The 102060-nt window shown below is 73.2% G+C and carries 80 protein-coding genes and 1 riboswitch; of the genes, 45 read left to right on the top strand and 35 right to left on the bottom strand.

The annotated features are described in order from the left end of the window. Positions 1–191: 191 nt before the first annotated feature. Positions 192–401: a DUF397 domain-containing protein gene (locus tag FH609_RS28395; RefSeq protein WP_139674494.1), complete on the bottom strand. Its 210-nt coding sequence runs from the start codon at positions 399–401 to the stop codon at positions 192–194. 104 nt (positions 402–505) lie between these two features. Here FH609_RS28395 and FH609_RS28400 point away from each other — a divergent pair, with 104 nt between their 5' ends. Next, entirely contained in the window at positions 506–1063 is a 558-nt protein-coding gene (locus FH609_RS28400) for a GNAT family N-acetyltransferase (protein ID WP_139674497.1), read from the top strand. Here the strand turns inward: FH609_RS28400 and FH609_RS28405 are convergent. The 3 genes from FH609_RS28405 to FH609_RS28415 are packed head-to-tail and all read right to left on the bottom strand — an operon-like array spanning position 1028 to position 2085. Then, entirely contained in the window at positions 1028–1468 is a 441-nt protein-coding gene (locus FH609_RS28405; protein ID WP_139674500.1) for an NUDIX hydrolase, read from the bottom strand. The two genes, FH609_RS28400 and FH609_RS28405, sit on opposite strands and share 36 nt — an antisense overlap. A 48-nt stretch (positions 1469–1516) precedes the next feature. Next, entirely contained in the window at positions 1517–1864 is a 348-nt protein-coding gene (locus tag FH609_RS28410; protein ID WP_139674503.1) for a hypothetical protein, read from the bottom strand. Then, positions 1861–2085 carry a hypothetical protein gene (locus FH609_RS28415; protein ID WP_139674506.1) on the bottom strand — a complete coding sequence of 75 codons (225 nt, stop codon included), beginning with the start codon at positions 2083–2085 and terminating at the stop codon, positions 1861–1863. The genes FH609_RS28410 and FH609_RS28415 overlap by 4 nt, the downstream gene beginning before the upstream one ends. Before the next feature lie 110 nt (positions 2086–2195). Between FH609_RS28415 and FH609_RS28420 the strand changes: the two genes are divergently transcribed. Further along, positions 2196–2987 carry a DUF5753 domain-containing protein gene (locus FH609_RS28420; RefSeq protein ID WP_139674509.1) on the top strand — a complete coding sequence of 264 codons (792 nt, stop codon included), beginning with the start codon at positions 2196–2198 and terminating at the stop codon, positions 2985–2987. A gap of 9 nt (positions 2988–2996) precedes the next feature. After that, complete coding sequence (locus FH609_RS28425; protein ID WP_139674512.1) at positions 2997–3200, top strand: DUF397 domain-containing protein; 204 nt, start codon at positions 2997–2999, stop codon at positions 3198–3200. A 750-nt stretch (positions 3201–3950) separates the two neighbouring features. Here the strand turns inward: FH609_RS28425 and FH609_RS28435 are convergent. After that, positions 3951–4547: a TetR/AcrR family transcriptional regulator gene (locus FH609_RS28435; protein WP_139674519.1), complete on the bottom strand. Its 597-nt coding sequence runs from the start codon at positions 4545–4547 to the stop codon at positions 3951–3953. Between the two features lie 104 nt (positions 4548–4651). Here FH609_RS28435 and FH609_RS28440 point away from each other — a divergent pair, with 104 nt between their 5' ends. Further along, positions 4652–5242: a dihydrofolate reductase family protein gene (locus FH609_RS28440; RefSeq protein ID WP_139674521.1), complete on the top strand. Its 591-nt coding sequence runs from the start codon at positions 4652–4654 to the stop codon at positions 5240–5242. Here the strand turns inward: FH609_RS28440 and FH609_RS28445 are convergent. After that, positions 5220–7250, bottom strand: coding sequence for an ABC transporter ATP-binding protein (locus tag FH609_RS28445; protein ID WP_139674524.1), 2031 nt, complete (start codon positions 7248–7250; stop codon positions 5220–5222). The two genes, FH609_RS28440 and FH609_RS28445, sit on opposite strands and share 23 nt — an antisense overlap. Positions 7251–7319: 69 nt before the next feature. Continuing rightward, positions 7320–9569, bottom strand: a complete 2250-nt coding sequence (locus tag FH609_RS28450; protein WP_139674527.1) for an MMPL family transporter — start codon at positions 9567–9569, stop codon at positions 7320–7322. A 318-nt stretch (positions 9570–9887) separates the two neighbouring features. Between FH609_RS28450 and FH609_RS28455 the strand changes: the two genes are divergently transcribed. The 3 genes from FH609_RS28455 (at position 9888) to FH609_RS28465 (ending at position 13360) form a co-directional block, all read left to right on the top strand. After that, positions 9888–10685, top strand: coding sequence for an SGNH/GDSL hydrolase family protein (locus FH609_RS28455; RefSeq protein WP_139674530.1), 798 nt, complete (start codon positions 9888–9890; stop codon positions 10683–10685). 177 nt (positions 10686–10862) lie between these two features. Beyond that, positions 10863–11834 carry an aldo/keto reductase gene (locus FH609_RS28460; protein WP_139674533.1) on the top strand — a complete coding sequence of 324 codons (972 nt, stop codon included), beginning with the start codon at positions 10863–10865 and terminating at the stop codon, positions 11832–11834. Positions 11835–12034: 200 nt separating this feature from the next. Continuing rightward, positions 12035–13360 carry an alginate lyase family protein gene (locus FH609_RS28465; RefSeq protein ID WP_139674536.1) on the top strand — a complete coding sequence of 442 codons (1326 nt, stop codon included), beginning with the start codon at positions 12035–12037 and terminating at the stop codon, positions 13358–13360. Between the two features lie 70 nt (positions 13361–13430). Here the strand turns inward: FH609_RS28465 and FH609_RS28470 are convergent, their stop codons facing one another. Further along, the gene (locus FH609_RS28470; protein WP_139674539.1) at positions 13431–13685 is read right to left on the bottom strand and encodes a hypothetical protein; all 255 of its coding nucleotides are present in this window, start codon (positions 13683–13685) and stop codon (positions 13431–13433) included. A gap of 283 nt (positions 13686–13968) precedes the next feature. On the opposite strand from FH609_RS28470, the gene FH609_RS28475 reads away from it, so the two are divergent. The 6 genes from FH609_RS28475 to mnhG are packed head-to-tail and all read left to right on the top strand — an operon-like array spanning position 13969 to position 20067. After that, positions 13969–16830: a Na+/H+ antiporter subunit A gene (locus tag FH609_RS28475; protein ID WP_139674542.1), complete on the top strand. Its 2862-nt coding sequence runs from the start codon at positions 13969–13971 to the stop codon at positions 16828–16830. After that, a complete protein-coding gene (locus FH609_RS28480) occupies positions 16827–17258 on the top strand; it encodes a Na(+)/H(+) antiporter subunit C (protein WP_139674544.1) in 432 nt (143 codons plus the stop codon). The genes FH609_RS28475 and FH609_RS28480 overlap by 4 nt, the downstream gene beginning before the upstream one ends. After that, positions 17255–18754 (top strand): Na+/H+ antiporter subunit D, encoded by a 1500-nt coding sequence (locus FH609_RS28485; RefSeq protein ID WP_139674547.1) that lies wholly within the window; start codon positions 17255–17257, stop codon positions 18752–18754. Before FH609_RS28480 ends, FH609_RS28485 begins: the two co-directional genes overlap by 4 nt. Then, positions 18751–19344: a Na+/H+ antiporter subunit E gene (locus FH609_RS28490; protein WP_139674550.1), complete on the top strand. Its 594-nt coding sequence runs from the start codon at positions 18751–18753 to the stop codon at positions 19342–19344. The genes FH609_RS28485 and FH609_RS28490 overlap by 4 nt, the downstream gene beginning before the upstream one ends. Beyond that, positions 19341–19607 carry a monovalent cation/H+ antiporter complex subunit F gene (locus FH609_RS28495; protein ID WP_139674553.1) on the top strand — a complete coding sequence of 89 codons (267 nt, stop codon included), beginning with the start codon at positions 19341–19343 and terminating at the stop codon, positions 19605–19607. The genes FH609_RS28490 and FH609_RS28495 overlap by 4 nt, the downstream gene beginning before the upstream one ends. Before the next feature lie 34 nt (positions 19608–19641). Continuing rightward, positions 19642–20067, top strand: coding sequence for a monovalent cation/H(+) antiporter subunit G (gene mnhG / locus FH609_RS28500; RefSeq protein ID WP_139674556.1), 426 nt, complete (start codon positions 19642–19644; stop codon positions 20065–20067). 9 nt (positions 20068–20076) lie between these two features. Here the strand turns inward: mnhG and FH609_RS28505 are convergent, their stop codons facing one another. Then, complete coding sequence (locus tag FH609_RS28505) at positions 20077–20283, bottom strand: hypothetical protein (protein WP_122183468.1); 207 nt, start codon at positions 20281–20283, stop codon at positions 20077–20079. A gap of 228 nt (positions 20284–20511) precedes the next feature. On the opposite strand from FH609_RS28505, the gene FH609_RS28510 reads away from it, so the two are divergent. After that, positions 20512–20982 (top strand): MerR family transcriptional regulator, encoded by a 471-nt coding sequence (locus FH609_RS28510; RefSeq protein ID WP_139674560.1) that lies wholly within the window; start codon positions 20512–20514, stop codon positions 20980–20982. Between the two features lie 55 nt (positions 20983–21037). Here the strand turns inward: FH609_RS28510 and FH609_RS28515 are convergent, their stop codons facing one another. Further along, positions 21038–22036: an alcohol dehydrogenase catalytic domain-containing protein gene (locus FH609_RS28515; RefSeq protein ID WP_139674562.1), complete on the bottom strand. Its 999-nt coding sequence runs from the start codon at positions 22034–22036 to the stop codon at positions 21038–21040. A gap of 144 nt (positions 22037–22180) precedes the next feature. On the opposite strand from FH609_RS28515, the gene fdh reads away from it, so the two are divergent. From fdh to FH609_RS28535, 4 genes are all read left to right on the top strand, one after another. After that, the gene (gene fdh / locus FH609_RS28520; RefSeq protein ID WP_139674565.1) at positions 22181–25423 is read left to right on the top strand and encodes a formate dehydrogenase; all 3243 of its coding nucleotides are present in this window, start codon (positions 22181–22183) and stop codon (positions 25421–25423) included. A 3-nt stretch (positions 25424–25426) separates the two neighbouring features. Then, positions 25427–26419 (top strand): 4Fe-4S dicluster domain-containing protein, encoded by a 993-nt coding sequence (locus FH609_RS28525; protein ID WP_139674568.1) that lies wholly within the window; start codon positions 25427–25429, stop codon positions 26417–26419. Beyond that, positions 26416–27519 (top strand): NrfD/PsrC family molybdoenzyme membrane anchor subunit, encoded by a 1104-nt coding sequence (gene nrfD / locus FH609_RS28530; RefSeq protein WP_139674572.1) that lies wholly within the window; start codon positions 26416–26418, stop codon positions 27517–27519. Before FH609_RS28525 ends, nrfD begins: the two co-directional genes overlap by 4 nt. Before the next feature lie 238 nt (positions 27520–27757). After that, complete coding sequence (locus tag FH609_RS28535; protein ID WP_139674575.1) at positions 27758–28681, top strand: ornithine cyclodeaminase family protein; 924 nt, start codon at positions 27758–27760, stop codon at positions 28679–28681. Between the two features lie 39 nt (positions 28682–28720). Here the strand turns inward: FH609_RS28535 and FH609_RS28540 are convergent, their stop codons facing one another. After that, entirely contained in the window at positions 28721–30412 is a 1692-nt protein-coding gene (locus FH609_RS28540; protein ID WP_139674577.1) for a glycosyl hydrolase family 28-related protein, read from the bottom strand. Between the two features lie 195 nt (positions 30413–30607). Further along, a complete protein-coding gene (locus FH609_RS28545) occupies positions 30608–32524 on the bottom strand; it encodes a right-handed parallel beta-helix repeat-containing protein (protein ID WP_139674580.1) in 1917 nt (638 codons plus the stop codon). Between the two features lie 393 nt (positions 32525–32917). Between FH609_RS28545 and FH609_RS28550 the strand changes: the two genes are divergently transcribed. The 6 genes from FH609_RS28550 (at position 32918) to FH609_RS28575 (ending at position 39771) form a co-directional block, all read left to right on the top strand. Further along, positions 32918–33904 carry an aldo/keto reductase gene (locus tag FH609_RS28550; RefSeq protein WP_139674584.1) on the top strand — a complete coding sequence of 329 codons (987 nt, stop codon included), beginning with the start codon at positions 32918–32920 and terminating at the stop codon, positions 33902–33904. 211 nt (positions 33905–34115) lie between these two features. Next, positions 34116–34976 carry a hypothetical protein gene (locus tag FH609_RS28555; protein WP_139674586.1) on the top strand — a complete coding sequence of 287 codons (861 nt, stop codon included), beginning with the start codon at positions 34116–34118 and terminating at the stop codon, positions 34974–34976. Between the two features lie 120 nt (positions 34977–35096). Continuing rightward, positions 35097–36845: an SPFH domain-containing protein gene (locus FH609_RS28560; RefSeq protein ID WP_405379148.1), complete on the top strand. Its 1749-nt coding sequence runs from the start codon at positions 35097–35099 to the stop codon at positions 36843–36845. Further along, positions 36842–38140, top strand: a complete 1299-nt coding sequence (locus FH609_RS28565; RefSeq protein ID WP_139674592.1) for an SPFH domain-containing protein — start codon at positions 36842–36844, stop codon at positions 38138–38140. The genes FH609_RS28560 and FH609_RS28565 overlap by 4 nt, the downstream gene beginning before the upstream one ends. 249 nt (positions 38141–38389) lie before the next feature. After that, positions 38390–38908, top strand: coding sequence for a mycothiol transferase (locus tag FH609_RS28570; protein WP_139674595.1), 519 nt, complete (start codon positions 38390–38392; stop codon positions 38906–38908). Positions 38909–39072: 164 nt separating this feature from the next. Next, on the top strand, positions 39073–39771 hold the full coding sequence (locus FH609_RS28575; protein ID WP_139674598.1) for a hypothetical protein: 699 nt from the start codon (positions 39073–39075) through the stop codon (positions 39769–39771). Between the two features lie 28 nt (positions 39772–39799). Here the strand turns inward: FH609_RS28575 and FH609_RS28580 are convergent, their stop codons facing one another. Together FH609_RS28580 and FH609_RS28585 are read right to left on the bottom strand one after the other, a co-directional pair. Then, positions 39800–40003 (bottom strand): hypothetical protein, encoded by a 204-nt coding sequence (locus FH609_RS28580; RefSeq protein WP_139674602.1) that lies wholly within the window; start codon positions 40001–40003, stop codon positions 39800–39802. A gap of 207 nt (positions 40004–40210) precedes the next feature. After that, positions 40211–43330 carry a tetratricopeptide repeat protein gene (locus FH609_RS28585; RefSeq protein WP_139674605.1) on the bottom strand — a complete coding sequence of 1040 codons (3120 nt, stop codon included), beginning with the start codon at positions 43328–43330 and terminating at the stop codon, positions 40211–40213. Positions 43331–43643: 313 nt separating this feature from the next. Between FH609_RS28585 and FH609_RS28590 the strand changes: the two genes are divergently transcribed. Continuing rightward, a complete protein-coding gene (locus FH609_RS28590) occupies positions 43644–45959 on the top strand; it encodes an ATP-binding protein (RefSeq protein ID WP_193318108.1) in 2316 nt (771 codons plus the stop codon). 20 nt (positions 45960–45979) lie between these two features. Here the strand turns inward: FH609_RS28590 and FH609_RS28595 are convergent, their stop codons facing one another. From FH609_RS28595 to FH609_RS28625, 7 genes are all read right to left on the bottom strand, one after another. Further along, positions 45980–46384, bottom strand: coding sequence for a hypothetical protein (locus tag FH609_RS28595; RefSeq protein ID WP_139674611.1), 405 nt, complete (start codon positions 46382–46384; stop codon positions 45980–45982). Next, positions 46381–47622 (bottom strand): hypothetical protein, encoded by a 1242-nt coding sequence (locus tag FH609_RS28600; protein WP_139674614.1) that lies wholly within the window; start codon positions 47620–47622, stop codon positions 46381–46383. Before FH609_RS28600 ends, FH609_RS28595 begins: the two co-directional genes overlap by 4 nt. Before the next feature lie 297 nt (positions 47623–47919). Next, positions 47920–48171, bottom strand: a complete 252-nt coding sequence (locus FH609_RS28605; RefSeq protein ID WP_139674617.1) for a hypothetical protein — start codon at positions 48169–48171, stop codon at positions 47920–47922. Between the two features lie 33 nt (positions 48172–48204). After that, positions 48205–48690: a hypothetical protein gene (locus FH609_RS31295; protein ID WP_193318109.1), complete on the bottom strand. Its 486-nt coding sequence runs from the start codon at positions 48688–48690 to the stop codon at positions 48205–48207. Further along, on the bottom strand, positions 48683–49624 hold the full coding sequence (locus FH609_RS28615) for an SRPBCC family protein (protein WP_139674620.1): 942 nt from the start codon (positions 49622–49624) through the stop codon (positions 48683–48685). Before FH609_RS28615 ends, FH609_RS31295 begins: the two co-directional genes overlap by 8 nt. Then, complete coding sequence (locus FH609_RS28620) at positions 49624–50334, bottom strand: hypothetical protein (protein ID WP_139674623.1); 711 nt, start codon at positions 50332–50334, stop codon at positions 49624–49626. The genes FH609_RS28615 and FH609_RS28620 overlap by 1 nt, the downstream gene beginning before the upstream one ends. A gap of 369 nt (positions 50335–50703) precedes the next feature. After that, complete coding sequence (locus tag FH609_RS28625; RefSeq protein ID WP_139674626.1) at positions 50704–51747, bottom strand: GAF domain-containing protein; 1044 nt, start codon at positions 51745–51747, stop codon at positions 50704–50706. A 1156-nt stretch (positions 51748–52903) separates the two neighbouring features. Here FH609_RS28625 and FH609_RS28630 point away from each other — a divergent pair. The 7 genes from FH609_RS28630 (at position 52904) to FH609_RS28660 (ending at position 62502) form a co-directional block, all read left to right on the top strand. Beyond that, complete coding sequence (locus tag FH609_RS28630; RefSeq protein ID WP_226962019.1) at positions 52904–54898, top strand: type I polyketide synthase; 1995 nt, start codon at positions 52904–52906, stop codon at positions 54896–54898. Beyond that, positions 54895–56448, top strand: coding sequence for an amino acid adenylation domain-containing protein (locus FH609_RS28635; RefSeq protein ID WP_139674632.1), 1554 nt, complete (start codon positions 54895–54897; stop codon positions 56446–56448). The genes FH609_RS28630 and FH609_RS28635 overlap by 4 nt, the downstream gene beginning before the upstream one ends. A gap of 103 nt (positions 56449–56551) precedes the next feature. After that, positions 56552–57760, top strand: a complete 1209-nt coding sequence (locus tag FH609_RS28640) for an NAD(P)/FAD-dependent oxidoreductase (protein ID WP_139674635.1) — start codon at positions 56552–56554, stop codon at positions 57758–57760. Between the two features lie 331 nt (positions 57761–58091). Continuing rightward, positions 58092–61115 carry a nitrate- and nitrite sensing domain-containing protein gene (locus FH609_RS28645; protein ID WP_139674639.1) on the top strand — a complete coding sequence of 1008 codons (3024 nt, stop codon included), beginning with the start codon at positions 58092–58094 and terminating at the stop codon, positions 61113–61115. Continuing rightward, entirely contained in the window at positions 61112–61540 is a 429-nt protein-coding gene (locus FH609_RS28650) for a roadblock/LC7 domain-containing protein (RefSeq protein ID WP_139674642.1), read from the top strand. The genes FH609_RS28645 and FH609_RS28650 overlap by 4 nt, the downstream gene beginning before the upstream one ends. 4 nt (positions 61541–61544) lie before the next feature. Beyond that, entirely contained in the window at positions 61545–61931 is a 387-nt protein-coding gene (locus tag FH609_RS28655) for a DUF742 domain-containing protein (RefSeq protein WP_226962020.1), read from the top strand. After that, positions 61912–62502: a GTP-binding protein gene (locus FH609_RS28660; protein WP_139674645.1), complete on the top strand. Its 591-nt coding sequence runs from the start codon at positions 61912–61914 to the stop codon at positions 62500–62502. The genes FH609_RS28655 and FH609_RS28660 overlap by 20 nt, the downstream gene beginning before the upstream one ends. 150 nt (positions 62503–62652) lie before the next feature. Here the strand turns inward: FH609_RS28660 and FH609_RS28665 are convergent, their stop codons facing one another. The 3 genes from FH609_RS28665 to FH609_RS28675 form a co-directional block, all read right to left on the bottom strand. Continuing rightward, a complete protein-coding gene (locus tag FH609_RS28665; RefSeq protein WP_139674648.1) occupies positions 62653–63468 on the bottom strand; it encodes an SAM-dependent methyltransferase in 816 nt (271 codons plus the stop codon). After that, positions 63461–64330: a DUF5753 domain-containing protein gene (locus FH609_RS28670; RefSeq protein WP_139674651.1), complete on the bottom strand. Its 870-nt coding sequence runs from the start codon at positions 64328–64330 to the stop codon at positions 63461–63463. Before FH609_RS28670 ends, FH609_RS28665 begins: the two co-directional genes overlap by 8 nt. Before the next feature lie 234 nt (positions 64331–64564). Continuing rightward, the gene (locus FH609_RS28675; protein ID WP_139674654.1) at positions 64565–66529 is read right to left on the bottom strand and encodes an APC family permease; all 1965 of its coding nucleotides are present in this window, start codon (positions 66527–66529) and stop codon (positions 64565–64567) included. A 228-nt stretch (positions 66530–66757) separates the two neighbouring features. On the opposite strand from FH609_RS28675, the gene FH609_RS28680 reads away from it, so the two are divergent. The 6 genes from FH609_RS28680 to FH609_RS31985 all read left to right on the top strand — a co-directional run bounded on the left by FH609_RS28680 (position 66758) and on the right by FH609_RS31985 (position 75351). Further along, positions 66758–67264, top strand: a complete 507-nt coding sequence (locus tag FH609_RS28680) for a GNAT family N-acetyltransferase (protein WP_139674657.1) — start codon at positions 66758–66760, stop codon at positions 67262–67264. Positions 67265–67584: 320 nt separating this feature from the next. Further along, positions 67585–67830: riboswitch (cobalamin riboswitch) on the top strand. Between the two features lie 159 nt (positions 67831–67989). Next, positions 67990–70302 (top strand): 5-methyltetrahydropteroyltriglutamate--homocysteine S-methyltransferase, encoded by a 2313-nt coding sequence (gene metE, locus FH609_RS28685; protein WP_139674659.1) that lies wholly within the window; start codon positions 67990–67992, stop codon positions 70300–70302. Positions 70303–70522: 220 nt separating this feature from the next. Beyond that, positions 70523–70927, top strand: coding sequence for a hypothetical protein (locus tag FH609_RS28690; protein ID WP_139674662.1), 405 nt, complete (start codon positions 70523–70525; stop codon positions 70925–70927). A gap of 144 nt (positions 70928–71071) precedes the next feature. Then, positions 71072–71359: a hypothetical protein gene (locus FH609_RS28695; protein ID WP_405379151.1), complete on the top strand. Its 288-nt coding sequence runs from the start codon at positions 71072–71074 to the stop codon at positions 71357–71359. Between the two features lie 281 nt (positions 71360–71640). After that, positions 71641–73617, top strand: a complete 1977-nt coding sequence (locus tag FH609_RS28700; RefSeq protein WP_139674668.1) for a hypothetical protein — start codon at positions 71641–71643, stop codon at positions 73615–73617. Positions 73618–73815: 198 nt separating this feature from the next. Further along, positions 73816–75351 carry a hypothetical protein gene (locus FH609_RS31985; RefSeq protein ID WP_226962021.1) on the top strand — a complete coding sequence of 512 codons (1536 nt, stop codon included), beginning with the start codon at positions 73816–73818 and terminating at the stop codon, positions 75349–75351. A 20-nt stretch (positions 75352–75371) separates the two neighbouring features. On the opposite strand, the gene FH609_RS28710 is transcribed toward FH609_RS31985, so the two are convergent. The 3 genes from FH609_RS28710 to FH609_RS28720 all read right to left on the bottom strand — a co-directional run bounded on the left by FH609_RS28710 (position 75372) and on the right by FH609_RS28720 (position 78182). Continuing rightward, complete coding sequence (locus tag FH609_RS28710; RefSeq protein ID WP_139674671.1) at positions 75372–75875, bottom strand: cupin domain-containing protein; 504 nt, start codon at positions 75873–75875, stop codon at positions 75372–75374. A 132-nt stretch (positions 75876–76007) separates the two neighbouring features. After that, a complete protein-coding gene (locus FH609_RS28715) occupies positions 76008–77369 on the bottom strand; it encodes an alkaline phosphatase family protein (RefSeq protein WP_139674674.1) in 1362 nt (453 codons plus the stop codon). Positions 77370–77555: 186 nt separating this feature from the next. Beyond that, positions 77556–78182 (bottom strand): NADAR family protein, encoded by a 627-nt coding sequence (locus tag FH609_RS28720; RefSeq protein ID WP_139674677.1) that lies wholly within the window; start codon positions 78180–78182, stop codon positions 77556–77558. Positions 78183–78398: 216 nt separating this feature from the next. Here FH609_RS28720 and FH609_RS28725 point away from each other — a divergent pair, with 216 nt between their 5' ends. Next, on the top strand, positions 78399–78629 hold the full coding sequence (locus FH609_RS28725) for a hypothetical protein (protein WP_139674680.1): 231 nt from the start codon (positions 78399–78401) through the stop codon (positions 78627–78629). A gap of 68 nt (positions 78630–78697) precedes the next feature. Here the strand turns inward: FH609_RS28725 and FH609_RS28730 are convergent, their stop codons facing one another. Beyond that, on the bottom strand, positions 78698–79465 hold the full coding sequence (locus FH609_RS28730) for a S1 family peptidase (protein ID WP_139674683.1): 768 nt from the start codon (positions 79463–79465) through the stop codon (positions 78698–78700). A gap of 261 nt (positions 79466–79726) precedes the next feature. On the opposite strand from FH609_RS28730, the gene FH609_RS28735 reads away from it, so the two are divergent. From FH609_RS28735 to FH609_RS28750, 4 genes are all read left to right on the top strand, one after another. Next, entirely contained in the window at positions 79727–80629 is a 903-nt protein-coding gene (locus FH609_RS28735; protein ID WP_139674685.1) for a hypothetical protein, read from the top strand. Between the two features lie 88 nt (positions 80630–80717). Further along, positions 80718–82847, top strand: coding sequence for a bifunctional serine/threonine-protein kinase/ABC transporter substrate-binding protein (locus FH609_RS28740; RefSeq protein WP_139674688.1), 2130 nt, complete (start codon positions 80718–80720; stop codon positions 82845–82847). A gap of 85 nt (positions 82848–82932) precedes the next feature. Further along, complete coding sequence (locus FH609_RS28745) at positions 82933–84024, top strand: PQQ-binding-like beta-propeller repeat protein (protein WP_139674691.1); 1092 nt, start codon at positions 82933–82935, stop codon at positions 84022–84024. Between the two features lie 104 nt (positions 84025–84128). Beyond that, positions 84129–84689 (top strand): dihydrofolate reductase family protein, encoded by a 561-nt coding sequence (locus FH609_RS28750; RefSeq protein WP_139674694.1) that lies wholly within the window; start codon positions 84129–84131, stop codon positions 84687–84689. Positions 84690–84722: 33 nt separating this feature from the next. On the opposite strand, the gene FH609_RS28755 is transcribed toward FH609_RS28750, so the two are convergent. Next, positions 84723–84959, bottom strand: a complete 237-nt coding sequence (locus FH609_RS28755; RefSeq protein WP_139674697.1) for an acyl carrier protein — start codon at positions 84957–84959, stop codon at positions 84723–84725. Continuing rightward, the gene (locus FH609_RS28760) at positions 84956–86914 is read right to left on the bottom strand and encodes an HAD-IIIC family phosphatase (protein WP_226962022.1); all 1959 of its coding nucleotides are present in this window, start codon (positions 86912–86914) and stop codon (positions 84956–84958) included. The genes FH609_RS28755 and FH609_RS28760 overlap by 4 nt, the downstream gene beginning before the upstream one ends. 262 nt (positions 86915–87176) lie before the next feature. On the opposite strand from FH609_RS28760, the gene FH609_RS28765 reads away from it, so the two are divergent. Continuing rightward, a complete protein-coding gene (locus FH609_RS28765; protein WP_139674699.1) occupies positions 87177–88223 on the top strand; it encodes an LLM class flavin-dependent oxidoreductase in 1047 nt (348 codons plus the stop codon). Between the two features lie 102 nt (positions 88224–88325). On the opposite strand, the gene FH609_RS32335 is transcribed toward FH609_RS28765, so the two are convergent. The 3 genes from FH609_RS32335 to FH609_RS28780 all read right to left on the bottom strand — a co-directional run bounded on the left by FH609_RS32335 (position 88326) and on the right by FH609_RS28780 (position 94960). Continuing rightward, a complete protein-coding gene (locus FH609_RS32335; RefSeq protein ID WP_139674702.1) occupies positions 88326–92987 on the bottom strand; it encodes a type I polyketide synthase in 4662 nt (1553 codons plus the stop codon). Between the two features lie 81 nt (positions 92988–93068). Then, positions 93069–93848, bottom strand: coding sequence for a thioesterase II family protein (locus FH609_RS28775; protein ID WP_193318110.1), 780 nt, complete (start codon positions 93846–93848; stop codon positions 93069–93071). Positions 93849–93922: 74 nt separating this feature from the next. Further along, positions 93923–94960, bottom strand: a complete 1038-nt coding sequence (locus tag FH609_RS28780; RefSeq protein WP_139674708.1) for a 3-oxoacyl-ACP synthase III family protein — start codon at positions 94958–94960, stop codon at positions 93923–93925. A 330-nt stretch (positions 94961–95290) separates the two neighbouring features. Between FH609_RS28780 and FH609_RS28785 the strand changes: the two genes are divergently transcribed. After that, the gene (locus FH609_RS28785; protein WP_139674710.1) at positions 95291–96061 is read left to right on the top strand and encodes an AfsR/SARP family transcriptional regulator; all 771 of its coding nucleotides are present in this window, start codon (positions 95291–95293) and stop codon (positions 96059–96061) included. Between the two features lie 68 nt (positions 96062–96129). Here the strand turns inward: FH609_RS28785 and FH609_RS28790 are convergent, their stop codons facing one another. Together FH609_RS28790 and FH609_RS28795 are read right to left on the bottom strand one after the other, a co-directional pair. Continuing rightward, a complete protein-coding gene (locus tag FH609_RS28790) occupies positions 96130–99132 on the bottom strand; it encodes a helix-turn-helix transcriptional regulator (RefSeq protein WP_139674713.1) in 3003 nt (1000 codons plus the stop codon). A 299-nt stretch (positions 99133–99431) separates the two neighbouring features. Further along, the coding region (locus FH609_RS28795) for a type I polyketide synthase (protein WP_139674716.1) at positions 99432–102060 on the bottom strand (2629 nt) is incomplete at its 5' end.

Here is a 102060-nt window from a genome sequence, read left to right on the forward strand (position 1 = left end):
CGGTGGCCGGACCTCTGATCAGCGTCTCCGACGAACACCCCCGGGTCCCGGCGACACCACCCCCCAGGTCATGCCTTCGACAGGGGGCAACAGTCATACCGGGCCCAGAGGCCAGCGGCCCCATTGCGGAGCCGCGAAAAACATAACGGGGACTCTTTTTGTAGGTGCCCGTCTCGAGTTGAACAGTTCGTTCAATGCCGAACGGGCTCGTCCTTCAGGTGGTTGACGAACGAGGTCCAGGCGGCGGGAGCGAAGACGAACGCGCCGCGCGCGCGGTCCTTGCTGTCGCCCACCGCGATGTCTCCCGCGTCAACGGTCTGGATCTCGACGCACTGGCCCCCGTTGTCAGCACTGTACGACGAGCTGCGCCACAGGTCTTCGGGGAGGTGGTACCGGATCATGTCGAACTTCCTGTCCTTGTTCCGATGGGCCCATCAGGCATTGAACGCCCCGGACTTCGCCGCTCGATCCTTCCTGTCATCCCTTCCCGCCACCAGGAGGCAGCATGTTTGCCATGCGCCCGGCCACAGCCGATGACATCCCCGCCGTTGAGAGGGTGATCCTGGCCCGCTCCGGCTGGCTGGAGGGGCACGGGCTCCCGAGCTGGCGGGAGAACGCGGCCGAACTCGCGCGTCAGGCGCAGAACTCCGAGGGCGACGTGTGGGTCCTCGCCGGGGATGACGGGCGCGTCATCGGTTGCACCACCGTCCAGGAACAGACTCCCCCGTGGGGCTGGACGGAAGAGGAACTCAACGAGCCGGCTCACTATCTCTACTCGACCGTCACCGACCCCGCCTATCGCGAGATGAAGCCGGGAACGGCGATGGCACTCTGGGCCGTGGACCGGGCGGCGCTGCGCGGGCGCACCTGGGTTCGCCGTGGCTGCCACTTTCCTGGACTGGTGAAGTACTACGAAACCCAAGGGTTCGAGCTGATGCACGAAGTACAGCGCACGCGCACCAAGGTCTATCTCATGGGCCGCCGGGCCGAGCGCGTCACGGACCTGGAAGAACGGTTCCGAGCGCTGTCAGAACCCGGGTCGAAACCCCGCACAAGCACCTGATCCCCCCAGCCGCTGGTCAGCGAGAACCCGACGGAGGCCGCCGGTCGGGGCCCGGTTGGGCGGGCCCCGGCGGCGTGCCGGTTCGGCTGGTTGGTCAGCTGAAGGCGGCTTCAGCACTCCGCCGTCCAGGACGTAGGAGAAGCCGTCGAGCGTGCCGTCCTCGTCGGTCGTCGGGGTCATGGCGAGGACTTCGGCGAGGGAGCGGTCGCATCCGGTCTGCTTCATCAGCACCTCCCGGGCGGCCAGGATCACGCAGCGGCCCTGGGGCACGGTGCCGTGCGGCAGTACCCACCCGTCGTCCATCCCCTCCCGCTTCCCCCGCACCATCAACACGTGGTTGGACTGTGTGGTCGCCAACACGTGGAAGGTGAACGGAACGGTGGAGCGGACAATCGTCGTACGCATGAAGAACCCTTGTCTCGTGTAGATGAGTTGACTTGCTTGGTTGGTTGGTCAGTTGGTGAGGGCCGGCAGCAGGCCGGACAGCGCCGTCAGCAGGCACATCAGCCCGACGAACGCCGGCCCCAACACCCCGCCGGTGTCCGGGCGTTGGGCCGGGGCCGGGTCGTGTGGGCGGGGCACGACCCGCCAGTGCCGCTCGGTCCGCGCCAGGAACAACGTGTGCTCCGGGAACTCGGCCGTGTGCTGGAGCGACCACACCGCCACCGGCAGCTCATCGTCGTCGAACAGCGGCGAACGCGCCTCGCAGCTCATGCACTCCGCCCCGTAGATGCCCTCCGGCACCCCCGGCCCCCGCTCCTTGACCAGCACCCACTCCGCGCCCCGAACAATCTCGGTCATCCCCCGCCGCTCCCCTTCGTCTCCGTTGGTTGATACGCGTCGGCCAACCGCCGCAGCCGCCGCCCGAACACCGTCCGCGCCCGCCGGTAGCGCGCCTTCCACCCCGACTCCGCGAAGTCCCAGACCATCGCGTGCAGTTGATCCAGACACCCCCCGCAGGCGTACAGCGGGGCGTGCGCCCCCACGGTGGAGACCGCCCCGATCCACACCACCGCCGTCACCTGATGACCACAGAAGAACCAACACGGCCCCACCACCCACGCGTTGGCCCCCCACCGCCCCGGCAGCGGAAGCATGAACTCCCACCCGGAATCGGCCGCCGTCACCCGCCCTGACCCTCGAGGACGCGGCCGAGCGCATCGACGGCGACAAGCCGAAGATCAGCCGCATCGAGAACGGCCGCATGTCGATCCGTCGACTCGAACTCGAAGCGCTGCTGGAGCTGTACGGCGTCAAGGACGAGCGAACGGTCACCGCGCTGACGGCGATGCTCCGGCAGTCACGCAAGAAGGGCTGGTGGCACCAGTACAGCCAGGACCTCGACCCGGACTTCGAGGAGCGCCTGGACCTGGAGGACGACGCCGTTCGCATCCATGTCTTCCAACCGCTGCTGGTGCACGGCCTGTTGCAGACGGCGGAGTACGCCGAGGCCGTGATCCGCGCGGCCGAGCGTTCCGCCACCGAGGAACAGATCGCGACCTGGTTGCAGATGCGGATGGTCCGCCAGGAGATCCTTCGGCGCGAGGCCCCGCCCCAGTTCGTCTGCGTGCTCGACGAGGCGGTGTTGCATCGCCAGATCAGCAGCCCGGCCATCCAGGCCGCTCAGCTGAGGCGGCTGCGCGAGATCAACTCCCCGCCAGAGGTGTCGATCCAGGTCGTCCCCCTCGGTCAGGGCTGGCACGCCGGCCTGGACGGCGGCTTCACCATCTACTCCTACCCGGACCCGCTCCAGCTGGACGTGGTGAGCGTTGACTACCTGGACGGGGCGCTCTACCTGGAGGAGGATGCCCCTGTTGAGCGGTATCGAAGGGCCTTTCACCAGGTGAGAGCATCCGCTCTATCGTCACGGCAATCCATGACCCTGATCTCGCGGTTGGCGCGGGACCTGGAGAAACAACTGTGAGGCACCCCCATGCTCCGGCACCACCTCCCCGAAGACCTGTGGCGCAGCTCGTCGTACAGCGCTGACAACGGGGGCCAGTGCGTCGAGATCCAGACCGTTGACGCCGGGGACATCGCGGTGGGCGACAGCAAGGACCGCGCGCGTGGCGCGTTTGTCTTCGCCCCCACCGCCTGGACCTCGTTCGTCAACCACCTGAAGCGGGACGCCGACTGACCCCCGGCGCCCCACAACAGACAACCCAACACCGCGCGGCCCCACCAACGGGTGGGGCCGCGTTGGTCGTTCAACAACTCGACGGCCCTCACGCGTTGAACGATCCGTTCAACTCTCGACGGGCACCTAGAAAAAAGGTCCCCCACCCCCCGCGCGCCCGCCTTCGGGAGTCGACGGCCCGTGGACTACCAAGACAGCAGGCGATGTTCGCGCGGCAGCGTGGTCGTTGACCCAACCCCACCACCCACCGCCCGCCCACCCGAACAACCGGCACCGTCCCCGCGAGACGCCCGATGATCGGTCACGTCCGAGACGGGCGACATGCCGGGGCAGGCCGGCGAAGCCGGTGCGCGCTACGCACGCCCCCAGCCGCCAACCGGCCCCCGAACAAGCCGCAGTCCCTGCGCCCGGAGGGCACGCACCGCACTCCCGATCACCCCGGCGGCAACGAACTCCACCTCCCGGAAGCCGCGCCCCCCTTCCCAGCCAGCCTCCTGCCGGCATTCGTTACGCCCGCACCCGGCCGGTCGTGTGCCACGTAGGCCCGGCTTCGTAGCCCGCGCCAGAACCCCAACCACACACAACAAGCCTCGTCGACGAACAAACGACCAGACGGGCTGCCCCGCACCGGCCACCGGCCCGCAGACGAACCCCGCCCCCAACACACCACCCGCACCCACCCCTACTCCACCCCCTTCGCCGAACCCGCCCCGTTCGCCGAACCCGCCCCGTTCGCCGAACCCGCCCCGTTCACCCTGCCTCACCCACCAGACGCGGCACCGCCGCGCGGATGAGTTCGGCGCGCTCCGCCTCGTCGAACACCTCGGGCAGCGTGAGCTGTTCGAGGATCAGCCAGTTGTACGCGCAGATCAGCAGCTTGACGGAGATGGCGTCGCCGGGCAGGCCCGAGGCCGCCTGGTGGGCGACGTTGTGCGCGATGTCGGCGCGTACCCGCTCCGTGAGCAGCCGGCGCAGCTCCGGCCTGCGAACGGCTTCGAGCCGCAGCTCCAGCAGCGCGAGATAGCCGCTGCGGAAGCCGCCGACCTTGGCCACCAGGTCGACCATCAGCTCGACGAACCGCTCGGTGTCCTGTGGGCCCGAGGGCTCCTCCGCCGCCCCGCCCTCGCTCGCCCCTTCCTCGCCCGGGTCGAGGCGTTCGTAGACCCGGGTGCCGGCCTGGATGAGCAGTTGGTCGCGGTTGGCGAAGTAGTTGGACGTCGTGCCGTTGGGAACGCCCGCCTCGGCGTCCACGGCGCGGAACGTCAGCCCCCGTGCGCCCCCCTCCGCCAGCACCTCGATCGCGGCGTCGAGCAGCGCCGCCCGCCGTTCGTCGTTTCTGCGCACCATTGACACCACTCCAGATGTAGTACTACGTTGAAACCACTGCAACCACAGTACTCCAACTGCGGTACTTCAGTACTTCAGTTCTTCAGCACGTCACAAGGAGCCTCATGCGCAAGCTTGTCTACTACGTCGGCGTCTCCCTCGACGGCCGGATCGCCGGCCCCGGCGGCGAGTTCGACTTCTACCCCTTCGGCGACGAGAAGCAGACCGCCGAGTACCACACCTGGATGACGAAGGCGCTGCCGGACACCATCCCGGCCGCCGCCCGCGAGCCCTTCGGGCTGGCCGACACCCCCCTCCAGCGGTTCGACACCGTGCTGATGGGTCGGGGCAGCTACGAACCCGGACTGGCCGAGGGCTGGGTGGACCCCTATGCCCACCTGCGGCAGTACGTCGTCTCCACCACCGTGCCGGAGAACCCGGACGCCCAGGTCACCCTGGTCCGCCGCGACCCGGTGGGCCTGGTCCGCGCCCTCAAGCGCGAGGACGCGGACAAGGACATCTGGCTCTGCGGCGGCGGCAACCTCGCCGGGCAACTGCTCCCGGAGATCGACGAGTTGATCATCAAGAGCTACCCGGTGGTCGCCGGCGCCGGAGTCTCCGCGTTCGAGGGGGCGTTCGACCCCACGGTCTTCGCGGTCACCGACCGGAAGACCTTCGACAACGGGGTGGTCGTCAGCTGGCTGGCCCGGCGGTGACGTCCACGGCACGCCCGTTGGCCGACGAGCCGTTGCCCGAAGGCCCGTTGCCCGACGGCCCGTCGGGCAGGGCGCCGCCCGGCCCGCCCGGCGCGGCCTCGCCCGCCACGGGGCCGCCGGCCCCGTCGTCGGCCCGCTCCGTGAGGAACTGCGTGGCGGCCAACTCCGCGTACAGCGGGTTGCTCGCCACCAGCTCCCGGTGCGTGCCGACCGCCCGCACCCGGCCGGCGTCCATCACCACGATCCGGTCGGCCGAGGTCACCGTCGAGAGCCGGTGCGCCACCACCAGCACCGTGGTGCGGCGCGCCACCTCGGCGACGGTGTCCCGCAGCGCCGCCTCGTTGACCGCGTCCAACTGCGAGGTCGCCTCGTCGAGCAGCAGCAGCCGGGGCCGGCGCAGCAACGCCCGGGCGATCGCGACCCGTTGACGTTCCCCGCCGGACAGCTTGGTGCCCCGGTGGCCCACCAGCGTGTCCAGCCCGTCCGGCAGCCGCGCCACCAGCGTGTCGAGCCGCGCCGTGCGCAGCGTCTCGGCCAGCGCGTCCTCGGCGGTGTCGGGCGCGCCGAAGAGCAGGTTGTCGCGGAGCGTCCCGGAGAGCACGGGGGCGTCCTGCTCCACATAGCCGATGGAAGCGCGGAGTTCGGCCAGGTCCCACTCCCGCACGTCCCGGCCGTCCAGCAGCACCCGGCCCTCGGTGGCGTCGTAGAACCGCTCGATCAACGAGAAGACCGTCGTCTTGCCGGCGCCCGAAGGGCCGACGAACGCCGTCATCCCGCGCGCCGGCACGCTGAAGTCCACGCCGTGGTGGACCAGGGGCGCGTCCGGCGCGTAACGGAAGCGCACGCCATCGAACGCGACCGCCGCCGGCTCCCCGCCCCCGGCGGCCAGGGCCGGCCGGTCGCCGGAGGCCGTCGGCTCCACCGGCAGCGCCCACACCTCGCGGATGCGGCTGATCGCCGCCGAACCCACCTGATACTGAGTGATCGCGCTCACCACCTCCTGGAGCGGCGAGATCAGATAGAAGACGTAGAGCAGGAACGCCACCAGCGTCCCGATCTCGATCGAGCCGGTCGCCACCCGCGCCCCGCCCACCGCCAGCACCGTGAGGAACACGCCCTGGATCGCGAGGAACATGGTGTTCCCCGCGACCGCCGTCCACTTCGCCGAGGTGACGCTGGCCCGCCAGGAACGTTCGGCCGCCTCGTGCACCGTGCGCTCCTCGCGCTCCTCGGCGCCCGCCGCCTTCACCGTGCGCAGCGCGCCCAGCACCCGCTCCAGGCTGGCGCCCATCTCGCCGACGGACTCCTGCGCGCGCTTGCTCGCCCGCTGGATCATCGGCGCGATGATGCCGATGACCACGCCCGCCGCCGCGACCACGCCGAGCGTGACCCCGAGCAGCACCACGTCCACCAGGCCCATCATCAGCAGCGTGGCCACCAGCGTCAGCCCGCCGGTGCCGAGGCCGATCAGCGACTGGGTGGTCATCGCCCGCAGCAGCGTGGTGTCCGAGGTGGCGCGCGAGAGCAGGTCGCCCGGCTCGCTGGCGTCCACGGCCGAGATCCGCAGCCGCAGCAGATAGGAGGTCAACGAGCGCCGCGCGGTCAACACCACCGACTCGGCGGTGCGTTGCAGGATGTAGTAGCCGAGCGCGCCGAGCCCGGCGTTGGCGAACACCAGCAGCGTCAGCCACAGCAGCTGGCTGGCGATGCCGCCGTCCCCGCCCAGGTTCTCGATCAGGGAACGGGCCACCAGCGGCAACGCCAGCCCGGCCGCGCCGGTGACCAGCGAGAGCAGCGCGCCCAGGAGCAGCGTCCAGCGGTAGGGCCGGACATAGCCCAACAGCACCCGCCAGGCCGGCGGCTCGTTCCCCGCCGGGGCGTCCGCCGACTCCTTCGCCGGTCCGTTCCCGGCCGGGGCGTCCGCCGGTCCGTTCCCGGCCGGGGCGTCCGCCGACGCTCTCGCCGCCTCCTCGGCCGCCCCGGCCTCCGCCGCTCGCTGCTCCGCCATCGCGTTCCCCCTCGGGCCGGGCCCGTTCCCGGATCTTCGTTCCCGGTCTTCGTTCCCGGATCTTCGTTCCTAAGGAGCAGAACGCACGGGGTCCCCGGGAAGTTGCTCCGCCGGGCCGCCGGTTGGCTCGGGCGCGGCCGACTCCCGCAGCCCGAACCGGTCGTGCACCCGGCGCAGCGGGGCCGGCGACCACCACAGCGCCCGGCCGCCCAGCTTCATCGCGGCCGGCAGCAGCGCGCCCCTGATCAGCGTCGCGTCCACCAGCACCGCCAGCGGCAGGCCCACACCCAGCGCCTGCACAAAGGTGATCTCCGAGATCAGGAACGCCAGGAACACCACCGAGAGCGCCACGGCCGCCGCCGTCACGATCCGGCCGACCCGCTCCAGCCCGACCGCCACCGCCGAGGCCGGGTCGCCGCTCGCCTCGTACTCCTCGCGGATGCGGGAGAGGAGGAAGACCTGGTAGTCCATGCCCAGGCCGAACGCGCAGGCGAAGAGCAGCACGGGAACGGTGGACACCACCTCGCCGGTGACCGTGAAGCCCAACAGGCCGGAGAGATGGCCGTCCTGGAAGCCCCACACCAGCACCCCGAACGCGGCCGTCAGGCCCAGCGCGCTCAGCAGCATCGCCACGAAGGGCAGCAGCACGCTGCCGGTCAGCAGGAACAGCAGCACCACCATCGCGGCCAGCAGCGTCAGCCCGGCCACCGGCAGCCGGTCCATGATGCTGGCGTTGGAGTCGACGGCCACCGCCACCCGGCCGCCCACCAGCGTCTCGCCCGGCGCGTCCACCGCGCGGGTCGCGTCGACCAGGTCCTCCAGCGCGCGGTTGCCCACCGGCTCGGGCACCACCGTCAGGGCCGTTCCCCCGCCGTCGGCGGCCACCAGGCCCTCGTGCGCCGGGCCGGGCGGCGCGACCAGCGCGCCGCCGGCGAAGCTGCCGGTCGGCGCGTCCACCCGCGCCACGTCGTTCAGCGCGGACAACGCGGCGGCGTAGGCGTCGAGTTGGTCGCCGTTGCCGTCCGGCGGCAGCGCGGGCAGCACCACGGAGACCGCGTCGGACTCGCCCGCGTCGAAGTTGGCCCGCAGCTCCTCCGCGACCTGCCGCCCCGCCGAGGACTCCGGCAGGGCCCGCTCGTCGGCGCTGCCCAGCCGGATGTTCAGGAACGGGGCGCCGAGGACCAGCAACAGCAGCGTGCCCAGGGTGGCCACCGGCACCGCCCTGCGCATCACCACGGAGGCCAGCCGGTGCCAGAAGCCGTGTTCCACCGGGGTGTTGGCGCGGTTGCGCAGCATCCGGCCGGCGTTGGCGCGGCGGCCCAGCACGGCCAGCAGCACCGGCAGCACGGTCAGCGTCACCGCCGCCGCCAGCAGCGAGACGGCGATCCCGGCGTACGCCATCGACCGCAGCGCCAGCGCGGGGAACCACGCCAGGCTGGCCAGCGTGACCGCGACCGTCACCGCCGAGAAGATCACCGTCCGCCCGGCCGAGAGCATCATCAGCCGGATCGCCTCGGCCGGCTCCCGGCCGTGGGCCAGCTCCTCGCGGTACCGGTTGACCATCAACAGGCTGTAGTCGACGGCCAGTCCGAGGCCCAGCACGGTGACCACGTTCACTGCCAGTACCGACAGGTCCGTCACTCCGGCCAGGACCCACAGCAGGCCCAGCGTCAGCAGGATCGTCACCAGGCCGACGACCAGCGGCAGCGCGGCGGCCAGCAGGCTGCCGAAGACCGCGACCAGCACCAGCAGCAGCAGCGGGAACGCCAGCATCTCGCCGCGCACGGCGTCGCGTTCGCTGAGTTCGCTCAGCTCCTGGTTGATCACGGCGGAGCCGCCGAACTCGATGTCCAGTGCCCCGTCGGCCACCTCGCCCTCGTAGGTGGGCTCCAGCTCGGCCAGCCGCTCCCCGGCCTCCGTCTCGTCGCCCTCGATCGCGGCCAGCACCAGCGCCGCGCGGCCGTCCTCGGAGCGCAGGTTAGGGGCGTTGCCAGCCTCCCAGTAGGAGAGCACTTCGGTCACGCCGTCCTCGGCGGCCAGCCGCCGGCCGAGCGCCGCGCCCGCCTCGGCCGCCGCCGGGTCGTCCACTCCGCGCTCGGCGTGCACCAGCAGCACCAGGTTGAGGTCGTCGCGGCCGAAGCGTTCCGCCAACGCCTCGGCCGCCAGGGTCGACTCGGCGCCCGGGTCGTCGAACCCGCCACCCTTCAACCGGTCGAACAGGCCCCCGCCCGTGCCCGCCCCCGCGAGCGCCAGCACCACCGCCACCAGCAGCACGGCCCGCCGCCGCCTCAGCAGCGTCGCGCCCAGTCGTCCCAACATCTCAGCTCCGCTCCGCCGTGGTCGTTTCCCTCACGACAGGGCGCGTGGCGCGGCTGTGACACCGAACGACCGCCCGCGCGGCGAATGAGACGCGGATCACGTTCCGGGCGCGCCGGGGGCCGCGCCCTGGCCGGGCGTCGACCGGCGTCGGCCGCCGCGCGTCAACCGGGGTCAACGAGCTGCCCGTTTCGCCCCGTTGAGGCGGCGCGGGCCCGGCGGGACAATGAACGACGGCCACCGGAGGGGGCTGAGCGCGGCGTCACGGGACGACGCACCGCGCGCCGGCGGTTCCTCAGCCCTACCCTGGAGCAGCCCCCCATGGACAGACACGTCCGCTTCCCCCGGCCCGCCGTGGCCGCCGCCGCCCTTCTCGCCCTGGTCGGCGCCCTGTTGCTGACCCTGGTCGCCAGCCCGGCCCGCGCCGCCGAGGCGCCGGCCGAGCCGGCCGCCGTGGAACCGGCCGCCGAGCCGCAGGCCGCCGAGCCCACCCGGATCATGGCGCTCGGCGACTCCATCACCGGCTCACCCGGCTGTTGGCGCGCCCTGCTCTGGCAGGACATGCAGGCCGCCGGTTACACCGACGTCGACTTCGTCGGCTCCCGCACCCCCGACGGCTGCGGCTTCCCCTACGACGGCGAACACGAGGGCCACGGCGGCATCCTGGCCACCGGCATCGTCCGCGACAACCTGCTGCCCGGCTGGATGGCCAACGCCAACCCCGACGTGGTGATGATGACGCTGGGCACCAACGACGTCTGGAGCGGCCTGCCGACGGCGACCATCCTCGACGCCTACACCACCATGATCGGCCAGATGCGCGCCCACAACCCGGACGTCCAGGTGCTGGTCGCGCAGATCCTCCCGATGACCCCGAGCGGGTGCGGCGACTGCTGGAACCGGGTCGTCGAACTGAACGCCGCCATCCCCGGCTGGGCGGCGGGCCTGACCACCGCCGAGTCGCCGCTGACCGTGGTCGACCTGTGGACCGGCTTCGACACCGCCACCGACACCTCGGACGGCGTCCACCCCAACGACGCCGGCATCCGCAAGATGGCCGACACCTGGTTCTCGGCCCTGACCGGCCTCCTCGACGCCCTGCCGGAGGCGTCGGCCTGACCCGGGCGACGGCCTGAACCGTCGCACCGTCCGGGGCCGGCACCCGCCGGCCCCGGACGGCACGGCGCCCGTCCCGTTCCCCTCCGCGCGGACGCGCCTCGCTTCGCGTCGTCGTCACGATCGGCGCATACCATCGGCGGGTTCGAGGGGGACGGCACGAGTGACGGAGGTAGGGACATGCGGTACACGCGACTCGGGGCGACCGGGCTTGAGGTGTCGGTGGTCTGTCTGGGCTGCATGAGCTTCGGGGTGCCCGAACGCGGCGCGCACCCGTGGTCGTTGGACGAGGAGACCAGCCGGCCGCTGATCCGGCAGGCGGTCGAGGCCGGGATCACGTTCTTCGACACGGCCAACGTGTACTCCGACGGCACCAGCGAGGAGATCACCGGCCGCGCCCTGGCCGACTTCGCCCGCCGGGACGAGGTGGTCATCGCGACCAAGGTGAACGGGCGGATGCGGCCGGGGCCGAACGGCGCCGGCCTGTCCCGGAAGGCGATCCTCGCCGAGATCGACCACAGCCTGCGCCGCCTCGGCACCGACTACGTGGACCTCTACCAGATCCACCGCTTCGACCCGAACACCCCGGTCGAGGAGACGATGGAGGCGCTGCACGATGTGGTGAAGGCCGGCAAGGCCCGTTATATCGGTGCTTCCTCCATGTGGGCCTGGCAGTTCGCCAAGGCGCAGCAGGTCGCGGAGCGGAACGGCTGGACGCGGTTCGTGTCGATGCAGAACCACTACAACCTGATCTACCGCGAGGAGGAGCGGGAGATGCTGCCGCTCTGCGCCGACCAGGGCGTGGGCGTCATCCCCTGGTCCCCGCTCGCGCGCGGCCGGCTGACCCGACCCTGGGACGAGGCCACCGCCCGGTCGGCGACGGACGAGTTCGGCGCGACGCTCTACCAGCCGGGCGACCGGCAGATCGTGGAGCGGGTGCTGGAGATCGGTGAGCGGCGCGAAGTGCCGCCCGCGCGCGTCGCGTTGGCCTGGCTGCTGGCCAACCCGACCGTCACCGCGCCGATCGTCGGCGCCACCTCGGCCCGCCACATCGAGGACGCGGTGGCGGCGACGGAGGTGACGCTCACCGAGGAGGAGATCGCGCGGCTGGAGGAGCCGTACACGCCGCACGCGGTGGCCGGGTTCAAGTAGGCGCGGGGGGCGGGGAGTTCCGGAACCGGGAGGGGTGGGTTGACACCCCAATGGTCCAGACCTACGTTCGGCGCACCGACCCAATGTTCAAGTGACCGCCTTGAGTTCACAGTTATGAACCACCGGGGCGGCAAGAACACCTCAGGTATCGCTGAACTCGCGCGTCCGGTCCGTTGCCACTCCTCAGGGAGGCCCCCCACATGTCCGACGAACCCGCGTCCAACAGACCCCCACGCACCCCACGCACCCCCCGCGCCCGCCGGGGCTCGTTCCCCAAGGTCATCGGGCTCCTCGCCCTGGTGGGCGCGGTGCTGTTCGGCCTGCTCCCGGCCGGCACCACCACCGCCGCCGCCGAGCCGGCGGCCCAGCCGGCGGCCGAAAGCGCCGAACGCGCCGAAAGCGCCGAACGCGCCGCGTCCGACGAGGTCCGCCCGCTGGCCCCGGCCAGCTTCACCCACCCCGGGGTGCTGGTCAGCCAGTCCCAACTGGACTTCGTCCGAGCCCGCGTTCAGGCGGGTGAACAGCCCTGGGCCGCCGCCTTCGACCAGATGATGGCCTCGCCGTTCGCCGACCAGAACCGCCAGCCACGGCCCCGCGCGGTCGTCGAGTGCGGCTCCTACTCCAACCCCAACCACGGCTGCACCGACGAGCGCGAGGACGCCATCGCCGCGTACACCAACGCGCTGGCCTGGTACCTCACCCAGGACGCGCGGTACGCCGAGAAGGCCATCCAGCTGATGGACGCCTGGTCGGCCGTGATCACCGACCACACCAACAGCAACGCCCCGCTCCAGACCGGCTGGGCCGGCGCCTCCTGGGCCAGGGCCGCCGAGCTGGTCAAGCACACCTACGGCGACTGGCCCGGCGCCGGCGCCTTCGCCGACATGCTGCGGAACGTCTATCTGCCGGAGGTCATCGGCGGCTCCCACAGCAACGGCAACTGGGAGCTGACCATGATGGAGGCCGCCGTCGGCATCGCCGTCTTCCTCGACGACGCGGGCGCCTACGACCAGGCGATGAGCCGCTTCCTCAACCGGGTGCCGGCGTTCATCTACCTGGAGTCGGACGGCGCGCTGCCGCGCACCGTGCCCGGCAGCGGCCTGGACACCCCGCAGGAGATCGTCAACTACTGGCACGGTCAGAGCACCTTCGTCAACGGCGTCACCCAGGAGACCTGCCGGGACTTCACCCACACCGGCTACGGCCTGGCCTCCATCGCCAACGTCGCCGAGACCAGCCGCATCCAGGGCGAGGACCTCTACACCGGCCACGTCGGCGAGCGGCTGCGGCACGGCCTCGGGCTCCAGACCCGCTACGAGCGGGAGGCGCCGCCGAGCTGGCTGTGCGGCGGCGACATCACGCGCGGCCTGGGCCCGGTGACCGAGGTCGGCTTCAACGCGATGGGCAACCGGCTCGGCCACGCCATGACCAACACCCAGGCGTACACCGAGTCGACCCGCCCGCAGGGCAGCAACTGGCTCTTCGTCGCCTGGGGCACCCTCACCCACGCCAACCAGCTCAACTAGCCCAACCAGTCAACCGGCCCACGCCCGAACCCAGTTGACGCGCCCCCGTGCCCCGCCGTTCCGCCCCGTCTCACATCGGCGGCGGCGGGGGCGGGGGCGCCGGCTGTGGGTCGGGGTGCGGCTTGGGGCGGTCGGGGCCCGGGGGCGCCGGCGGCTCCGGGTCGGGCGGCGGCACCGGGACCGGTCCCGGCTGCGGGCCCGGGCGCGGCCCGCCGGGCCCGGGCTTCGGGTCGGGCGGCGGCGTCGGCCTGGGCGGGATCGGATCGGGCTCGGGCCCCGGCGGCGGCAACGGGTCCGGCTCGGGCCCCGGCTTGGGCGTGCTCATCGTGCGCCCTCCCTCGACGACAACGGCGGATGGCCACGGCCACCCCGGGTGGCGCGCGGCCGGCATCTGCGAGCCCTCCGGGTGCCCGGCGCGCCCCGCCGGCAAACCGCGACCGGCGACCGGAGCGCGTCCGCGACACGCGACCGGAGCGCGCTGTGCGCGGTTGAACGGGTCGGGCCCGCGATGATCGAAACCGTGCCGTTCCGCCCACAAGCTCATCAAACGGGCTCATCCGGCGGTCGGGGAACGGCGTTCCGCGCGGGAGAACGAAGGAGGGCGAACGGTGCTGGCACTCTTCGCCCTGCACGCGGCCGTCGCCGCGTTCCTCCCGTGGCTCGCGGCCCGGGCGCCGCGCGGCGTCTGGTACGTCGCCGCCCTGGTGCCGCTGGCGGCCGTCGGCTGGGCGGCCTGGCACACCGGCGCCGTCCTCGACGGCGGCACGCTGAACGAGACGCTCTCCTGGGCGCCCGCCCTCAACCTCACCGTGGAGCTGCGGCTCGACCCGCTCTCCCTGCTGATGGTCTACGTGGTCAGCGGCGTCGGCGCCCTGGTGCTGCTGTACTGCGCCCGCTACCTGCCGGGCCACGGCCGGGAGGCGGCGCTGCTGCTGCTCTTCGCCGGCGTGATGTTCGGTCTGGTCACCGCCGACCAGCTGATCGCCCTCTATATCTTCTGGGAGCTGACCTCCGTCATCTCCTTCCTGCTGATCGCCGGCCGGGGCGAGGGCGCCGACCACCGCAGGGCCGCCGAGCAGGCGCTGCTCACCACGGCCGCCGGCGGGCTCGCGATGCTCTTCGGCTTCATCCTGCTGGGCATCGAGGCCGACACCTACCGGATCTCCGAACTCCTCACCGACCCGCCCAGCGGCGGGCTGACCTGGCTGGCGGCGACGCTGATCCTGGTCGGCGCGTTCGCCAAGTCGGCGCAGGTCCCGTTCTCCGCCTGGCTGCCGGCCGCGATGGTCGCGCCAACCCCGGTCTCGGCGTATCTGCACGCGGCGGCCATGGTCAAGGCAGGCGTCTATCTGGTGGGCCGGCTGACCCCGGCCCTGGAGGGCGTCGGGCCCTGGCGGCCCGCGGTGCTGGCGTTCGGGCTGACCACGATGGTGGTCGCCGCCTGGCGGGCGCTGCGGCAGAACGACCTCAAGCTGCTGATCGCCTATGGCACGGTCAGCGAACTCGGCATGTTGATCGCCCTGTTGGGCGCCGGCACCCGCACCTCCGCGCTCGCCGGCGAGGAGATGCTGCTGGCGCACGCGGCGTTCAAGTCCTCGCTGTTCCTGACCGTCGGCGTGGTGGAGAAGACCACCGGTACCAGGGACCTGACCCGGCTGTCCGGGCTCGCCCGCCGGCTGCCGCTGCTGGCGGCGGCCGCCACCGTCTCCGCCGCCTCGATGGCGGGCCTGCCGCCGCTGATCGGCTACCTCGGCAAGGAGGCCGCCTACGACGGGCTGTGGCACGCGCCGTTCGCCGGCGGCGGCTGGGCGGTCGCCGGGCTGGCGCTCGGCTCGCTGCTGACGGTGGCCTACTCGGCGCGGTTCCTGTGGGGCGCGTTCGCCCGCAAGCCGGGCGTCCCCGACGCGGAGCCCGCACCTGCCGCGCCCGGGCTGGTCTGGCCGATCTGCCTGCTGGCGGCGGCCGCGCCCGTGTTGGGCCTGTGGTACGAGGGCACCGCCCGCCTCGTCGAGCCCTATGCCGCGACCCGGGGGCTGCTCATCGAGCCGGGCCCCGGCTACGCCGTGTCGCTCTGGCACGGCATCACCGCGCCGCTGCTCGTCTCCGCCAGCATGATCGCGCTGGGCCTGGTCATGCACGGGGCGAGGCGCCCGGTGGCCCGCTTCGGCCGCCGGCTGCCCCGGCTGCCGGACAGCCAGCGCGGCTACGACCGGACCGTGCGCGGCGTCGACCACGCCGCGACCTGGCTGACCCGGCACACCCAGGTCGGCTCGCTGCCGTTCTATCTGACGGTGCTGCTGCTGACCGTCATCGTGGTCCCCGGCGGCACCCTGCTGTCCCACCCGCCGGACTGGCCGCAGGTCGTCGGCTGGCACTCGGTGGTGCAGATCCCGCTGTCCTGCGTGGTGTTGACCGCCCTCGGCGGCCTGGTGGTGGCCCGGCACCGGCTGACGGCGGTGCTGCTGGTGGGCGCGGTCGGCTACGGGGTGGCCGCGCTGTTCCTGGTGCAGGGCGCGCCGGACCTGGCGCTGACGCAGTTCCTGGTGGAGACCCTCACCGTGGTGGTCTTCGTGCTGGTGCTGCGGCGGCTGCCGTCCAGCTTCACGCCCGAGCGGCCCAGCCCCAAGGGCCGGCTGCTGCGGGCCGCCGTGGCGCTGGCGGCCGGCGGCTGCGTCGCCTACTTCGCGGTCTCGGCGACGGCGGTCCGGCAGTCCCTGGAACTCTCCGACACCATCCTCGAACGGGCCCCGGAGACCGGCGCCAACAACGCGGTCAACGCCCTGCTCGTCGACTTCCGCGCGCTGGACACGCTGGGCGAGATCAGCGTGCTGCTGGTGACCGTGATCGGCGCCGGCGCGCTGCTCGGCTACCGCTCCTCGCGCCGCCAGTGGCCGACCGGGCCCTCCGCCGGCAGCCGGGCGGCGCGCGCGTTCCGGGGCATCCACTGGGACGTGCCGCGCGAGCCGTGGCTGCCGGAGGCCGACGAACTGCCGCGCCGCGACCGCTCGTTGCTGCTGGAGGTGGTGGTCAGGGCGCTGTTCCCTGCCGTGCTGGTGCTCTCCGTCTATCTGCTGTTCGCCGGCCACTACCGGCCGGGCGGCGGCTTCGCCGGCGGGCTGGTCGCCGGGCAGGCGTTCACCCTGCGGTATCTGGTGGGGCGGCGGGCCGAGGCCGCGTTCCCGCTGCCGATCACCCCGCGCGCGGTGGCCGGCGGCGGCCTGGCGCTGGCCGCGCTGGTGGCGCTGGCGCCGCTGGCGTTCGGCGAACCGCCGCTCTACAGCGCGACGTTCACGCTGGGCCTGCCGCCGCTGGGCGACGTCAAGATCGTCACCAACATCTTCTTCGACCTGGGCGTCTACCTGCTGGTGCTGGGCGTCTGCCTCAAGCTGCTGTTCGCCCTCGCGCAGGCCAGGGACGCCGGCGACACCCTGGTGCCCTACCACGACCGGCCCCGGAGGGTGCCGCGATGACCACCCTGGACCTGGTGATGGCCCTGGTCGTCGGCGGGCTCTTCGCCGCCGGCTTCTATCTGCTGCTGGACCGTTCGCTGATGCGCATCCTGCTCGGCGTGATCGTGCTGGGCCACGCCGCCAACCTGCTGCTGCTCCTGACCGGAGGACCGCCCGGCGTGCCGCCGGTGCTGCCGGGCGCCGGCCCGGGGGAGCGGTACGCGGACCCGCTGCCGCAGGCCATGGCGCTGACCGCGATCGTGATTACCTTCGGCATCACCACGCTGCTGCTGGCGCTGGTGCACCGCGCCTGGCAGCTCGACGGGCACGACGAGGTGCGGGACGACGTGGAGGACCGGCGGATCGGCACCGTGCAGGACCGGGAGGAGAGCGGCCCGCCGCTGCCGACCGACCGGGACCACGAGCCGGGCGGGGGGTTGGGCCGGTGACCGCCTGGCTGCTGGTCGCGCCCATGCTGCTGCCCGTGCTGGCGGCCGGCGTCTCGTTCACCCTCTCCGGCAGCCGCGTCGCCCAACAGCTGCTGGGCGTCGGCGTGTTGACGCTGGTGCTGGCCGACTCGGTGATGCTGCTGGTGATGGCGGAACGGGACGGGCCCCGGGCCGCGACGCTCGGCGGCTGGCCCGCGCCCCTGGGCATCACGCTGCTCGCCGACCGGCTGTCCGCGCTGCTGCTGATGGTGTCGGTCGCGGTGGCGCTGGCCGTGCTGGTCTTCTCCATCGGGCAGGGCTTCGCCGACTCGGGCCGCTCCTCGCCCTACGCGTTCCACCCGGCGTATCTGCTGCTGACCGGCGGGATCTGCCTGGCCTATCTCGCGGGCGACCTGTTCAACCTGTTCGTCGCCTTCGAGATGATGCTGACCTCGTCCTATGTGCTGATCACCCTGGGCGCGGGCGCCGACCGCATCCGCGCCGGGATGACGTACACCATCACCAGCCTCGCCTCCTCGCTGCTCTTCCTCACCTCCATCGCGCTGTGCTACGCCGCCGTCGGCACCGTCAACCTCGCCGACCTCAGCCGCCGGATGGACGCGGTGCCCGACGGGATGGTGGCCGCGCTGAGCGTGCTGCTGCTGGTGGTCTTCGGCATCAAGGCGGCGGCCGTTCCGCTGCACTTCTGGCTGCCCGACAGCTATCCGACGGCGCCGGCGCCGATCACCGCCGTCTTCGCCGCGCTGCTGACCAAGGTCGGCGTCTACGCGATGGTCCGCACCCAGACGCTGCTCTTCCCGCGCGACGGGACGTGGACGCTGCTGGCGATCGCCGCCATCGTGACGCTGCTGGTCGGGGTGCTGGGCGCGGTCGCGCAGGACGACATCAACCGTCTGCTGTCGTTCGTGCTGGTCAGCCACATCGGCTTCATGCTCTTCGGCCTGGCGCTCTTCGACGTGCCCGGGCTGACCGGGACCGTGCTCTACACCGTGCACCACATCGCGGTCCAGGCCGGGCTGTTCCTGGTCGCCGGGATCGTGGTGCGGCTGGCCGGCACCGCCTCGCTGACCCGGCTGGCACGGGCCGCGCCGCCGCCGCCGGTGGTCGCCGGGCTGTTCCTGGTGCCGGCGCTCAGCCTGGCCGGCATCCCGCCGACCTCGGGCTTCGTCGCCAAGTTCGTGCTGCTCCAGGCCGGCGGCGAACACGGCGGCGCGGTCCCGGTGCTGGTCGGCGCCGCGCTGGTGACCAGCCTGCTGACGCTGTACGCGATGGCCAGGCTGTGGCGCGCGGTGTTCTCCGCCGGGCCGGAACGCCCGCCGCCCGGCCGCTACCCGGGCAACGTGCTGATCCTGGGCGCGGCCGCCGGCATCGTGCTGACCGGCGTCGGGATCGCGGTCGGCGCCGGGGAGTTGGGCCGGATCAGCGAGCGCGCCGCGCACGACCTGCTGGAACGCGACGGCTACCGCGAGGCGGTGCTGGGAGAGGAGGCCGGGTGACGCCGCGAGTCCTGCCGGAGCGCCTGCTGGAGCGGGTGCGCCGACGGGCGCCCACCGTGCTGTGGCTGTGGGTGCTGTGGCTGCTGCTGTGGGGCGGGGTGCGTCCCGTTCCGCTGGTCGGCGGGCTGCTGGTGACGGTCGGGGTGGTGGCCCTCTTCGGCCTGCCGACGGTGCGCCGGCCCGGGCTGCGCCGGCCGCTGCGGCTGCTGGGCCTGATCGGCAACCTGCTGACGGAGCTGGTGACCACCTCGGTGCTGGTGGCCTGGGAGGCGCTGGCCCGGGGGCCGAAGGTCTCCACCGGCATCGTGGAGGTCCCGCTGCGCACGGACAGCGAGCTGCTGATGGCCTCGACGGCGCTGCTGAGCCTGATGGTGCCGGGCTCGCTGGTGCTGGAGATGGACCGCGAGCGGCGGCTGCTCTACATCCACGCGCTGCCGCTGCGCAGCCCGGCCGACGTGGAGCGCCGCCGGGGCGAGGTCGCGGGCGTCGAACGCCGGCTGGGCCGGGTCTTCGCGGAACGCCCGCCGGCGCCGGCCGCCGGCACAACCGGCTCAACGGGAGCCGGTGGAACGGAAGGTGGTGGCGCGTGATCACCGTGGCCAACATCGCGCTGGCGCTGGTCAGCCTCGCCGCGCTGCTGGTGGTGGGGCGGCTGGCGGCCGGGCCAGGGGCGCTGGACCGGGTGGTGGCGCTGGACGCGCTGGTCACCCTGATCGTGGTCGGCGCGGTGCTGGGCACGTTGGCCCGCTCCGACACCACCACCGGCTATGTGCTGGTGGTCCTCGCGCTGCTGGGCTTCGTCGGGTCGATCGCCTCGTCCCGGCTGATCGAGCGCCGCGAGGACATGCGGTGACCGGGCGGCGTTCGGCGGGAGGAGGTGGCCGGCGGTGGAGCTGATCGGCGATGTGGTCTCCGGCGTGCTGCTGCTGACCGGGGCGGGGTTCTGCCTGGTGAGCGGCATCGGGCTGGTGCGGTTCCCGGACACGGTCTCGCGGCTGCACGCCGCGTCCAAGGCACAGACGTTGGGCCTGCTGCTGGTGGTGCTCGGCGCGGTGTTCCAGACCCCGCTGGGCAAGACGCCGGCGCTGCTGCTGGTGGGCGCGTTCTCCCTGCTCACCGCGCCGGTGACCGGGCATATCGTGGCCCGGATCGCCTACCGGACCGACGCCGTGGAACGCCGCCAGGTCGTCCTCGACGAACTGGCGGCGCGGCTGATCGACGAGCGCGGGCCCGACGAGCGCGGGCCCGACGGGCGGAAAGGCGACGGGCGGGGGCCCGAGGACCGCGAGCCGCCGCCGACCGGCGGAACGTGAACGCCGTGATCAGAGCCGGGCCGTCACAAACTGCTCGAAGCCCTGGACGCAGGCGCCGCAGTGGCTCTCGTGCACCACGCCCTCGCACAGCTCGGGCCGGGTGCCGCCGTCCGGACGCGCCATGTGCTTGCCACACAGCGCGACGAAACTGGCCTTCGGGGTGACATGCCAGTTCCGGTGACCCTGCGCGTTCACTTCGGCTCGCATCTCATGCATCGCGGAGCATCCTCTCGGCGGTTCCTCGGGTTCTTCGACTGATGTGCCCCTGCTCCTGCGGGCCGGCCGGCGGTGGGACCACCGCTTCGCCTCGCCCAGGTGGCAACGTCTCTTAAACCGTGACATAGGTGACCAATGATCGCCTGTTGGGAGGAGTCGCCCGGCGGCGGTCCGGGCGTGGCGCGGGAGGATGGAGGTCTTCCGGCGGAACGAGGAAACGGGGTGGCCATGGGGCGTGCGGACCATGAACAACGCTGGTGGATCGGCGAGTTGGCGGACCGCTTCGGGCTGGCGCCGCATGTGCTGCGGCACTGGGAGGAACGCGGTCTGCTCAGCCCTGCGGAACGGGTCGCCGGCCGCCGGCGCTACGGGCCGGCGCAGGTCGCGACCGTCGCCACCATCGTGCGGGGCCGCGCCGCCGGGCTCGGCCTCGACCAGCTGCGCGAGCTGCTGCACGCGCCGGACGGCGCGGCGCGGCGCGTGGTGCTCGCCGAGCACCACGCGGAACTGGAGCGGCGCCGCCGCGCCATCGAGGCCACCCAGGCGCTGCTGGCGCATGTGCTGGAGTGCGAGGCCGAGGACTTCCTCACCTGCCCCACCTACCGCCACCTGGCCGCCGAGCCCGCCGGCGCGGGGCCCGCCGGCGCCCGGGGCGCCGCCGGGCAACTTCCCCCGGGCGCCGGCCCGGTGGCGGGCTGATCCGCCCTCCGCCCCGGCCACGCCCGGGGCGGAGGATCGACCGGAGTAGCCCCCCTCACCCCCGCACCGGGTGGAGGGCCGCGCTGGTGCGGAGCGCCACGCGGCGGCCGTGGGCCGTGCCGTCCTCCACGCGGCGGTGTTCGTCGACGATCGCCGACAGCGGCCGGACCGTCGCCCGGCGGGAGGACAGCCTGCCGAGGGCCAGCAGCCGGTTGACGCCGGCCGCCGCCTCGGCCAGCTCGTCCACCGTCGCGTTGGAGATCACGAAGCCGCGCACCGTCAGGTCGTTTCGGTAGAACGCCCCGACCGGCAGCGTCGGCCGGGTGCCCGCCCCGGCCAGCAGCACCAACCGGCCGCGCCGCGCCAGCAGTTCGACCGCCCAGGCCAGGTCGTTGCGCCCGGCCGCGTCCACCACCAGGCCCACGCCGTCCGGCGCCGCCCTGGCCAGCGCCCCGGTCAACGCCGGGTCCCGGTAGTCGAGCACTTCGGCCGCGCCCAGCGCCCGGCAGTGGTCGGCGTCCGCCGCGCGGGCCAGCGCCAGCACCCGCGCGCCCGCCTCGGCGGCGAAGGTGACGACGGCGCCGCCCACGTTCCCCGCAGCGCCGACCACCACCACCGTCTCGCCCGGGCGCAGCCGCCCGTGGCGGAAGAGCGCCAGCCAGGCCGTCGCGCCCGGGTGCAGCACGGTCACCGCCGTCGTCGGGTCGACGCCGGCCGGCAGCCGGTAGAGCCGGTCGGCCGGCACCACCGCGTACTGCGCGGCCGCGCCCTGCCGGCCGTCGTGCCCGAGGCTGTTGGTCCACACCGGCTCGCCGGCGGTGAATCCGGCGCCCTCGCCGGCCTCGGCGACCGTGCCCACCGCGTCCCTGCCCAGCACCAGCGGCAGCGGCACCGGGGTGACGAAGGCACCCGAACGCACCAGCGCGTCCACCGGGTTGACGGTGGTCAGCTCCACCCGCACCAGCACGTCCGTCGGCCCCGGGGCGGGCCGGGGCAGCAGGCCGAGCCGGATCTCGCCCGGGGGCCCGAGCCGTTCCACAAACGCCGCTTCCATGGACCCGATGCTGCCAGCCCGGGCGGCTCCCGACTCGCGCCAGGGGGGCAACCAGGTGAGGATCTTCCCATTCCGCGCTTTTCGCCCCCCGAGGAACGAAGGGCGCGGCAACGGGCAGCGGACGCGAGGGAAGGAACACCGTCCATGGGCGTGCGGACCTGGATTCAGGACTGGCCGGTCTACCGACAGCTGGCCGGGCAGGACCCGCGCGGGGCCGCCGCCCGTTCCCCCGGCACCGAGGCGCTGCGCGCCCGCACCGAGACAGCCGACCGGGTGGTCGACTCCATCTGCCCGTACTGCGCGGTCGGTTGCGGCCAGCGGATCTTCGTGAAGGACGAGAAGATCACCCAGATCGAGGGCGACCCCGCCTCCCCGGTCAGCCGGGGCCGGCTCTGCCCCAAGGGCGCCGCCACCCGCCAGCTGGTCACCTCGGCCACCCGCGAGGACCAGGTGCTCTACCGGCCGCCCCACGCCACCGAGTGGCAGCCGTTGGACCTGGACACCGCGATGGACATGATCGCCGACCGGGTGATCGCCACCCGCCGCGCCACCTGGTGCTGGGAGAGGGACGGCCAGCGCGTCGCGCACACCCTGGGCATCGCCAGCCTGGGCGGCGCCGTGCTGGACAACGAGGAGAACTACCTCCTCAAGAAGCTCTTCACCGGCCTCGGCATCGTCTCCGTCGAGAACCAGGCCAGGCTCTGCCACTCCTCGACCGTCGCGGGCCTGGGCACCTCCTTCGGCCGGGGCGGCGCCACCACCTTCATGCAGGACCTCCAGAACTCCGACTGCGTGGTGATCCAGGGCTCCAACTTCGCCGAGGCGCACCCCGTCGGCTTCCAGTGGGTGATGGAGGCCAAGGCGCGCGGCGCCACGATCGTCCACGTCGACCCGCGGTTCACCCGCACCAGCGCGCTGGCCGACCTGCACGTGCCCATCCGCGCCGGCAGCGACATCGCGTTCCTCGGCGGCCTGATCCGCCATGTCCTGTTCGAGGAGCGGGACTTCAGGGAGTATGTGCTGGCCTACACCAACGCGGCCACCCTGGTCGGCGAGGAGTTCCGCGACACCGAGGACCTCGACGGGCTGTTCTCCGGGCTCGACCCCGAGCAGGGCGTCTACGACCCGGCGAGCTGGGCCTACCAGGGCACCACCGTGCGCGCCCCCACCGGCAGCCCCAGCGCCCAGCCGCACGACGGGATCGCCGTCGAACACCGCGCCGCCGGCTCCGAGTCGCACGGCTCCGGCGGCCAGGACGTGCCGCCCGACCCCGAGCGCGACGAGACGCTGCGCCACCCCCGCTGCGTCTACCAGATCCTCCGCCGCCACTACGCCCGCTACACCCCCGAGATGGTGGAACGGGTCACCGGCGTGCCCCGCGCGACGTTCCTCCAGGTCGCCGAAGCGCTCACCGCCAACTCCGGGCCCGACCGCACCAGCGCCTTCGTCTACGCCGTCGGCTGGACCCAACACACCGTCGGCGCCCAGTACATCCGCGCCGCCAGCGTGCTCCAGCTGCTCCTCGGCAACATCGGCCGGCCCGGCGGCGGCATCCAGGCGCTGCGCGGCCACGCCAGCATCCAGGGATCGAGCGACATCCCCACCCTGTTCAACCTCCTGCCCGGCTACCTGCCGATGCCGCGCGCCACCACCCACCCCGACCTGGACTCCTTCGTGGAGACCGTCCGCACCCACAAGGGCTACTGGGCCGAGACCCGCGCCTACCTGGTGAGCCTGCTCAAGGCGTACTACGGGGACGCGGCAACGCCAGAGAACGACTTCTGCTTCGACCACCTGCCGCGTATCACCGGCTCCCACAGCACCTACGACACGGTGCTCGCCCAGCTCGACGGCGACTGCAAGGGCTACTTCCTGCTCGGCGAGAACCCGGCCGTCGGCTCGGCCAACGCCCACCTGCAACGCCTCGGCATGGCCAACCTCGACTGGCTGGTGGTCCGCGACTTCCAACTGATCGAGTCCGCGACCTGGTGGCGCGACGGGCCCGAGGTCGCCACCGGCGAGCTGTCCCCCGAGACCTGCGCCACCGAGGTCTTCTTCCTGCCGGCCGCCGCGCACACCGAGAAGTCCGGCTCGTTCACCAACACCAACCGCTGGCTCCAGTGGCACCACGCCGCCGTCGAGCCGCCCGGCGACGCGCGCAGCGACCTGTGGTTCGCCTACCACCTCGGCGCCCGCATCCGCGCCAAGCTCGCCGACTCCACCGACCCGGCCGACCGGCTCTTCCTCGACCTGGCCTGGGACTACCCGCTGGAGGGCGAACTCGCCGAGCCCGTCGCCGCCTCGGTGCTCGCCGAGATCAACGGGCGCGGCCCCGACGGCGCCCCGCTCTCCGCCTCCACCCAGCTGCGCGACGACGGCTCCACCTCCTGCGGCTGCTGGATCTACTGCGGCGTCTACGCCGACGGCGTCAACCAGGCCGCCCGCCGCCGCCCGCACACCGAACAGGACTGGATGGCCGCCGAGTGGGCCTGGTCCTGGCCGGCCAACCGCCGCATCCTCTACAACCGCGCATCGGCCGCGCCCGACGGCCGGCCCTGGAGCGAGTCCAAGGCCCTCGTCTGGTGGGACGAGACCGCCGGCCGCTGGACCGGCCACGACGTGCCCGACTTCGTGCCGGGGCTGCGGCCCGACCATGTGCCGGAGCCCGGCGCCGAGGGCGTCGCCGCGCTGCGCGGCGACGACGCGTTCGTGATGCAGGGCGACGGCAAGGGCTGGCTCTACGCCCCGGCCGGGCTGACCGACGGGCCCCTGCCCACCCACTACGAGCCGCAGGACTCCCCGTTCCGCAACGCCCTGCACGGCGAACACCCGCGCTCCCCGGTCCGGTTGACCTATCCGCGCCCCGGCAACCTCTACCACCCCTCGGGCGACGAGCCGGGCGCGGCGGTCTTCCCGTTCGTGGTGACCACCTACCGGCTGACCGAGCACTTCACCGCCGGCGGGATGACCCGCTGGTCGCCGTATCTGGCGGAACTCCAGCCGGAGTTCTTCTGCGAGGTCTCGCCCGAACTGGCCGCCGAACGCGGCCTCGAACACCGAGGTTGGGCCACCGTGGTCACCGCGCGCGGCGCGGTCGAGGCGCGGGTGATGGTGACCGCGCGGATGGCGCCGCTGCGCGCCGAGGGCCGCACCGTGCACCAGATCGGGCTGCCCTACCACTGGGGCCCCAACGGCTACGCCACCGGCGACGCGGCCAACGAGCTGTCCGCGATCGCCCTCGACCCCAACGTGCACATCCAGGAGGTCAAGGCGCTCTCCGCCGATATCCGCCCCGGCCGCCGCCCCCGGGGCCCGGCCCTGCTCGACCTGCTCGACGACTACCGCCGCAGGGCGGGCGTCACCACCGCGACCGGCACGGAGGTCTGACCGTTGACCACGTTCCCCACCGAGTCCCCCGCCGACCGACAGCCCCCCAGGGTGGGCTTCTTCACCGACACCTCCGTCTGCATCGGCTGCAAGGCGTGCGAGGTGGCGTGCAAGGAGTGGAACCTGGTGCCCGAGGACGGCCTCACGCTCACCGGGATGAGCTACGACAACACCGGCGAGCTGGGCGCCTCCACCTGGCGCCATGTCGCGTTCATCGAGCAGACCAAGCCGCTCGGCGGGCAGCAGGCGCACCAACCGCACGAGGACCTGGACGTGTTGGCGCTCGCCGCCCGTGGCTCGGCCACGCCGGTCGACGAGGCCGCGATGACGCCGACCACGCCCGGGCCGCCCACCGCCGACGGGCGCACCGAGCTGCGCTGGCTGATGTCATCCGACGTGTGCAAGCACTGCACCGAGGCGGCCTGCCTCGACGTCTGCCCCACCGGCGCGCTGTTCCGCACCGAGTTCGGCACCGTCGTCGTCCAGCAGGACGTCTGCAACGGCTGCGGCTACTGCGTGCCGGCCTGCCCGTTCGGCGTGATCGAGCAACGCCCGGGCGACGGGCGGGCGTTCAAGTGCACCCTCTGCTACGACCGGCTGGGCGCCGGCCTCGAACCGGCCTGCGCCAAGGCGTGCCCCACCGAGTCCATCCAGTTCGGGCCGCTGGACGAGCTGCGGGAACGGGCCGAGCGCCGGGTCGCCCAACTCCACGAGGGCGGCGTGCCGGACGCCCGGCTCTACGGGCACGACCCGGACGACGGGGTGGGCGGCGCCGCCGCGTTCTTCCTGCTGCTGGACGAGCCGGAGGTCTACGGGCTGCCGCCCGACCCGAAGGTCACCACCCGCGACCTGCCCACCATGTGGCGGCACGCCGCGCTGGCCGCCCTCGCCCTGTTCGGCGGGCTGGCCGCCGCCCACCGGATGTCTCGGATGTCCCGGCTGTCCCGGGCGTCCCGCGTCACCAGCGTCACCAGCGCCACGAGGAGGAAGCGATGAGCGAGGCACGTGTCACCCGCGAGGGGCTGGAGGGCGTCCACCCCGGGCGCGAGGCCCGGTTCGGCAACGGTCTCGACAACGGTCTCGACGGCGAGGCGGCGCTGGCCGGCCGCCGGCAGCGGGAGCGGCGGATGGTTCCGCAGGCCGAGTTCACCTCCTACTACGGGCGGCCGGTGCTCAAGGTGCCGGCCTGGGAGGCCCGCGACATCGCCGGCTACATGTTCCTCGGCGGGCTCGCCGGCGCCGGCTCCACGCTGGCCGCCGCAGCGCAGCTCACCGGACGGCCGGGCACCGCGCGGGCGTTGAAGCTCAGCTCGCTGGGCGCGATCTCGCTCTCCACCGTCGCGCTGGTCCACGACCTGGGGCGGCCGGCGCGGTTCCTCAACATGCTGCGGGTCGCCAAGCCGACCTCGCCGATGAGCGTCGGGTCCTGGCTGCTGGCCGGCTACGGCCCGGCGGCCGGGCTGGCGGCGGCCAGCGCGGCGACCGGGCTGCTGCCGCGCCTGGGCACGACGGCGACGCTGGCGGCCGGCGGCCTCGGGCCCGCCATCGCGACCTACACCGGGGTGCTGCTCGCGGACACCGCCGTGCCCGCGTGGCACGAGGGGCACCGCGAACTCCCGTATGTCTTCGCCGCGTCGGCGGCGACGGCGGCCGCCGGCATGGCGCTGCTGGCCGGGCCGCGCGGCGAGAACGGGCCGGCGCGGCGGGTCGCCGCGCTGGCCACGGGCGCGGAGCTGCTGGCGCTGCGGTCGATGGTGATCAGCGCGGGGCACGCCGGGGAGCCGTACCGGACCGGGCGGCCTGGGCGGCTGCTCACCACGGCGCGGCGGCTGGCCGTGCTCGGCACGGCGGGCGCGGCGCTGTTCGGGGGCCGGAGCCGTGCGGCGGCCGCGCTGAGCGGTGCGGCGCTGGTGGCGGCGTCGGCGGCGACCCGCTTCGCGATCTTCCACGCGGGGATCGCGTCGGCGCGGGACCCGAAGTACACGGTGCTGCCGCAGCGGTTGCGGCTGCGGGCGACGAGTGTGCGGCCGGGCGGGGATGGTGCGGGAGCGGACGGCGGTGCGGGGCCGGTGCCCGGGCCGGAGGCTGCGGGGTAGTGGCGCGGGCCTCGCTGTCGCCCCCCGCGACGTCCCCGGCGTCAACCGTCCGGAACGCGACGCGGTTGGTTCCGCCGTCCGCGCTGTAGGACGAGCTGCGCCGGTGGCTCCGCGTGGCGGGGAGGTCGGGCGGGGAGGTCGGGCGGGGCGTTGGCCCGTGGACCGATCGGTCCGGCATGGGCGTGGGCATGATGCGGCGCGCACGGCCAGGACGGCGTGGCTCTGGGAGGCTGGGGCCATGGAGTTGACCGAGTTGACGCTGGTGGACGGGCCGGAGCTGCGGCGGCGGGTGCCGATGGCGCGGGCCGTCGCGGCGCTGGCCGAGGCGCTGCGCGGGGGGCTCGACCCGGAGCGGGACGTGCCCCGGGCGGCCGTCGAAGTCCCGGCGGGGCAACTGCTGTTGATGCCGTCCGCCGGCGCCCGGCATGTCGGCGTGAAGGTCGCCGGGGTGGCGCCGGGCAACCCGGCGCGCGGCCTGCCCCGGATCGTCGCGTCCTATCTGCTGCTGGACGCCGCCACGTTGCGCCCGGTGGCGCTGCTCGACGGCTCGGCGCTGACCGCGCTCCGCACGCCGGCCGTCTCGGCCGTGGCCGTGGACCGGCTCGCCGAGCCCGGGGCCGGGCGGCTGGTTGTCTTCGGCACGGGGCCGCAGGCGTGGGGGCACATCGAGGCACTGCGGGTGGTGCGCCCGCTGACCTGGGTCGGGGTGGTGGGCCGAACTCCGGAACGGGCGGCGGAGTTGGTGCGGCGCTGCCGGGAGGTGGGGCTGGCCGCCGAGGCCGTCCCGGCGGGGGCGGTCGCGGACGCCGACCTGGTGGCCTGCTGCACGTCGGCGCGGGAGCCGCTGTTCGACGGGCGGGCCGTGCCGGCGCACGCGACCGTGGTGGCGATGGGCTCCCACGAGCCGACCGCCCGCGAGGTGGACACGGCGCTGGTGCGCCGGGCGACCGTGGTGGTCGAGGCCCGCGCGGCCGCGCTGCGGGAGGCGGGGGACCTGTGCGTCCCGCTGGCTGCGGGCGAGGTGACGGAGGCGGTCATCGCCGGCAACCTCGCCGAACTCGTACGCGGCGAGGTCCCGTTGGCCCCGGACCGGCCCCGCCTCTTCAAGGGCGTCGGCATGTCCTGGCAGGACCTGACGGTGGCCACCGAGGCGGTGGGGTGAGGAGGCCCCCGAACCCCTCGGGGGCCGGGCCGGCCGTCGTCAGGCAGGGGGGTCCAACTCCCGCTGGGCCTCAAACAGGTTGACCGGGTCGGCGGCCGAGGGGGTGCCGTAGGACTCCAGGCGGGTGTGGAGTTCGCCGGGGAAGTCGGGCTCGTCGATCTGCCCGAACTCCTCGACCTCGCTGATGGCCACCGTGGCGCTGTACGGCGCCAGTTCGTCGATCCTGATCATGCCGGCGCGGCCGTTGGTCACCGTGACGTTCCAGTGGGTGAAGCGGGCGCCGAAGAGGGGGCCGGCCGTGGCGTCGCCGCCGTGGGCGCCGTTGTTGTTGACGACGATCTCCGTGCGGACGTTGGCGAAGGGTGAGCCCCGGTGGGAGTCGAAGGTGCCCATCTCCATCGTGCCGCGCGACCAGACGTTGTGGCTGGACAGCCCCTCGACGTTGATCCCGTGCAGCGAGGCGTTGGGCGATCCCGAGGTGGCCGCGCGGATCGTGAAGTCCTCGACGAGGTTGTCGTGAGAGCCCTCGCGGCAGGCGTACGGGTGGTGGCTGTCCCGCCCGGAGACGGTGGTGCGGCGCAGGGTGCAGCCCTTCGCGGCGACCAGCAGGAAGCCGTTGTCGGCGTGGGTGACCTCGACGTCGTCCACCCAGCAGTCCCAGGCGCACTGGAGCGCCACCCCGTTGAAGCCGGGGTTCAACAGGTGCTGGGAGATCGGCACCTCGGGGCAGCGCAGGGTGAGCCCCTCCACGCCGGCGCCGAGCAACGGCCGGACCAGCGTGGTGAGTTGAGGCTCCCACTCGGGCCTGGCGTCCAGCGGCAGCGGCCGGTCCAGGGTGACGGTGCCGGCGTCGTGGTCGACGGCGGCCAGTCGGCAGGGCCACTCGTGGGGAACGTAGCTGGTCAGCTTGGTGCACGACGCCCAGTCGTAGTCGGCGGTGCCCGGCACCTCGCCCGACAGGTGGGCGAGCAGGGTGTGGTCCGCGTCGTCGGACAGCCGCAGCAGCACCCGGTCGCCCTCGGCAAGACCAGAGGTGTCGGCGACGGGCACGGTCCAGTCGCCGCGCGTCGCCGGGCCGAGCGCGGTCAACGGCTCGAACGCGTCGCGGACGTTGCCGGTCCAGCCCTCGAACGGCCAGTCGCGGGCGCGGATGGCGTCGGTCAGCGACTGCCAACGGTCCTTCGGGCACAGCCAGATGAGGCCGCCGCCCCAGGACCAGCTGGACTTGTCGCCGCCGTAGCGGCTGCCGTAGGGCCCGACGAGGTCGGTGAGGTGGCGGGTCGCCTCGATGACGGTGGCGCCGCTGCCCTCGCCGCGCAGCACCACGCCGTCGGCGCCGATGTGCAGCAGCCCGTCGATCCGGTAGTGCCCGGCCGGCAGCAGCACCGCGCCGCCGCCCGCCTCGGCCGCCGCGTCGAGCGCGGCCTGGATGGCGGGGGTGGCGTCGGCGGCGCCCTCGGGGTCGGCGCCGAAGTCCAGTGCGCTGGCGACGACTTCGGGCCGGGGCAGCTCGCGGGCGCCGCCGAAGGCGCCGGCCCGTCCCACATACGGAATCTGCGGGTGGCGGTACGGGTCGGCGGCGTACTCCGCCCAGAGCGCGGCGGCGTCGGCGGTGCCGACGGAACTCGCACCAAGGGCCCTGGCCGGTGCGCTGGTCACGGCGCCGACACCCACGGCGGCGGTGAGGGAAGCGGCTCCGCCGAGCAGGGTGCGGCGGCTGATGCCCGGCATCTCATCCTCCATGTATGTGAACGCATTTCAGGTATGTGTTCGTGATTCCCGTGAGGATGACACGCCCGGCCGGACGACGGAAGACGGGCGGCCTCCCGGAACTCTCCGGAAGGCCGCCCGTTCCCAGAAACGGAGGCCCGGGGGAGGCAGAGCGCGGCCTCCCCCGGCCCCTGGGTCACCGTTCCCGACCGGCCGTCACTCCTCGCCGCCGGGGCCGCCGTTGATCACGAACTGGGAGCCCGGCTCGACCACCACGTCGCCGTCGGCCATGTTGCTGATGGTGACGTCGCTGAGGTTGGCGCTGCCGCGCGCCCCGCCCATGGCCAGGATGCCGGCGCCGTTGAGCGAGCCGTCGATGGTCACGTTGGAGATGTCGACCTCGGGCACCGCGCCGCCACCCGACTTGAACTGGATGCCGTCATAGGTGGAGTCGTAGATCTCGGTGTCCCGGATGGTGACACCCGTGATGTCCTTGCCCGCCGCGAAGAGGGTGATCGCGCCGAACTCCTGCGCCTCGCCCCAGAACGCGCCGCCGGTGCGGTGCAGCGTGTTGCCCGAGATCAGGGTCTCGCCGGAGAACGGCAGCGGGTCGTGGTCGGTGGCCAGCATGATCCCGGGGTAGTTCATGGTGTCCGAGATCTCGTTGCCCTCGACGACGTTGCCGTAACCGCCGTAGATCGCCACGCCGTTGGCCCGCCAGGGCAGCTGGATGGTGTTGTTGGCGAACGTGTTGCTGTGGGTGACGTCGACGTTGGGGTCCTGCACCCTCGGGTTGGCCCAGATCGCCAGCGAGTCGTCGCCGGTGTTCCGGAACGAGGAGTTGGTCACCGAGGAGTTGCGGGTGCCGTTGGTGAAGTTGATGCCGTCCGCGTAGGTGTTGCGGATGCGGACGTCGTTGAACTCCAGGCCGTCGGCCGGGCCCCACAGCTCGGGGATGTTGTCCAGGTCGCGGCCGACCCAGACGCCGACGTTGGCGTGCTCGATCCACACCCGGTTGATCGAGGTGCCCTCGCCGAACCGGCCGTTGAGGCCGACGCCGCCCTCCTGGTCGGCGTTGTTGCCCCTGATGGTGCCGGAGCCGAAGATCGCGATGTCCGAGATCTGGGTGTTGGAGTCGATGTCGAAGCCGAAGTTGCCCTCGTGCGGGTGGTTGATCCCGCCCGCCTCGTGCGGCGGGATCAGCGAGTAGAGCTGGGAGTGCCACATGCCGGCGCCCCTGACGTCCACGTCCCGGATGCCGACCTGGTTGTACTGGCCGCGGTCCTCCGGGTCGTCGGTCAGGATCTTCTGCTCCTGCCGCCACTGGCCCTCGGGAATCCAGACGCACTCGATCTCGCCGTTCTGGTCGGCGGTGACGGCGGCCTGGAGCGCCTCGGTGTCGTCCTCGCCGTCGTCGGGCACCGCGCCGTACTCGGTGATCGAGGTGCACTCGGCCGGCTGCTCGGCGGGCGGCGCGACCTCCTCCAGGTCGATCAGGTCGACGATGTAGAACTCGGCGGCGTCGTCCGCGTCGCGCTGGAGCCGGAACGTGGAGCCGGCCGGGTAGGTCTCGTCGAGCAGCAGGTGCGACTCGTCGAAGAGGCGGCGGGCGTCGCCGCCGGGCGTGTTGGTCAGGCCCTCGGGGTCGTCGGTGGTGCCGTAGAGCCAGCTGTGCTTGGAGGAGAGGGTCAGCTTCTCGACGAAGGTGTCGTTGACGTAGAGGCTCAGGGTCTCCTCGATGCCGCCGCCGCCCGGCGCGTCCGGGATGGAGTTGCGGACCACGATGGAGTTCGAGGCGTTGGTCGAGGTGAACTCGACATAGTCGCCGGTCGCGTCGAGCTGCACGGACTGGCGGCCCGAGGACTCGGTGCCGAAGTTGGTGTGGCCGAAGGTGCGTTCGGGATCGGCCTCCAGCAGGGTCCCCTGGTAGTCGGCGTCCTCCGCCTCGTACTCGACATACGGGAGCGTGGCGCCGCTCGCCTCGGCTGCCGGGCTGACCTCGGTGGCGTCACCCGCCGACTCGGGCGGGGCGTCCTCGGAGGCGTTGGCGGTGAGCGGGACCAGCCCCACCGCTACCAGGCCGGCCAGGGACACGCCGCTGACCAGCCGCCAGCTGCGTTGCTTCCTTTTCATTGGGTGTCCTCTGTTCTGTGGGGGACGACAGAGAGTGCGCCCGGGTCGGTGTGGGCCCCGGGGCCGTCGAGGCGAGGCGAGAGGGGACCCCGCCATGAGACTGCCGCGAACTTGCAGATCCAACGCAAGTAATTGAGTTGTGTTCGTCGATCTCTTGCGCTCTGGGGTCAGAGTTTTCGCGCATGTCATGGGTTTGTCAACGGTTCGCGCACGGACCCGTGGTGGGGCGGCACCCGGCGCGGGCGGCGCGACGGGGCGTGTGGGGACATGGCGGGGGCCTGGCGCGGGCGCCGGCGATTGCCTTGAGTGCGCTCCAACCCTCTAGCCTGGGCGCCCTCAACGCCGGGAACGATCAAGCGAGTCGATCGGGCGAGTCGATCACGGGAGGGTGCTGTGCGGTACACGCGACTGGGCGCGACGGGCCTGGAGGTCTCCGAGATCTGCCTGGGCTGCATGAGCTTCGGGGTGCCCGAACGCGGCCCACACCCCTGGTCGTTGGACGAGGAGACCAGCCGGCCACTGATCCGGCAGGCCATCGAGGCCGGGATCACGTTCTTCGACACGGCCAACGTCTACTCCGACGGCACCAGCGAGGAGATCACCGGCCGCGCCCTGGCCGACTTCGCCCGCCGCGACGAGGTCGTCATCGCCACCAAGGTCTTCGGCCGGATGCGCCCCGGGCCCAACGGCGCCGGCCTGTCCCGGAAGGCGATCCTCGCCGAGATCGACCACAGCCTGCGCCGCCTGGGCACCGACTATGTCGACCTCTACCAGATCCACCGCTTCGACCCCGACACCCCCATCGACGAGACGATGGAGGCGCTGCACGACGTGGTGAAGGCCGGCAAGGCCCGCTACCTCGGCGCCTCCTCCATGCCCGCCTGGCAGTTCGCCAAGGCCCAGTTCACCGCCGAGCGCCACGGCTGGACCCGCTTCGTCTCCATGCAGAACCACTACAACCTGATCTACCGCGAGGAGGAGCGGGAGATGCTGCCGCTCTGCGCCGACCAGGGCGTGGGCGTCATCCCCTGGTCCCCGCTCGCGCGCGGCCGGCTGACCCGTCCCTGGGACGAGGCGGCCACCGCCCGTTCCGCCACCGACGTGATGACCGGCGTCCTCTACCAGCCGGGCGACCGGCAGATCGTGGAACGGGTGCTGGAGATCGCGGAACGGCGCGAAGTGCCGCCCGCCCGCGTCGCGTTGGCCTGGGTCCAGGCCAACCCGACCGTCACCGCGCCGATCGTCGGCGCCACCGCCGCCCGCCACATCGAGGACGCCGTCGCCGCCACCGAGCTGACCCTCACCGAGAAGGAGATCGCGCGGCTCAACGAGCCCTACACCCCGCACGCCGTGGCCGGCGTCGAGGTCCCGCTGCGCTGAGCGGGCGGCGCCCCGGGGCGGCCATGCCGCGCGACGCGCGCCGGCTGTCGCCGCCCCCCGCCGCCACCCCGCCGCCGGGTGCGAACCGTCGTTGACGGCCCCGGGTCGGGTGGCCGGATCTCGATCTTTGACGGGGTCCTGACAACGCGTAGCATCGCGAGCCCCTTCGCGAGCCCGAGCCCACCCGACCCCCGAAAGGAACCCCATGGCCATGAGCGGTGGAAAGCCCAGCAGGAGAAGGGTCCTCGCCCTCGGCGGGGCCGGTGCCATCTCAGCCGCCGGCCTCCTCGGCGCCGCCGGCGAGGCGAGCGCCGTCGGCGAGGCGAGCGCCGCGACCGCCTGGAAGCGCCTGGTCGTCGTCACCGCCAACGTCGGGCGCGCGAACCTCGGACAGCGGGAGCGCGCCATCCGCGACGTCCGCGACGCGGTGACGATCGACGGCGCACGCACCACGCCGCTCGTCGGCTGGCAGGAGATCGGCGAGGGCGACGGCGACGGCCGGGAACCCGGCTGGATCGAGCGGCACTTCGCGGCCGGCTACCGCAACCTCTACCTGCGCCACAGCGTGGCGGAGCGGGTGCCGATCTCGGTTCCCCCCGCCTACCGGGTCCTCCAGCAGCGGGTCACCCGCGTGCACGGCGGGAAGGCCGGCGTCTCGCCCCACCGCGTGATCACCGAGGCCGTGCTGGAGCGGGTGGACACCCCGGGCCTGCGCTTCGTCCTCGCCAACACCCACTATGTCGCCGGCGCCTGGAACGGGCGGGAGGACCCCCACGAGGGCTGGCGCGACGACATGTGGGGGCGGCACTTCCGAGCGCACCGCGACGACGTGCTGGGCCACTGGCGGTCGTTGGGCTACCCGGTGATCTGGACCGGCGACGTGAACCGCACCCCGATGCCGCTGCTGCTGCCGAACCACGAGAAGCGGGCGTTCGGCGGCGGCATCGACCAGATCGGCTGGGTGCCCGGCACCAACGGCACCCAACTGCGGCTGCGGTGGACGAAGGTCGTCCCGATGCACGTGGACGGCCATGACGCGCGGGTCGCCGTCCTCCAGGTCCGGAAGGTCTGACCCGCGCCGCCGGCCCACGACGTCGCGCTATAACCCTGTAACGATCACCGCCCCCGTCTTTCGTCGTTCCCGCTCGTGGTGTCCAATGACCGGCGCACGCACGACAGATGAAAACGAACGATGGGGGGATTCGTGGCGCGAACTCAGAGCGTGAGAAGAATCGCGCGGGCGGTGACCGACGGGACCGATCCCAGGGCCGCGGTTCAGGAGGAACTACAGAGCCGGCTGGCCGGCGGGGAATCCCGGACGACGACGCGGGGCGAGACCTCCGCCGGCCGGGACGACGGAATGGACCCCGCCGACTTTCCGGCGGCGAAGGACCAGGGCGGCGCCGGAACCGACACCGTCATGGAACAGAAGACCGTTCCCCTGGACGACGCGGGCGAGGCGCTCAACCGGAGCGAACAGCGCCGGGACGGCATGAGCAAGGTCCATGTCATCTGCCCGATGGTCATTCCGCGCGGCCGTTCGCTGCTCAGCATGTTTCCGGTGCTGCTGCTGATGGTCGTGGTCGCCGTCGGCACGGTGGTCGTCGGCGCCACCAGCGACAACGTGGTCACCAACCCGCTCTTCGGGGTGCACTCCTGGGTGATGGTGGTGCTGGCGTTCGGCTTCGTGTGGTGGCGCCAGGGCATGGTGATGGTGCCGGACGGCTGCGCCGCGCTCATCACCCGTTTCGGAAAGCTGGAACAGGTCGTCGGCCCCGGCCGGATCATTCTGCTCAATCCGTGGAAGCGGGTTTCGTACATCATCAACACGACGCGGGAGTACCCGTTCAACGCGCCGGTCCGCGAGGCCCCGACGCGCAGCGGGGTCAAGGCGTCGATCGACCTCTTCATTCAGTTCCGGATCAGCGACCCGGTGGAATTCGTCTACACGCTCGGCGCGGTGCGCGGTTTCCAGGAGAAGTTGAACAACGCGGTGAGCGAGACCATCCGCAGCCTCATCTACGAGCAGGAGGCCGCCGGCATCTACAACATGGTCGGCGAGGACACCGGCCGGCTGCTGGAGCAGCTGAACCAGCAGTTCCTGCCGGCCGTCGCGCTCACCAACGCCAACATCACCCACGCCGAGCCCAGCGACCGTGGCTACCGCATGGACCTGGCGGCGCCCGAGATGGTGCGGGTGGCCAAGGAGGCCTACACGCACGAGTACGCGCTCCAGCTCCGCAAGGAGCAGGACGAGGGCGACCTGACCAAGGAGTTGGCGACCCGCCAGGAGGAACTCTCCGCGATCCAGGCCGACATCGCGCAGTACCAGGCGCAGATGGACACGGCCGTGGAGCGGGAGACCAACCGGGCCGAGGCGCTGGCGCGCGAGCGCTACGTCATGGCCGAGTCCGAGGCGCGGGCCAACGCGGCGCTGCTGGAGGCCCAGGCGCTGGACATCCGCGCGGTGACGGCGGCCGAGGCGCCGGAGATCCTGGAGTACCGCTACCAGCAGCAGGTGTTGGACACCCTGGAGCAGGTGGCGGACCACCTGCCCCGGCTGGTGCGGATCGGCGCGGAGCGGGACGGCGACGGCACGACCGGCGTCGACTTCCTGGCGTTGGCGCGGCAGTTGGTGGGCGAGCGCGGCGCCGAGCTGTTCACGCCCGAGGACATGGCGGCGGTGCGGGCCAGGCTGCCCGAGGTCGCCGAGCGGATCGCTGGCCGGCAGGCCGAGATCGAGGCGCTGCGGGAGGCCGACCGGCCGACCGTCCCGGCGCCGGTCGGGAACGGTGACGACGTCGGTTCGACCAACTCCCTCGCGGGACCGGCCGTTGGGGAGCCGGCCGGGCCCGCGTCGGACGGCCTCGCCGACGACCCGCGCACACCGAGGGACCTCGGACGGTTCGAGGACGGACACTTCGAGGAGGACCAGTCGTGAGCACACCGCGCGCGAACCGTTCGGTCATCGCCGAGGCGGTGGCCCCCTGGAGCGACGTGGCGCAGCTGCTGCGCGGCGGCGAGGCCGGGACGTTGACCCCGGTCATCATCCCGCGCCACCGGCGCCGGCTCGGCTGGATGGCGCCGCTGTGGGTGGGCCTTTTCTCGATGCTCGTCGGGCTGATGCTGGCCGCCCAGGACAGCTCGGGCGCCGGCGACCTCGCCTATGACACGCTGGCCGTCCTCGCCTACGCCTTCGGCGTGTTCCTGCTGCTGGTCGGCGGGCTGTGGTGGTGGCGTTCCTCGATCGTCGAGATCGAGCAGGGCACCAACGGCATCCTCACCCGCTACGGCGCGGTGGTCCGCACCCTCAACCCGGGCCGCCACTACCTGTGGCACCCGTGGTCGCGGGTGGAGTTCGTGGTGGACACCTCCACCGAGATCCCGTACTCGGCGCCGGTGATGGCCTGCCCGACGCGGGAGAACGTGCCGCTGCGCTCGATCGAGTTCTTCCTGAAGTTCCGCATCACGGACGCGGTGCTGTTCGTCCGGATCATCGGGGCGGGCAACTTCGACCTGGTGCTCTCCAGCGCGGTGCAGGACGCCATCCGGCAGCGCGCCCGGCAGATCTCCACCGAGCGCGCCTACGACCTGCGCGGCTCGGACGTGGCCGACATGCAGGAGCTGCTCAACCGGCAGCTCTCCCGCTACGGGGTGCGGATCACCGGCTGCAACATCCCGGATGTGCAGCTGCCCGCGCAGTACCAGCAGCACCTGGCCACCCGGGAGCGGGTCGCCAAGGAGCGGGTGGCCTACGACCAGGAGTGGGGCCTCACCCGGAAGCGGCGGATCGACGCGCTGGGCATGGACATCGAGCGGGCCAAGAAGGTGCGCGACGCCCGGATCGTCGAGGTCAAGGCGGCGCTCAACAACGCACGCGAGCAGGTCGCCCAGCTGTTGGAGAAGCAGGAGACCAACGCGCAGCGGGTCAGGTTCGAGATCGAGACCCGGGGCCGCAGCGGGCTGATCGCGGCGGAGAACGAGGCGAGGGCGCAGCGTCGGCTGGCGCAGGCGTACCGGGACAACCGGGCGGTGCTCCAGTACGAGTTGGCCCGGCGGCGGCTGGACGTCGGCGCCGAGCTGGCCGGGAAGGCGCCGCAGCCGGTGGTGGTCCGCACGGACGCGGGCGCCGGCGGGGACTCCTCGGCGCTCGCCACCCTGCTGACGGCGCAGCTGCTGCCCCAGCTGGGCGCGGTCGAACGGGCGGACCGGCCCGCCGACCGGCGCGGGGACTGACCTCGAACCGGCCGCTCGCTCCGCTGGTCCGGCGCGCCTCCCGTGGGAACGCGGGGGGCGCGCCGTCGTGTGCGGGGGCGGGCGGGGGCGCGCGGTGCCATAGTCGCTGTGCGGCCGCCGTGCGGTCGCCGCGCCCGAGACGCCGCCGCCCGGGACGGGCCCGCGTGACGCCGTGACGCCGAGACGCCGAGACGCCGAAACGCCGAGACGCCGAAACGCCGAGACGCCGAGACGCCGAGAGGAGCAGTCGTGAACGCGAGCACCGAGCTGCTGGTGGACGCCTTCGACCGGATCAGGGAGGAGGTGGAGGCGACCGTCACCGGGCTCACCCCCGAGGAGATCGGCGCCCGCGTCGGGCCCAGGGCCAACCCGATCGGCTGGCTGGTGTGGCACCTCACCCGGGTGCAGGACGACCACGTCGCGGAGCTGACCGGGCGTGCCCAGGTATGGACGAAGGACCGGTGGGCCGAACGGTTCGCGTTGCCCTTCCCACCGGAGGCGACGGGCTTCGGGCACAGCTCCGAGGACGTTGCGGCCCTGGGGACGCCGGACGCCGACCTGCTGGTCGGCTACCACCAGGCCGTCCACGAGCGGACCGTCTCCTACCTCAACCGGGTGAAGGTCGGCGACCTCGCCGAGGTGGTCGACGACCGCTGGAACCCGCCGGTGACGCTGGGCGTTCGCCTGGTCAGCGTGGTCGCCGAGGATCTGCAACACGTGGGCCAGGCGGCCTATGTGCGGGGCCTGTTGCGCGCCGACGACTCCTGAGCCGCCGGCCGGCACGGGCGTTCCTGTCACAACTTCGAAACCCCTTCTCGACAAGGCCATCGCAGCGGCGCCGGGCACCGCCTCCCGCGCGCCGACGGGTCCTACGCTCGGACGAGGTCGTCCGCGTGACGGCTCACGCCACCTCCCGAAGGACCCGCCCCCCGATGCCCCAGCACGCGCACCCCCTGCCCACCCGAGCCTGGCCGCCACCCGTCCCGGCACCGCCCGTTCACCCGACCGCCGCCGGTGCCGCCGGTGCCGGCGCCGCCGCCGCCGAGCGGCCGGCGGGCACGCTGCTCGGCGAGACCCTGTGGCGGGTGCTGATCGTCGTCTGCGCCGTGCTCGGCTACCGGGCCACCCACGGCGGCACGCTGCTCGGCCTCAGCCAACTGGCGAGCGTGGCCGCCGCCGTGGGCTACTCGGCGGTGGTGGTGCTGACCCTCACGGCGGCGGCGCTCGGGCGGCCCGAGCCGCCGACCTCCTGGCTGCGGGGGCTGCTCGTGGCGAGCCTGCTGCTGGTGATGATCACCTGGTTCACGGCGATGGGCGGCGGCGTGGACGAGACCTGGTCCCTCTTCGAGCACCTCCTCACGCCGCTGGCCGCGCTGGTCGAGTGGCTCTTCGTCGGCCGCCGGCAGCGCGCCTCCCGCTGGTGGTACCCGCTGACCTGGGCCGGGGCGCTGCTGCTCTACCTGGTGGTCTATCTGCGGGCCGACGCCTCGATCTACCCGTTCCTCGAACCGGCCGACCCGATCTTCCTGCCGGCCCTGGCCGGCCTCACCGCCACCACCCTCGCCGTCGGCTACGCCCTGGTCGCCACGGCCCGAGCCCGCCGGCCGAGCTGGGACGCGGGGGCGGCGTAACGTTTTCCCGGGGGCGGGTCGTCGAGCGTCAGGCGATGACCGGCTCCACCACGCCACGGAACTCGCCGTCGGCGGGCGGGGCGAATTGGTCGCGGTAGACCATGATGATTTCGGCAACCGTTATCTCGTCGTCGCCGTAAAGCGACCTATTCGCGTCCAGGGGCGCCGCGCCTATGGCGAGCGAACCGAGGAAGGCGAGGATGGCGAAGGGGCTGCCGACGGGAAATGGCACAGGTGCTCCGAGGGGCGAAAAGGGGCATGGTTGCGCCGGGGACCCGAATGGTCAGCGCCGACCGCGCGAAGATGTTAACTGAATTATCGCGGTGCGCCGAATTCCCTGTGCCCGCTCGGTAGTTGAGCAGTCAAGGCAATTCCTCAAGCAGCCTCGATGTTCATTTTCTGAACATCGAGGTTTAGTGAATTGGCTCTGATTCTCGACCTAGGATGTCTCCGCACCGAGTTGGCGCATGAGGGCCCGGGTGCCCGCTCGGAGGTGGGCCGCTCGGTCGGCCTCGCCGCGCGACTCGTGCAGTTCGGCGAGCACCTCCCGCGTCTCCACCTCGACAAAGCCCAACTTCAGCTCGCGCGCCACCTTCAGAGACTGGTGGAGGTGGCCGGCGGCCTCCTCGTGCCGCCCGGCCAGCGCCTCGGCGTGGCCGAGTTCCCTGAGGGCCCGCGCCTCCTCGACGCCGGCGTCCAGGCTCCGCGCCAGGTCAAGGGCCGCGTGGTGGTGCGGAATGGCCTCCACCGGGCGTCCGAGTGCGGTGAGCGCACGGCCGATGCCGATCAAAGCGGCCGACTCCTTGTGCTGCTCCTCAAGCGAGCGGAAGACCGGCAGCGCCTCCTGATAAAGGGAAAGCGCGGAAGAAGCGTCTCCCGCTTTCTGCAAGGCATCGGCGAGATTGACCTTGAGAACCATTCGCTCGTCGAGTCTTCCACCGTTCTCCGATATCTCCAGTGCCTGCCGGAGTGAGGCGATGGCCTCGTCGTGGGAATTCCTCTTGCGCTGAATGAGGCTGATATTGCTGAGGGCCATGTACTGACCCCTTGCGTCGCCGGCGGAACGAGCCCCGTTGAATGCTTCGCGAAAGGTCGTCAGAGCCGCCCCCAGTTCTCCGGCGTTCAGCTGGATGGCCCCGAGAAGATTGATGGCCCGCGTGCGCTGACGAAGATCGGAGTGGCGCTGTCTCAGCGGGATCAGGCGCCGCATCAGGGGCAGGGCCTCCTGGTGGCGGCCCGTTTCGTGGTGGGTGATCGCCATGCGCTGGAGGGCCTCCAACAGAGCGTCGCGATCGGCGTGTTGCTCGGCGAGTCGCAGGGCGCGGCGGGCGGTGGTGAGGCTCTCGGCGTAGTGGCCGGTGCGCGCGGTGGCGGAGCTGAGGTCCAACAGGGCCCGGGCCTGCGCCCGGGGCGCGTTCTGCTCGCTCCAGTAGGCGGCCGCCGCGCGCAGCTGGGCCGCGCCCGATTGCGAGTGGCGCCCGTCGGCATCGAGGAAGCCGGCGAGCACATGGCTGAGCAGGGCCGAACGGTGCCTGTCCCCGGTGTCGTCGAGATGTCTGAGCAGGGCGAGGAGGTTCTCGATCTCCGCGCGGAACCACCGTTCCGGCTCCGACGGGTCCAGCCAGCCGGTGAGTTCGACCGGCGGGGCGGCGTCCACCTCGATGCGGACCCGGTGCGGGTAGGCGAGCCGGTCCGCCTGGTCGGCGGCCGTCACATAGGCGTCGGCGAGCCGGTCGAACGCCGCCCGGGAGACCTCGGGGGGCAGCTCGGAACGGGCGAGGACCTGGGCGAACTCCCTGAGGAGATCGTGCAGCGCGAACCGGCCGGACGGGCTCTCTCCGGTGAGGTGCGCATAGTAGAGGGAGTCGAGTTCGCTCTCGACATCGCCGAGTGTGTATCCGGTGAGCGCCGCCACCGCATGTGGCCCGAACTCGCGTCCGACGAGTAACCCCAGGTGTCGGAAGATGTGTTGACCGGATTCCGAAAGCGCCTGATAGGAGAGTTCGAACGCGGCGGCCACCGCCCGCGTTCCGTCACGAATCTCGTGCAGGATGTCGCGTCCGTGTGAGAGACGTGATGTGAGTTCCTCGATCGACCAACTGGGGCGGGTGAGAAAACGCGCCGCCACGATGTCGAGGGCGAGCGGCAGACAGCCGGTCAGGCGCGCGATCCTCGCAATCTCACTCGGGTCGGCGGCCCGCCCCCGAATGCGGTCCTGGAACAGCGCGACGGCCTCTCCTTCGGAAAGCGCGTCGAGGGAGTGCGCGTGAAGTCCGGGAATTGTCGCGAGGCGGTGTCGACTCGTCACGATCACCAGGGAGTTGGTGGCGCCGGGCAGCAGGGGGAGCACCTGCTCGGGCCCGGCGGCGTTGTCGAGGAGCAGCAGCACGCGACGTCGGGCGAGCACCGTGCGCCAGACGGTGACGAGCTGGTCCTCGTCCTTGGGTACCTTGCCGAGCCTGCGCAGCAGCTCGGTCAGGACGTGCGCGGTGCTCAGTGGCGCCTGTGTCCGGTCGTGGCCGCGCAGGTCGATCATCAGGCGGCCGTCGGGGTAGTGCTCCTTGAGACGGTGGGCGATATGGACGGCCAGGACGGTCTTGCCGGCCCCCGCCATGCCGTCGATGCCCACCATGGCGGGCCCCTGGACGTCGCCGCTCCTTCGCCGGTCGAGTTCTGCGAGGATGGCGCGCACCTCGCCTTGGCGGCCCAGGTAGTCGATGTCGGCCGGCAGGTCGTCGGGGCCCGGCGGCCGGCGCACGACCGCAGGGCCGGCGGCGGGGGTGTAGCCCAGGGCGACCAGCAACTCCTCGGGGAGCGTCCGGTTGGCGATCGCCTGTCGCACGAGGCGCAGGCGGGGCCCGAGGTCGACGCCCTGCTCGTTGCGTAACCTCCGTCGCACGCGCTCCACCTCGTCGCCGGCGTCGGAGACGCGGCCAGCGCTGTAGAGCCCGAGGGCCAGGTGCTCCACGAGGTGCTCATCGGTGGGGTGTTGGTTCGAGAGCGTCCACAGTTCGGCTATCGCGTCGCCGTGGTGGCGCAGTTGGAGCGCGATGCCCGCGCGGGTCAGCGCCACATAGAGCCGCCGCTGGCCGAGCGTCTCCCGAACATCGTTGGCCCACGAACTGGTGAGCCCGGTGAGCGGTTCGCCCCGCCAGAGCGCTGCGGCCTCCTCGAGGCGGGCCTCGGCCTCGCGCGGTTGGCCCTGGTCGGCGTGGGCGCGGGCCCGGGCTGTGAGGTCGAGGTAGTGGTGAACGTCGACGGAGTGGGGCGGGGCGTCCAGGGTGTAGGCGTGCGAACGGGTGTGAATGCTCGGTGCGGTGGGGCCGGGGCACTGGCGAAATGCCTTGCGAATGCGCGCAATATGAACGTGGAGGTTGTTGCGGGCACGTTCCGGCGGAAAGTCCCAGACCCTTTCGATCAGCGTTTCAATGCTGACCATACGGCCGACATCCCAGGCGAGCGCCGCGAGGACCAGAGAGTCCTGGGGTGAGGGCAGCGCACTCGGCCGGTCGTCGAGCAGAAGTTCGACGGGGCCGAGCAGCCGTATGCGGAACTCCACCAGCGCCTCCCGCCGGTCGAACCCTTTGTTGCGAGCATGGCATGTCGCGAACTCCGTGAGCTAGCCCACACGGAAATGACGGCGCGAATTCTTCACCCGGGTGTTCGTCGAACGGGTGAGCGTTTGTGTGATGCGTAACGCGTTCTACCAGGGGGTAGAAAGAGGTCGGTTCGGTCGCGGCGCGGCCTGCGTCGACCAACTGCCGTCCCGCGAGGGGGGTGTGACGGGCGTGATGCGCGAGCAGGACTGGTCCGACGCGTTGGAATCGGCCATTTCCCGAGCCGTGCGGGGAGACGACCGGGACGCACCGGGCTTGGGCGAGTGGAGCGCGTCCGTGCGGGTGCGGCTCGCGGGGCACCCGGAGGTACTGGCCCTCTGGGAACGGGTGTTGACCGGGCGCGACGCGACGGAGAAGGAGCGGCTGGCGCGCCGGTTGGCCGGGCTCGCCGTGCGTGATGAGGGGGTGCGTCGGGCGCTGGCCGGCTGGCTGGGCCTGTCGCATGACGCCAGCATGGACCCCGTGCACCACACCAATGCGCTGAGTGACTCGGCCCAGGTTCTGGGCCCCAGTGTTCAGGCTCGGGACATCCACGGCGGGATACACCTTCACGGACTGCCCGCACGGCTCGGGGACCGGCCACCCGTCCCGCGCCAACTGCCGCTCTACTCGGCCAACTTCGTCGGCCGCGAGGCCGAGCTTCGCGCGCTGGAGGAGTGCAGGGCCTCGGCGCCGGGGGGCTCGCCCCGCCTGCTGGTGGTGAGCGGCCCGCCGGGCATCGGCAAGACCACGCTGGTCACCAGGTGGTTGGCGCAGGTCGCCGACGAGTTCGTGGACGGCCAGCTGTTCGCCGACCTGGGCGCCTACGGACCCGCCGGACCCGTCTCGCCGGCCGAGGTGCTGGAGCACTTCCTCCGGGCGATGGGCGCGACCTCGGTCCCGGAGGGCCTGGCCGAGCGCTCGGCCCTGTGGCGGTCGATGACCACCGACTGCCGGTTGGCGGTGCTCCTCGACGACGGGCTGTCGGCAGCTCAGGTCAGACCCCTGCTCCCGGCCTCCGGCAACTGTCTGGTGGTCACGACGAGTCGGCGGCAGCTGACCGGGCTGCTCATGGACGGAGCCGTCATCCACCAGTTGGAGGCGCTGGACCCGGACGCCGCGCTGGAGCTGCTGGCACGCGGGGGAGGCGGCGCGCGCGTCCGGGAGAACGCCGTGGCGGCGAGGGACGTCGTGCGGCTCTGCGCCTATCTGCCGCTCGCGGTCAGCCTGGCGGCGGCCCACCTGGCGGTGCGCCCACGGCAGCCGCTGTCCGCGATGGCCGAGCAACTGGCGGACGACCAGGCCCTGTTCGACGCCCTCACCGTCGACGGCGAGGACGCGATCCGGGCCGCGCTCGACGCCTCCTACCGGCTGTTGTCCGACGAGGCGCGGGCGTTGTACCGGGCGGCCGGGCTGCTGCCGGTCGCCCGGCTCGACCTTCCCATGGTCGCCTCGGCGGTCGGCGGCACCGTGGCACACACCGGCCCCGCCCTGGACCGGCTGGTGGAGTCGAACCTCCTGCACCATCTGGGCGGCGACGTCTACCGCTTCCATGACCTGGTGCGCTCCCACGCCAGGGAACGCGCGCTGGCCGAGGAGGACCAGCCCGAACGGGAGTTGCTCCTCCGGCGCTTCGCCGAGTGGTGCCTGGCGATGACGGCGACGGCCCAGCGGGTGCTGACGCCCCACCACGTCGACCCCGAGCGCGAACATCTCCACCCACCCACCGCGCTCGTGCCGTTCACCACCAGGGAGGCCGCGCTGGCCTGGCTCGGCGCGGAGCGCGGCACGCTCATGGGCGTGGTGCGGAGCAGCTTCGAAGCCGGCTGGTTCGACCTCTGCTGGCAACTGGTGGACGCCATGCTGCCGTTCTTCTACCGGTTCCGCCCCACACAGGAGTGGATCGAGGCACACGAGCTGGGCGCCGAAGCCGCCCGGCGCATCGGGCACCGGCAGGGCCTCAGCCGCATGTTGATCACCGGTGGGGGAGGGCTGCGCAACGCCGGCCGGTACGAGGAGTCGGCGCGCTGGTACAAGGAGGCCGCCGAGGTCGCGCGGGCGAACGGGGACCGGTTGCAGCGGGCCAGGGCGCTCCACGGCCTGGGCAACACCTGGATCTGGCTGGAGCGGCTGCCGGAGGCCAGGGAGATGCTGCGCGGCGCGCTGGAGGAACGGGCGGCGGTCGGGTACCGGCGTGGGGTGGCGCTGAGCCGGGTCTCGTTGGGCGAGATCGCGATCCGGCTCGGCGAGTACGGCGAGGCGATGCGTGAACTGGCCGAGGCGCGGGCGTCGTTGGAGGAGATGCGGGAGACGTACGACGCGGCCAGGGCGCTGGCGCTCCTTGGCCTGGCGACCGGGCTCCACGGCGACCGGGACGCGGGGGAGGCGCGACTGCGGGAAGCCATGGGCGAGTTCGAACGCGCGGGTTCGCGACACTGGCAGGCGCGGGCCTGGGAGATGCTCGGCGAGGTCGCGCAGACCGACGGCGACCGAGCGGAGGCCGGGCGCCGCTACCGACACTCCCTCTCGCTCTACACCCCGCTGAGCGGGCGGGACGCCGACCGGCTGGAGGAGCGGCTGGCGAAGCTGTGAGCCCCGCCAGCCGCCCCCGTTCAGCCGCGCCGGAGGGCGCTGAGTTCCACGCTGACCGGCCCGGCGGCGGTCTCCACGTTGAGCACGGTGACCTCCACCATCGGCCGCCCCGATGTCACCCGGGCGTGGAGGTAGGCGAGCACCGCCGGTCGCCAGTCGGCCTCGGCCGGCGCCCGCCCGGGGCGGGCGAGCAAGGCCCCACCGGAGCGGCAGCCGAGCACCCACGCGCGGTTCCCCGTCACCGGCACCGCGACCACCGCGCAGCCGGGGAAGTGCGCCAACAGCCGGTCGGCCGCGGCCAGCGCCTCGGCGGGCGGCCGCGCCAGCACCGTGGCCAGCGTGTCGGCGGCCTCGGTCCAGGAGTTGGCGCCGGCCTCGTCCCACTCCACATGGACGAGTTCACCCCGGCCGCTCGGTGGCCTCATGCCGCCTCCCCCCGCCGCGTCCGCTGCCACCCGGCGAGCCGGGCCGGCAGCCCGGCCGGGCGCACCACCGGGCGATGGGCGGGTTCGGCCAGGTCGAGCAGCCGGTAGAGCAACGTGCGCATCCGGCGGTGGAACGTGCCGGGCCGGGAGGTGAGCCGGGCGGCCACCCTGCGGTGGCCGTCCGCGTCGTAGGTCTCCTCCGCGTAGGCGAGTTGCTCGGCGAGCGGGCGCGCCGGCGACAGTGCCGGCGCGGTGCGGGCCAGCAGCGCGGCCGACGAGTCGGGCGCCACCTCCTCGACCGGGAAACGGCTCAGCAGGATCGGCCGGCCGGTCAGCGTCGCGTAGGAGGTGACCGAGCCGGCGTCCCCGAGCACCCAGTCGCAGGCCACCAGGGACGGCATCCAGTCCTCCGAGGTGGGCGCGAGCCGCACCCGGTTCTCCTGGCCGCCCAGCCACTGGTGCAGCTGCCAACTGCCGTAGGTGGCGTGCAGGTTCGGGTGCAGGAAGAGCGCCGTTCTGACGTTGGGAGGCAGCTCCCGCAGCAGCCGGGGCAGCAGCGCGTCGAAACGGCCGAACGCCGAGGACTCGCCCCAGGTCGAGGTCACGACCAACAGCCGCTCCCCGGGGCGTAGGCCGAGCGCCGCCCGGTACTCGGCGCGCCGTGCAAGGCTGACCAGCAGCCGGTCGTAGTACGGGTCACCGACCACCTCGGTCACCGGCAGCGCCTCCGGGCAGGATCTGGCCAGCGTCTCCCGGTCCCGCTCGTGCGCGAGGACGAGCGCGGCGGGAACGACCCGCCCCTCGTGGAGCAGGTACTGCCGGCTGAGCATGTTGGCCACGCGAAGCTCCTGCTCCGTGGCGCCCTCGGCCGCCCGGAGCAGCTTGATCTGGCCGCCCCCGTGCGGCAGTCGCACCACCGGCGCCCGCAGCAGGTGTATCCCCCGCGAACCCGCAGCGAGCGCCAGGTCGAACCGCGTCCGCACCGCCTGTTCCCACGGGATCACCGTGACGCCCTGCTCCTCGAGCGACCGGGCGAGCCCGGCGCCGAAGGCGTGCGGTGCCACCGTGTAGACCACCTGGACGCGGAAGTCGGACTCGACCAGCTCCACCACCCGCCGGAGGCGCTCCGCGTAGACCAGGGTGTGCACCACGGCGAGGACCGACTTCTGGTCGGGGACAGTGATCCACTGGCCCCGCTGGACTAAGGCGGGCTCGACGCAGGTGCTGTTGTCTGTCATGACATCCCCCATGAACTGAGTTGGTTTCGTGCACCGAAACGGGGATGCCCACGGGGCACGGCGAAGTGCCTGCGGCTTCCTTGCAGAAGTCTTGCAGTGGGGGAAGTCGCGCGAAACCGGGCGAAGATGAGCGAAGGGCCTCGGCCGGGCGCCGGCTCAGTGGGCTCGTGACGCTGCCACTCTCCCACGCGCACCAGGGAGTTGGGCACCCCTCGAAGTGCCCGGCCCGCCCGGCCCAGCCCGCGCGGGACATGTCGCGCGGCCCGGCCCCCGAGGTGTTCGGGGGCCGGCCTCCGGTCAGTCGCCCTCGTGGGAGCGGAGGGTCGGTTCGCCGTCGGGGGCGGCGATCGAGGTGGCGAGGGCGTAGCGGATCAACACGTCCCGGTAGGGGGTCTCGGCGGAGACCTGGTCGGGGAGGTTGTGGCGTTCGCTCGCCGAGAGGGACGCGTGCCCCGGCGCGCCGTGGAACGTCACCCCGGCCTCGGGGGCGGTGGGGAAGAAGACCTCGTCCGCGTGGACGAGGGCGGCGAACGAGAGGTCGGGCTCCACGGTGGGCGTCTCGCCGCGCTCGGCCTGTTCTCTTCAAGTGGACCCGGAGCGGGAGGCCGCCTTCTTCGCCAGGTCCTTGGCGACATCCGTGACCTTGCCCGCCACCGAGAGCCCGTCGCCGTCGCTGGTGATCTGCTCGCCGGTCTTCTCCACGGCGCCGCCCGCCCGGTCGACCGTGCCGCCGGCGGTCGCGGACGCCTCCTGCACCACCTGCTCGATGATGCGCGGGTTCTGGTCGATGGTGGCCAGGACCTGCTTGATGATGGACGCCACCTGGTCGAGCCTGACCTTGAGCAGCGCCTGGGCGTCCACGCCCTTGAGGTCCAACTCCAGCTTGCCGAGCGTCACATCGGCGCCCACGTTCAGCTTGAGCAGGCTCAGCACCTCGGCGTTCAGCGAGATGTGCGCGCGGAGGTCCTCCGCCTCGATCTTCAGCTCCTCCAGCTTGAGGACCGGGACGTCGAGCAGCACATCGGCCTCGTCCGGATCGTATCCCTGCTGGGTGTCGACATCACTCATCGTCCTGGCCTTCCCGTTCGCCCTGGTCCCTGCCGTTGGCTTCCTCCCCGTCCCCGTCCCCGTCTCCCTTGTCCCCGCCCTCGGCGCCCACCGCCTCCTCGTGGGTGCGCACCACCTCCCCGTCCCTGATCTCCCCGCGCCAGCCCTCGATCTCCTCGTCGGGCGCCAACGTCACATAGCGCTGGAAGTGCTTGAGGTCCAGCCGCACCCGCCGGCCCACCGCCCGCCAGAGGTTGCCGGTCTTCTCGAAGAAGCCCGACGGCTGGTACTCGACGACCGCGATGATCCGGGTCAGCGTCGGCGTCAACTCGTGGAAGCTGACCGCGCCCCGCGTGGTGCCCTTCGAGCCCTCCGAACGCCAGACGATCCGGTCGTCCGGCAGCTGCTCCTCGATGGTGGCCTCGAAGCTCCGCTCGGAGAACGCGATCTTGGTCTTCCACTCGGTGGTGGTGTCGTCGGTGGTGGAGACGTTGCTGACGCCCTTGGTGAAGACCCCGAACTTCTCGAACTGGGTCCAGTGGTCGTAACAGGTGCGCAGCGGAACGCCGATGTCGATCACCTCGACGATGTTGGTGACCTTGGTGTCCCCGGCCTCCTGCTCCCCGCCGCTCTGCGCGCCGCCCTCGCCCTCCTCCTCGTCGCCCGAGGAGCCGCCGCCGGGCGTCACCTTGTCCTTCAGCCCGCGCAGCGACGAACCGGCCGCCGCCTTCGCGGGGTTCTCGCCCTTGAGCATCCGGCCGGCGGCATCAGGCACCGCGCCGCTCTCCTGGGCGGAATCGCCGATCCGCTGCGCCACGTCGGTGAGCTTGTCGCCGGCCTTGTCGATGAGGTGCTGGGCCTGGGCGCCGATGAACTTGACCAGTTCCTCGCGGACCCGCTCCAGCCCCGACGCGTCCTGCTTCTCGTCCGGCTTCTCGTCCTGGGCCGTGCTCATCAGCGGTCACCGCCGTCCGCCGTGGCCTTGGCCCGGCCGGAGGCGGCGCGCCGGGCCGGCCGCCGGGGCGACCGCTCGCGCGGCGCCAGCGGCTCGCCGGGCCGGCGGCGGCCCGGGGCGCGGGACTCCTTCGACCGGCCACCGCTCCCGGAACGGCCGGAACTCGTCCCCTCGTCGGGGTCGGCGTCCGGATCGGGCCCGTCGTCGCCCTCGTCGGAGGCGGCCGAACGTGCCCGGGCGCCGCGCCGTTTCCGGTCAGTTCCCTTGGCCGGTTCCGGCTCCGGTCCCGGCTCGGGTTCGGGTTCCGCGGCCGCCTCCGGTGCGGCGTCCTTCTTCCCGGCCGGCGCCTGTCCCTCGGCGGAGCCGTCCCCGGTGACCACGTCGGTCAGGCGGCCGTCGAGCAGCGCCTTGGAACGTTCGGCCAGGGCATCGGCCACCGTGTCATAGCCCCGGTGCAGCGCGGCCGAGACCACCGAGCGGCCGCCGGAGAACAGCTCCTCGCGGACCCGCTCGCCCAGCTTCCCGAAGTGCTCCGAGCTGCCGAGCCGGTGCATTCCGCCGCCGACCAGATCCTTCGGGTTGAGATGCGCCTTGCGGCCCATTGCGTAGGAGGCGATCACCAGCGCCAGCTTCGCCTTCTTCGTCCGGCCGAGGACATAGCCGGCGGCCAGCCCGGCCGCCACCGCCGCCCTGGTCGAGGTGTCGGTCATGTGCGCGCGTCCTTCTCTGTCGCCCAGCCCGAGGCCCGAACGGTCGCCCGGGGCCTCGCCGTGCCCACCAGCCAACGTCCCCCGGCCGGGACCCGCACCCCGAACGGGGCCGATCGGGCGCATGGAGGGTCAGGAGGGAGAGAGGGCGGAGAGAAGGACGCGTGGGCGTGGACGCGGCGCGGCGCGGCGGGAGGGAAAAGGGAGGGGAAAGGGAGGGGATCTTCGCAGAGCGCGCGAAACGGTTACCGCGCCACCGGGATGGCGCGGTAACCGTCACAATCAACCACCGCAGAATGGCTGAGAGTAGCCCCTCTGGAAGCCCTTTTCGGTCGCTGGACGCGGGCCGGCCGGGGTGGACCGGCCCCGGTCTCAGATGGCCGGACGGGCCTGGGACCAACCGGGGACGCCCCCGGAGCCGAGCCGCTCCACCTGGGAGGTGAACTCGGCGGCCATCTGCTGGGCCTCGTTCTGCGTCGGCGACTGGTGGGTGATGTTCACCGCGACGGTGAGGACGCCGCTCACCGGCGCCTTCGGCGAGAGCCGCACCGGGGTGCAGGTGAAGGTGAAGTTCTGTGGGGTGGTCGCGTCGTAGGACGCGATCCTGGCCTCGGCCAGGCTGGCCGTCTGACCGGTGTGGTACGCCCGGTCCATCGTCGCGAAGACGCCGACGGCGTCCAGGCCCGGCAGCGACTCGCGGCCCGCGCTCAGCTGCTGGACCCGCCCGAACGAGGCGCCCTGCTTGGCGTTGGCGTAGCGCAGCAGGTGGTTCGGGCCCTGGGTGAGCATGATCGGGAACGGGGCGCCGTCGAAGACGGCGAACATCTCCTGCTGCTGGGCCAGCAGGCTGTCCCGCAGCTGGAACTCGGAGAGCAGGGTCTCGGCGAGGTTCTGCATCCCCTCCATGTGGCGCGAGTCCCACTGGCGGGGACGCATGTCGGCGACGCAGACCGTCCCCAGGATCTGCCCGGTGTGGTCCAGGAGCGGGGTGCCGAGGTAGGCGCGCACGCCCATCTCGTTGACCAGCGGGTTGCCCTTGAACCTGGGGTAGTCGAAGACGTCGTCCAGGGCCAACTGGGAGCCCTGCGCGACGACATGGGGGCAGAACCCGTAGTCGATCGGCGCCTCGCGGGCTATCTCGGGGATGCTGTTGAGGTCGAAGGCTATGCCGCGACCGTCGCTCTCGCCCGCGGTGTCCTCGGCCGCCGTCGGCGGGGTGTACATACCACGGAACATCTGACGGTCGTCGCTGATGAAATTGACCATGGCAAGGGGTGCCTGGGCAAGACTGCCGGCCAGCCGGGCGATGCGGTCAAACTTTGCCTCGGGCTCGGAGTCGTTCAGACCGAGAAGCTGCAACCGCCGCCTGCGCTGCTCACCCTCGTTGGGGGCGTGATCGGGTGTCAGGGGCTTCATGGGCACACATGAAACCAGAAGCAATGGGCAATGCGCCGCCCCACCGGGGTACTTGGCACTCCTTTTGTCACGCGGGTTTCGTCACATCAGGCTCCCGAACCTCACGACTCGGTCTCGGCGTTCCGGAGTCGCCCCGAGGCGGCGGCGAGCAAGGTAACCCCTCAGCTTGTCCAGATCCTGACCTCCCCAATCCTGCCGCGCTCAGTTCCCGTCATTCCCGATCAGAAACGGGCGGAAGCTCATAGCTCGTACGACAATCGTCCGGTGGGTTCGATGTCGTCACGGGCGCAGGCGCCGCCGGGAAGCCGCCGGGACGCCGCCGGGAAAGGGGGAAGGTGCGTGGATGTGTCCCCTGGGGCGTGACGCGCACCGGGTGGTCTTCTCTGTCCCGGAATCTGATCAGTCGAAGTCGTGGCATCACTGTAAAGAGCCGGTTAAGAACCGTGAGTTGATCGCCTACTTTCGCGTAGGGTGCCCCTGCCGTGTCAGTCGCCAGCATCACGTCGTCAGTCGCGAGGTCATGAAGCAGCCGAGAGCAAGCGTCCGCGCCGAGGCCAACGGGGCCTCGATCCGGCCATTTCCGGCGGGTCGGACGGCCTACCCGTCCGGTCTGCTCGGCAGATCCCGAACTGTCCGCTTCCAGAAGGCGCCTGACGGACCGTCGGCCAGCAATGTTGCTCCGGCCGATACGGGTCCGGAACGCCGCTCCAGGGATGGCGCTTCCCCGCCGGAGACGGCATCCTGCCCTGTCGTCAGGCATATGACGCAGGCATCCGGCCCAGGTGAGCGAGGCTGATCGCAGAGAAATCGAAGACCCGCATCGGGCATGGCGCGTTACCACTCACCAGGCCAGGGGGTGGCCTACCGATAGGGGACGGGGGCGGACAGGGGGTCCGGCCCCGTATAAGTTCGACCAGGCGCGGAAACAACCCGCAAGCGAACAGCTACACACAGGAAGCGAAACGCTCAACTTTCCACGGAGAGTGAGCATTTGCGTCGGCGGCGCCACGGCGCCCCGGCCCGACCCGCACCACCCGCACCACCCGCACGGCGAGCACCACCAGCAGGACCGCAGGACCGCACCACCCCGCACCAGAGCACCACGCACGAACACCGCACCAACGCGAGGACGTCAGGAAATCGAAGGAGTTGACTGGTGAAGAGTTCGACAGCGGAGGTCGAGGAACGCGCGGTGGCGGTGATCGGCCTGGCCTGCCGCCTCCCTGGCGCGGACAACCCCGACCAGTTCTGGGAGGTGCTGCGCGACGGCCTGGACGCGACCAGCGAGACCCCCGCCGACCGCTATGACGTGGACGCCCTCTACTCCCCGCACCCCGCACCCGGCACGATCGGCGCCCGCCGTGCCGGATACGTCAGCGGCATGGCCGAGTTCGACGCCGAGTTCTTCGGCATCTCCCCCGGCGAGGCCGCCGAACTCGACCCCCAGCAGCGCCTGTTGCTGATGTCCACCTGGGAGGCCCTGGAGGACGCGGGCCAACGGCCCGAAGCCCTCGCCGGCACCCGCACCGGCGTCTTCGTCGGCGCCGCCCGCTCCGACTTCGTGGAGGAGCAGTACCGGCGCGGCCTGTCGACGGTCTCCGCCAACGCGTTCCACAACTACCGCTCGCTGCTGGCCGCACGGCTCTCCCACGCCTTCGATCTACGCGGGCCAAGTATCGTCGTCGACACCGCCTGCTCCTCCTCCCTGACCGCCGTGCACTCCGCCGTGATGAGCCTGCGCGCCGGCGAGACCAGGCTGGCGATCGCCGCCGGCGTCAACCTGCTGCTGCGCCCCGACGAGGGGGTGCTGATGACCCAGGCCGGCACCCTCTCCCGGGACGGCCGGGTCAGGTTCGGCGACGCGGACGCCGAGGGCTTCGCGCCCAGCGACGCGGTCGGCGTGGTGGTCCTCAAGCCGCTGCGCCAGGCGATAGCCGACGGCGACCGGGTCCGCGCGGTGATCGCCGGCAGCGCCATAGGCAACGACGGCTACACCAGCGACTCCGTGCTCACCCCGTCGCTCCAGGGCCAGGTGGACGTGCTGCGCTGGGCCTACGAGGACGCCGGGGTGTCCCCGGCCGACGTGGACTTCGTCGAGGCCCACGGCTCCGGCTCGCCGACCCTGGACCCGCTGGAGATCACCGCGTTGGGCCAGGTGCTGGGCGAGGGGCGGCCGGCGGACCGGCCGGCGCTGATCGGTTCCGTGAAGACCAACATCGGCCACGCCGAGGCCGCCGGCGGCGTCGCCGGCCTGATCAAGGCGGTGTTGGCGCTGGAACACGGCCAGGTGCCGCCCAGCCTCAACGTCACCCGGCTCAACCCCCATGTCGCCTGGGACCGACTGCCGTTGGCCATCCCCACCCGCCTCCAGGAACTGCCCAGCGCCGGCCGCGCGCTCGTCGCCGGCGTCAGCGGCCAGGGCTCGTCCGCGCTCAACGCCCACGTGGTGCTGCGCCAGGGCGAGACGGTCACCGCCAGGAACGCCGATCCGCGCCGCCCGGGCAGCGACGACGAGGTCTGCCTCCTCGCGCTCTCCGCCCGTTCCGGCGCCGCGCTCCAGGACCTGGTCCGCTCCTACATCCACTACCTCTCGCCTGGCGGCGTCGGCGCCGAACTGGCGCTGCGGGACATCTGCTACAGCGCGGCGACCCGCCGGCAGCACCATCCCTACCGACTCGCCGTGATGGCGGGCTCGCACCAGGACATGGTGCGCGCGCTGGGCGACCCGGCCCGTCCCGTCGAGCCCGAGATCGCCTCGCTGCCGCTGGCGGCCGTCGCCGAACAGTACCGGCGCGGCCACGAGGTGCGCTGGGAGCGCGTCTTCGGCCCCGACCACCTCTACGTCCCCCTGCCCACCTACCCCTGGCAGAGCCGGCGTTACTGGCCGGGCGAGCGGGTGGTCGAGGCCGCCGAGCCCGGCGCCGACCTGGCCACCACGGTGCTGCGCGAGCACGCCAGGACCGCGTCGGCCGACTACTCGGACAACTCGCTGCTGGCCGACATGGGCATCGACTCGCTGGCCAGGGTGCGCATCATCCTGCGGCTCGCCTCCGACCACGGCTACGAGGTGGAGGCCGAGGAGCTGGCCCGGCTGCGCACCGTGGGGGACTTCCGCAACTGGCTTCACGTGCTGGAGGCACAGGCCGCATGAACAGTGGGCGTGTGACGCTCTTCGACTGGTTCGCCGCCTCGGCGGCCGAGCACCCCGACCAACCGGCGCTGGAGGTGGGCGCCGAGCGCCTCACCTACGGGGAACTGCGCCGGCTGGTCGAGGGCCTGGCCGTCCGGCTGTTGGCGGTCAACGGCGGCCGGCGGCCGCGCGGCGTCGGGCTCTCGGCCAGCCGCTCGGTGGCCGCCTACGTCGGCTATCTGGCGGCCCTGAGGGTCGGCGCCACCCTGGTGCCCCTCAACCCCGAGGCGCCGCCGGCCCGCAACGCGGCGGTCCTCGCCGCGGCCGACGTCGACCTGGTGGTCGCCGACCCGGCGTCGGCCGACGCCACGCCGGGCGTGGTGACGCTGGCGTTCACCACCGAGGAGCTGCGCGCCCTCGCCGCGGGGAACGCCGAGGCGCCCCCGTGCCCGGCGACCCCCGACGACATCGCCTACCTGGTCTTCACCTCGGGCTCGACCGGCGTGCCCAAGGGGGTGCCGATCGCGCACCGCAACGTCACGGCCTATCTGTCCCACGTGGTGTCGCGCGCCGAGGCCGGACCCGGCAGCCGGCTGTCCGGCACCTTCGAGCTGACCTTCGACGGCTCGGTCTACGACCTCTTCGTCGCCTGGGGCTCGGGCGCGACGCTGGTGGTGCCGATGCGCAGTCAGCTGATCTCGCCCGTGAAGTTCATCGCGGGGCGGGAGTTGACGCACTGGTTCTCGGTGCCTTCGCTGCTGTCGTTCGCCGACCAGCTGGGCACCCTGACGCCGGGCGCGATGCCGAGTCTGCGCTGGAGCGTCTTCGGCGGCGAGCCGTTGCCGCTCTCCGGCGCCAGGGCGTGGGCGGCGGCGGCCCCGAACAGCAGGATCGAGAACCTGTACGGCCCCAGCGAGTTGACGGTCTCGTGCACCGAGTACCGGCTGCCGGCCGATCCGGCGGACTGGCCGACGACGCCCAACGGCACGGCCCCGCTGGGCGCCGGCTACGCCGGTCTCGACTTCCTGCTGCTCGACGAGGACGGCGCCCCGGCCGACGACGGCGAGCTGTGCGTGCGCGGCCCGCAGCGCTTCCCCGGCTACCTGGACCCGGCCAACAACGCGGGCCGCTTCCTGACGGTCGACGCGGCCGGGACGGTGCACCCGTACACCGGCGAGGGCCCGTTGACCGAGGAGCACTGGTACCGCACCGGCGACCGGATCGCCCGCGCGGACGGGCTGTTGGTGCACCTGGGCCGCGTCGACCAGCAGGTCAAGATCCGTGGTTACCGGATCGAGCCGGGAGAGATCGAGGCGCTGCTGCGCGAGCAGGACGGCGTGCGGGACGCGGTGGTCGTCGCGGTGCGGGGAGCCGACGGGGAGAAGGAGTTGGTCGCGGCGGTCAGCGGCAGCGGGGCCGCCCCCGAGCCGCTGTACTCGGCACTGGGCGACCGGCTGCCGCCCTATATGATTCCGCGTCGCATCACGGTACTTGACGAACTCCCCCTGAACGCCCACGGGAAAATCGACCGCCGTGCGTTGGTCGGGACCTTCGAATCGGACCGTTCCTGAAAGCGGCCGGCGTTGTGCCCCGTGCCGTTGAATCCGTCCCGGCCGAAATCCGCCTGATCGAGTTCCGCCTGGTCGAGATCGCCGAAACTGTGAGGCTGACACCATGAATGACGCGCACGGTGGGCGCGACGCGTTCGACGCCATCGTGGTCGGCGCGCGCTGCGCCGGTTCCCCCACGGCGATGCTGTTGGCCAGGGCCGGCTACCGGGTGTTGCTGCTGGACCGGGCGGAATTCCCCTCGGACACCCTCTCCACCCATCTCGTGCATCAGCCGGGCGTCGCGGCGCTGGGGCGCTGGGGCCTGTTGGAGCGCGTGGCGGATTCCGGTTGTCCGCCGCTGGACCGGGTGCTGTACCGGGTCGGGGACGTCGAACTGACCGGCTGCGGGCGGGGCGTTGACGGGTACCGGGCCGGCTTCGCGCCGCGCCGCTTCGTGCTCGACGCGATCCTGCTGGAGGGCGCGGTGGCCGCCGGCGTCGAGTTCCGGGAGCGGTGCACGGTCACCGAACTGCTGCGGGACGCGGACGGCCGGGTGGTCGGCGTGACGGGTACCCACCGGGGTGGCACGTTCACCGAGCGGGCCCGGCTGGTGGTGGGCGCCGACGGGATGCGGTCGCGGGTCGCCGAGTTGTGTGACGCTCCCTTCACCTCCCGGAAACCCACGCTCACCTGCGCTTACTACGCTTACTGGGATGACCTTCCGGCGTGCCTGGAACTGTACGAGCGGCCCGGCGCCTGGGTCGCGGCCGTGCCGACCAACGCGGGGGCGACGCTGGTGTTGGCGTACTTCCCGCAGGCGCGGTTCGACGCGGTGCGCCGGGACGCGGAGGCGGCCCACATCGAGCAGGTCAGGAGCACGGCGCCCGAGCTGTACGACCGGATCGCGGGCCGGCGGCCGGTCGAGCGGCTGCGCGGCACCGGTGACCAGCGCAACTTCTTCCGGCAGGCGGCCGGCCCGGGTTGGGCGCTGGTCGGGGACGCCGGGCACCACAAGGACTCGATCACGGCACGCGGGATCAGCGACGCGTTCTACCAGGCGGAGTCGCTGGTGCGGCACATCGGCGACGGGCTCGCGGACCCGGCGCGGCTGGACGAGGCGCTCGACGCCTTCGCCGCCGACCGGGACAAGGCGTTGACCGGTGGTTTCGAAGCGACCCTGAGCGTCGCCCAGTTGGAGGTGCACGAGGAGCGGCTGTCGCTGTTGCGGGCGGTGCGCCAGGACGAGGAGTTGACCTCGATCTACTTCGACCTGGTCGCCGGCGTCGGGTCGTTCGAGTCGCTGTACACGCCACGGCTGATGGCGTTGTTGTGAGCTGTTGAAGGCTGTGGTGAAACGCTGTGATCCGTTGGGAAACTGCGCGAGATCCGTGAAGGGAGGTGTGGGGTCCGGGGGGCGGCCTCGCGTTCCGTTTCGAGGCCGCGGCAACGGCGGTGGTTGACAGGGCGGATGGCGTCGTTCGAGATCAACGCCCTTGGCCGAACGCGTTCGACGTGACCTGGTACGGTGCACCGGGTTGGACGTTAGTTGACGTGGCGTTACGCTGCGAAAACGACATTTCCACTGTAGCAACCGGACATTGTACGCATCCCTGCTGTGGGTGTCCCTTATCGCTATCATCGTTCCGCCGCCCCCGAGGAATCAGATGTCAGGCATACGCGACCGACGCAGAGATCCCAGAACTTCGCGTAGATCTCTCCGGATTTCGCTGGTTCTGCCGGTCCTCATCGCCGCGCTCACGCTCACCGCCCTGTGGGGCTGGGCGGGAAGTGATCTGGTTGGGGAGAGTCTCAAGCTCAGGTCCGACGCCGATCGCGCCGCATCGGTCGGGGCCCCCACCCGGGAACTGATCGCCGGCCTCCAGGACGAACGCACCGCCACCGCCGCCTGGTTGGCGGCCGACGACGCCGAGTCGAGGGACGCCGTCGAGGAGGCCCGCGCCGCCACCGACGAGGCCACCGACCGGTTCCGCTCCGCGCGTTCCGAACTGGCCTCGGGCAGCTCGACGCTCCGCAGCTGGGCCGGCCGGCTCGACGGCTCGCTGACGGAGCTGGACCAGCGCCGCACCGCCGTGGACGCCGGCGAGCTGACCGGCACCGAGACCCACCGCGCCTTCAGCGACACCGTGGGCGAGGCCATCGCCCTGCTGGACGCGGCCCACCGCAGCGACGACGGCGCGTTGAGCCACCGCGCCGCCGCGGCCACCGACCTGATCGAGCTGGCCGAGGCGTTCTCCCGCCAGGACGCGCTGCTGTACACGGCCGCCGAGGAGGGCGCCGACCAGCAGGCCGTGGCCCAGGCATATGCCCAGGCGCTGGCGCTCCAGGTCCAGACCCGCACCGCGCTGAACATCGGCGACCTGCCGCAGAACCAGGCCGACGCCTTCGAGAGCCTCACCGAGACCTCCCAGGTCGCCGAGCTGATCGCCGTGGAGACCCCGGGCGAGGGCGGCGCGACCGCGCTGCCCTCGGACGCCGACGGCTGGCGCGAGTCCGCCGAGAGCGTCGGCGCCGAGCTGTGGCAGCTCAGCGACGACACGTTCGCCTCCGCGAACTCCCAGGCGTCGAGCCAGGCTTCGCGTATGCTCCTCGGCGCCGCGCTCGGCACGCTGCTGGCCCTGGCCGCGCTGGTCGCCGCCGGCGTGCTGACGGCGCGTTATGTGCGTTCGCTGCTGGAACGGATCGGCGCGCTGCGCGAGGCGGCCGACGAGGTCTCCGACGTGACGCTGCCCCAGCTCGTCGAACGGATGGGCCGCGAGGGCCAGTTGGAGCCCCCGGCCGCGCCGGCCGAGCGGTCCTTCGGCGACGACGAGATCGGGCGGCTCGCCGCCGCGCTGCGCCGGCAGCGGCAGCGGGTCGTCGACACCATCGTCCAGCAGGCCAGGGGCCGGGAGGGCTCCGAGACGGTCTTCCTGGGCCTGGCCCGCCGCACCCAGATCCTGATCAACCGGATCATCCCCAAGCTGGACAAGCTGGAACGCGAGCACCAGGACTCCCGGCTGCTGAAGGACATCTTCGCCGTCGACCACCTGGCGACCCGCGTCCGCCGCCACACCGAGAACCTGCTGATCCTGGGCGGCGCCATGCCGGGCCGCCGCTGGGGCGAACCGGTCCCGATCTACGAGGTGATTCGCAGCGCGATCTCCGAGACCGAGGACTACAGCCGCGTCGAGGCGCCGCCGGTGCCCCGGGTCGCGCTGACCGGCCGCGCGGTGGCCGACGTCGTGCACCTGCTGGCCGAACTCATCGAGAACGGCACCTCGTTCTCGCCGCCGGACACCAAGGTCTCGGTCAGCGCCCAGACGGTGGCCAAGGGCCGGGTCGCGGTGGAGATCATCGACCGGGGCCTGGGCATGTCCGAGGCCGAGTACACCCGGCTCAACAACCTGCTGGCCGACCCGCCCAAGCTGGACATGATGACCCTGGGCGAGGCGCCCCGCCTCGGCCTCTTCGTGGTCGCCCGGCTCGCCAAGCGGCACGGCCTCGAAGTGGTGCTGCGCTCCTCGCCGTACGGCGGCACGCTCGCCGTCGTGCTGCTGCCGCACGAGCTGCTGGAGGAGGGCTCCTCGATCCTCTCCGGGATCATGGGCGACACGGCCCAGGCCACCTCGGAGGCGGGGCAGACCGAGGTGGAGACCACCCAGGCCCTCACCATGCAACACGCGGCGGACATCGACCCGCCGCAGCCGCACCGCCCCATCGGCGGCGGCCTGGAACCGGCGCCCGTGCCGGGCGAGGAGCGCCCCGAGCGCGCCCCGGCCGGCATCGGCGCGAGCGGTTTGACGCGCGCCCCCGAGGAGGAGCGCACCCCGGCGCTCGACGACGGCCACGCCTACGACGGGAGCCACACCTACGACGAGGGTCACGCCTTCGCCCTCGACGGCGGCACCCTCGACACCGGTCACGGCGTCGACGGCGGCCACGGCCTGCCCGGCGGCCAGGCCGTCGCGCCACAGCACGAGCCCATGGCGCCCCTGGCGGAGCCGCACGACGTCGAAACGGAGGCACTGCCCCACCCGCCCACCGTCTACGACGACAGCGGATACCCCGCGTACGGAGGTGCCGGCCTGTTGCCCAGCACGCCCAACACGCCCAACCCACCCAGCACGCCCAACCCGCCCGGTCCCGGCGGCCGTTCGGAACGCCCGGCCCCCCAGTCGGGCAGCCGTGGCCCGGCCCCGCGCACGGCCGGCGGGCCCGCCCCTTCCCGGGTCGCGGCTCCCAGGACCGAGAGCGGCCTCCCCACCCGGGGCACCGCGCACGGGGGGGCGCCGATCGACAAGTCGGTCCGGACGGCGGAAGATATGCCCCGTGCACATACGGATGTCACACCCCCCGCGACCGAGGCACCACCCCGCACCATCGAGGCGACCCCCCAGCCGGGCGCCGGGTCGGGAACCCCGTTGAAACTCCCCGTGCGCGTGCGGGGAGAACGTCTGGCGGAGCAGCTCCGCGCGGAGGCGCACCTGCGCCCGGGGGCGGACGACGAGGCCCTGTCCCGTCCCCTCTCCCCCGGTCGGGCAGGCGCCACCATGGCGGCCATCCAGTCCGGAAACAAACGCGCCCGCGCCACCCAGCCCGCACCCCCTGCCGAAGGACATGACCCGCAGGCGCAACCCGCCGGATACGAAGCCGATGCGGAAGGAACTGCGAGGAAGGATCAGCGATGACCGACCAGACCCACGCCAGTGCCCACCTGGGCTGGCTTCTGGACAACCTGGTGGCCGGGGTGCCCGAGGTCCACCACGCCATCGTGCTGTCCCAGGACGGGCTGCCCCTCGCCCGTTCCTCCGCCCTCGGTCGGGACGACGCCGAGCACCTCTCGGCCGTCGCCTCAGGTCTCCAGAGCCTCTCCCGTGGCGCCTCGCTGCGCTTCCACGGGGGACACGTCCGGCAGACCGTCATCGAGATGGACAACGCCTTCCTCTTCGTCACCAATGCCGGCCAGCGCGCCCAGTTGGCCGTGCTGACCTCCGACAAGGTCGACGCGGGGATGGCGGCCTACGAGATGACCCGAATCGTGCAACAGGTCGGCGAGTACCTCAGCGCCGCCCCTCGGACCGAGCCCTCGTCGGCCACGGCTTCGGGGCACTAATTCGGTGTCGATCGGGAAGAAGAAAGTCTCGTGGTTCGATGAGGAGTCCGGTTACCTCGTCCGCCCCTACGCTATCTCCGGGGGCCGCACCTCCCCGGACGGTTCGGACTTCGCCCTGATCACCCTGGTGGTTGCCCTGCCGGCCTCGCGCGCCCTGGACAGGCGTCGTGAACAACCGGAGTTGACCGCCATCCTCGATTTAACTCAGGAACGCCCACTGGCGATCGTCGAAATCGCGGCGCGGCTTGACCTGCCGGCCAGTGTGGTGAAAGTGCTCTGCGGGGATCTGCTCGACAAGTCCATGATCTCTGTCAAAAAGCCGAGTCATGAGGCGTCAGCCCCCAGTGTGGAACTACTGGAGAGGGTCATCAATGGAATCCGCAGGCTATAGCCAGCCGGGGGGCGCGCAGCTGGCGATGCCAACGGCGCTGAAAATCCTGGTCGCCGGTGGTTTTGGGGTGGGCAAGACCACCATGATCGGCTCGGTCAGCGAGGTTCCCCCGCTGGAGACCGAGGAGTACATGACGCAGGCGAGCGTCGGCGTGGACGACCTCGCCCAGATCCCGGAGAAGACCACCACCACCGTGGCCATGGACTTCGGCCGGATCACCCTCGACGCCGACCATGTGCTGTACCTGTTCGGCACGCCTGGCCAGGAGCGGTTCTGGTTCATGTGGGACGACCTGGCGGCCGGCGCGCTGGGGGCCGTGGTGCTGACGGACCCGCGCCGGCTGGCGGACAGCTTCGCCTCGGTCGACTTCTTCGAGCAGCGGCGCATCCCGTTCGCCATCGGCATCAACTGCTTCTACGGGCGCAAGCAGTGCACGGCCGAGGAGGTCAACGCGGCGCTGAACCTGCGCAAGCCGGCCCCGGTGGTGATGTGCGACGTGCGGCAGCGGGAGTCGAGCAAGAAGGTGCTGCTGGCCCTGCTGGAGTCGGCGAAGGCGGTGGCCGTCCACTGAACGCGCGGGCGCGCGCGGGCCGTTGCCGGCGCGCGTGCCGTCTGACGGCGGCGACGGGGTGGCCCCGGCAACCGGCGAGACCGCCGGCGGCCGGGGCGACGCGCGTTCAGGGCACACGGGACGCGTGGGCGCCCGCGTTCGGGGTGGGGCTCAGGGCACGCGGGCGACGCCGGCCCACATGGAGACCGTCGCGTGGGTCGCCTCCGGCGGCACCGGCCCGTCGGGCCGCCAGTCCTGCGGGGGCACCAGGCCGGGCTCGACCAGTTCGAGCCCGTCGAAGAACCGCCGGATCTCCTCCCCGTTCCTGATCTGCCCCATCTGGCCGGTGGCCGCCCGGTCGATGTTGGCGATGCGCTCCCAGGTCGGCGGGTCGAAGTCGCTGGTCACATGGGTGATCACCACATAGCTGCCGGAGGGCAGGGCGCGCACGTACCGGGCGACCAACTCGTGGGCGGGCACGCCGTTTTCGGCTTCGTCGGCGATGTAGTGCAGCAGCGCGTTGAGGCACAGCGCGATCGGCCGGTCGAGGTCGAGCACCTCGGCCAGCTTGGGGCTGTCGAGGATGCTGGGCGGGTCGAAGAAGTCCGCGTGCAGATAGGCGGTGCGGCCCTCGGCGGTGCCGGTCATCAGCGCCTCGGCGTAGCGGAGCACGATCAGCCGGTTGTCGGTGTAGACGATCCGGGACTCGGGCGCCACGCCCTGCGCGGTCTGGTGCAGGTTGGGCTCGGTGGGGATGCCGGTGCCTATGTCGAGGAACTGGCGGATGCCGGCCTCGCCCGCCAGCCAGCGGACCGCGCGGTGGATGAACGCCCGGTTGGCCCGGGCCGCCGTCTTCACGCCCGGCCAGATGTTGGCCACGAACTGCCCGGCCTGCTCGTCCGCCGGGTAGGAGGTCTTGCCCCCCAGGAACCAGTCGTAGACCCGCGCCGGGTCGGGCTTGTTCGGGTCGATCTGTTCCTCAAGCAACGGCTCGTTCCTCCCACTTGGCGATCCAGTCCGTGATCGGCAGGCTATCCGGAACGGACGCCGCCGAGTCCAGCGCCATCAGGTACTGGCGGACGACGTCGGGCCGTTCGCTGACCTCGGCGCCGTCGAGCGTGCGCAGCAGCACCCGGTCGGCCAGGTCCGACGGGCGGTACCGGATCATCTGGACCGGCCCGCACAGCAGCGCGGAGTGCGGGGTGTGCAGCGGCATCACCCGGATCGTGACGCCGGGGCGTTCGGCCAGCCGCCGCAGATGCGCGAACTGCTCCCGCATCACGGCGGGGCCGCCGACCCGGCGGCGCAGCGTCGCCTCCTCGACCAGCGCCCAGACGGCGGGCGGCGCGGGGTTGGCGCGCTCCAGAACGGCCTGCCGGCCGACCAGCAACTCGACGCGGCGGGTGAGCAGTTCGGGCGGGTCGTCGGGGTGCTGGATGCGCAGCAGGGCCAGGGCGTAGCCGGGGCTCTGGAGCAGCTCGGGGATGACGGCCGGGGCGTAGACGCGGACGAACTGGGCGTGCTCCTCCAGCGCGATGTGGTCGGCGAGCCAGTCGGGCAGCACGTCCCGGTAACGCTCCCACCAGCCGGGCCGGTTGGCGCGCTCGGCCTGCCGCAGCAGCTCGGCGTTCTCCGCCGGGTCGCGGCGGCCGTAGGCGGCCAGCAGGGGCGGCAGCTGGTCGGCGGCCAGGGCGGCCCGCCCCTCCTCGACGCGGCGCAGGGTCAACGGCGAGATGTCGAGCGCGCAGGCCGCCTGGGCCATCGAGAGGCCGGCGGACAGCCGGAGCGCGCGGAGTCTGGCTCCCAGCAACAGCCGGCTGGCCGTCGCGGGCACGCGACCAGTCGACATGACCGACCCCTTCTCTTCCCGTTCCCGCACTGTCGTGTTTGTTCATTCTGTCACTCGCAGAACGTGACGAACGGCGCCGCCGGCAAGGCAGCGTAGTGCGAACCCCCGGGAATCCGCGAACAGTTGCCGCCCACTGGACGTTTCCGGTACACCTCCGGTTCCCGACGACGGTTCTCGGCGGCGCTCCTCGGCGATCAGCGGCGCTCCTCGACGATCAGCGGCGATCAGCGGCGATCAGCGCTTGATGGCGCGCACCCTGCGGGCGGTGCTGCCCACGTCGACGGGGAGGATGGTGACGGCCGTGGCCGGCAGGTGTTCGACGGCCCTGGCGATCCGTTCCCCCTGGTGGGGGTGGAGCAGCTTGCCCCAGCGGGTGAGGTAGAGCCGGCGCGGCAGCAGCAGGGTCAACGCGGTCTCGCCGTCGGCGGTCTCGGCCACGGCGGTGCGGGCGACGGCCGCCGCGAGCCGCCGGTCCTGGCAGTCGAGGACCCGCAGCGGCACCGAGGTGGTGGAGCTGTCGGCCCACCGCCGCCGCAGCCGTTCGGCGCGCACCGGGTCCAACGCCACGTGCACGGCGCGCAGTTCGTCCGGGTGCAGGGTGTGGGCGTAGCGCAGGGCGCGCAGCGCGGCCAGGTCGAGCGCGTCGACCAGCACCAGGACCACATGGCGGCGCCAGGTGGGCAGGTCGGCGCCGTGCCGTTCGACGGCGCGCAGCGCGGCGGCCTCCTCGCGGTACTCGCGGTTGATCCGGATCAGCGTCCACACCCCGGCGGGGAAGACCAGCACCACCAGCCAGGCGCCCTCGGTGAACTTGGTGACCGCGAAGATCAGCACGACCGCCGCCGAGACCACGGCCGCCACCGCGTTGCCGAACGTCCGCAGCCGGTGGCGGGGGCCGCGTTCCCTGCGGTGGTGCACGGCCATCCCGGCGCCGGCCATGGCGAAGCCGGTGAAGACGCCGATCGCGTAGAGCGCCACCAGGTGCTCCACCTGCGCGCCGGTCACCACCAGCAGCGCCACCGAGACGACGGTCAGCGCGATGATCCCGCCGGAGTAGGCCAGCCGCTGGCCCCTGCGGGTCAGCCGCAGCGGCAGGAAGCGGTCCTCGGCGACGAAGTCCGCGAGGAACGGGAAGCCGGAGAACGGGGTGTTGGCCCCGGTGAACAGGATCAGCGCGGTCGCCACCTGCACGAAGACCAGCGCCGCGACGCCCAACACCCCGTCGCCGAAGACCATGTGGGCCTCCTGCGCGATCACCGTGGGGCTGCCGTCGGTGAACGGAACCGGGTGGGTGACGGCCGCCAGCCAGGCGACGGTGCCGATCATCCCGGCCAGCAGCAGGCTCATCACCACCAGCGTGCGGCGGGCGTTGACGCCGCGCGGCTCCCGGAAGACGGAGACGCTGTTGGAGACGGCCTCCAGGCCGGTGAGCGAGGCGCCGCCGTTGGCGAACGCGCGCAGCACCACGAACACCGTCGCGCCGTAGAGCAGCCCGTCGCCCGAGGTACCCAACTCCAGCGCGCCCTCGGCGTGGGTATCGGCCCGGGGCAGGCCGCCGGTGGCGGCGCGCCAGAGGCCGACCAGCAGCATCGCGGTGACGGCGGCCACGAAGAGGTAGGCGGGCACCGCGAACACCCGGCCGGCCTGGCGGACCCCGCGCAGGTTGCCGTAGGCCAGCACCAGCACGATCGCCACGGTGACCGGCAGCTTGACCGCGTTGATGCCGGGCCAGCCGTCGCCGATCAGGTGCACCAGCGAGATCAACGCGTCGGCGCCGGCCGCCGCCTGGACCGCGACCGTGACGATGTAGTCGACCAGCAGCGCGACCGCCGCGATCTGGGCCACCCGGGGGCCGAAGTTCTCCTTGGCCACGACATAGCTGCCGCCGGCCCTGGTGTAGTGGGTGACCACGTCGCCGTAGGTGATGGTCAGCACCAGCAACACCAGCAGCAGCGCGCCGGTCAGCGGCAGCAGCAGGCTGAAGGCGGCCGTGCCGACGACGGGGACCAGCACCCGCAGCATCTGCTCGCCGCCGTAGGCGGTGGAGGAGAGGCCGTCGGAGGCGAGCACCCCGAGGGCGGCGCGGTTGGACAGCTTTTCCTGCGGCAGGTCGGCGACCCGCAGCGGCGGGCCCAGCACGACGTCCTTGAACCGCAGCCATCTCGACCGTTCGAACCCGGTGTCGTCCCCGCTGGTCATGGGCCCATCCCAGACCACGCCCACCACCGGCACCGGGAAGGCGCTCCGAGAACACCACGAACGGCGGCCCACGCCCGGAGCGGGAAGCGGGCGGGGGCGCGGCCGTACCGGGACGCTGGGACGGCGGGGGCGTCGCGACGGCCGGGGCGCCGGGGGCGCCTCGGCGCGGCCTCCCGGCGCGGCGGGAACCCGGGTGGCCTCGGCGCGTGGCCTGAGTAGGGTGGGGCGATGCCCGAGCTGAAGCGCCTCCACGCCGACCACGCCCCGGCGGTTCTGGCCTTCGAGCGGGCGAACCGCGCGTACTTCGCGGCCTCCGTACCGGACCGTGGCGATGCGTACTTCGACCGGTTCACCGAACGACACGGTGCCCTGCTGGCGGAGCAGGAGGCCGGCGTCAGTTGCTTCTATGTGCTCGTGGCCGAGGACGGGTCGGTCCTGGGGCGGTTCAACCTGCTCGACCTGGAGGACGGCACCGCCGTACTGGGCTACCGGGTCGCGCGGCACGTCGCCGGCCGTGGCCTGGCGACCGCGACCGTGCGGGAGCTGTGCCGGCTGGCGGTGGCCAGCCACGGGCTGCGAACCCTGCGGGCGGCGGCGGCCCGGGACAATGTCGCGTCCCAGAAGGTGCTGACCAAGGCCGGATTCGTGCCGGTCGGCCCCGCCGAGCCGGCCGACCTCGGCGGCAAGCCGGGCACCTGGTACCGGCGCGACCTGGCGCACGGCGGGAGCCGGTGACCCGCCAACGGCCCCGCTGACCACGGTGAACTGGGCGTGCTCCGCGCATAGTTCGCCCTCGAAGAGTGTGTGCACGGTGCTGTCTCTCCCGGTCCTCACCCTCCACCACTGTCGCGGAGGGTGACGCCGAGTCTAGCATTGGACACGGAGCGTCACAAGGGGGTATGTTGCTCAACGTGACGATTCAGGCACGAGAAGTGCGGCTCCCGGTTCGCTGTCCAGCCCGCCCGTTCCCGCCCCGACCCACCCGGCGGCCCCGCCAACCGGCCCGCCGGCTGGGTGAGTTCGCCGAGCACCCCACCGCGAGGGGCGGAGGCGCTACGCTGGTGGGCGCAGCTGGTTCGCCCTGTCCGCCAGGCAGGCGCGTCGTGAAGAGGGAAGCCGGTGGGATTCCGGCACTGCCCCGCAGCGGTGAGTGGGAACGACCGCCGTCAGACGCACTGGGCCCCGTTCGGGCCTGGGAAGCGACGGCCAGTAGGTCCGCGACGCGAGCACGCTCGGCGACGAGCGCGTTCCGGTGCGGCTGCCCGCGAGTCCGAAGACCTGCCACCTGCCCGTGCGCGACCGTCGCGCGCGGTGGTTCGGTGACCTCGTGGGCGGGTCGCGTGAACACGACGCGTGTACCTCGCGTGCCCAACGGCCGCGCGGAGCACCGCCGTTGCCACGCCTTCGCGCCCGTTCCCGGTCTCCGGCCAGACGGGACACATCTCGCGAAGGAGAGTTCCTTGACCGCTCAGCCCGCAGCCGCGGCAGTGAGGGCCACCGTCCACGGCTATCCCCGCCAGGGTTCCGACCGGCAGCTCAAGAAGGCGATCGAGCGCTACTGGAAGGGCCGCCTCGACGCCGACACCCTGCTGGCGACCGCCGCCGAACTCCGCGCCACCACCTGGCGCCAGCTCGCCGACGCCGGCCTGGACGAGGTTCCCACCGGGGACTTCTCGCTCTACGACCAGGTGCTGGACACCAGCGTGATGGTCGGCGCCATCCCGCCCCGGCACCGCGCCGCCTTCGACGCCGACCCGCTGGACGGCTACTTCGCGATGGCGCGCGGCACCCAGGACGTCGCGCCCCTGGAGATGACCAAGTGGTTCGACACCAACTACCACTATCTGGTCCCCGAGTTGGGCCCCGACACGGTCTTCTCCGCCGACTCGGGCCGGCAGTGCGCCGAGTTCGCCGAGGCCCTGGCGCTGGGCCTGACCGCGCGCCCCGTGCTGGTCGGCCCCGTCACCTACCTGCTGCTGGCCAAGCCGGCCCCCGGCGTCGACGAGGACTTCGAGCCGTTGACCCTGCTGGACCGCCTCCTCCCCGTCTACGCCGAGGTGTTGGCCGACCTGCGGGCCCGGGGCGCCGAGTGGGTCCAGCTGGACGAGCCCGCCCTGGTGCAGGACCGCACGCCCGCCGAACTCTCCGCCGCCGAGCGCGCCTACCGCGAGCTGGGCACCCTCACCGACCGCCCCCGACTGCTGGTCGCCTCCTACTTCGACCGGCTGGGCGCAGCGCTGCCGGTGCTGGCCAAGGCCCCGATCGACGGCCTCGCCCTCGATCTCACCGGCCCCGCCGCCCGGAACCTCGACGACCTCGCCGCCGCCGGCGGCCTGCCCGGCAAGCGGCTGGTCGCCGGCGTGGTCAACGGCCGCAACGTGTGGATCAACGACCTGGAGCGCTCGCTGGCCACCCTGGCCACCCTGCTGGGCCTCGCCGACCGGGTCGATGTCGCCGCCTCCTGCTCGCTGCTGCACGTTCCGCTGGACGCCTCCGTTGAGCGGGACATCGACCCGCAGATCCTGCGCTGGCTGTCCTTCGCCCGCCAGAAGGTCTCCGAGATCGTCACCCTCGCCCGGGGCCTCACCCAGGGCGCGGACGCGATCGGGGCCCAACTCGCCGCCAACCGGGCCGACCTGGCCTCCCGCTCCGGCTCCCCGATCACCCGCGACCCGGCGGTGCGCGCCCGCGCTGCCGCCGTCACCCCGGCGGACACCCGCCGCCCCGAGCCCTACCCCCGGCGGGCCACGGCCCAGCGCGCCCGGCTGGCGCTGCCGCCGCTGCCGACGACCACCATCGGCTCGTTCCCGCAGACCACCGAACTGCGCGCCGCGCGCGCCGAGTTGCGGGCCGGCCGGCTGGAGGCCGCCGGCTACGAGGAGCGGGTGCGGGAGGAGATCAGGGAGACGATCTCCTTCCAGGAGAAGGCCGGCCTGGACGTGCTGGTGCACGGCGAGCCCGAACGCAACGACATGGTGCAGTACTTCGCCGAGCAGCTCACCGGCTATCTCGCCACCCAGCACGGCTGGGTCCAGTCCTACGGCACCCGCTACGTCCGGCCGCCGATCCTCGCCGGCGACATCTCCCGCCCGACGCCGATGACCGTGGAGTGGACCCGCTACGCCCAGTCCCTCACCGACCGCCCGGTCAAGGGGATGCTCACCGGGCCGGTCACCATGCTCGCCTGGTCCTTCGTCCGCGACGACCTGCCGCGCGCCGAGACCGCGCGCCAGGTGGCGCTCGCCCTGCGGGACGAGGTGGTGGACCTGGAGGCGGCCGGCACCGCCGTGATCCAGGTGGACGAGCCGGCGCTGCGGGAGACGCTTCCGCTGCGGGCCGCCGACCAGCCGGCCTATCTGGACTGGGCCACCGAGGCGTTCCGCCTCACCACCGGCGGGGTACGCGCCGAGACCCAGATCCACACCCACATGTGCTACGCCGAGTTCGGCGACATCCTCCAGGCCATCGACGACCTGGACGCCGACGTGATCAGCCTGGAGGCGACCCGTTCCCACATGCGGGTGGCCGACGAGTTGGCGGCGGCCCGCTATCCGCGCGAGGTGGGTCCCGGGGTCTACGACATCCACTCCCCGCGGGTGCCCGACGGCGAGGAGATCGTCGGCCTGCTGCGGGCCGGCCTGGCCGCGATTCCGCCCGAGCGGCTCTGGGTCAACCCGGACTGCGGCCTCAAGACCCGGGCCTGGCCGGAGGTGCGCGACGCCCTGACCCACCTGGTCGAGGCGGCGCGGACGCTGCGGGCCGAACTGGTCTGATCCGACGGTCCGTTCCGGGCCGGTGACCCGGTCCGTTCTCCCGTCCCGTCCGTTCCGTTCCGTTCCGGTCGGAGGAGGTTCTCCTTCGGCCGGAACGGGGCCGGGCTCGGCGGGGCCGGGCTCGGCGGGGCCGGGCCGCCGCGTCGCCTGCGGGGGCCGGTGGGAACGAAGTTGCGGGAGAACGATTCCCCTGCGGGTGTGCTTGCGGCAGGCTGAGGGTGTGAGCGGTGACACACGGAGCAGAAACGGCCAACCGGCCCCGACGTCGGACGAACGGCAGCTGCCGGCGCACCTGGTGGAGCGCGTGCGCCAGGCGGTGCGCCTGGTGGGGCTGCCCCTGGCGGCCGAGACCGGCGGGGTCGGGGTCTGCCTGGAGCGCGAGGGCCCGGGCGAGGGCCCGGTCGACCATGTGGTGATCCGGTGGCGCACCTCCGCCGAGCTGTGGGCCACGGCGGAGGACGAACGGCCCGACGGCCCGGCCGAGAAGCTGCGCAACACCACGTTGACCGCGATGGAGGACGCGCTCTCCGAACTGCTCGCCGCCGGTGGACTGGTCGTCGCCAAGCATCCGTTCACCCGCTCCCTCGCGGTGTGGGGCATCGAGGGCCCGCCGCCCGTCGAGTGATGGGCGACCGCTTCTTGATCCCCTTCGACCACACCCGTCCTGAGGCTCAACTCCCGTCCCTCTGACCATCGCTGACCAGCGGGGATTGTCAGTGGCTGCCCGTAGAATCGAAAGCGTTCGAATGGTCAGCCGTCGTTCCCGGAGGTGCCGATGGCCGCTGTCGCAACACCGCTTCCGCTTCCCCTCTCGCTTCCCCTGTCCGCCCCCGAGTTGCGCAGGAAGCCCCTGCCCGCCGGGCAGCCCCGCGCCTGGTACGAGTCGCACAACCGCAGGCTCAAGGCCCTGCGACTGGCCACGGCCCTGCTGGACACCGGCGTCTACCATCCGGCCGGCGCCAGCAACGAGCGCATACGCGCGCTCGCCCCGCTGATCGGCGTGCGCTACCCCTCCGACACGACGTGCCGGATGGTCCGCTCGCTGATGCGGCACTGAGGGGCCGGCCCGGCCGACCGGCCCCGCGCCGGGGCTCGCCGGTCCCCGCCGGGCGCCCGCCCCCGGCCGTGCCACGCGCCGGCCGGGGGCGGGCGCCAACCGGCGGCTGTCAAGCGCGCGTTGACGGCCCGTTGGGTGACACCGGGTGCGAATACCGGGAGGGGTCCCGGTGTGACACGCGAAACTCGGGGTACGTGGGGTGAGGAGTGACGGTCGCGTCACTCGGTGCCTTCATGCGCCGGCGTGCGCCGCCCGCCACCGTGAGGCAGGGGGAGGACCACATGGTCGCCACACGACAACCCGTCTTCGAGCGGGAGGCCGCGATCCGTGGTGTGCACGCGCTGACCCGCGCCGGTCGCGCGTACCCGCCCGGCAGCCGCCGCCCCGTGGTCTTCTTCCAGGGCGGCCCGGGCAGCGGCAAGTCCCTGCTGCTCCAGGTCCTCGACGACCGGGTCAACCAGTACATCCCCTACGCCAGGGTGGACTTCGCCGACAGCCGCTACGACGAGATCCCGCACACCCTCACCGTGCTGGCCGAGCGCCTCACCCGCTACCGCCCGCGCTACGGCAGGCTGCGCTTCCCCCGCCTGCTGATCGCCCTGCTCGTCGCCGAACAGACCCTGCCCGGCGGGGACTTCGAGCAGAGCAGGGAGGCCCTGCGGCAGCGCCTCAGACAGCGGCGCGGCGCCCGGTGGCCGCAGCGCTTCCTGCGCGAACTCACCGGGGAGCCTCCCGAGGCCGGCGTCACGGCCGGCGCCATGACGCTCCTGTTCCGGCTGCCGCTCCAGGCCGTCGCCGCCGGGCTGGCCCTGGTCTTCCCCACCTTCCCGCGCCGTTCCCAGGTGTGGTTCGGCCACCGGGACCGGGGCAGGACCGACCACGCGCTGGACACGTTGATCGAGTTGAACACCTGGGCCAGGGAGTTGCGCGTCACCGGGGGCATCGCCGGCGCCGGGGCCCCGCCCGGCTTTGACGCCCGGCTGCGCGCCGCCCGGGACAACGTCGACAAGCTGCTCTGCGAGGCGTTCCTCGCCGACCTGCGGGACTCCCCGCGCCGGGTGCACGCGCTGCCCACGCCGCTGCTGCTCCTGGACAACGTGGACGCCCCGGCCGGCCGCGCCTTCCTCGGCCGACTGCTCGACGCCCGCCCCCCGTTGGAGCCCGGCGCCAGGGCCGAGCCGCTGACCGTGGTCGCCACCGGCCGGGTCGCGCCGCCCGAGCTGGCCGACACCCCGGAGGCCCCCCTCGACGAGAGCCCCCCGCCCGCGAACGCCCGCGAACTCCCCGCCTGGCTGCGCTACCGGCTCCCCGACCTGGCCAGGGTGGACGTTCAGCGGCTGCTCAGCGACGCCGCCGTGCGCGGCCCGGCCGACCGCCGACTGGCGCGGCTGGTCCACGAGTTCACCGGGGGCCACCCCGAGGCGGTCGGCGTGCTGGCCGCCGCCCTCGCCGCCCGGCGGGACGGCGCCGAATCAGTCGCCGAGCTGCTGGAGGAGCCGGTGCCCGACCCGGCCGGCGGCGGCGCCCACGATCCGACGGCGGCCCGACGCACCGCCGAGCAGCGGCTGTTGCACCGGCTGCTGCCCGACGCGGACGGCCGGCTGGACGTCATCGCCCGCTGCGCCGCCGGCCGGAACACGGCCGAGTCGCTCTGGCTGAGCCAGCGTTCCGGGCTCGCCAGCGTGGTCTGGGAGGAGGGCGTCGAGCCCTGGGACCCGTCGGCCGGCGCCGGCTCGGCGGTGCTGCTGCGGCTGCTGCGCCGCCGGCTCGCCCGCGCCCCGGAGGAGTGGCGCGAGGCCCACGCCAGCCTGCACGAGCACTGCGCGGAACGGGGCGACCTGGCCGGGCGGCTCTACCACCGGCTGGCGCTCGGCGAGGTGCGCGAGGTCGCCGTCGAGCTGGCCGAGCTGCTGCCGAGGACGCCGGGCGCCGAGTGGCTGGCCCTGCTGGACGAGGTCGCGCGCGCCCCGCTCGGCTCGGTGGAGGCGCAACGCCAGCCGCCGCACGCCCTGTTCCACGCCCTCACGCGGGAGGCGACGGGCCCCGCCTCGCTGGGCGAGGAGACCACGACCCGCATGACGCACCTGCTGGCGGCGCTCCGCATCGTCAGCGACCCGCTCCACGGCACGGCCCGTGAACTGCTCTACACCCAGGTCGCCAACGCGCTGGCGGCGCTGGCTTCGCATTCGCCCGACGGGCTGGTGGTGCTCCAGGAGTCGGTGCGGGAGTACCGGCGCCAGGCCCAGTGGTGGGCCTGACCGGCGCCGGCCCGGCCCGGCCCGGCCCGGAACTCGCACTGGACCGGACCGGAACCCGCACCGGCCGCGCCCCGTTCCGACGCGCTCCGACCGCCCCCCGACCCGGCCGTGCGACCCGGCCCCGACCCCGACCCCGACCTGAACCCGACCTGAACCCGACCCGAAGAGGCCCCTTCCGATCGCATCCGAGGAGAGCAGATGCTTCCTTCGTCCGAGGCCACCGACCGCAAGGGGTCCTGGGAGCCGCCGCGCCGGCGGGGCCTGTGGGTGCTCTCCGGGCTGCTCGTGGCCGTCGTGGCGGTCGCCGCGCTGCTCCTCGTGCGCGACTGGCTGGCCGAACGCGACTGCGGCGGATCGGAGTTGACCGATCGTGGCGGCGAATGTGTCGGAGTCAGCGATGGCTCGCCCCCGTTCCTGCCCCCGGAGGCCGGGGACGCGCTGGCCGACCGGTTCCGCGAGATCCAGCAGCTGATCCAGCGGGAGAACGAGCGCGTCGCCGACGAGGGCGGCACCGCCGTCAAGGTGGGGCTGCTGTCCACCCTGACCGCCGACGAGCGCGGCCCGCACTCGCCGACGAGGGTGCTCCACGCGCTGGAGGGCGCCTACACCGCCCAGATGCGCGCCAACCACGGCCGTCAACTCGGCGACCCCACCCCGCAGATCCAACTCCTGCTGGCCAACGCCGGCTCCCGCCACGACAAGTGGGAGCCGGCCGTGGACCGGCTGGTCGGCATGACCGACGACGACATTCCCCTGGTCGCCGTCGCCGGCCTGTCGATGAGCAGCGAGCACAGCAGGGCGGCGGCCGAACGCCTCGCCGAGCACGGCATCCCGCTGGTAGCCGCCTCCGCCAGCGCCGACCGGCTCAACGCCGAGACCATCCCCGGCCTGGTGCGCGTCACCGCCAGCAACACCGACTTCGTCACCGCGCTCGCCGCCTATGTCCACGCCCGCGACGAGCTGGACGAGGCGGTGCTGGTCCACGACACCCGCGCGCCCGACCTCCATGTCACCACGCTCACCGACGCGTTCCGCGCCGAGCTGGCGACCGAGCTGGGGGACAACCCGGACCAGCCGTTCCAGGGCACCAGCATCGGCGAGTCCGCCGCGCCCGCGCTCTTCCGCGCCGCCGTGCAGAACGTCTGCGCCACCGAGGCCGACATGGTGCTCTTCGCCGGCCGCGCCGCCGACCTCGACGCCTTCGTCGAGTCCCTGCACAGCCGACCCTGCCGGGGCCGGCCGATCTCGGTGCTCTTCGCCGAGACCGGCCCGGTGATCGACGAGAGCGAACGCGAGCGGCTGGCGGACAGCCACATCACCGTCGTCCAGGCGTCCGCCATGGACCCGGCCTGGTCCGCCGACGGCGGTGCCAACTCCGAGGCGCCGGCCGGGTTCGCGGACTTCTACGCGGCCTTCGACGAGCACGTCCCGTTCGAGGAGGACGTCCCGGCCGCGCTCAGGGACGGCTACGCGGTGGCCAACCACGACGCGCTCGCCGTCGCCGTCCAGGCCATCCGGCTCACCCACGCCCAGGCGCCGGAGGAGCCGCTGACCCCGAGCCGGGTCACCGACGCGCTGTTCCTGCTCCACCTGGACAACGCGGTGCCCGCCGCCAGCGGCACCCTGGAGTTCACCGTCGACCGCGCCGGCGACCCCGGCGGCAAGCCCGTTCCCATCATCGAGACCCCACCCGGGGACGAACGCCCCGCGCTCTACACCACCCCCCGGACCTGACCGCGCGGCCGGCTGCCGCGCTACAGGTCCTCCAGGAAGTAGCTGTCGTGGCGGACCCGAAACCGTCTCAGCTCCTCGCCACCGCGCCGCGCCACCTCAGCCACCCGCTCGAAGTACTCCTCGCGTGGCGCGCCCGGGGAGAAGAGCATGAGCATGGACATCGGCTCGGCGGACGCGTTCCTGAAGGCGTGCAGGCCGCCGGCCGGCACATACAGGAAGTCGCCCGCGCGGCCGGTGACCCACCGTTCGCCGTCGTACAGCTCCAGTTCGCCGGAGAGGATATAGAAGGACTCGGACATCGCCCGGTGGAAGTGGGTTCTGGCCCCGGCGGACCGCGCACCCAACTCCACCCGGTACAGGCCGAACTCGCCGCCGGTCGACTCGTGGGTGGCGAGGTAGTGGGTGGAGCCGCCGGGTGAGGAGATGTCCGGTGGGCGGTCGGCCCGGCGGAAGACCGCGTTCACCTCGCCCCTGTCGCCGTGGTAGCGGGCTTCCGGATAGTCGAGGCGTTCCGGGTACGACATGACGCGCTCCTCTTCGCTGGCTCCACACATCGTGGCTCCCGCACCCGGAGGGGGCCATCGGGCTTGCGGACGGTCCCGGGCCGGCCCGGGCCGAGGACCGGGGACCTACGCCCCGGCCGAAACCCGGAACGGTCAGTCCGGAAGCCCTCCGGCGGGGCGCAGCGCCTCCCACAGCACCCGGCCCTGCGCCCCGGCCGGCGGCTCGGCGCCGAGCAACGCCGAGACGGTCGGCGCCACATCCACATGGCGCGGCAGCAGCGCGAAGCCCCCGGCGCGCACGCCGGCGCCCGCGACCAGCAGCGTGGCGTGCGCCTCGCTGGTCGAGCCGTGCCGCCCGGCGGGCGCCGCCGGCGCCTCGGCCGCCGCCGTCCACCCCGGCCGTGGCTCCACCACCAGCTCGCCCATGGCCGGGCTCATCCGCAGCAGTCGCTGCTCGCCGGCGCCCAACACGGCCCGCACCTGGGGCAGTCGGGCGACGGCCGACCGCACCCTGGCCACGTTCCGCGCGTTGTCCGCGTCGCCGAGGAAGTGCAGGCTGGCGCTGCCGCCGACGACCACGGCCACGTCCGTCTCCGGCGCCGGCGACCGGCCGCTGGTCAGGAACTCGCCCCGCAGCCCGGCCGACGCGATCGCGTCCAGCAACTCCGCGCCGAACGCCCGGTCGAACTCGGTCATCCCATGGTCGCCCACCAGCACGAAGGCGGTGCGTTCGAAGATCCCGGCGTCCCGGGTGGCCTGGACCACGCGCCCCAACTGCCGGTCCATCTCGGCCATCTGGGCGTCGATCGACGGGTCGTTGGGCCCGACCCGGTGCCCCAGGGCGTCCAGGTCGTCGCAGTACACGGCGGTCAGGTCGGGAATCTCCGGCACGCTGACCGGGGTTCCGCCCGAGTCCACCGGCCGCCCGGCCAGCAGCTCGCCGAACTGGTCGACGCGGTCGGCGCAGGTGCCGCCCGGCTGCGTGTAGAGGGCGCGCGGATCGCCGTAGCGCACGCCGTGGTCCTGGAGGATGAACCACTGCACCGAGGCCAGGGTCCTGCCCTGCGCGGCCAGCGACTCGGCGAGCGTGGGCACGGCCAGCGCGCGGCTCTGCCCCACGGCGGCCCCGGCCGCCGGGTCGTAGACATAGGCGGTGTTGCCGTGCCGCTCCGGGAAGGCGCCGGTGGCCAGCGTGGACATCGACGGGTTGGTGATCGACTGCGCCACGCCCAGGCTGGTGCCGACGAAGCCCCGTTCGGCCAGCGCGTCCAGGTTCGGCGTCGCCACCCGGTGCCGGTAGGCGGGGTCGAACCCGTCCCACACCAGCAGCACCACATGGTCGGCGCGCGGCGCCGGGCCGGCGCCACGGGTGGCGGCCTGGGCGCCCCGGGCCGCGCCGCCCGCCAGCAGCACCGCGCACAGTGCGAGCACGGTGAGCACCGTGAGCACGGCCAGCGGCGTCAGCCCGCCCCGCCTCCGGTCCGACAGCGCGTCGATCGTTTGTCTGGCCCGCATGGTGACCGCCTCCCGTACGGGGCCGCCGCCGCTCGGCGGCCCGCCGGGGACGATCGAAGAGGCCCGGGGCCAACGCCACATGGCGCCCGCGCGGCTCCCGGAAGAACGCTCAGCCGTCGCGGTCAGCCCGCACGTTCAGTCGGTGTGCCCGGCCCGCCGCGCGGGCCGCACGTTCAGCCCGAGCGTTCAGCCGGCGCCTTCGGCCAGCGCGCTCCTGGCGCGCATCAGCGCGAAGCCCAGCAGGTTCTCGCCGCGCCAGCGGCTCGGGGAGGTGGCGAGGGGATCGTCCACCGCGCGGCCGATGCCCCAGACGCGGTCCAACGGGCTGGCCTCGACCAGAACGTGCCCCCTCGTGCCCAACAGATAGGAGGAAAGTGCCGTGTCCTGACCGAACTTGGCGAGACTGCCCCGGATCACGATCTCCAGCCGGTGCGCCCGCCACACCTCCTCGTCGAAGTCGGCCACGCGCCGCCCCAGGTCCTTCGCCGCGCCCGGGTGGGGCGCGGCCAGCACCAGGGCCGCCGTCTCCTCGTCCCCGAAGAGCCGGGCCTTCGCCGCCATCATGAAGTGCTCGGCGGTGGCGTAGCGCACGCCGTCCACGGTGAACGGGGCCGGCCACCACTGGCTGAGGACCCAGGGCCCGACCCCGCCGCCCCGGCCGGGCCGATGCCCCCAGAAACACAGGTACTTCAGCCGGCGGCCGGCCCGTTCCCAGCGGCACAGCTCGGCGAGATCGGCGGGCGGGTCCTGCCCGTCGTGGTCCTGGCCGTCGTGGTCCTGGCCGTCGTGGTCCGGGTGGTCGTGGGAAGCCATGCGCCCAGCCTGGCGGCTGAACGGGGCGCGGGCCATGGGTTAACCGCCGGCGCGCGCCGGCCAGTACGCCCCGGCGCGCGCGCCCTCGTCCGCGCGGGTGAGAATCGGGCGGCGCCCGGCCGGCGGGCCCGCGCCCCTGGGCGTCCCTCGGGAAGGCTGATGCCCGTCGTGGGCGCCGGCCGGCGCCCACCCCTCGAAGGTCAGGAGACGTCGGCCATGTCCGGTGACCCGCTCGCCCACTTCCTCCGGCAGCTCAGCCCCGACAACCGGCAGTGGCTGGAGAGCCAGCCCGAGGACAAACAGCGGATCATCGCCGAGCGCTGGGAGCCGGCCGAGGGGCGCGGCGCCGCGCTGCTCGCCTCCCTCGACCTCGCCCCCGACCTGGTGGACGAGGGCGCCTCGGCCAACGCCTACCTCCAGGAGGTCAGGGACGCCGAGGAGTACTGAGCCGAGGGGCCAGGCCCGGCGCCGGCCGGCGCGCCCCCCTCGACCGCGCAGCCGCCCCCGTTCCCCGGTCAGATGAGGGTCGCGCCCAGCTCGTTGAGCACCGGGGCGACCGGCTGGTAGTAACTGGTGCCGCCGCTGGAGCAGTTGCCGCTGCCGCCGACCGGGATGCCGACCAGGGTGGTGCCGGCGGTCAGCGCCCCGCCCGGGTCGCCGGGCTCGGCGCAGAGGTTGGTCTGGATCAGGCCGGTCACGATCAGCCCGCCACCGAAGTTGACCGTGACGTTAACGCCGACGACCGTCCCTGACTGGCAACCGGTCGTTCGGCTGCCCCGCATGACGACCTGGCCCACGGTCGGGTCGCCGACCGAGGTGAGGATGGCGCCGCCGCAGTTCGGGGTCTGTTCGACGGGGATGTCCGGGTTCTCGTAGCCGAAGGTGCCGTGGGTCGGAAACCGGGAGCTGGTGGTGGGCCCGATCGGCACCGTGCGCCCCGGGTCGGCGTACCAGTGCGGGAAGCTCTCGGTGCAGGCGCCGGGCAGCAGGCCGTGGGGCTCGTTGCCGACCCGGAGGTTGGCGACCACCGTGCAGGTGGCGCCGCCGCTGGAGAACACCGGGTCGCCGCCGGCCAGTTGGGCACCCGGCCCGTCCCCGTCGGCGGCCGGTCGCAGCAGGAACGCGTCGGCGGTGGGCGGCGCCTCGGCGCCGGCGGCCTGCGCGGTGCCGCCGGTCGGGAGCGCGAACAGGCAGATCAGGGCCGTCAGCAGCGCGGCGAGCGCGGCCGGCGGCCGGGTGGGGCGGGCGGAGCGGGTGCGGGAAGCGGGGCGTGCGATGCTCACGGGTCCTCCCGGAGGGAAAGGGACGAAGGGTGACCGCCTCGAAGCAGGCTCGGGGCGTGCCCATGACAACTCGGGCGGCCTCGGCCATCCTCCCAGCTCCCGCCCCGCTCCGGTACCCAAGCGTGACCGGCTGACCCCGCCGCCGGCCCCCGCCCCGCCCTATAATCCGGGTGTTCCGGGGGGAGAACGCGGCGTTACACCTGCCCAACTCACCCCGCCGCGCAGGGGGTTCGGCCGGACGGCCGAGGACGGGGGAGGGGCATGGCGCAGGGGTGGAACGGGCCGAGAGCCGTGCCGGCGCTGTGCGCCGCCGCGCTGCTGCTGCTGGTCGGCTGCGGGGGCGGCGGTGCCGATCCGGACGGCGAGGAACGGCGCGGCGCCGAGGAGAGTCCCCCGGCCGAGAAGGGCTCCGCCGGCCCGGACGCCAACGCCGGCGAAGGCGGCAGCGACGGCAACGGCGACGGGAACGGTGACGGCGACAGCAACGGCGACGGGAACGGTGACGACGACGGCGAGGCGATCGGCGAGCTGCCCGACGCGTACACCTTCACGCCCAACCCCGAGCGCGTGCCCACCACCGCCGAGCGGGCCCGCGAGCTGACCAGCGGCGCCCAGCTGGAGCCCGACATCTGGTGGCCGGGGCTCGGCCCGGACGACCCCTACGAGGTGCCCGGCGGCTGGTCGGTGCTCGCCGACGACTGCTCCTGGTCGAGCACCGGGCTGCCGGCGACGGTGCTGGACTCGTTCACCCGCCGCTATCTGCTCCCCGAGAGCGATGCGGCGGGCGAGGTGCGCGCCACGGTGACCGTCTCGGCGCATGCTTCCGAGGAGGACGCCGACGCCGAGTTGGACGACGCGCTCCAGGAGAGCTTCCGCTGCCCGGAGCAGGAACTCGGCGCCGGGCAGCGCCTGTCCGGGCTGATGGCGATGGAGTACCCGGAGGAGGAGGTGCTCAACGCGAACGCGTCGGTCTTCGAGATGGGCGAGTGGACCGGGCCCGACGCCGGCCCGTACACCCATCTCTGGGTGACCTCCCGCATCGGGACCGTCACGGCGGCCGTCGCGGTCAGGGGCGGCGCGGGCCACGACGACAACGAGCTGACCCGGATGGCCGCCGAGGGCATGGCCCGGGTGCTCTATGCGATCGAGTTGGAGCTGACGTGACGGGTCACCGAACCGGCGGCGGTCACCGAACCTGCGGTGGTCACCGAACCGGCGGCGGGGCGCGCCCGGCGCGCGCCGGGGCGCGCTGATGCGGCCGGCGGCGCCCAACGACCCGGCATGGGTGGCCGGTTACCGGATACTCGGCCGGCTCGGCTCCGGCGGCATGGGAACGGTGCTGCTGGGGCGAGGGCCGGACGGCGCGCTGCTGGCGATCAAGGTGATCCGCGCCGAGTACGCCGACGAGCCGGCGTTCCGGCGACGGTTCCGCCGCGAGGTGGCCGTCGCCCGGCAGGTGACCAGCCGGTGGGCGGTGCCGGTGGTGGACGCCGACGCGGAGGCGCCGTCGCCGTGGCTGGCCACCCCGTTCGTGCCGGGCCCGGCGCTGGACGAGACGGTCGCCACGGCCGGGCCGCTGCCCGAGGCGAGCGTGCGGGTGCTGGGCGCGCGGCTGGCCGAGGCGCTGACCGCCGTGCACGCGGCGGGCCTGGTGCACCGCGATGTGAAGCCGGGCAACGTGCTGTTGGCGCACGACGGGCCCCGGCTGATCGACTTCGGCATCGCCCGCGCGCTGCACGAGACCGCGTTGACCGCGACCGGCTCGATCCTCGGTTCGCCCGGCTATCTCTCGCCCGAGCAGGCTCGGGGGCTGCCGGTCGGGCCGGCCAGCGACGTGTTCTCGCTGGGCTGTGTGCTGGCCTTCGCCGTGAGCGGTCAACGCCCGTTCGGCACCGGCCCGGTGGAGGCCCTGCTCTATCGGGCGGTGCACGACGAGCCCGACCTGTCGGCCGTTCCCGTGGGGCTGCGTTCGCTGGTGGCGCGGTGTCTGGCCAAGCCGGAGTCGGCGCGGCCGACCGTCGCCGAGCTGCGCGCCGCCTGGGGCGAGCCGGGCGGGCCCGGCGAGCCGGGCGCCGAGGCCGGCGGCGGCTGGCTGCCGGCGCCGGTGGCGCGGCTGATCGCGGAGCGTTCGGCGCGGATGCTCCAGCTGCCGCCGGTGGAGCCGACCGCGCCCGGGGGCGTGCGCGCCCGGCCCTCGCGCCGGCGGCTGCTGCTGGGCACGGCCGGCGCGGCGGTGGGGCTCGCGGCGGCCGGCGGGGGCGCGTGGTGGTGGTCCTCGCGCCCCACGGCCGGCGGCGCGGAGCCGCCCGCGCCCGAACGGCCGCTGCTGACGGTCGGGTTGCAGGGCGACCTCAGCGGCCCGCTGGCCGAGGTCGCCGCCGCGCACCGGAGCGGCGCCGAGCTGGCGATCGCCGACCACAACGCGGACGACAAGCAGCCGTTCCGCCTCGCGCTCCGCGTCGAGGACGACGCCGGCTCAGCCGAGGAGGCCGCGCGCCGCGCGCGGCTGCTCGCCGACGACGACGCCGTGGTGGCGGTGATCGCCGCCACCGGGCCCGAGGCGACCGGCGCGCTGATGACGCCCTGCGCCGAGGCGCGCAAGCCGGTGCTCAACGTGACCGACGGCTCCTCCGCCCACCTGAACGCCGTGCACACCATGGCCCGCCCGCTGGACGCGCTCCAACTGCGGCCCGTCGTCGCCCTGTTGACCTCGGTGGCGCTGACGGGTCCGGTGGTGATCGTGGACGACACCACGCTCTACAGCTGGGACATCACCCGCAACGCCAGGACCGCGCTGGGCGACGCCGAGCTGACCGTGGTGCCCGAGGTGGTGCCGGCCGACGAGGTCGACAGGTCGGCCGCGGTGGCCAGGGTGCTCGGGCACGCGCCGGGCGCCGTGCTCTACGGCGGCGAGTGGGAGGCGGCCGCCCCGTTCGCCGCCGCGCTGGCCGAGGCCGGCTACCGGGGGCCCACGATCGGGACCCGGGGGATGCACGATCCGCGCTTCCTCGACGCGGCGGGCCCGGCCGCCGACGGCTGGCTGCTGGTCTCCACGGTCACCGACCCGCTGGCGGCGCCGGGCGCCGAGGCGTTTGTCGAGGCGTACGCCGAGCGCTTCGACGCGCCCCCGCCGCCGGGCGCCGCCGAGGGCTATGACGCGGTGGGCGTTCTGGCGCGCTGCCTGGAAGGTCTCGACGACCCGGGCTCGGTGAGCCACCGGGACGTGGTCGAGGTGCTGCGGCTGACCCGCCACCGGGGCGTGGCCAAGGAGTACGCCTTCGAGGAGGAGAACGGGCTCTTCGTCGGCGGCGGCACCTTCTTCTACCGGGTCGAGGACGGCGCCTTCACGTTCCTGGGCACCGAGCCGCCGAACTCCCTGTGAGCCGCCCAACCCCCATTGACCACACCGCCGTTGCCCACACCGCCGTTGGTCGCCCGGGGCCCGGGCGACCGGAGAGGACTCCCGCGTGACCGTCGCGCCGTCCACCACTCGCCGTCGCTTCCTGGCCGCCGGCCTCGCCCTGCTCGCCACCGGCTGCGGGTCGGGGAGCGAACCCGCAGCTCGTGGCGAGCAGGTCGAGGCCGGCACCCCGCTCTGGGCCGTCGGCGGCGGCGCGGCGACCTGCCCCGCCACCCTGGCCGGGGACGTCCTGCTGGTCGGCGAGCAGCCGGGCACGCTCCACGCCCTGGCGGCGGACGGCGGTGAGGCGCGGTGGACGGCCGAGACGGGCACCGGGCCCAGCCGGCCCGTGGTGGTCGGCGAGACCGTGGTCACCGGGCTGCGCGGCGGGGGGCTGCTGGGGCTCGATCTCGCCGAAGGCGAGCGGCGCTGGTCGCTGACCACCGGCGACTGGGGCGTCGTCGGCGGGCCCGTGGCGGTGGGCGAACTGGCCGTGGTGGGCGGCCTGGACGGCGTGGTCCGCGCGGTGGTCGCGGCCACCGGGGAGGAACGCTGGACTGTCGGAAGCGTCGACGAGGGGCGGCAGTACTTCGCCGACCCGGTGCTGGCGGAGGGCACGCTGTTCCTGGGCGACAGCCGGGGGACGCTGCACGCCCTGGACGCGGCGACCGGCGAGGAGCGCTGGGCCGTGGAGATCGACGGCTCCACCGTCTCGACCGCGGCCGTCACCGCCGAGGCGGTCTGCGTGGGCACCGGCCTCGGCGCCCTGCGGGGCCTGGACCCGGCGACCGGCGAGGAACGGTGGGCGGCCTCGGTCACCGGCGCGGTGGTCAACCCGGTGGCCGCCGAGGGCCTGTTGCTCGTTCCCGACGCGCGGGGGCGGCGGCTGCGTGCCCTGGACGTGACCGACGGCGCCGGGCGCTGGGAGGCGACCTCCGCCGTCGAGGTGCTCCCCGTCGCCGTGGCCGGGGACGCGGTGTACTTTCCCGGCGCGCCCGATGCGCTGGTGTGCGCGGCGCTCGCCGACGGCGCGCCGCGCTGGGAGTGCGCCCTCGGCGGCGCCGACGCGCCCGGCGGGGCGCTGCTGGCGCTGGCGGCCGCGCCGGGCCTGGTCGTCGCCGGCACCGACCTCGCCGCCGCCGTCGCCGTCCGCGCCTGACGGCGGCGCGCCGCGAAGGGCCGTTCCGCCGTATCGCGCCGATGAGTTCCGGCGCCGCCGCGAGTCATCCCGGCAACCGAAGGCGAACGAAGGAGAGTGGCGGAATGCGGACGCTCGCGGTCACCCAGAACATCACCGTCGACGGCTCGATCGAGATGCTCACCGACTGGTTCGACCCGCAAGCGCAGGGCGAGGCGGACAGCGCCGAGCTGCTGGCCGAGACCCGGCGCCAGGACAGCCGGGCCGACGCCCTGCTGCTGGGACGCCGCACCTTCGAGGACTTCCGGGGCTACTGGCCGGAGCAGACCGACGACCCCACCGGCATCACCGCGTACCTCGACGAGGTGCACAAGTACGTCGTCTCGGGCACCCTCGACGACCCCGGCTGGCGGAACTCCACGGTGATCGCGGGCGATCCGCTCGCCGAGGTCGCCGCGCTCAAGGCGCGGGAGGGCCGGGACATCGTGGTCACCGGCAGCATCACCCTCACCCACGCGCTGATCGCGGCCGGGCTGGTCGACGAGTACCGGCTCTTCGTCTACCCGTCGGTCCAGGGCCGGGGCCGCCGGCTCTTCCCCGACGGGTGCGAACTGCCGCGCCTGCGGCTGCGCGAGTGCCGCCCGTTCCCCGGCGACATCGCCTACCAGCGCTACGTCCCCGCCTGAGCGTGAGCGTTTCCGCCCGGGGCGGGGGCCGCGTCAGGGCGCGGCGGGGGCGACGGCCAGCTCGTACAGATCCGCCAGGCTGGTGGCCTCCAGCGCGTCGGGGACCGCGATGCTGCGGCTGGTCTCCCGCTCCAGCAGGGACAGCAGCGTCAGCAGGTGCACCGAGTCCCACTGCGGCAGCTCGTCGAAGGTGACGCCCACGTTCTCCCGGGTGACGGGCAGGCCCATCTCGGCGCGGATCAGGGTGACGAAGTCGTCGATGTCGTTCATGGGTGGCGCTCGCCCTTCTCGTGGGTTTCGCCGGCGCCGGCGAGGCTCTCGATGAGCCGCACATGGGCCGGGGGCTCGGGGATGTCGCTGAGGTCGTGCTCGAAGACGGTGCCGCCCCGTTCGTCCGGCGCCTCGTCCAGGGCCGTGAACCCGCTGCGCGGGTACAGCTCGGCGACCTTGCCGTTCTTCGGCGAGGGCACGTAGTGGCCGCGCAGCGCGGTCGCGCCGCGCTCCCGCGCGTGGCGCAGCACCGCCGACAGGCACGCCTGCTCGATGCCCCGGGAGAAGACCCGGCAGCTGAGCAGGAAGTTGTCGATCACCATCCGGTCACCGTCCTCGCGCAGGAACACCGCGCCGACCAGCCCGTTGTCACCGAACCTGTCGGAGGCGTGGATCGCCAGCGGCAGCGCGGCCGGGTCCCGCCGCAGGGTGTGCACGTCGTCCGGCTGGAGGCGGCGGGTGGTGAGGTTGAACTGGTTGGTGCGCAGCGTGATCTGCGAGACGCGCGGCACGTCCCCCTCGGCCACGTCCGCGAGCCGCACGGTGACGCCCAGCTCGGCGAGATAGTCGTCGAGGGAGTCGAAGCCGCTGATGAAGTCGCGGCGCACCAGCTCCTCGCGGTAGAGGGTGGGGCGCTTGCGGTCCTCGGCGGTCAGCTCCCACACGTCGAACCAGCCGTCGGCGAGCAGCCGCTCCGTGTGCAGCGCCGGCTCGGTGCCGACGTCCACGACCGCGATCTCGGGCAGCTCCCGCCGGACCAGGCCACGTTCGTAGGAGCTGTCGTCGACGAAGACGAACGCGTCGGTGCCGAGATTCAGGTCGGCGGCCAGCTCCCGCAGGTTGTCGTGCTTGGGGCGCCAGTTGGCGACGACACGCACGAAGTCCCCCTCGCGCAGCGTCATCCCGGGATGGTCGCGCAGCACCTCCTGGACCGGCTCCAGATCGTTCTTGCTGACCGCCGCCAGCAGCACGCCCTGGCTGGCGATCTGCCGGGCGAGTCGCTGGAAGGCGCGGAACGCCTCGCCCCGGTAGGTGTCGGCGACCTCGATGCCTTCGGGCCCGTCGTCGCCCAGCACCCCGCCCCAGACCGTGTTGTCCAGGTCGAGCACCAGGCACTTGCGGCCGCGCCCGGTCACCAGCCGGGCGAGGTGCCCGACCTCCCTGGCCAGCGAGCCGAGGAACGCCGGCGACAGGTGGACCTTGGCGTAGCGGCTGAGCCGGGGGTCTGGCGCCGGACTGTCCCCCCGGCAGGCGTCGGCCAGCGCGGCGCTGTCCAACACGACGACCCTGGGGTGCGCCTCGGCCAGCCGCAGCAGCCGGGCGTTGGCCTCGTGCCAGGCCGCCGCCGCGCCGGCGCGGGCGCGCAGCGCGATCAGCTGGGCCGTCAACGCCCGGGGCAGCGGCAGGGTGTTGAGGACGAGCGTGCCACGGGCGGTGGCGGTGAACCGGGCGACCAGGCCCTCGATCAGCCTGGTCTTGGCCGCGAGGACCTCCTCCAGGTCCCGCACGTCCCACGGGTTGGGCAGCTCGTCGAGCACGATCTCGGGGGCCAGCACGCACAGCGCCAGGTCCGGGTCGGCGGCGTAGAGGCCGCTGTCCGGGTCGGACAGCTCGAAGACATAGGAGTCGAAGTCGCACAGGTGCGGCCGGGTCAGCAGGCCATGCCGCGCCAACTGCCCGGTGATCGCGGGAACCAGGGCGTTGAGGGTGCTGTGTCCGGTGATGGCCACGGTCACCGTCGGGGTCTCGGGGCGTTCGCGCAGCACGTCGTCGAGGTCGACGGCGCCCAGGAACCGCCCCGCACGGAGCAGTTCGGCGTCGTCGGCCTCGGCGAGCAACGAGGCGACGCGGGGGAACTCCGCCGGGAGACGGCCCTCGTCGATCAGAGCGCGCAGCCTCGCGCTCGGGGGGAACGGCTCGGCCGGCGCGGCCGGGTCGGTGGCGGGCATGGTCATGGCGCTGCTCGGGTCCTTTCCCAACGCGCCGCTCCTGGCGCGGAGTGCGCTGGACCGGGACGGACCGTCCCGGCCCCGGTCGCTCGGTGGCGTTCGGACATGCTCGGCGGCGACTTCCGCAGCCGCCACCCATGCTCGGGACCGGGGCTAAAGCGGGTCTAAGAACGGTCCATGCCGCGCCACCGAATACGCCTCTGACCTGCGAAGACACCCCTTCGGGCGGGCGTTGTCAGCAACTTGCCCGCTCCGTACAGTCGTTGGCATGACCGAAGCCAAGCGCATCCCGCTGTCCGTGCTCGACACCGTGCCCGTGTTCGAGGGGGGTGACGCGGGGCAGGCGCTGCGGAACGCCCTGGAGCTGGCCCCGCACGTGGAACGCCTGGGATACGCGCGGTACTGGTTCGCCGAGCACCACAACACGCCGGGCCTGGCCACCTCGTCGCCCGGCGTGCTCATCGGGCGGATCGCGGCCCTGACCGAGTCGTTGCGCGTCGGCGCGGGCGGCGTGATGCTGCCCAACCACGCGCCGCTGGCGGTGGCCGAGCAGTTCGGCACCCTGGAGGCGCTGCACCCGGGCCGGATCGACCTGGGCCTCGGCCGCGCCCCCGGCACCGACCCGGCGACGGCCCGGCTGCTGCGGCGGACCGACGGCGCCTACGACTTCCCCCGAGCGGTCGCGGAACTCCTCGGCTACTTCGCGCCGGACGGCGGGGGCGGCCAGGCGCCGATCCAGGCCGTCCCGGCGCCAGGCCACCTGCCGGAGACCTGGCTGCTCGGTTCGAGCCCCAACGGCGCCCGGCTCGCGGGCGCGCTCGGCGCGCCGTTCGCCTACGCCTACCACTTCAACCCGATGTCGGTGACCGAGGCGTTGGACGTCTACCGCGCGTCGTTCAGGCCCTCGCCGCTGGGGGAGCGGCCGCGCGTGCTGGTCGCGGTCTTCGCGGCGGTCGCCGACACCGACGCCGAGGCGGACTGGCTGGCCGGGTCCGTCAAGTACGGCATAGCGCGCGCCCAGCAGGACCCAAGGGGGCTGTTCCCGACGCCGGCGCAGGCCGCCGAGATGAACTTCGCGCCGGCCGAGCAGGCGATGATCCGGATGCTGATCGAACCGCAGTGGGTCGGCTCGCCGGAGACGGTACGGCAGAAGGCGCGGGACCTGCTGCGGCGCACCGGCGCCGACGAGCTGATGGCGATGACGACGGTGCACGACCACGCGGCGCGGGCGCGCTCGTACGAGCTGCTGGCGGACGCGCTGGCGGCCGAGGGCATCGGCGGCCGGGAGGACGCGGCCGCCTCCGTCGGAGCCTAGGCAACGGGCCGAAGGCCGCCGCCCGCACGCCACGGGGAAGGGGCCCGCCTCGCGGGCCCCTTCCCCGGGTATGCCCGTCCCCTCCTTCGCGGTGGCGACCGGTCAGGCGGGGACCGCCAGTTCGGGGGTGAGTTCGCCGAGGATGCGGTCGGCCAGGTCGGCGGGCGTGGGGTGTTCGAGGACCACGGTCGCCGGCAGCGTCAGCCCGGTCTCCACGTTGAGGAGGTTCCGCAGTTCCAGCGCGGTGAACGAGGAGAAGCCGATCTCCAGGAAGCTCAGCGAAGCGTCGAGCTGCGCCGCGTCGTCGTGGCCGAGCACCAGCGCCGCATAGTGCAGCACCAACTCCACCAGCACGTCCGTCCGTTCCTCGGGTGAGCCCGACGCCAGCCGGTCCCGCAGCGCGGCGGGGCCGGCGCCCTGGCCGGCTCCCCTGGCCCGGCTGGAGCGGGTCACCTCCCACAGCATCGGCGACAGCCTGGCCACCTCGCGGGCGCCGGCCACGGCCTGCCAGTCCGCGTCCGCGACGACGACCGTCGCGGCGCCGTCCGCCAGGCACTCCTCCCAGACCGCGAACGCCGCCGGCGCCGGCAGCTCCCGGTGCCCCACCCGGGTCCGCTCGCCGGCGGCGGGACCCCAGGCGACATGGCCCGCGTGGTCGCCGCGCGCCCGCCGCCGCTCGGCCAGCGCCTGGGCGAACGCCCCGTAGGACGCCTGCGCCGCCTCGTCCACCTCGGGCAACACCCCGGCCAGCGTGGAGAACAGCGCGAAGACCCGCACCTCGGGCCCGGTCAGCGCGGCGTCCACGGCGTGCGCCACCGCCCGCGCGCGCTCGTCGGCGCCCGCGCCCACCAGGTAGACGTCGGTGGGCGGTTCGGGCAGTTCGGCGACCAGCGCGCGCACCTGGTCGGGCTCGGTCAGCGCCCGGTGTGTCACGGAGGCGACGTCGCCGCCCGCGCCGCGCAGCCCGTCCAGCGCGGTGCCCGGCGCTGCGGCGACGGTGATCCGTGGCGCCCCGGCGCGCGCCAGCCAGCCGAGCGCCCGTTCGGCGGCGGTCGCCGCCCCGGGCTCGGCCACGACCAGCAGCGTGGCGCCCGGCGCCGCGCCGGCCCCGCCCGCTCGGCGCGGCGGCGCCGGCACCAGCCGGGGGACGAGCGCGCCGGTGGGCCTGAGGGCCAACTCGTCCCGCCCCTCGGGGGCGGCCAGCAGCCGGATGAGCCGCCCGGCGTCCCCCTCGTCCCACGCCCCGGGCAGGTCGACCTGACCGCCCCACCGGGCGGGGTGCGTCTGGGCCAGTGCCCGGCCCAGGCCCCAGGCGGCGGCCGCGTCCGGCGCGGCCGGCGGGTCCGTGGGGACGGCCGCCACCGCGCGACGGGTGGCGACCCACAGCCGCGCCGAGGTGTCGGCTCCGGCGAACGCCGCCGCGAGGGACGCCAGTTGGCGTTCCCAGCCGCCGTCCCCCGGGGCCTCCGGCGCGAACAGCAGCACGCCCCGCGCCCCGCGCACCGCCTCGGCCAGCCGAACGGTCTCCTCGGCCCGGTCGGCCTCGCCGGCGGCCGCGCCCAGGAGAGCGTCCAGCGGCGCGCGGGTGACGTGCGCACCGTGCGTGGTCAACGCGCGCTCGACATCCTCGGCGATGCGCAGGCCCTCCTCGTCCGCCGGTAGCCCCAGTACCCAGTCGCCGGTCCTGACCGGCTCGTTCGGCTCCGGGCTCGGTGACCACAGCACGCGGTGCCGCCAGCCGCGCCGCCGCCGCCAGGTGGCGAGCGTCGGCAGCAACGCGCCGAGCGCGTCCCGCAGTTCGTCCGGCACCGACCAGGCGCGCGCCAGCCCGTCCAGGTCCTCGGCCGCGACGGCCGTCCACGCGGCCTCCTCGCCCGGGGACGCCGCGTCGGTGCCCGGCACGTCCTCAAGCCAGTGGCGCTGGTGGTGGAACGCGTAGGGCGGCAGGTCGATCCGCCGCCCGCCGGGGTGCGCCCGGCCGAGGTCCACCTCGGCGCCGTTGACGTGAAGGGTGGCCAACGCGGCGGCGAACGCCTGCGGTTCGGGCTGGTCGCGGCGGAGCAGCGGCGTCAGGAACACCTCGTCGGGCCGGTCCACGGCGGCGTGCGCCAGCCCGGTGAGCACCGCGTCGGGCCCGATCTCCAGACAGCCGGCCACGCCCTCGTCCGACAGGTGCCGGACGGCGGCGTGGAACCGCACGGTGCGCCGCACCTGCTGCTCCCAGTAGGCGGGGCTGGTCAGCACGGCGTCGGGCAGCGGCGCGCCGGTGACGGTGGAGACCAGCGGCACGGTCGCCGGCCGGTAGGTGAGCCGTTCGGCGACCGCGCGGAACTCCGCCAGCATCGGGTCCATGTGCGGGGAGTGGAAGGCGTGGCTGACCCGCAGCCGCTTGGCCCGGCGCCCCAGGCGCCGGAACGCGCCGCCGACCTCGCGGGCGGCGTCGGCGTCGCCGGCGATGACCACCGCGTCGGGGCCGTTGACGGCGGCGATGTCGAGCGCGCCCTGGTGTCGCGCGAGCGCCTCGGCGACCTCCTCCTCGCTGGCCTGGATCGCCATCATGGAGCCGCCGGGACGCAGCTCGGCCATCAACCGGCCGCGTGCGGCGACCAGTTCGGCCGCGTCCGGCAGGGACCACACGCCGGCGACATGGGCGGCGGCCAACTCGCCGATGGAGTGCCCCACCAGGTGGGACGGGGTGAGGCCGTGGTGGGTGACCAGCCGGTGGAGCGCCACCTGGAGGGCGAAGAGCGCGGGCTGGGTCCATGCCGTGGAGTCCACCAGCGCGGCCTCGGGGCTGCCGGGCGCGGCGAACACCACCTCGGCCAGCGGCCGTTCCAGATGCGGGTCGAGGGCGGCGCACACCTCGTCGAAGAACTCGGCGAAGAGCGGCGAGGCGGCGTACAACTCGGCCCCCATGCCGGCGCGTTGGCTGCCCTGCCCGGAGAACAGGAACGCCACGGGCCCGCCGCGCGGGGTGCCGAGCAGCACGGTGGGCCGGGAGGTGTCGCCGGTGGCCAGCGCGTCCAACGCGGCCCGCAGCTGCGGCGCGTCCGCGCCCAGCACGACGGCCCGCCGCTCCCACGCCGGCCGGGCGGCGAGCGAGGCGCCGAGGTCGGTCAGGTCGGTGTCGGACCGCTCGGCGAGCAGCCGGCCGAGCCGGCGCGCCTGCCCGCGCAGCGCCTCCGGCGAGCGGGCGGACAGCGGGAACGGTCGGACGCCGGCGATCGGCCGGGCCGCCGCGCCGGACGGCGCCCCGGAGATCGCGCCGGCAGGCTCGGGCGCCGACTCCGCTGCCCCGGAGATCGCGCCGGCGGGCTCGGGCGCCGACTCCGCTGCCCCGGAGGCCGGTTCGGCGGGCTCGGCCAACGCGGCGGGCTGGTCGGGAGGCGGGGCCTCCTCCAGGATGATGTGCGCGTTGGTGCCGCTGATGCCGAACGACGAGACGCCGCAGCGGCGCGGCCGTTCCTCCGCCGGCCAGGCGACCGGCCCGGTCAGCAGCCGGACCTCGCCGCCGCTCCACTCGACGTGCGGCGACGGCTCCTGGGCGTGCAGCGTCCGGGGCAGCACGCCGTGCCGCATCGCCTGCACCATCTTGATGATGCCGGCGACACCGGCCGCCGCCTGGGCGTGCCCGATGTTGGACTTGATGGAGCCCAGCCACAGGGGCCGCCCGTCCTTGCGGTCCTGCCCGTAGGTGGCGAGCAGGGCGCCCGCCTCGATCGGGTCGCCGAGCGCGGTGCCGGTGCCGTGCGCCTCCACCGCGTCCACGTCGGCCGGGGTGAGGCGCGCGTCGGCCAGGGCCCGCTGGATCACCCGCTGCTGGGCCGAACCGTTGGGCGCCGTCAGGCCGTTGCTGGCCCCGTCCTGGTTGACCGCGCTGCCGCGCACCACGCCGAGCACGCGGTGCCCGTTGCGCCGCGCGTCCGACAGCCGCTCCAACAGCAGCAGGCCCACGCCCTCGGCGAAGCCGGTGCCGTTGGCGCCCGCACCGAACGATCGGCAGCGGCCGTCGGGCGCCAGGCCGCGCTGCCGGCTGAACTCGCGGAACACGTTGGGGGTGGCCATCACCGTGACGCCGCCGGCCAGCGCGAGTGAGCAGTCCCCCGCGCGCAGCGAACGGGCCGCCAGGTGCAGCGCGACCAGCGAGGAGGAGCAGGCCGTGTCGATGGTGACGGCCGGGCCCTCCAGGCCGAGCGCGTAGGAGACGCGGCCCGAGGCGACGCTGCCGGCCGTTCCGTTCCCGACGAACCCGGCGTACTCCTCGGGCAGTCGGCGCAGCCGGGAGGCATAGTCGCCGTACATCACGCCCGCGAACACGCCGGTGCGGCTGCCGCGCAGCGACGCCGGGTCGAGCCGCGCGTGTTCCAGCGTCTCCCAGGCCGTCTCCAGCAGCAGCCGCTGCTGGGGGTCCATCGCGTCCGCCTCGCGGGGGCTGATGCCGAAGAACTCGGCGTCGAACTCGGCCGCGTCATACAGGAATCCGCCCTCGCGGGTGGCCGGCGCCTCGGCGTCGTCCGCGTCGTACAGCCCGTCCAGGTCCCAGCCTCGGTCGGTGGGGAACGCCCCGATCGCGTCGCGGCCCGACGCCAGCAGCTCCCACAGCTCGTCCGGGTCGCGCACCCCGCCGGGAAGCCGGCAGGCCATACCGATGATCGCGATCGGCTCGTGCCGCTCGTCCCGCGCCTCCTTGAGCTGCTCGCGGGTGCGGTGCAGATCGGTGGTGACCCACTTGAGGTAGTCGACCAGCTTCTGTTCGTCCGTCATCGGGGGCAATCCGTTCTCTGCGTCGCGGGGTTACGGGTGCCGGCGCGCGGCGGCCGGCCCGGGGCGCACGCCGCGCGCGGCTCAGGGCCGGCCCATGGCGAGGGAACGCGGCAGGGCCAGGGTCAGCAGCCGGGCGAGTCGGGCGGTGAACGTCACCGCCGAGTCCCGGAGGAAGAAGTGGCCGCCGGGCAGCGCGTGGGACTCGAAGCCGCCGGTGGTGCACCGCGCCCAGCCGGCCGCCGCGCGCGCGGAGACGATCGGGTCGGCGGTGCCGAAGAACGCGTGCGTCGGGCAGTCCAGCGGAACGCCGACGTCGCCCCGGTCGCTGGCGAACAGGTACAGGTCGTCGCGGGTCAGCGCCACCGCGCGGGCCAGCCACGCCGGGTGGTCCAGCAGGATCTCCGACATGCCGCCCAGGCTCATCATCCAGCGCGTCACCTCGTCGTCGGACGCGTCGACCAACGAGCGGGCGGAGGACGGCAGATCGGGCGCCTGCGCGGCGCCGACCACCAGCGTGGCCGGCGTGCTCGCGCTCCGGTCGGCGCGCCGCTGCGCCAGCCGGTAGGCGACCAGCGCTCCCAGGCTGTGCCCGTAGTAGGCGTGCGGTGCGTCGAGCGCGGGGTCGAGGCGACGGTCCAACTCGTCGACGAGCGCCGCCATGTCGAGGTGGCGCGGCTCGCGCGCCCGCTGCTCCCGGCCGGGGAGTTGCACCGGCACCACGTTGATCCTCGGCCGCAGGGCCCGGGCCAGCGGGGTGAACACCGAGGCCGCGCCGCCCGCGTGGTGGAAGCAGAACAGCCGCAGCGGCGCCGCCGGGTCGGGGGCGTGCGGCAGATAGCCGGTGCGCCCGGGCGCCGTCACGGTGTTCCCCCGGGCCGGTCGCCGGTGCCCCCCGGCCGGTGGCGGGCCGCCCGGCACGGTGTCCGCCATGCCGCTCAGCACCTCTCCAGGGCGAAGCCCGCCTTGATCCACTTGCTGGACTCGATGGCGATGGCCACCGCCCGGTCACCCGTGACAAGTTGCGGCAGGGTCCGCTCCAACTGGAGGAACGGCAGCGCGTTCCCGTTGTTGCCGGTCTCCGTGACGCAGGAGACCTCCTCGACGCCCGGCACATCCAGGTGCGTCATGATCCCGCTCGTCATCTTGCCGGACAACTGCGGCGGCAGCAGGTAGTCGACGTCCTCCCGGTCCCAGCCGAGGTCGCCGAGGACGGTCTCCAGCACCTCGCCGGCCATCAGCGGCACGCGTTCCTCGATGGCCTTGTAGTCCTCGCGGACCGCCGAGTGGCCCGCGCCCCGGTCGGCCATGCCGTACCACTCGACGACCTGCCCCGGGTCGCGGCCCAGCCCGGTGAGGACGTTGACGACATGGCGCAGCGCGGTGGACTGGGGGCGCGGCTCGGTGGACAGCACCACGGCGCCCGCGCCGTCCCCGAAGAGCAGCACGTTGACCAACTCGGCCGGGGCGAGGGCCGTCAGGTCCGCCTGGAGGTCCAGGTGTTTGGCGCAGACGTCGCCGCCGAGCACCAGGGCGGTGCGCGGCCCGTCCCCGCCGACGGCGAGCAGTTTGCGCGCCACGTCCAGCGCCTGGACGGCGCCGGCGCAGCCCGACTGGAGCTGGTAGGTGGGGATGTCGTTGATGCCGAGGCGGTCGGCGACCTGGTTGACGGTCGCGGGCATCAGCAGGTCGGGCGTGGCGGTGCCCAGCACCATCACGTCGACGTCGGCCGGTTCGACGCCCGCCGCCGCCAGGGCCCGGCGGCCGGCCGTCTCGGCGAGGTCGGCCAGCGAGTGCAGGGTCTTGCCGGAGTCGAGGTCCAGGGAGAGGTGACGGGTCTTGGTGCCGACGAAGGCGTCGACCCACTGCTCCCACAGCTTGTCCATGCCGAACCGCCGGGCCAGCGCCGCGTTGTCGACGGGGTCGCCCGGAAGGGCGGAGGCCGCCGACAGGATGCGGATGTCCGAGACGTCCATGAGGTCCCTTCGGCTGGTGCGCGGCGGGCTCGCCGCACGGGATAGGTCCGGCTACTCATGCTCGGGTGCGTTCCTAAGGCGCCCTTAAAAGCAGCCCAATGACTGCGTGTTGACCGTGGTTGGTCTGGTTACGATCAGCCGTGCGCCGGCGCCGCCGGGCGCGGGTGAGACATAGGTCTCACGGGTCGGCGGCCCTCGTAAGCAATTTCTACGATGTGGTCGAACTGGGAGTTCGGCACCGTTGAGCCACGGGGTCGGCTATGCCGATCGGCTGGCAGCCGCTTCAGCTGCCGGGGGAAGAAGTACACGACTGAAGCCGGAGGAGCCGTGATGAGGTACGAGATCTTGGGACCACTGAGAGTGGTCGAAGGGGAGGACGTTCGCACACTCAGCGCACGGAAGACGGAGATACTGCTCGCCGCTCTCCTCCTGAGAGCCAATCAGGTCGTCTCGATCGACCAGCTCATCGCGGAGATCTGGGGGGAGACTCCGCCACGCAGGGCGACCGCCGCCCTGCACGTCTACATCTCCCAACTGCGCAAGTTCCTCAAGCGCCCGGGGCAGTCCCGCAGCCCCATCGTCACCAGGGCCCCCGGCTACCAGTTCGAGCTGGACCCGGACGACCTCGACCTGGAGCGCTTCACCGCGCTGGTGGAACGGGGCAGGAGCCGGGCGCGCGCCCATGACCACGAGCGTGCCGTCGTCGATTTCAAGGCGGCGCTCGGCTTGTGGCGCGGCGGGCTGCCGCTGGGCCCCAAGGTGGGCGGCTCGATCCTGCTGGGCTTCCTCACCTGGATCGAGGAGGTCCGGCTGGAGACGATCGAGATGGTGATCGACTCCAGTCTGGCACTGGGCCGGCACCGGACGCTCATCGGCCAGCTGTTCTCGCTGACGGCCGAGTACCCGATGCGGGAGGCGTTCCACCGCCAGTTGATGCTGGCGCTGTACCGCTCCGAGCGACAGGCCGACGCCCTGGACGTCTACCGCGCCGCGCGCGGCATCCTCAACGAGCAGCTCGGCCTCGAACCGTGCCGGGCCCTCCAGGAGATGCACCAGTCGATACTCCTGGCGGACCGCGAGCTGGAACTGCGCGCCGCCTGACGAGCCGACGCCGTCCCGCGACGGCTCCCTTTCACGGACAGTGCCGTCCGTGAAAGGGAGGAACGCTCTCAGCCGCTGGGCTCCGCGTCGCGCACGCCCACCGCACGTTCCACTCTGGCCATCATCCGCACCAGTTCGGTCCGCGAACGCACCTGGGTCTTCTGGTAGATGTGTGTCAGATGAACGCTGACGGTGCGTGGACTGAGGTTCAGCCGCTCGGCGATCTCCTTCGTCCGGAGCCCCACGCCAGCCAGCTGGGCAACCTCACGCTCGCGCGCCGTCAGCGACCGCAGTGCCTCGTGATCGGTGTCGGTCTCCTGCGGTGGCTCCACCTCGGGCACCGCGTTGGACCGGGGCAACGCGGGGTTCTCCCGCGCCCGGCAGCTCTCCGCCAACACCACCATGCGGCGTTGGTCCTGGTGCAGCCCGGCCACCCCGAACAGCTCGGCGGCCACCCGGTACAGGGACGCGGCGGCCGTGAACCCGCCCTGCGCCCGCAGGACATGGGCCCGCACCGCCGTGGTGTAGGCCAGCCCCGAGGACTCCAGCAGCCGCCGCAGGCCGCCCTCCAGCGGGCTCGTCCAGCAGACCCCGGTCCGCTTGTCGCCGCCGGAGATCACCACCGCGTTCAGCAGCATCTCGATGTACGCGGGACGGGACGGCTTGGGCAGCAGAGGAAGCTCCGAACCACCCCAGGGCTTGGTGAACGCCAGCGTCAACTGCCGTTCGGAGAGCGCAGCGCCGCCGGGGAGGCCGACGGCTCTGATCACGCGGTCGGCCCGCCAGGGGAACGCCATCGGCGGCGGCACGGCGGCGGTGTCCTCCGGCGTGTGGATCGCGTCGGCCCAGTGGTCGTGCTCCGCCAGCCGTCCGTACGCCTCCTCCAGCGCGTCGGCTGCGGCGCCCAGCGGCTTGCTCCCGATCTGCCAGGCGGCGGCCCGCGTTCCGTTGACCGCTTCCCGCAGCTCGCGGGGCGTGCCGGCCCTGGCGCAGGCGCTGGCCAGCCCCGCGAGCGCCATCGGCAGCAGATGGCGCTGCCCCGAGGCACGCAGGATGCCCGCGGCGCGCTCGAAGTGCCGCTTCGCCTCCGGGTGATGGTCCGCCTGCAACTCGGTGGCGGCCAACAGCACCAGGTACTCGGGGCGTCTGCGGAGCGTGGCGTCGGAGAGCCCGTCGAAGGCGGCCGCGCCCTCGTCCAGGGCCCGCAGCGCCGCCAGCGGTCGCTCCAACAGCACCGCCCGCAGCGCCCGGACGGCGTGCGCGCCGGCCATCGACAGGGCGTCGCCCGACTCGGTCGCGGACGGCTTCGGCAGTGGGTCGGGGGCGCCCAGGTCGCGTCGGCCGCTGAGCAGATGGATGAACAGCTCTGCCACCCGCACGTCCACGGCCTCGGCGAACGGGATCGGCCTGGGGTTGTCGGAGCGGGCCTTCAGCATGGCCCGCGCCTCGGTGTAGTGCCCCAGTTGGCAGTCCATCAGGGCGCAGAACGCCGCGTTCGACGCCTGGAGCGCGGCCTCGCTGTGCGGCAGCACCAGCAGCACCGCGTGCGAGAGCCGGCGACTCTCCGCCAACTGGCCCGACATGCCCAGGACTCGGGCCAGCAACGTGGAGACCTCCATCACGGGCGTCCCTGTCGCCTCCGGGCCGCCGACCGGTCCGGGCCCTGCCGCCGGCGGGCGGTGCAGGTGCGGCAGGGCCCGCTTGAGCCAGCGGGCGGCCTTCGCCGGGTTGCTGTACGCCACCTCCCGCGCGCCCCTGACCAGGACCTCGGCGCCGCCGGGGTCGCCTTGGTCGATGGCGAACTCCAGGTGTGTGGCCAGGTCCTGGGGCGGGGCGCCGCGTTCGGCGAGCACCCTGGCGGTCACGCGGTGCGCCCGCGTCCGCCACTCCTGGTTGATGTGCGGGTAGAGCAGAGTGCGCAGCGCCGGGTGGCGGAGCCGGACGCCGGCACCGCCGGCCATGGGCCGCAACAGGTCACGCCTGCTCAGGCGGTTGATGGCGGCGCTGACCCGCAGCGGGTGCAGTCCGGAGACCCGGGCGATGGAGGAGCGGTCGGCGTTGTCCCCCAGCAGTACGGTGGCGGCGGTGACGCTCCAGTCGTCGGCCGGCAGCGTGTTGATCTCGCTGAGCGGCAGCGAGACCCCGGTGGCGCCGTCGACGCTCGTCGGGTCGGTCTCGGCGCAGAGCGAGCCGAGGTCGGTGTTCCCCGCGCTGTCCCACAACGCCTGGAGGTAGAGCGGGTTTCCCCCGCCGACGCGGTGCAGCCGTTCCACGCGCCAGTCGGTCCGTTCGACCCCCAGCACTTCGGCGGACTGCTCCAGGGAGAGCGGACCGAGTTGGAGCTGGGTGGCGCTGCCGTTGGCGATGCCCTCGCTGAGGCTGTTCCGCAACGGGGCGGAGGACTGCCGTGGGCGGCGCGCGATGACGACCAGCAGCGGCACGTCCAGCGGCCACCGCATCAGATAGTCCACGAACTCGGCCGAACAGGGGTCGGCCCAGTGGAAATCGTCCAGATACAGCACCATTCCGGAGGCCGGCACACGGCGGCCGATATGGTAACGCACCGCCGTGTAGGCGGAATAACGGCTCCGTTCGCCACTGGTTCCGTCCGGCTGGTGGGTCATTGTCGGATCGGCGGCGGAATCCCTCGTTGAAGTGGGCATAATCTCCGTGTGGCAGAGCCCGGCTTCGCCGATCACGCCGTCGAAGAGATGCCCGTCCAGGAGCGGCCCGAACGCGTGCAGGGGGATACCTTGCTCCGCCTCCGAGCAGCAACCGCTAACCGTGGTTGTCCCCCTCCGCTGCGTTTCGCGACGAAAAGCGGAGAGGAGCCTGCTCTTTCCGGTTCCTGGATCGCCCACCACGTCCACTATCCGGCTCTGCCTCAGGCGCAGTCCATCCAGTTGCTCGACGAGCTGGCACAGCTCCGCCCGCCTGACGGTGGTGAGTGACGGCGCTTGTAACCGGTCCGCAACGTTCAAGTCATCCCCCAGTGCATCCGTGAAAGGCGGCCACGTGCGCTGCCGGCGATAAACGCCCCGTGAATTTCGCGGAAAGTCCGGGAGACACACCGCCGGTTAGCCCGACATGTTCACGTGGTCGTCGCGTGAAGTGGTGCCGTCGTCAGTTCTGAGCGCTTGGCTTCATGATCAGCTTTCCCTCGGGGTGAACCCCGCCCCTGTTCCTCCCCTTTGGTCATGTGGGAAGGAAAAACTCCACTTGGAGATGGTGGGCGAAACTGGCATGGTTGGGCTAAACCTAGCACCCCTCGCGACCCGGAGGGTAAAGTGTTGGCAAAATGCCGGATACTGGCGGGTTCTGACGGGCGCGTACCCGGTCGGTACTTCCGGGTACGCACCCGACCAAGGTGTCAGCGCTGGTCCGATGACCTCCCCAACTCGTTGTCGATAAAGGCGAGGATGTCACTGGTGGACGCGGTCTGAATCGTGTTCTCCACATCCGAGGCGGGCGCCTGTGGACCCGCGTCCGACCAACGGTCCAGCAGGCCACGCAGCCGCTGGGTGATCAGCTGACGTTCCGGCTGCTCCGCCGGCATCCGCTCGAACGCGGCCTCCAGGCGGGCGAGTTCGGCCAGCGCCTCGTCCCCGGGCCCCGCCGGGGCGACGGCCTGGAGGACGTGTTCGGCCAGCGCCCCGGGACTCGGGTGGTCGAAGACCAGCGTTGCCGGAAGCCGCAGCCCGGTCGCCGCGTTGAGCCGGTTCCGCAGCTCCACTGCCGTCAGCGAGTCGAAGCCCAACTCCTTGAACGCCTGGTCAGCGCCGATCCGGTCCGCGTGCGCGTGCCCCAGCACGGCGGCGGCCGTCGACCGGACGAAGTCCAGCACCAGATCACGCTGTTCCTCCGGCGGCACCGACCGCAGCCGGTCCTCCAGCCGCACCTCGGGCGTCGCGGTGCCCCGGCGCTGCGGCACCCTGACCAGCTCCCGGAACAGCGCCGGCAGCGCGTCGCTCGCCGCGTGCCGCCGCAACACCGGCATCTCCAGCCGCATCGGCAGCAGCAGCGCCTTCCCCGACCGCAGCGCCGTGTCAAACAGCGCCAGGCCCTCGTCGGTCGGCAAGGGTGCCACGCCACCCCGGCTCATCCGGGCCACGTCCCGCTCCGACAGATGGGCCGTCATCGCGCTGGACTGCTCCCAGAAGCCCCAGGCCAGGGAGGTGCCGACCAGCCCGGACGCCCGGCGGGACGCCGCCAGCCCGTCCAGGAACGCGTTGGCCGCCGCATAGCCGGCCTGTCCCGCACCGCCGATGACGCCGGCGGCCGAGGAGAACAGCACGAACGCGGACAGGTCCAGATCGCGCGTCAGCTCGTGCAGGTTCCAGGCCGCGTCCACCTTGGGCCGCAGCACCCGGTCCAGCCGCTCCTGCGTCAACGACGGCACGATTCCGTCGTCCAGCACGCCGGCCGCGTGCACCACGCCGGTCAGCGGGTGCGCGTCCGGAACGGTCGCCAGCAGCTCGGCCAGCGCCTCCCGGTCGGCCGTGTCGCAGGCGGCCACCGTCACCGAGGCGCCCGCCTCGGTCAGCTCCTCCGCCAACTCCCGCGCGCCTTCCGCCCGTTCGCCTCGGCGCCCGACCAGCAGCACTCGCCGCACGCCGTGCTCGGCGACCAGGTGCCGCGCGAACAGCCCGCCCAGCACGCCGGTGCCACCGGTGACCAGCCAGGTGCCCGCCGAGGCCACCGACTCCTCGGCCGCCGGGGGCGTCTCGGCGCGCCGCACGCGGGGCACGTGCGCGACGCCCTCCCGGAGCGCCAACTGTGGCTCCTCCAGCGTCAGCACGGCCGGCACCACCGGCCGCGAGGCCGCGTCCCGTCCCAGGTCGAACAGCGTGATCCGCCCCGGGTTCTCCGCCTGCGCCGAGCGGACCAGGCCCCAGACCGCCGCGCCGGCCAGGTCCAGCACCGGCTCCTCGTCGGTCAGCGACACCGCGCCGGAGGTCAGCACCACCAGCCGCGACGCGGCGAACCGCTCGTCCGCCAGCCACCGTTGCAGCTCGGCCAGCGCCGGGTTCAGCGCCGCCCGCACCGCGTCGGGCGCCTCGGGACCGGCCAGCGGGCCGGCGTGCACGGGCAGTACCACCACGTCGGGCACGCCCGCCTCCGCGATGGCCGCCAGGTCGGCGAAGCCGTCGCCCGAGCCCAACACCCGGGAGATGCCCGGGTGTCCGGTGCCGAGCACCGCATAGCGGGTCTCCTGGCCCCGCTTCTCGGCCTCGGCGGGCAGTGGGAGTTCCGCCCACTCGATCCCGAACAGCGAACGCTGCTCGGCCCCGCCCGCACCCAACACCTCGGCCGGCACGGCCCGCAGCCGCAGCTCGGCCACCGTCAGCAGCGGCTTCCCCGACGGGTCGGCCAGCGTCAGCGCCACCGTCTCCTCGCCCGTTGGCGTCGCCTTCACCCGGGCCGAACCGCCGGCCACGCCCCACAGCCGGGCGCCCGACCAGGCGAACGGCAGCCGGGGCACTTCCGACGGACGCAGCGCCAGCACATGCAGCGCCGCGTCGAGCAGCGCCGGGTGCACGGCGTAGCCCTCGGGGTCGACGTCCTCGGGCAGGGCGACCTCGGCGTAGAGGTCGTCGCCGTCGCGCCAGGCGGCGGTCAGGCCCTGGAACGCGGGCCCGTAGCCGAACCCGGCGTCCGCCAGGCCCCCGTAGAGGTCCGTCACATCCAACGGCTCGGCGCCCGGCGGGGGCCAGGCCGTCAACTCCTCGGCGGGCGTGGCCTCCTGCTCCTCGGCCAGGAACCCGCTGGCGTGGAGGGTCCACGGGTCCTCGGGATCGGCGCCGGTCGGCTTCGCGTGGATGCTCACCGGGCGCCGGCCGTCCTCGTCGGGGGCGGCGACCGCCAGGTGCAGATGGGTGGGGGTGGTGAGGGTGAGGGGGGTTTGGATGGTGAGGTCGTCGATGTGGGGGTGGGTGGTGGTGTGGTGGGCGGCGTTGAGGGTGAGGTCGAGGTAGGCGGTGCCGGGGAGGAGGGGGGTG

The organism is Streptomyces sp. 3MP-14, from assembly GCF_006334905.2.
Lineage (GTDB): Bacteria > Actinomycetota > Actinomycetes > Streptomycetales > Streptomycetaceae > Streptomyces > Streptomyces triticirhizae.

Excerpts from the sequence above, each read along its gene's own strand:
- FH609_RS28670 (WP_139674651.1), bottom strand. The coding sequence starts at position 64,330 with ATGTCGACTGGTCGCGTGCCCGCGACGGCCAGCCGGCTGTTGCTGGGA.
- FH609_RS28405 (WP_139674500.1), bottom strand. The coding sequence starts at position 1,468 with ATGCGTACGACGATTGTCCGCTCCACCGTTCCGTTCACCTTCCACGTG.
- FH609_RS31985 (WP_226962021.1), top strand. The coding sequence starts at position 73,816 with ATGCTTCCTTCGTCCGAGGCCACCGACCGCAAGGGGTCCTGGGAGCCG.
- FH609_RS28505 (WP_122183468.1), bottom strand. The coding sequence starts at position 20,283 with ATGCATGAGATGCGAGCCGAAGTGAACGCGCAGGGTCACCGGAACTGG.
- FH609_RS28535 (WP_139674575.1), top strand. The coding sequence starts at position 27,758 with ATGGAGTTGACCGAGTTGACGCTGGTGGACGGGCCGGAGCTGCGGCGG.
- FH609_RS28465 (WP_139674536.1), top strand. The coding sequence starts at position 12,035 with ATGTCCGACGAACCCGCGTCCAACAGACCCCCACGCACCCCACGCACC.
- FH609_RS28725 (WP_139674680.1), top strand. The coding sequence starts at position 78,399 with ATGTCCGGTGACCCGCTCGCCCACTTCCTCCGGCAGCTCAGCCCCGAC.
- FH609_RS28545 (WP_139674580.1), bottom strand. The coding sequence starts at position 32,524 with ATGAAAAGGAAGCAACGCAGCTGGCGGCTGGTCAGCGGCGTGTCCCTG.
- FH609_RS28645 (WP_139674639.1), top strand. The coding sequence starts at position 58,092 with ATGTCAGGCATACGCGACCGACGCAGAGATCCCAGAACTTCGCGTAGA.
- FH609_RS31295 (WP_193318109.1), bottom strand. The coding sequence starts at position 48,690 with ATGAGTGATGTCGACACCCAGCAGGGATACGATCCGGACGAGGCCGAT.
- FH609_RS28750 (WP_139674694.1), top strand. The coding sequence starts at position 84,129 with ATGCGGACGCTCGCGGTCACCCAGAACATCACCGTCGACGGCTCGATC.
- FH609_RS32335 (WP_139674702.1), bottom strand. The coding sequence starts at position 92,987 with ATGACGGACGAACAGAAGCTGGTCGACTACCTCAAGTGGGTCACCACC.
- FH609_RS28455 (WP_139674530.1), top strand. The coding sequence starts at position 9,888 with ATGGACAGACACGTCCGCTTCCCCCGGCCCGCCGTGGCCGCCGCCGCC.
- FH609_RS28675 (WP_139674654.1), bottom strand. The coding sequence starts at position 66,529 with ATGACCAGCGGGGACGACACCGGGTTCGAACGGTCGAGATGGCTGCGG.
- FH609_RS28395 (WP_139674494.1), bottom strand. The coding sequence starts at position 401 with ATGATCCGGTACCACCTCCCCGAAGACCTGTGGCGCAGCTCGTCGTAC.
- FH609_RS28780 (WP_139674708.1), bottom strand. The coding sequence starts at position 94,960 with ATGGACGTCTCGGACATCCGCATCCTGTCGGCGGCCTCCGCCCTTCCG.
- FH609_RS28435 (WP_139674519.1), bottom strand. The coding sequence starts at position 4,547 with ATGGTGCGCAGAAACGACGAACGGCGGGCGGCGCTGCTCGACGCCGCG.
- FH609_RS28760 (WP_226962022.1), bottom strand. The coding sequence starts at position 86,914 with ATGACCATGCCCGCCACCGACCCGGCCGCGCCGGCCGAGCCGTTCCCC.
- FH609_RS28440 (WP_139674521.1), top strand. The coding sequence starts at position 4,652 with ATGCGCAAGCTTGTCTACTACGTCGGCGTCTCCCTCGACGGCCGGATC.
- FH609_RS28540 (WP_139674577.1), bottom strand. The coding sequence starts at position 30,412 with ATGCCGGGCATCAGCCGCCGCACCCTGCTCGGCGGAGCCGCTTCCCTC.
- FH609_RS28470 (WP_139674539.1), bottom strand. The coding sequence starts at position 13,685 with ATGAGCACGCCCAAGCCGGGGCCCGAGCCGGACCCGTTGCCGCCGCCG.
- FH609_RS28445 (WP_139674524.1), bottom strand. The coding sequence starts at position 7,250 with ATGGCGGAGCAGCGAGCGGCGGAGGCCGGGGCGGCCGAGGAGGCGGCG.
- FH609_RS28480 (WP_139674544.1), top strand. The coding sequence starts at position 16,827 with ATGACCACCCTGGACCTGGTGATGGCCCTGGTCGTCGGCGGGCTCTTC.
- FH609_RS28640 (WP_139674635.1), top strand. The coding sequence starts at position 56,552 with ATGAATGACGCGCACGGTGGGCGCGACGCGTTCGACGCCATCGTGGTC.
- FH609_RS28460 (WP_139674533.1), top strand. The coding sequence starts at position 10,863 with ATGCGGTACACGCGACTCGGGGCGACCGGGCTTGAGGTGTCGGTGGTC.
- FH609_RS28515 (WP_139674562.1), bottom strand. The coding sequence starts at position 22,036 with ATGGAAGCGGCGTTTGTGGAACGGCTCGGGCCCCCGGGCGAGATCCGG.
- FH609_RS28660 (WP_139674645.1), top strand. The coding sequence starts at position 61,912 with ATGGAATCCGCAGGCTATAGCCAGCCGGGGGGCGCGCAGCTGGCGATG.
- FH609_RS28620 (WP_139674623.1), bottom strand. The coding sequence starts at position 50,334 with ATGACCGACACCTCGACCAGGGCGGCGGTGGCGGCCGGGCTGGCCGCC.
- FH609_RS28425 (WP_139674512.1), top strand. The coding sequence starts at position 2,997 with ATGCTCCGGCACCACCTCCCCGAAGACCTGTGGCGCAGCTCGTCGTAC.
- FH609_RS28625 (WP_139674626.1), bottom strand. The coding sequence starts at position 51,747 with ATGAAGCCCCTGACACCCGATCACGCCCCCAACGAGGGTGAGCAGCGC.
- nrfD (WP_139674572.1), top strand. The coding sequence starts at position 26,416 with ATGAGCGAGGCACGTGTCACCCGCGAGGGGCTGGAGGGCGTCCACCCC.
- FH609_RS28555 (WP_139674586.1), top strand. The coding sequence starts at position 34,116 with ATGAGCGGTGGAAAGCCCAGCAGGAGAAGGGTCCTCGCCCTCGGCGGG.
- FH609_RS28765 (WP_139674699.1), top strand. The coding sequence starts at position 87,177 with ATGACCGAAGCCAAGCGCATCCCGCTGTCCGTGCTCGACACCGTGCCC.
- FH609_RS28600 (WP_139674614.1), bottom strand. The coding sequence starts at position 47,622 with ATGACAGACAACAGCACCTGCGTCGAGCCCGCCTTAGTCCAGCGGGGC.
- FH609_RS28720 (WP_139674677.1), bottom strand. The coding sequence starts at position 78,182 with ATGGCTTCCCACGACCACCCGGACCACGACGGCCAGGACCACGACGGC.
- FH609_RS28755 (WP_139674697.1), bottom strand. The coding sequence starts at position 84,959 with ATGAACGACATCGACGACTTCGTCACCCTGATCCGCGCCGAGATGGGC.
- FH609_RS28735 (WP_139674685.1), top strand. The coding sequence starts at position 79,727 with ATGGCGCAGGGGTGGAACGGGCCGAGAGCCGTGCCGGCGCTGTGCGCC.
- FH609_RS28410 (WP_139674503.1), bottom strand. The coding sequence starts at position 1,864 with ATGACCGAGATTGTTCGGGGCGCGGAGTGGGTGCTGGTCAAGGAGCGG.
- FH609_RS28650 (WP_139674642.1), top strand. The coding sequence starts at position 61,112 with ATGACCGACCAGACCCACGCCAGTGCCCACCTGGGCTGGCTTCTGGAC.
- FH609_RS28510 (WP_139674560.1), top strand. The coding sequence starts at position 20,512 with ATGGGGCGTGCGGACCATGAACAACGCTGGTGGATCGGCGAGTTGGCG.
- FH609_RS28450 (WP_139674527.1), bottom strand. The coding sequence starts at position 9,569 with ATGTTGGGACGACTGGGCGCGACGCTGCTGAGGCGGCGGCGGGCCGTG.
- fdh (WP_139674565.1), top strand. The coding sequence starts at position 22,181 with ATGGGCGTGCGGACCTGGATTCAGGACTGGCCGGTCTACCGACAGCTG.
- FH609_RS28575 (WP_139674598.1), top strand. The coding sequence starts at position 39,073 with ATGCCCCAGCACGCGCACCCCCTGCCCACCCGAGCCTGGCCGCCACCC.
- FH609_RS28595 (WP_139674611.1), bottom strand. The coding sequence starts at position 46,384 with ATGAGGCCACCGAGCGGCCGGGGTGAACTCGTCCATGTGGAGTGGGAC.
- FH609_RS28680 (WP_139674657.1), top strand. The coding sequence starts at position 66,758 with ATGCCCGAGCTGAAGCGCCTCCACGCCGACCACGCCCCGGCGGTTCTG.
- FH609_RS28740 (WP_139674688.1), top strand. The coding sequence starts at position 80,718 with ATGCGGCCGGCGGCGCCCAACGACCCGGCATGGGTGGCCGGTTACCGG.
- FH609_RS28700 (WP_139674668.1), top strand. The coding sequence starts at position 71,641 with ATGGTCGCCACACGACAACCCGTCTTCGAGCGGGAGGCCGCGATCCGT.
- FH609_RS28615 (WP_139674620.1), bottom strand. The coding sequence starts at position 49,624 with ATGAGCACGGCCCAGGACGAGAAGCCGGACGAGAAGCAGGACGCGTCG.
- FH609_RS28560 (WP_405379148.1), top strand. The coding sequence starts at position 35,097 with ATGGGGGGATTCGTGGCGCGAACTCAGAGCGTGAGAAGAATCGCGCGG.
- FH609_RS28710 (WP_139674671.1), bottom strand. The coding sequence starts at position 75,875 with ATGTCGTACCCGGAACGCCTCGACTATCCGGAAGCCCGCTACCACGGC.
- FH609_RS28635 (WP_139674632.1), top strand. The coding sequence starts at position 54,895 with ATGAACAGTGGGCGTGTGACGCTCTTCGACTGGTTCGCCGCCTCGGCG.
- FH609_RS28785 (WP_139674710.1), top strand. The coding sequence starts at position 95,291 with ATGAGGTACGAGATCTTGGGACCACTGAGAGTGGTCGAAGGGGAGGAC.
- FH609_RS28400 (WP_139674497.1), top strand. The coding sequence starts at position 506 with ATGTTTGCCATGCGCCCGGCCACAGCCGATGACATCCCCGCCGTTGAG.
- FH609_RS28715 (WP_139674674.1), bottom strand. The coding sequence starts at position 77,369 with ATGCGGGCCAGACAAACGATCGACGCGCTGTCGGACCGGAGGCGGGGC.